At 65.8% G+C, this 110,788-nt stretch carries 110 protein-coding genes, 5 tRNA genes, 3 rRNA genes and 1 CRISPR repeat array (2 of these 119 cut by a window edge); of the genes, 53 read left to right on the top strand and 65 right to left on the bottom strand.

All coding sequences use genetic code 11. From position 1 onward, the window contains the following. On the top strand, positions 1-860 hold the 3' portion of the coding sequence (locus ACAH01_RS02050; RefSeq protein ID WP_170092830.1) for a TIGR00341 family protein. The gene continues 424 nt to the left of window position 1, outside the view; only the last 860 of its 1,284 coding nucleotides appear in the window; the start codon falls outside the window, past its left edge; the stop codon is at positions 858-860. A 64-nt stretch (positions 861-924) separates the two neighbouring features. Then, positions 925-1,665, top strand: a complete 741-nt coding sequence (locus ACAH01_RS02045; protein WP_170092829.1) for an SIMPL domain-containing protein — start codon at positions 925-927, stop codon at positions 1,663-1,665. A gap of 39 nt (positions 1,666-1,704) precedes the next feature. Here ACAH01_RS02045 and ACAH01_RS02040 read toward each other — a convergent pair whose 3' ends face one another. Continuing rightward, on the bottom strand, positions 1,705-2,436 hold the full coding sequence (locus ACAH01_RS02040) for a DUF1028 domain-containing protein (RefSeq protein ID WP_372480085.1): 732 nt from the start codon (positions 2,434-2,436) through the stop codon (positions 1,705-1,707). Positions 2,437-2,542: 106 nt separating this feature from the next. Between ACAH01_RS02040 and sepF the strand changes: the two genes are divergently transcribed. The 3 genes from sepF (at position 2,543) to ACAH01_RS02025 (ending at position 4,716) form a co-directional block, all read left to right on the top strand. Further along, positions 2,543-2,899, top strand: coding sequence for a cell division protein SepF (gene sepF, locus ACAH01_RS02035; RefSeq protein WP_153554732.1), 357 nt, complete (start codon positions 2,543-2,545; stop codon positions 2,897-2,899). 93 nt (positions 2,900-2,992) lie between these two features. Continuing rightward, positions 2,993-3,952 carry an ATP-binding cassette domain-containing protein gene (locus tag ACAH01_RS02030; RefSeq protein ID WP_372480084.1) on the top strand — a complete coding sequence of 320 codons (960 nt, stop codon included), beginning with the start codon at positions 2,993-2,995 and terminating at the stop codon, positions 3,950-3,952. Beyond that, the gene (locus tag ACAH01_RS02025) at positions 3,949-4,716 is read left to right on the top strand and encodes an ABC transporter permease (protein ID WP_015761596.1); all 768 of its coding nucleotides are present in this window, start codon (positions 3,949-3,951) and stop codon (positions 4,714-4,716) included. The genes ACAH01_RS02030 and ACAH01_RS02025 overlap by 4 nt, the downstream gene beginning before the upstream one ends. A gap of 272 nt (positions 4,717-4,988) precedes the next feature. Here ACAH01_RS02025 and ACAH01_RS02020 read toward each other — a convergent pair whose 3' ends face one another. Both ACAH01_RS02020 and ACAH01_RS02015 read right to left on the bottom strand, forming a co-directional pair. Next, positions 4,989-5,381 (bottom strand): DUF5611 family protein, encoded by a 393-nt coding sequence (locus tag ACAH01_RS02020; RefSeq protein WP_153554729.1) that lies wholly within the window; start codon positions 5,379-5,381, stop codon positions 4,989-4,991. 26 nt (positions 5,382-5,407) lie between these two features. Then, complete coding sequence (locus ACAH01_RS02015) at positions 5,408-6,298, bottom strand: hypothetical protein (protein ID WP_372480083.1); 891 nt, start codon at positions 6,296-6,298, stop codon at positions 5,408-5,410. A 116-nt stretch (positions 6,299-6,414) separates the two neighbouring features. On the opposite strand from ACAH01_RS02015, the gene ACAH01_RS02010 reads away from it, so the two are divergent. Next, on the top strand, positions 6,415-6,708 hold the full coding sequence (locus tag ACAH01_RS02010; RefSeq protein ID WP_153554727.1) for a DUF6432 family protein: 294 nt from the start codon (positions 6,415-6,417) through the stop codon (positions 6,706-6,708). A gap of 77 nt (positions 6,709-6,785) precedes the next feature. Here the strand turns inward: ACAH01_RS02010 and ACAH01_RS02005 are convergent, their stop codons facing one another. Continuing rightward, entirely contained in the window at positions 6,786-7,955 is a 1,170-nt protein-coding gene (locus ACAH01_RS02005) for an MBL fold metallo-hydrolase (RefSeq protein ID WP_372480082.1), read from the bottom strand. Positions 7,956-8,033: 78 nt separating this feature from the next. Between ACAH01_RS02005 and ACAH01_RS02000 the strand changes: the two genes are divergently transcribed. Then, the gene (locus tag ACAH01_RS02000) at positions 8,034-8,648 is read left to right on the top strand and encodes a transcription antitermination protein (RefSeq protein ID WP_372480081.1); all 615 of its coding nucleotides are present in this window, start codon (positions 8,034-8,036) and stop codon (positions 8,646-8,648) included. Between the two features lie 125 nt (positions 8,649-8,773). Here ACAH01_RS02000 and ACAH01_RS01995 read toward each other — a convergent pair whose 3' ends face one another. Next, on the bottom strand, positions 8,774-9,061 hold the full coding sequence (locus ACAH01_RS01995; RefSeq protein WP_372480080.1) for a hypothetical protein: 288 nt from the start codon (positions 9,059-9,061) through the stop codon (positions 8,774-8,776). A gap of 96 nt (positions 9,062-9,157) precedes the next feature. On the opposite strand from ACAH01_RS01995, the gene ACAH01_RS01990 reads away from it, so the two are divergent. Next, complete coding sequence (locus tag ACAH01_RS01990; protein ID WP_372480079.1) at positions 9,158-9,709, top strand: DUF6735 family protein; 552 nt, start codon at positions 9,158-9,160, stop codon at positions 9,707-9,709. A gap of 12 nt (positions 9,710-9,721) precedes the next feature. Then, positions 9,722-10,459, top strand: coding sequence for an endonuclease NucS (nucS, locus tag ACAH01_RS01985; protein WP_170092820.1), 738 nt, complete (start codon positions 9,722-9,724; stop codon positions 10,457-10,459). 280 nt (positions 10,460-10,739) lie between these two features. Here the strand turns inward: nucS and ACAH01_RS01980 are convergent, their stop codons facing one another. From ACAH01_RS01980 to ACAH01_RS01935, 10 genes are all read right to left on the bottom strand, one after another. Next, on the bottom strand, positions 10,740-11,486 hold the full coding sequence (locus ACAH01_RS01980; protein WP_170092819.1) for an MBL fold metallo-hydrolase: 747 nt from the start codon (positions 11,484-11,486) through the stop codon (positions 10,740-10,742). A 52-nt stretch (positions 11,487-11,538) separates the two neighbouring features. After that, the gene (locus ACAH01_RS01975; RefSeq protein ID WP_170092818.1) at positions 11,539-11,922 is read right to left on the bottom strand and encodes a rhodanese-like domain-containing protein; all 384 of its coding nucleotides are present in this window, start codon (positions 11,920-11,922) and stop codon (positions 11,539-11,541) included. Between the two features lie 87 nt (positions 11,923-12,009). Next, positions 12,010-12,579 carry an NUDIX hydrolase gene (locus tag ACAH01_RS01970; protein ID WP_153554718.1) on the bottom strand — a complete coding sequence of 190 codons (570 nt, stop codon included), beginning with the start codon at positions 12,577-12,579 and terminating at the stop codon, positions 12,010-12,012. Beyond that, positions 12,576-13,118 (bottom strand): NUDIX hydrolase, encoded by a 543-nt coding sequence (locus ACAH01_RS01965; protein ID WP_372480078.1) that lies wholly within the window; start codon positions 13,116-13,118, stop codon positions 12,576-12,578. Before ACAH01_RS01965 ends, ACAH01_RS01970 begins: the two co-directional genes overlap by 4 nt. Beyond that, the gene (locus ACAH01_RS01960; protein ID WP_372480077.1) at positions 13,115-13,552 is read right to left on the bottom strand and encodes a hypothetical protein; all 438 of its coding nucleotides are present in this window, start codon (positions 13,550-13,552) and stop codon (positions 13,115-13,117) included. The genes ACAH01_RS01965 and ACAH01_RS01960 overlap by 4 nt, the downstream gene beginning before the upstream one ends. After that, positions 13,552-13,965: a DUF5809 family protein gene (locus tag ACAH01_RS01955; protein WP_372480076.1), complete on the bottom strand. Its 414-nt coding sequence runs from the start codon at positions 13,963-13,965 to the stop codon at positions 13,552-13,554. Before ACAH01_RS01955 ends, ACAH01_RS01960 begins: the two co-directional genes overlap by 1 nt. Before the next feature lie 23 nt (positions 13,966-13,988). Next, on the bottom strand, positions 13,989-14,375 hold the full coding sequence (locus ACAH01_RS01950; RefSeq protein ID WP_372480075.1) for a DUF5810 domain-containing protein: 387 nt from the start codon (positions 14,373-14,375) through the stop codon (positions 13,989-13,991). A 38-nt stretch (positions 14,376-14,413) separates the two neighbouring features. Beyond that, positions 14,414-14,905 carry a ribosomal protein S18-alanine N-acetyltransferase gene (gene rimI / locus ACAH01_RS01945; protein WP_208628925.1) on the bottom strand — a complete coding sequence of 164 codons (492 nt, stop codon included), beginning with the start codon at positions 14,903-14,905 and terminating at the stop codon, positions 14,414-14,416. Between the two features lie 317 nt (positions 14,906-15,222). Then, complete coding sequence (gene eis, locus ACAH01_RS01940; RefSeq protein WP_372480074.1) at positions 15,223-16,389, bottom strand: enhanced intracellular survival protein Eis; 1,167 nt, start codon at positions 16,387-16,389, stop codon at positions 15,223-15,225. Positions 16,390-16,671: 282 nt separating this feature from the next. After that, positions 16,672-18,648, bottom strand: coding sequence for an aconitate hydratase (locus ACAH01_RS01935; protein ID WP_372480073.1), 1,977 nt, complete (start codon positions 18,646-18,648; stop codon positions 16,672-16,674). 263 nt (positions 18,649-18,911) lie between these two features. On the opposite strand from ACAH01_RS01935, the gene ACAH01_RS01930 reads away from it, so the two are divergent. From ACAH01_RS01930 to ACAH01_RS01920, 3 genes are all read left to right on the top strand, one after another. Further along, positions 18,912-19,376 (top strand): deoxyuridine 5'-triphosphate nucleotidohydrolase, encoded by a 465-nt coding sequence (locus ACAH01_RS01930; RefSeq protein WP_372480072.1) that lies wholly within the window; start codon positions 18,912-18,914, stop codon positions 19,374-19,376. Positions 19,377-19,852: 476 nt separating this feature from the next. Then, positions 19,853-20,116: a HalOD1 output domain-containing protein gene (locus ACAH01_RS01925; RefSeq protein WP_372480071.1), complete on the top strand. Its 264-nt coding sequence runs from the start codon at positions 19,853-19,855 to the stop codon at positions 20,114-20,116. A gap of 51 nt (positions 20,117-20,167) precedes the next feature. Beyond that, positions 20,168-20,554 (top strand): methylglyoxal synthase, encoded by a 387-nt coding sequence (locus tag ACAH01_RS01920; RefSeq protein WP_153554704.1) that lies wholly within the window; start codon positions 20,168-20,170, stop codon positions 20,552-20,554. An 84-nt stretch (positions 20,555-20,638) separates the two neighbouring features. On the opposite strand, the gene queC is transcribed toward ACAH01_RS01920, so the two are convergent. The 4 genes from queC to ACAH01_RS01900 are packed head-to-tail and all read right to left on the bottom strand — an operon-like array spanning position 20,639 to position 23,197. Then, complete coding sequence (gene queC, locus ACAH01_RS01915; protein ID WP_153554703.1) at positions 20,639-21,337, bottom strand: 7-cyano-7-deazaguanine synthase QueC; 699 nt, start codon at positions 21,335-21,337, stop codon at positions 20,639-20,641. Then, positions 21,330-21,956, bottom strand: a complete 627-nt coding sequence (gene folE / locus ACAH01_RS01910) for a GTP cyclohydrolase I (protein ID WP_372480070.1) — start codon at positions 21,954-21,956, stop codon at positions 21,330-21,332. The genes queC and folE overlap by 8 nt, the downstream gene beginning before the upstream one ends. A gap of 8 nt (positions 21,957-21,964) precedes the next feature. Further along, a complete protein-coding gene (locus ACAH01_RS01905; RefSeq protein WP_372480069.1) occupies positions 21,965-22,741 on the bottom strand; it encodes a 7-carboxy-7-deazaguanine synthase QueE in 777 nt (258 codons plus the stop codon). Next, positions 22,742-23,197, bottom strand: a complete 456-nt coding sequence (locus ACAH01_RS01900; protein ID WP_372480068.1) for a 6-pyruvoyl tetrahydropterin synthase family protein — start codon at positions 23,195-23,197, stop codon at positions 22,742-22,744. A 79-nt stretch (positions 23,198-23,276) separates the two neighbouring features. On the opposite strand from ACAH01_RS01900, the gene ACAH01_RS01895 reads away from it, so the two are divergent. Next, a complete protein-coding gene (locus ACAH01_RS01895; protein ID WP_372480067.1) occupies positions 23,277-23,963 on the top strand; it encodes a hypothetical protein in 687 nt (228 codons plus the stop codon). Positions 23,964-23,971: 8 nt separating this feature from the next. Here the strand turns inward: ACAH01_RS01895 and ACAH01_RS01890 are convergent, their stop codons facing one another. The 4 genes from ACAH01_RS01890 to ACAH01_RS01875 all read right to left on the bottom strand — a co-directional run bounded on the left by ACAH01_RS01890 (position 23,972) and on the right by ACAH01_RS01875 (position 27,489). Continuing rightward, on the bottom strand, positions 23,972-24,556 hold the full coding sequence (locus ACAH01_RS01890) for a mechanosensitive ion channel domain-containing protein (RefSeq protein WP_170092801.1): 585 nt from the start codon (positions 24,554-24,556) through the stop codon (positions 23,972-23,974). A 69-nt stretch (positions 24,557-24,625) separates the two neighbouring features. Next, the gene (locus ACAH01_RS01885) at positions 24,626-25,288 is read right to left on the bottom strand and encodes a hypothetical protein (protein ID WP_372480066.1); all 663 of its coding nucleotides are present in this window, start codon (positions 25,286-25,288) and stop codon (positions 24,626-24,628) included. Beyond that, positions 25,289-26,218, bottom strand: a complete 930-nt coding sequence (locus ACAH01_RS01880) for a hypothetical protein (protein ID WP_372480065.1) — start codon at positions 26,216-26,218, stop codon at positions 25,289-25,291. A gap of 251 nt (positions 26,219-26,469) precedes the next feature. Continuing rightward, entirely contained in the window at positions 26,470-27,489 is a 1,020-nt protein-coding gene (locus ACAH01_RS01875) for an NADP-dependent oxidoreductase (protein WP_372480064.1), read from the bottom strand. 221 nt (positions 27,490-27,710) lie between these two features. On the opposite strand from ACAH01_RS01875, the gene ACAH01_RS01870 reads away from it, so the two are divergent. The 5 genes from ACAH01_RS01870 (at position 27,711) to ACAH01_RS01850 (ending at position 32,235) form a co-directional block, all read left to right on the top strand. Beyond that, complete coding sequence (locus ACAH01_RS01870; protein ID WP_170092799.1) at positions 27,711-28,247, top strand: GNAT family N-acetyltransferase; 537 nt, start codon at positions 27,711-27,713, stop codon at positions 28,245-28,247. A 70-nt stretch (positions 28,248-28,317) separates the two neighbouring features. Further along, positions 28,318-29,472, top strand: coding sequence for a tryptophan synthase subunit beta (gene trpB / locus ACAH01_RS01865; RefSeq protein ID WP_170092798.1), 1,155 nt, complete (start codon positions 28,318-28,320; stop codon positions 29,470-29,472). Between the two features lie 101 nt (positions 29,473-29,573). Then, positions 29,574-30,776, top strand: a complete 1,203-nt coding sequence (locus ACAH01_RS01860; RefSeq protein ID WP_372480063.1) for a PQQ-binding-like beta-propeller repeat protein — start codon at positions 29,574-29,576, stop codon at positions 30,774-30,776. A 169-nt stretch (positions 30,777-30,945) separates the two neighbouring features. Then, positions 30,946-31,461 carry a DUF6789 family protein gene (locus ACAH01_RS01855; protein ID WP_372480062.1) on the top strand — a complete coding sequence of 172 codons (516 nt, stop codon included), beginning with the start codon at positions 30,946-30,948 and terminating at the stop codon, positions 31,459-31,461. A gap of 54 nt (positions 31,462-31,515) precedes the next feature. Beyond that, complete coding sequence (locus tag ACAH01_RS01850) at positions 31,516-32,235, top strand: creatininase family protein (protein WP_372480061.1); 720 nt, start codon at positions 31,516-31,518, stop codon at positions 32,233-32,235. A 71-nt stretch (positions 32,236-32,306) separates the two neighbouring features. Here the strand turns inward: ACAH01_RS01850 and ACAH01_RS01845 are convergent, their stop codons facing one another. The 3 genes from ACAH01_RS01845 to ACAH01_RS01835 form a co-directional block, all read right to left on the bottom strand. Next, the gene (locus ACAH01_RS01845) at positions 32,307-32,762 is read right to left on the bottom strand and encodes a DUF5790 family protein (RefSeq protein WP_372480060.1); all 456 of its coding nucleotides are present in this window, start codon (positions 32,760-32,762) and stop codon (positions 32,307-32,309) included. A gap of 98 nt (positions 32,763-32,860) precedes the next feature. Continuing rightward, positions 32,861-33,874: a hypothetical protein gene (locus ACAH01_RS01840; RefSeq protein ID WP_170092794.1), complete on the bottom strand. Its 1,014-nt coding sequence runs from the start codon at positions 33,872-33,874 to the stop codon at positions 32,861-32,863. 61 nt (positions 33,875-33,935) lie between these two features. After that, positions 33,936-34,289: a dihydroneopterin aldolase family protein gene (locus ACAH01_RS01835; RefSeq protein WP_170092793.1), complete on the bottom strand. Its 354-nt coding sequence runs from the start codon at positions 34,287-34,289 to the stop codon at positions 33,936-33,938. A gap of 90 nt (positions 34,290-34,379) precedes the next feature. Between ACAH01_RS01835 and azf the strand changes: the two genes are divergently transcribed. Further along, positions 34,380-35,147: an NAD-dependent glucose-6-phosphate dehydrogenase Azf gene (gene azf, locus ACAH01_RS01830; protein WP_372480059.1), complete on the top strand. Its 768-nt coding sequence runs from the start codon at positions 34,380-34,382 to the stop codon at positions 35,145-35,147. A gap of 87 nt (positions 35,148-35,234) precedes the next feature. Here the strand turns inward: azf and ACAH01_RS01825 are convergent, their stop codons facing one another. The 3 genes from ACAH01_RS01825 to ACAH01_RS01815 are packed head-to-tail and all read right to left on the bottom strand — an operon-like array spanning position 35,235 to position 36,603. Further along, on the bottom strand, positions 35,235-35,480 hold the full coding sequence (locus tag ACAH01_RS01825) for a hypothetical protein (RefSeq protein WP_170092791.1): 246 nt from the start codon (positions 35,478-35,480) through the stop codon (positions 35,235-35,237). 60 nt (positions 35,481-35,540) lie between these two features. After that, positions 35,541-36,149 (bottom strand): DUF309 domain-containing protein, encoded by a 609-nt coding sequence (locus ACAH01_RS01820; protein ID WP_372480058.1) that lies wholly within the window; start codon positions 36,147-36,149, stop codon positions 35,541-35,543. Between the two features lie 37 nt (positions 36,150-36,186). Further along, positions 36,187-36,603, bottom strand: a complete 417-nt coding sequence (locus ACAH01_RS01815) for a hypothetical protein (RefSeq protein ID WP_372480057.1) — start codon at positions 36,601-36,603, stop codon at positions 36,187-36,189. An 84-nt stretch (positions 36,604-36,687) separates the two neighbouring features. Between ACAH01_RS01815 and ACAH01_RS01810 the strand changes: the two genes are divergently transcribed. Continuing rightward, positions 36,688-37,473 (top strand): phytanoyl-CoA dioxygenase family protein, encoded by a 786-nt coding sequence (locus ACAH01_RS01810; RefSeq protein WP_372480056.1) that lies wholly within the window; start codon positions 36,688-36,690, stop codon positions 37,471-37,473. A gap of 103 nt (positions 37,474-37,576) precedes the next feature. On the opposite strand, the gene ACAH01_RS01805 is transcribed toward ACAH01_RS01810, so the two are convergent. Further along, positions 37,577-37,649: transfer RNA gene (locus ACAH01_RS01805), tRNA-Arg, on the bottom strand. 187 nt (positions 37,650-37,836) lie between these two features. Here ACAH01_RS01805 and ACAH01_RS01800 point away from each other — a divergent pair. The 4 genes from ACAH01_RS01800 (at position 37,837) to ACAH01_RS01785 (ending at position 41,440) form a co-directional block, all read left to right on the top strand. Then, positions 37,837-38,304, top strand: coding sequence for a hypothetical protein (locus ACAH01_RS01800; RefSeq protein WP_372480055.1), 468 nt, complete (start codon positions 37,837-37,839; stop codon positions 38,302-38,304). Between the two features lie 147 nt (positions 38,305-38,451). After that, on the top strand, positions 38,452-39,939 hold the full coding sequence (locus ACAH01_RS01795; protein ID WP_372480054.1) for a single-stranded DNA binding protein: 1,488 nt from the start codon (positions 38,452-38,454) through the stop codon (positions 39,937-39,939). 55 nt (positions 39,940-39,994) lie between these two features. Further along, complete coding sequence (locus ACAH01_RS01790; protein ID WP_153554681.1) at positions 39,995-40,432, top strand: histone; 438 nt, start codon at positions 39,995-39,997, stop codon at positions 40,430-40,432. Further along, on the top strand, positions 40,433-41,440 hold the full coding sequence (locus ACAH01_RS01785; RefSeq protein WP_170092785.1) for a histone deacetylase: 1,008 nt from the start codon (positions 40,433-40,435) through the stop codon (positions 41,438-41,440). On the opposite strand, the gene cca is transcribed toward ACAH01_RS01785, so the two are convergent. Continuing rightward, on the bottom strand, positions 41,419-42,771 hold the full coding sequence (gene cca, locus ACAH01_RS01780) for a CCA tRNA nucleotidyltransferase (RefSeq protein WP_372480053.1): 1,353 nt from the start codon (positions 42,769-42,771) through the stop codon (positions 41,419-41,421). The two genes, ACAH01_RS01785 and cca, sit on opposite strands and share 22 nt — an antisense overlap. Before the next feature lie 92 nt (positions 42,772-42,863). On the opposite strand from cca, the gene ACAH01_RS01775 reads away from it, so the two are divergent. Together ACAH01_RS01775 and ACAH01_RS01770 are read left to right on the top strand one after the other, a co-directional pair. After that, positions 42,864-42,936, top strand: a tRNA-Asn gene (locus tag ACAH01_RS01775). 124 nt (positions 42,937-43,060) lie between these two features. After that, a tRNA-Ile gene (locus ACAH01_RS01770) sits at positions 43,061-43,136 on the top strand. Between the two features lie 284 nt (positions 43,137-43,420). Beyond that, a CRISPR array of direct repeats spans positions 43,421-45,661; the repeat unit is 37 nt; unit sequence GTTTCAATCCCGTGCTGGGTTTCTACCGCGTTTCGAC. A gap of 108 nt (positions 45,662-45,769) precedes the next feature. On the opposite strand, the gene csa3 is transcribed toward ACAH01_RS01770, so the two are convergent. Together csa3 and ACAH01_RS01760 are read right to left on the bottom strand one after the other, a co-directional pair. After that, a complete protein-coding gene (gene csa3 / locus ACAH01_RS01765; RefSeq protein WP_372480052.1) occupies positions 45,770-46,411 on the bottom strand; it encodes a CRISPR-associated CARF protein Csa3 in 642 nt (213 codons plus the stop codon). A 105-nt stretch (positions 46,412-46,516) separates the two neighbouring features. Then, positions 46,517-47,347: an IS5 family transposase gene (locus ACAH01_RS01760; protein WP_372479458.1), complete on the bottom strand. Its 831-nt coding sequence runs from the start codon at positions 47,345-47,347 to the stop codon at positions 46,517-46,519. Between the two features lie 439 nt (positions 47,348-47,786). Between ACAH01_RS01760 and ACAH01_RS01755 the strand changes: the two genes are divergently transcribed. The 3 genes from ACAH01_RS01755 (at position 47,787) to ACAH01_RS01745 (ending at position 51,746) form a co-directional block, all read left to right on the top strand. Beyond that, positions 47,787-49,373 (top strand): hypothetical protein, encoded by a 1,587-nt coding sequence (locus tag ACAH01_RS01755; protein WP_372480051.1) that lies wholly within the window; start codon positions 47,787-47,789, stop codon positions 49,371-49,373. 115 nt (positions 49,374-49,488) lie between these two features. Beyond that, positions 49,489-50,160 carry a hypothetical protein gene (locus ACAH01_RS01750; RefSeq protein ID WP_372480050.1) on the top strand — a complete coding sequence of 224 codons (672 nt, stop codon included), beginning with the start codon at positions 49,489-49,491 and terminating at the stop codon, positions 50,158-50,160. Positions 50,161-50,372: 212 nt separating this feature from the next. Then, a complete protein-coding gene (locus ACAH01_RS01745) occupies positions 50,373-51,746 on the top strand; it encodes a sulfatase (RefSeq protein ID WP_372480049.1) in 1,374 nt (457 codons plus the stop codon). Positions 51,747-51,758: 12 nt separating this feature from the next. On the opposite strand, the gene ACAH01_RS01740 is transcribed toward ACAH01_RS01745, so the two are convergent. Continuing rightward, on the bottom strand, positions 51,759-52,271 hold the full coding sequence (locus ACAH01_RS01740; RefSeq protein WP_372480048.1) for a hypothetical protein: 513 nt from the start codon (positions 52,269-52,271) through the stop codon (positions 51,759-51,761). A gap of 86 nt (positions 52,272-52,357) precedes the next feature. Here ACAH01_RS01740 and ACAH01_RS01735 point away from each other — a divergent pair, with 86 nt between their 5' ends. Then, a complete protein-coding gene (locus ACAH01_RS01735; protein WP_372480047.1) occupies positions 52,358-53,392 on the top strand; it encodes a Gfo/Idh/MocA family protein in 1,035 nt (344 codons plus the stop codon). Between the two features lie 6 nt (positions 53,393-53,398). Here the strand turns inward: ACAH01_RS01735 and ACAH01_RS01730 are convergent, their stop codons facing one another. Next, entirely contained in the window at positions 53,399-53,743 is a 345-nt protein-coding gene (locus ACAH01_RS01730) for a hypothetical protein (protein ID WP_372480046.1), read from the bottom strand. Beyond that, positions 53,740-53,934: a hypothetical protein gene (locus tag ACAH01_RS01725; RefSeq protein ID WP_372480045.1), complete on the bottom strand. Its 195-nt coding sequence runs from the start codon at positions 53,932-53,934 to the stop codon at positions 53,740-53,742. Before ACAH01_RS01725 ends, ACAH01_RS01730 begins: the two co-directional genes overlap by 4 nt. Positions 53,935-54,039: 105 nt before the next feature. On the opposite strand from ACAH01_RS01725, the gene ACAH01_RS01720 reads away from it, so the two are divergent. Then, positions 54,040-54,384: a helix-turn-helix domain-containing protein gene (locus ACAH01_RS01720; protein ID WP_170092849.1), complete on the top strand. Its 345-nt coding sequence runs from the start codon at positions 54,040-54,042 to the stop codon at positions 54,382-54,384. Continuing rightward, positions 54,385-54,681 (top strand): hypothetical protein, encoded by a 297-nt coding sequence (locus tag ACAH01_RS01715; protein ID WP_372480044.1) that lies wholly within the window; start codon positions 54,385-54,387, stop codon positions 54,679-54,681. It begins immediately after the preceding gene. A gap of 18 nt (positions 54,682-54,699) precedes the next feature. Here ACAH01_RS01715 and ACAH01_RS01710 read toward each other — a convergent pair whose 3' ends face one another. The 3 genes from ACAH01_RS01710 to ACAH01_RS01700 form a co-directional block, all read right to left on the bottom strand. After that, the gene (locus ACAH01_RS01710; protein ID WP_372480043.1) at positions 54,700-55,914 is read right to left on the bottom strand and encodes a Gfo/Idh/MocA family protein; all 1,215 of its coding nucleotides are present in this window, start codon (positions 55,912-55,914) and stop codon (positions 54,700-54,702) included. A gap of 49 nt (positions 55,915-55,963) precedes the next feature. Beyond that, positions 55,964-56,776 carry an aldo/keto reductase gene (locus ACAH01_RS01705; RefSeq protein WP_372480042.1) on the bottom strand — a complete coding sequence of 271 codons (813 nt, stop codon included), beginning with the start codon at positions 56,774-56,776 and terminating at the stop codon, positions 55,964-55,966. 81 nt (positions 56,777-56,857) lie between these two features. Further along, a complete protein-coding gene (locus ACAH01_RS01700) occupies positions 56,858-57,610 on the bottom strand; it encodes a DUF429 domain-containing protein (RefSeq protein ID WP_208628891.1) in 753 nt (250 codons plus the stop codon). Between the two features lie 208 nt (positions 57,611-57,818). Here ACAH01_RS01700 and ACAH01_RS01695 point away from each other — a divergent pair, with 208 nt between their 5' ends. Continuing rightward, a complete protein-coding gene (locus tag ACAH01_RS01695; protein WP_018256778.1) occupies positions 57,819-58,013 on the top strand; it encodes a cold-shock protein in 195 nt (64 codons plus the stop codon). A gap of 170 nt (positions 58,014-58,183) precedes the next feature. Beyond that, complete coding sequence (locus tag ACAH01_RS01690) at positions 58,184-58,873, top strand: carbonic anhydrase (RefSeq protein ID WP_170092854.1); 690 nt, start codon at positions 58,184-58,186, stop codon at positions 58,871-58,873. Here the strand turns inward: ACAH01_RS01690 and ACAH01_RS01685 are convergent. The 4 genes from ACAH01_RS01685 to ACAH01_RS01670 all read right to left on the bottom strand — a co-directional run bounded on the left by ACAH01_RS01685 (position 58,863) and on the right by ACAH01_RS01670 (position 61,941). After that, positions 58,863-60,125 carry a glycosyltransferase family 87 protein gene (locus ACAH01_RS01685; RefSeq protein WP_170092855.1) on the bottom strand — a complete coding sequence of 421 codons (1,263 nt, stop codon included), beginning with the start codon at positions 60,123-60,125 and terminating at the stop codon, positions 58,863-58,865. The two genes, ACAH01_RS01690 and ACAH01_RS01685, sit on opposite strands and share 11 nt — an antisense overlap. Then, positions 60,122-60,304 carry a hypothetical protein gene (locus tag ACAH01_RS01680; protein ID WP_170092856.1) on the bottom strand — a complete coding sequence of 61 codons (183 nt, stop codon included), beginning with the start codon at positions 60,302-60,304 and terminating at the stop codon, positions 60,122-60,124. Before ACAH01_RS01680 ends, ACAH01_RS01685 begins: the two co-directional genes overlap by 4 nt. A 58-nt stretch (positions 60,305-60,362) precedes the next feature. Next, positions 60,363-60,869, bottom strand: coding sequence for a type IV pilin (locus ACAH01_RS01675; RefSeq protein ID WP_372480041.1), 507 nt, complete (start codon positions 60,867-60,869; stop codon positions 60,363-60,365). A 70-nt stretch (positions 60,870-60,939) separates the two neighbouring features. Next, a complete protein-coding gene (locus ACAH01_RS01670) occupies positions 60,940-61,941 on the bottom strand; it encodes a glutathione S-transferase family protein (RefSeq protein WP_372480040.1) in 1,002 nt (333 codons plus the stop codon). A gap of 136 nt (positions 61,942-62,077) precedes the next feature. Between ACAH01_RS01670 and ACAH01_RS01665 the strand changes: the two genes are divergently transcribed. After that, positions 62,078-62,608 (top strand): 50S ribosomal protein L16, encoded by a 531-nt coding sequence (locus tag ACAH01_RS01665; protein WP_015761633.1) that lies wholly within the window; start codon positions 62,078-62,080, stop codon positions 62,606-62,608. Positions 62,609-62,709: 101 nt separating this feature from the next. Continuing rightward, positions 62,710-63,576: a RimK family alpha-L-glutamate ligase gene (locus ACAH01_RS01660; RefSeq protein WP_372480039.1), complete on the top strand. Its 867-nt coding sequence runs from the start codon at positions 62,710-62,712 to the stop codon at positions 63,574-63,576. Positions 63,577-63,585: 9 nt separating this feature from the next. On the opposite strand, the gene ACAH01_RS01655 is transcribed toward ACAH01_RS01660, so the two are convergent. After that, positions 63,586-63,978: an Hsp20/alpha crystallin family protein gene (locus ACAH01_RS01655; RefSeq protein WP_018256786.1), complete on the bottom strand. Its 393-nt coding sequence runs from the start codon at positions 63,976-63,978 to the stop codon at positions 63,586-63,588. Between the two features lie 560 nt (positions 63,979-64,538). On the opposite strand from ACAH01_RS01655, the gene gap reads away from it, so the two are divergent. Next, complete coding sequence (gene gap, locus ACAH01_RS01650; protein ID WP_372480038.1) at positions 64,539-65,546, top strand: type I glyceraldehyde-3-phosphate dehydrogenase; 1,008 nt, start codon at positions 64,539-64,541, stop codon at positions 65,544-65,546. 116 nt (positions 65,547-65,662) lie between these two features. Here the strand turns inward: gap and ACAH01_RS01645 are convergent. The 6 genes from ACAH01_RS01645 to ACAH01_RS01620 form a co-directional block, all read right to left on the bottom strand. Continuing rightward, positions 65,663-65,738 (bottom strand) — tRNA-Cys (locus tag ACAH01_RS01645). Positions 65,739-66,006: 268 nt separating this feature from the next. Next, positions 66,007-66,128 (bottom strand): 5S ribosomal RNA (gene rrf, locus ACAH01_RS01640). A 107-nt stretch (positions 66,129-66,235) separates the two neighbouring features. Further along, positions 66,236-69,154: ribosomal RNA gene (locus ACAH01_RS01635) — 23S ribosomal RNA — on the bottom strand. Between the two features lie 208 nt (positions 69,155-69,362). Continuing rightward, positions 69,363-69,434 (bottom strand) — tRNA-Ala (locus tag ACAH01_RS01630). Positions 69,435-69,543: 109 nt separating this feature from the next. Further along, positions 69,544-71,016: ribosomal RNA gene (locus ACAH01_RS01625) — 16S ribosomal RNA — on the bottom strand. The 16S, 23S and 5S rRNA genes sit together here with 2 tRNA genes alongside, the layout of an rRNA operon. A gap of 721 nt (positions 71,017-71,737) precedes the next feature. Continuing rightward, positions 71,738-72,049 (bottom strand): non-histone chromosomal MC1 family protein, encoded by a 312-nt coding sequence (locus tag ACAH01_RS01620; RefSeq protein ID WP_015761640.1) that lies wholly within the window; start codon positions 72,047-72,049, stop codon positions 71,738-71,740. A 224-nt stretch (positions 72,050-72,273) separates the two neighbouring features. On the opposite strand from ACAH01_RS01620, the gene ACAH01_RS01615 reads away from it, so the two are divergent. Further along, a complete protein-coding gene (locus ACAH01_RS01615) occupies positions 72,274-72,471 on the top strand; it encodes a hypothetical protein (RefSeq protein WP_015761641.1) in 198 nt (65 codons plus the stop codon). A 57-nt stretch (positions 72,472-72,528) separates the two neighbouring features. Then, complete coding sequence (locus tag ACAH01_RS01610) at positions 72,529-73,581, top strand: quinone-dependent dihydroorotate dehydrogenase (protein ID WP_372480036.1); 1,053 nt, start codon at positions 72,529-72,531, stop codon at positions 73,579-73,581. A 48-nt stretch (positions 73,582-73,629) separates the two neighbouring features. Here the strand turns inward: ACAH01_RS01610 and pheT are convergent, their stop codons facing one another. The 7 genes from pheT to ACAH01_RS01575 all read right to left on the bottom strand — a co-directional run bounded on the left by pheT (position 73,630) and on the right by ACAH01_RS01575 (position 81,641). After that, positions 73,630-75,441 carry a phenylalanine--tRNA ligase subunit beta gene (pheT, locus tag ACAH01_RS01605; RefSeq protein ID WP_372480035.1) on the bottom strand — a complete coding sequence of 604 codons (1,812 nt, stop codon included), beginning with the start codon at positions 75,439-75,441 and terminating at the stop codon, positions 73,630-73,632. After that, positions 75,441-76,949 (bottom strand): phenylalanine--tRNA ligase subunit alpha, encoded by a 1,509-nt coding sequence (locus ACAH01_RS01600; RefSeq protein WP_372480034.1) that lies wholly within the window; start codon positions 76,947-76,949, stop codon positions 75,441-75,443. The genes pheT and ACAH01_RS01600 overlap by 1 nt, the downstream gene beginning before the upstream one ends. A gap of 180 nt (positions 76,950-77,129) precedes the next feature. Continuing rightward, positions 77,130-78,680, bottom strand: coding sequence for a tryptophan--tRNA ligase (locus ACAH01_RS01595; protein ID WP_372480033.1), 1,551 nt, complete (start codon positions 78,678-78,680; stop codon positions 77,130-77,132). A gap of 355 nt (positions 78,681-79,035) precedes the next feature. Then, on the bottom strand, positions 79,036-80,046 hold the full coding sequence (gene endA, locus ACAH01_RS01590; protein ID WP_372480032.1) for a tRNA-intron lyase: 1,011 nt from the start codon (positions 80,044-80,046) through the stop codon (positions 79,036-79,038). Between the two features lie 57 nt (positions 80,047-80,103). Continuing rightward, on the bottom strand, positions 80,104-80,871 hold the full coding sequence (locus ACAH01_RS01585; RefSeq protein WP_170092930.1) for an endonuclease NucS domain-containing protein: 768 nt from the start codon (positions 80,869-80,871) through the stop codon (positions 80,104-80,106). A gap of 93 nt (positions 80,872-80,964) precedes the next feature. After that, entirely contained in the window at positions 80,965-81,204 is a 240-nt protein-coding gene (locus ACAH01_RS01580; protein ID WP_240936930.1) for a hypothetical protein, read from the bottom strand. Between the two features lie 182 nt (positions 81,205-81,386). After that, positions 81,387-81,641: a hypothetical protein gene (locus tag ACAH01_RS01575; RefSeq protein ID WP_170092931.1), complete on the bottom strand. Its 255-nt coding sequence runs from the start codon at positions 81,639-81,641 to the stop codon at positions 81,387-81,389. Between the two features lie 355 nt (positions 81,642-81,996). On the opposite strand from ACAH01_RS01575, the gene ACAH01_RS01570 reads away from it, so the two are divergent. Further along, positions 81,997-82,653 carry an HAD family hydrolase gene (locus tag ACAH01_RS01570; protein ID WP_372480031.1) on the top strand — a complete coding sequence of 219 codons (657 nt, stop codon included), beginning with the start codon at positions 81,997-81,999 and terminating at the stop codon, positions 82,651-82,653. Between the two features lie 112 nt (positions 82,654-82,765). Here ACAH01_RS01570 and ACAH01_RS01565 read toward each other — a convergent pair whose 3' ends face one another. Next, on the bottom strand, positions 82,766-85,147 hold the full coding sequence (locus ACAH01_RS01565) for a DEAD/DEAH box helicase (protein ID WP_170092933.1): 2,382 nt from the start codon (positions 85,145-85,147) through the stop codon (positions 82,766-82,768). A 254-nt stretch (positions 85,148-85,401) separates the two neighbouring features. On the opposite strand from ACAH01_RS01565, the gene lipA reads away from it, so the two are divergent. From lipA to ACAH01_RS01530, 7 genes are all read left to right on the top strand, one after another. Beyond that, positions 85,402-86,328 carry a lipoyl synthase gene (gene lipA, locus ACAH01_RS01560; RefSeq protein WP_372480029.1) on the top strand — a complete coding sequence of 309 codons (927 nt, stop codon included), beginning with the start codon at positions 85,402-85,404 and terminating at the stop codon, positions 86,326-86,328. Positions 86,329-86,386: 58 nt separating this feature from the next. Next, positions 86,387-86,971 carry a hypothetical protein gene (locus tag ACAH01_RS01555; protein ID WP_170092935.1) on the top strand — a complete coding sequence of 195 codons (585 nt, stop codon included), beginning with the start codon at positions 86,387-86,389 and terminating at the stop codon, positions 86,969-86,971. Positions 86,972-87,094: 123 nt separating this feature from the next. Beyond that, positions 87,095-88,201 carry a pyruvate dehydrogenase (acetyl-transferring) E1 component subunit alpha gene (gene pdhA / locus ACAH01_RS01550; RefSeq protein WP_372480819.1) on the top strand — a complete coding sequence of 369 codons (1,107 nt, stop codon included), beginning with the start codon at positions 87,095-87,097 and terminating at the stop codon, positions 88,199-88,201. Next, positions 88,198-89,181, top strand: coding sequence for an alpha-ketoacid dehydrogenase subunit beta (locus ACAH01_RS01545; protein ID WP_372480028.1), 984 nt, complete (start codon positions 88,198-88,200; stop codon positions 89,179-89,181). The genes pdhA and ACAH01_RS01545 overlap by 4 nt, the downstream gene beginning before the upstream one ends. 3 nt (positions 89,182-89,184) lie before the next feature. Beyond that, on the top strand, positions 89,185-90,714 hold the full coding sequence (locus tag ACAH01_RS01540; RefSeq protein ID WP_372480026.1) for a dihydrolipoamide acetyltransferase family protein: 1,530 nt from the start codon (positions 89,185-89,187) through the stop codon (positions 90,712-90,714). Between the two features lie 63 nt (positions 90,715-90,777). Continuing rightward, positions 90,778-91,539: an ABC transporter ATP-binding protein gene (locus ACAH01_RS01535; RefSeq protein WP_170092938.1), complete on the top strand. Its 762-nt coding sequence runs from the start codon at positions 90,778-90,780 to the stop codon at positions 91,537-91,539. Next, on the top strand, positions 91,526-93,112 hold the full coding sequence (locus ACAH01_RS01530) for a hypothetical protein (protein WP_372480025.1): 1,587 nt from the start codon (positions 91,526-91,528) through the stop codon (positions 93,110-93,112). The genes ACAH01_RS01535 and ACAH01_RS01530 overlap by 14 nt, the downstream gene beginning before the upstream one ends. Here the strand turns inward: ACAH01_RS01530 and ACAH01_RS01525 are convergent. Then, a complete protein-coding gene (locus ACAH01_RS01525; RefSeq protein WP_372480024.1) occupies positions 93,109-94,470 on the bottom strand; it encodes an NADH:flavin oxidoreductase in 1,362 nt (453 codons plus the stop codon). The two genes, ACAH01_RS01530 and ACAH01_RS01525, sit on opposite strands and share 4 nt — an antisense overlap. Before the next feature lie 142 nt (positions 94,471-94,612). Here ACAH01_RS01525 and leuS point away from each other — a divergent pair, with 142 nt between their 5' ends. Then, positions 94,613-97,252: a leucine--tRNA ligase gene (leuS, locus tag ACAH01_RS01520; protein WP_372480023.1), complete on the top strand. Its 2,640-nt coding sequence runs from the start codon at positions 94,613-94,615 to the stop codon at positions 97,250-97,252. A 159-nt stretch (positions 97,253-97,411) separates the two neighbouring features. Beyond that, on the top strand, positions 97,412-99,655 hold the full coding sequence (locus ACAH01_RS01515) for a bacterio-opsin activator domain-containing protein (protein WP_372480022.1): 2,244 nt from the start codon (positions 97,412-97,414) through the stop codon (positions 99,653-99,655). A gap of 139 nt (positions 99,656-99,794) precedes the next feature. Here ACAH01_RS01515 and ACAH01_RS01510 read toward each other — a convergent pair whose 3' ends face one another. From ACAH01_RS01510 to ACAH01_RS01495, 4 genes are all read right to left on the bottom strand, one after another. After that, on the bottom strand, positions 99,795-100,589 hold the full coding sequence (locus ACAH01_RS01510; RefSeq protein ID WP_372480021.1) for an NAD-dependent epimerase/dehydratase family protein: 795 nt from the start codon (positions 100,587-100,589) through the stop codon (positions 99,795-99,797). A 97-nt stretch (positions 100,590-100,686) separates the two neighbouring features. After that, complete coding sequence (locus tag ACAH01_RS01505) at positions 100,687-101,472, bottom strand: hypothetical protein (protein ID WP_372480020.1); 786 nt, start codon at positions 101,470-101,472, stop codon at positions 100,687-100,689. A gap of 263 nt (positions 101,473-101,735) precedes the next feature. Next, the gene (locus ACAH01_RS01500) at positions 101,736-103,232 is read right to left on the bottom strand and encodes an MATE family efflux transporter (RefSeq protein ID WP_372480019.1); all 1,497 of its coding nucleotides are present in this window, start codon (positions 103,230-103,232) and stop codon (positions 101,736-101,738) included. 87 nt (positions 103,233-103,319) lie between these two features. Further along, positions 103,320-104,708, bottom strand: a complete 1,389-nt coding sequence (locus ACAH01_RS01495) for an FAD-dependent oxidoreductase (RefSeq protein ID WP_372480018.1) — start codon at positions 104,706-104,708, stop codon at positions 103,320-103,322. 377 nt (positions 104,709-105,085) lie between these two features. Here ACAH01_RS01495 and ACAH01_RS01490 point away from each other — a divergent pair, with 377 nt between their 5' ends. Beyond that, entirely contained in the window at positions 105,086-106,315 is a 1,230-nt protein-coding gene (locus ACAH01_RS01490) for an MFS transporter (protein ID WP_372480017.1), read from the top strand. 106 nt (positions 106,316-106,421) lie between these two features. Here ACAH01_RS01490 and ACAH01_RS01485 read toward each other — a convergent pair whose 3' ends face one another. Further along, entirely contained in the window at positions 106,422-106,667 is a 246-nt protein-coding gene (locus ACAH01_RS01485) for a ferredoxin (RefSeq protein WP_153554767.1), read from the bottom strand. 101 nt (positions 106,668-106,768) lie between these two features. Between ACAH01_RS01485 and ACAH01_RS01480 the strand changes: the two genes are divergently transcribed. From ACAH01_RS01480 to ACAH01_RS01470, 3 genes are all read left to right on the top strand, one after another. After that, positions 106,769-109,201, top strand: coding sequence for an ATP-dependent DNA helicase (locus tag ACAH01_RS01480; protein ID WP_372480016.1), 2,433 nt, complete (start codon positions 106,769-106,771; stop codon positions 109,199-109,201). Then, entirely contained in the window at positions 109,201-109,701 is a 501-nt protein-coding gene (cgi121, locus tag ACAH01_RS01475; protein WP_372480015.1) for a KEOPS complex subunit Cgi121, read from the top strand. Before ACAH01_RS01480 ends, cgi121 begins: the two co-directional genes overlap by 1 nt. Positions 109,702-109,821: 120 nt before the next feature. Continuing rightward, positions 109,822-110,712 (top strand): hypothetical protein, encoded by an 891-nt coding sequence (locus ACAH01_RS01470; protein WP_372480014.1) that lies wholly within the window; start codon positions 109,822-109,824, stop codon positions 110,710-110,712. Positions 110,713-110,745: 33 nt separating this feature from the next. Here the strand turns inward: ACAH01_RS01470 and ACAH01_RS01465 are convergent, their stop codons facing one another. Beyond that, positions 110,746-110,788: the final stretch of an adenylosuccinate synthase gene (locus ACAH01_RS01465; RefSeq protein ID WP_372480013.1), read on the bottom strand. Its footprint extends 1,361 nt past the window's final position; the window shows 43 of its 1,404 coding nt (coding positions 1,362-1,404); the start codon falls outside the window, past its right edge; it ends in the stop codon at positions 110,746-110,748.

Genomic DNA, 110,788 nt, shown 5'->3' with positions numbered 1-110,788 from the left:
GCTCGATGGTGATCGCGCCGCTGATCGGCCCGGCGATGGCGACCAGCGTCGGTACCGTCATGGACGACCAGGAGATGTTCCGACGGGGCGTCAAACTCCAGTTGATCGGGCTCGTGCTGGCCGTCGTCAGCGCCGGCCTCTTTGCCTTCCTCGTGCGTTCGGTCCACCTCATCCCGCCGCTCGCGGACGTCACGTCGATCCCGGAGATCCGCGAGCGCGTCGCCCCGGACTTCCTCTCGCTGGTGGTCGCGCTGGGTGCGGGGGTCGCGGGCGTCGTCAGCCTCTCGTCGGGCGTCTCGACCGCGCTGGTCGGGGTGATGATCGCCGTCGCGCTGATCCCGCCGGCTGCGACGGTCGGCATCGGCATGGCGTGGGGCCAGCCACTGGTCTCGCTTGGCTCTGCGGTGTTGCTCGCCGTCAACGTCCTCTCGATCAACCTCGCGGCGCTCGTCGTGCTGTGGTACAAGGGGTACCAGCCGAGCCAGTGGTTCCGGACCGACGAGGCAAAGAGCGCAACGGCCTCCCGGATCGGCGTGCTCGTCGTCGCTATCCTGGTCCTCTCGGCGTTTCTCGGCGGTGTCACGCTCGATACGTTCGAGCGGGCAAACACGGAAGAGCAGATCCGGGCCGAGGCCGGCGGGATCGTCGCCGAGGCCGGCGCGACGTTGCTGGAGATCGAGGTCCAGCAGACCAACACCGCGGTGTTCCAGCAGCCGACCCGCGTCGTCGTCACGGTCGGCGTCCCGCCCGGCGAGGCGTTCCCGACGCTCGCAGACGACATCGACGCGGTGGCCGACCGGATCGCCGACCGCGACGTGACGACGGAGGTTCGTTTCGTCACCGTCGACCAGGCCGGCTGATCGTTCAAACGGCGTTTTGACCGTCCCCGAGGGCTTTGAAGGTGGGGGTCGTCGGTGACCGTGTATGCGACGTTCAATCCCCGCGATCGCCGTGCTGGCGACGCTCGTGCTCCTCAGTGGCTGTACGGGCGCGCTCGGTGCCGGCGACAGCGCACAGACAGCCGCCACCGACAACCGAACCGTCGACGTGGGCGCGACCGGCGCGGTCAGCGCCCAGCCCGACCAGGCCGTCGTGCGCGTCGGCGTCGAGACCCGCGCCGGCGACGCCGCGACCGCTCGACAGCAACTCGCCGACAACGTCACCCAGCTTCGAGATGCCCTCGCCGACGTCGAGGGCGCACAGGTGCGGACCAACGGCTACGACATCGGGCAGGACTACCGCCGCCCGCCCGCCGAAGAAGAGGATCCCGAGCCCCGATACGTCGCCCGCCAGTCCTTCGAGATCACTGTCAACGACACCAGCAAGGCAGGCTCCGTGATCGATACGGCCGTCGCCAACGGGGCGAACAATGTCGACAACGTCGAGTTCACGCTGTCGGCCGACCGCCGTGACGAGCTCGAAGAACAGGCCCTGGAGGGCGCGATGGACCGCGCCCGGACGAAGGCGACGACGATCGCCGAGCGGGCGGACCTGACGATCGAGGGCGTCGAGACCGTCACGACCGTCGACCGAGGCTACCGGCCCTACGCCGCCGAGGCGACGGCGACCGCGGCCACAGACGGTGCCAGCACCGACATCGACAGCGGACCGGTCACGGTGACGGCACAGGTCCAGGTCACCTACGAGGCCGCCGAGTCGGCCTGACGCCGTCGTCCGACCGGCTACCCGGCCTTCTTCGACCGATCACGACCCGCTGCCGTCCGTCTCTTCGTCGGGACTCTCGTCCTCGTCGTCCGTTGTCTCTGCTGCTCTCGCTAGCGCCTGCTCGTAGCTCTCTCTGGCCAGTTCGTACGTCTCGCGCAGGTCCTCGATCGGCGTCTCGGTCGCGTCGACTCGCAGATCGTCGTAGTAGGGATCTGCGGGCCGGTCCTCGGTCGTCGCGACCAGCAGGGCCGCGCTCTGGACCTGTAGCTCCGTGCGCTTGTCGCCCCCGGCCGCGTGGCCCGCTTCGAGCGCGTCGATCAGCCGTTCTGCCAGCGGCGCGTCGCCGTCGCGCCCCTCCTCGTAGGCCGCGGCGGTGTCTGTGAGCACGTCGGCTCCGGTCAGCAGGTTGCCCGCGACGGTGTAGTCGTCGCCGACCTCGTGGCCGAACCACTCGCCACACTCCGCGCCGGAGAAGGCGAACTCGCCGTCGGCGTCGACGCCGTGAAGCTGTCGTTCGGGCTCGCCGTCGTCTGCGTTGAGCAGCGACTGCAAGGCATCTTCGACGGCCAGCCCGTCGTCGACGTACTCGATCCCGCGTCGCCCGAGGTCGACGTTGACGCGGCTCTGTGTCGCGACCGCGCCGTTCTCGCTGACGAACGGACACAGCGTCCCGACCGCGGCCAGTCGGGTCGTCACCGCGACGCCGAAGCGGGTCTGTTCGTCGCCGTCCTCGTCGGTGTACTCCTCTCGGACGCAGATGCTGAAGGTCACAGGCCCCTGTTGGTCGCGACCGGCAAAAGCGGTCGGGCGACATCTGGGTGGCCGCGTCGTTCCGTCTGACGTAAAGCCTAAACCACCGGCGACCCCCACAGTGGGTATGGGACTGATGAGCAAGATACTGGGCGAGTCGGGCTCTTCGCGGGCCACCGAGGACTACGTCGAACTGTCTGCCGACGACCTCGACGACGCGGTCGAGGTCGACCGACAGGTCCGAATCGCACGCATCGGCGAGAAACAGGACGTCGTCGAGATCAAAGACGCCGTCTACGACGGCGACATCGTCGTGGCCGACATCACGCGCCACAGCACGCAGGACCGCACGATGGAACACATCACCGACGAACTCAAACGGGTCGTCAACGAGGTCGGGGGCGACATCGTCCAGAAAGACGACGACCAGCTCATCATCACGCCGGCCGGCGTCGGGATCAGCCGCGAACGCCTCGGCCAGTAACTCGCTCTTCCTTTCGCCGTCGTTCTGTCGCGTACGATCCACGCCACCGAGCGTTTCACGCCCCTTAACCGCCTCGAACGACTGGTGAGGGTAATGACTGCACCCGCAATTCGCACCCGCGAGTTGACGAAACGCTACGGTGACGTGCAGGCGCTGGACGGACTCTCGCTGACGGTCGAGTCCGGTGAGTTCTTCGGCCTGCTCGGACCGAACGGTGCCGGGAAGACGACGTTCATCAACACGCTCGTCGGACTGGTCGACGCCGACGGCGGCGAGGCGACGGTCTTCGGCCACGACGTCGAGGACGACTACCGCGAGGCACGCGACGCCATCGGGCTCGCCCCCCAGGAGTACAACGTCGACCGCTTCTTCCCGATTCACGAGGTCCTCGAACACAAGGCTGGCTACCACGGCGTCCCCGAGGCCGAGGCCGAGGAACGGGCCGAGGACGCCCTGAAGACCGTCGGCATCTGGGACAAACGCGACACTCGCTTCGACTGGCTCTCCGGCGGGATGAAACGGCGGTTCATGCTCGCCCGCGCGCTGGTGTCGGACCCAGACCTGCTGATCCTCGACGAGCCGACGGCGGGCGTCGACGTACAGCTGCGCCACGACCTCTGGGAGATCATCAACCGCATGAACGACGGCGGGACGACGATCCTGCTGACGACCCACTACATCGAGGAGGCCGAGCGCCTCTGTGACCGGGTGGCGATCGTCGACGACGGCCGGAAGGTCGAGGTCGCGACCCCCGACGAGCTGATGGAACGGGGCACCGACACGGTCGAGATCGGCCTCGAATCGCCGCCCGCGACCGCCCCCTCCCTCTCTGTCGAGGGCGCGCGAGACGCCCGCATGGAAGACGAGACGCTGCTCGTCTCCGCGGCCGGCGGGAGCTCTCTCGCCCCGGCGATCATGCGCGAACTGGAAGGGGCGGGCCACACCGTCACGTCCCTGGACGTGCGCCGGGCCTCCCTCGAAGAGGTGTTCGTCGACATGACGCGGGCGGACCACGGCGGCGACACCGAGGTCGAGATGGAGGTCGACGCGTGAATCGAACCGCCACGCAACTCCTGACGCTCGTCCGCCGGGAGGTGTTGCGGTTCGTCAGGCGGCCGTACAACACTTTCTTGCCGCCGATCATCACGAACGCGCTGTACTTCGCCGTCTTCGGGGTCATCCTCGGCAGTCGGATCGGCGAGATCGCGGGCGTCAGCTACATCCAGTTCGTCTTGCCGGGCCTGGTCGTCCTCGGCGCGATCTCGGACAGCTTCGAGAACGCGTCGTTCACGATCTTCCACGGCCGCTGGAACGAGTACATCCAGGCCGTCACGACTTCGCCGATGTCCCATCGCAGCGTCGTCGCCGCCTACGTCTCGGCCAGCGCACTGCGCGGGATCGTCACCTCGCTGTTGATCGTCGGCGTCGGGCTGGTCTTTACGTCGGTCTCGGTGGCTCACCCGCTGTACCTGATCGCGTTCGTCCTGGTCATCACGACGCTGTTTGGCGGACTCGGCGTGATCGGCGGGCTGTGGGCCAGCGACTTCGACTACCTGACGGTGATGAACCAGTTCATCCTCCGGCCGCTGGTGTTCTTTGGCGCAGTCTTCTACTCGCTGGAGGTGTTGCCGCCGCTGTGGCGGACCGTTTCGCTGTTCAACCCGATGGTGTACATGGTCAACGGCGTCCGGTACGGCATGATCGGCGTCACCGAGATCGAGCCCACGACCTCGCTGCTCGTGCTCACCGGGGCCGCCGTCGCCGTCCTCGCCGTCGACCTCGCGCTGTTCAAACGGGGCTACGGGCTCACCGAGTGATCTGCTCGCGGGCCAGGGCAGGGACTCGCGAGCGACGAGAAAGAGCGTCCCCCGATCGACGGGCGACGCCCCAAACTATGACAGGGCCGTGGCGGGCTGGCCCTACCCGCGCCAGCCGGCCACGCACGCGCTCCGTGCGCTGTGACCCGGATACTTCTCGATCGCCTCCGGGCGTGGCGTATGGTATACTTTGTCACGGGAGTACTTGAACCTGACGGGCAGCGTGGCTGTCCGCGACCGATCAATAGCGTGCGACGAGCTGAGAAGAGTCCTTAGACGCTGTCGGGCTTTTCGGCGTCGTCTTCGACGGAGCGCTTCATCGAGTCCCGGCGGGCCTTGGCGTCGCGGCCGGTCGCCTCTTCGAGGAAGTCGTTCTTGGCCGTGACGGCCTCCTGTGCCGCGTCGGCGTTGCCCTCGGCGATGACGTCCTCGGCGTCGCGCTCGTCGATGTGGAGCGCGAGCTTGTCTTTCTTGCCGCTGTACTCGACGGTGCCGGCGACGACGCGATCGAAGACCGGATTGTCGGGGTCGTCGACGACCAGCAGGTCGCTCCCCTTGCGTTCTTGCGTGTCGGTGATTTCGCCGAAGTAGTCCTCGACGAACGCCTCCATGTCGGGAACCCGATCTTCGAGGTGCTCGCCGCGTCGCATCTTGTACTCTCGCATAGAAGTCGATTTGTGCTGGCCCTGCCTTACTCTTTTCGCGTTTCGTCTTCTGGCTCGTGGACGAGTGTGCCGCGGTGACACTCCGGACAGAAGTCGCCACGCCGCAGCGACGAGGACTCGACCAGCGTCGTAAAGTCACACTCCGGACAGCGGAACTGGCCGTCGGGGACGGTCAGCGTCGTCGTCTCCGTGGCCTGCTCTTCGTCGTCCTCGTCGATCGTCCCGATCGTGTCGGGCTGCCACTCGTCGTCGCCCGTGTCGGGCTCTTCGGGCCACTCGCCGGGCTGGCGGCTGCCCTGCTCGACGGGATCGTCGTCGTCCTCGTCGATGATCATGGCGTCGTCGGCGTCGGGGTCGTCCGCGTCGATCTCCTCGGTATCGACGGCCGAGGACCCGCTGCCCAGTTGCTCGTCGCCGTCCTGCTCGTCGATCTCGGGGTCGACTGTGGGGTCGGCCAGTACCTCGTCGACGGCCTCCTCCTCGGACACCGGCTCGTCGGATTCGGCGTCGATGATCTCTGCACCGGTATCGGGGTCGGCATCGGGCGTCGACGGCGTCTCCTCGCCGCCGACGATCTCCGAGGCCGACAGCTCTTCGCCGGCCGCCGGAACGTCCTCGGTGTCGTCGTGCTCCTCGTCCGACGGCTCGCTCTCTTCGGCCCCGTCGGACTCGCTTTCGGTGTCCGGCGTCGTCGTTTCCGGTTCTGACGCCGCCGTCTCTTCCGTCGTCTCGACGTCGTCGGGCGTTTCGATCGCCGTGACCTCCTTGTTTTCGGAGACGACGCGCTCGGTGCCACACCGCTCGCAGGTTTCGACCTCTCGGATCGTGATGACGACTTCGCTACCCTGCTCTTCGCGGTCGCGCTCGACAGTCGTTTCTCCGTACGCATGTCCGATTACGGAGCATTTGAGACCCATTGTCACGACATGGCCCGCTCCGAGTGATAAGCCTACTGCTTGGGACGACCGCGAGCCGCCCGCCGGTCTCCTCGCTCGGGGACAAACACAAGGGGGTTCCACGACTATCTCCCGGTATGAGAGCGAAACCGGAGTACCGCGACCGTCCCGACACGCAGGTCGCAGTGCTGGATGCCCTCGCAGATCGCCCCGAGGACGGGATGACCGTCTTCGAACTCCGGTCGCGGGTCGACGCCGACATCGACCACCTGGAGGACGCCCTCGCCGAACTGAAGGCGGACACGCTCATCGAGGTGACACGGGACGGCGAGCGGACGGTCTTCTCGCCCCGGTCGGGCGTCGTCGGCGAGCACGAACCCACCGACGAGGAGTCTCTCGTCGACGCGATCCGGCGTCGCTTCTCGCTGTAGCTACTACGGCTATTGTCGGCGTTTCCCGGGGCCGCACATCGTCGTGGGATCGATCCGGTACGGACCGACGACCCCGTTCAATCCGCCGTCGCGGCGCAGTTGTTCGGCCCCAGTTCCCACTCGAAGGCGTCGTCGTCGCTCGGCGTCCGTCGGCCGAGGTTGGCTGCGACGATGGCCTCGGCGTTGGCCGGACGCGGCGGGACGTTCTCCGTGACGCGCTCGACGAACGTCGCCTCGTCGACCGCGAAGGCCCACAGCCGTTCTCGGAGCTGGCCCAGCGTCGCCGCGTAGCTGCCGTCGTCGTTCCGGACCGTTCGCTCGCCGACGTGACCCGGCGCGATCAGGGTCTCGTCGTCGAACGCGTCCAGCCGTTCGGTCAGCGTCGCGTACAGTTCTCGGGCGAACGCCGCCGCGTCGTCGCTCGCTTCGAGGTCGGGGCGGGCGACGCTCTCCAGAAAGAGGCTGTCGCCGGTCAGCAGTACGTCCCCGACCGCGATGCCGGTCATCCCCGTCGTGTGGCCTGGCAGCGCGACCGTCCGGAGCGTCGTCTCGCCCAGGCTGCGCGCCTCGCCGTCGGCAAGCGTTCCGATGTCGTCGACGACGCCGCGCTCGTGGGCTCTCGCGGGCAGCAGCGCCTCGCCGCCGGTCGCCGCCGCGACCGACCGCAGGCCGCTGACGTGGTCGGCGTGGACGTGGGTGTCGATCACGTACTCGATCGTCGCGTCCCGTCGTGTCGCGTCCGCGGCGTACCGATCGGCGAACGCGCGCAGTGGATCGACGACGGCCGCCACGCCGTCCGCGACGATCTGGTAGCCCAGACAGCCCGAGGCCGGTCGCTGGTACTGGACGATCGTCGTCTCGCCCGCGTCGAGTTCGTGTGCCTCGTACACGCGCGCCCAGCCGTCCATCCCGCCCGCGAGGTTGTGCGCGTCGACGCCGGCCTCCGTCAGCAGCCCGGCGACGTAGGCACTCGCCTCCCCGCGGGCACAGACGACCGTGATCGGCCCCTCGCCCGCGACCTGTGCGGCCAGCTCGTCGACCGAGCCGCGGACCTGTGCCTGCAGGGCCTTCGCGAACGAGTGCTGTGTCGCCGTCACCGACGGCCCGGCGATGTGCCATCGCTCGTACTCGTCGCGGTCGCGCACGTCGAGCAACCGAACCGCCTCGCCGTCGGCCAGCCGTCCGGCCAGCGTCTCGGGGCTAATCGTCGACGGCTCGACCGGTGGGTCGGGAAAGGACTCGGACATAGCCGTCCGTACGGCCCCGAGAGTGATAAGATGTGACACGGGCCCCGAGGTTAAGGTGTGTCGACCCGTCGTTCCGGTATGGACGCCGACACGTTTGTCGAGCGGGTCCGTGCGGACAGCGCGACCAAACTCGACCGGCTCGGCTCGGAGAAGGTACTGCTCGCGGCGACGGACGCGAATCTCGAACCCGCCACCGTCCGGGCGACGCTGTCCGGACGCGAGGCGGGCCGACGAGCGGTCTTCGACGCGTGGGCCGACGAGGCAGACGGCCCGGCGGCGGACGCCTTCGAACGGGCCAGCGAGCGCGCGGCAACGCGATACGGAACTCTCTCGGCCGACCTCGACGAGCCGCCGACGGAGACGGCGTGGCCGGTCGTCGAACACCTCCGGGGGCTCGCGGCCGACGCCGAGCGGGCGGGTGCGCTGGTCGCGACCGGCCTCGTCGGTGATCGGACGACCCTCCAGGCGATCAACTTCTTCGTCAACGAGGGCGACGACGCCACGGCCGACGCGTGTCGCACCGTCCGGTCGTCCCACGGCGAGGACGCTGACGACGGCGCGGCACTGGTGGTCGCACTCGGAGCCGAGCCCGACCGCGCTCAGCGGGCGGCCGGCGAGACGATCGCCGTCGCGTACGACGACTACGCCCAGCGTCTCGACGCCATGGGGTTGGACCCGCGACCGGTGTGTTGACGCGGGGCTCGGGTTCGCCCGGAGCGCCACTTTCGGGACGGCGATCATACTGCCGGCTGTCACTTCGTGACGAGCTTCGCCACCCCGGGGTGGCGAAATCGGTCACAGATGTACAGCCGGTCGTCTCAGTAGGGCTGTTGTTGCTCGCTGGGGTGCTCGACGTGAAGTCGCGCACTCGGTAGCTCGGCGACACACTGCCGACAGAAGCGGTACGCACGGTCGTTCTCGGTGCCACACTCCGGGCACCGACAGACGCTCCGGTCGGCTCGATCGGCCACCTCGACCGACGGGGTGTCGGACACGCCGTCGGCGGCCGACTCGGATCGGCTCGACCGGTAGGCATACAGCAGTGTCAGGAGGTGCGCGAAGAGCAGGCCCGCGATCGCGGCGTACACCCACTCGGTCCCCAACATACGTACGACTACGACGGGTACGTACTTGAGGATTGTGCCATTCAGTGTCACGATCGGCGGCGCGGGTTTATCAGCGAACACGCGCCCAGCGACGCCATGGCACACCGCGCACTGGTCGCCTACCGGGACGGCGACGGCTACCGTCTCCACTACGCACACTGGGGGACGGGGCTGGCCGCTGCGATCACGCCCGAGACGCCGTTCGGTGGCCGACGGGACCGCTCACGAGTCCCGCCCGTTCCCGACCGGATCGCCCACCAGTTCGACCTCGCTTCGAGCCGGGACGACGCCGTCGGGACGCGCGTCGATCCGCGACCGCTGGCCCGGCAGCTGGCCCCCGCCGACGTGCTGGCGGCCGTCGATCCGACGATCGAGGCTCTCGTCGTCGTCGGACCCGCCGACGAGACCAGCACCTACCTCGTCTGTCCGCTCGGTCTCGACGGCGGTGAGCCCCTCGCCGTCGCCGGCCCGACGGCCGACGAGGAACGGCTCCGTCAGACGCTGATCACCGCAAAGGACCGACTCGGCGAGCTTGTCGACGCCGGGGCACTGTCGCCGGAGCGTGCACGCCGTGCGCTCTGGGAGACGCTCACGCGACTGGCACCCCTGTACCCGATCGACGACGCGTCCTTTTTACGACCCGACTGACTACGGCCGAGCGTGACGACCCACGGGGACGCGACCGAGACGCTGTCTGACCCGGACTTCGACGCAGCCGCGGACCTCGTCGAACGGGGGATCGACGCGGGAGCGCTGGTGACGCTGTTTGGCCGCTGCCGGGTCGACTACGACGGACGCGCGACGAGTACGCTGGGTCCGGGCGATCGCCACGTCATGCTCAAACCCGACGGCGCGGCGCTGGTCCACACCGACGAGGGCCAGCAGCCGGTCAACTGGCAGCCGCCGGGCTGTGCGCACGCGGTCCGCGTGGTCGACGGCGAGTTCGTCGTCGAGAGCGAGCGGTCCTCGCCCGACGAACTGCTCGCGATCGCCTTCGAGTCGCTGGCCCACGTCGGCGTCTTCGACGTGACCGACCCCACCGACCTGTCGCTGACTGGCACGGAGGCGGATCTGCGCGAGCGGATCCTCGACGATCCCGACCTCCTCGAACCCGCGTTTACCCCGCTCGCGACGGAGCGGTCGACGCCCGCCGGTGCGATCGACATCTACGGCGAGGACGCGGACGGGCGGACCGTCGTCGTGGAGCTGAAACGACGGCGCGTCGGACCGGACGCGGTCGGACAGCTCGACCGGTACGTCCAGGCGCTCGGGCGCGATCTCCACGACGAGGCCGAGATCCGGGGGATCCTCGTCGCTCCGTCGGTCACCGACCGTGCCCGCGAGCTCCTGGCCCAGAAGGGACTGGAGTTCGTCTCGCTGGCACCGCCGGAGAACTGATACTGTCGGCTGTAACTGGTACAAGATCGTGGCCCGTCCAGCCAACGAACCCCTCGAAAGACGCGTGGCCGACAGTGTGGCCGCCTCGCCGGCTCTTGTGGGTGTCGAGACTCCACGACCGGGTACCGTCGCCGAGTCGATGCCGGCTCCCGAACACGCTGGCCTTTTTACCGGTGACCCGCTACCCATCGTCGGTGGCAATGACGAAACGTTACCCCCTCTGAGCCCTTTCTGACGAGAGCTTTCACCAGAGCCACCACTCTCGATCCGCGACGACCTGTCACTGCTCGTCGAGTACGACCGGGACGCCAGCGGCCGCCACGTCGGCCGCGAAGGCCCGCGAGTCCGTCGCCAGCGTCGAGAACGTGTTGTAGTGGACCGGCATGACGAGGTTCGGCTCGATGGTCGCGGCCAGCCCCGCGGCCTCGTGGCGGTCCATCGTGAACCGCTGGCCGATCGGCGGGCAGAACAGCGACACGTCGACCGAGCGATGGCCCGGCAACACGTCGGTGTCTCCCGGCCAGAACGCCCGCGTCCCCTCCACGTCGACGAGGAACCCACAGCCGAATCCCTCCGGGTGGTAGGGGGTCCCGTCCGGGCGCGTGTGGGGGCCGTCCGGCTCGTTGTGGGCCGGCGTCGACCAGACGGAGACGCCGTCGACCGAGAGGCTCGTCGTCGCGTCGACCGTCCGCAGTTCGTAGGGGAGTTCGGTGATCGGCGCGAGCCCGCGCTCGCGGTCCTGCCCGTCGATCCCCTCGAAGGCGACGACGGTCGCGTCCTCGCTCGCCACCCGCTCGATGCCGTCGGGGTCGTAGTGGTGGACGTGGCTCACACAGATCACGTCCCCGTCCTCCGGCCGGTAGTCGCGTCCCGGCGGGTGGTTCAGTCCCTCCTCGTCGGGCTCCCACTCGCCGGTGAGGACGCCGTACCGTCCCGGGTCGAAGTAGACGACCGTCTCCTCGCCCGCGAGCCGGATCGTGGCGTAGCCGAGCCACTCGACGGCGAGCCCGTCGTGTCGAACAGTCATTGCCTACGGTACGGCGGGCAGAACACATAAGTCGGCCGTTGACCGGCCGGCGCTAGAACGGGGCGTCTGGCCCCTCGTCGTCGGGCGCTCCCGCGTCTCCCTCCGCCGTCTCCGCCTCGCTGCGTCCGCTCTCGATCGGTCCGTCCCACGCCGACAGGCCGGGGCCGAAGCTCTCGGCTCGGCCGGAGAACTCCTCGTAGGAGGCGATCAGCCGCGCGGCCTGGACGCTCGATTTCCCGTGCGGACAGACCGTCACGACCCGCTCCGCGCCCGCGAACTGCTCGATGTCGTCGACCAGCTGCTGGAGCGGGACGTTCTCGCTGCCGGGGATGTGTCCCCGCTCGTACGCACCGGGCGAACGGATGTCCACGACGCGCGCGTCGGTGCCGTTTTCGAGTATCGCTTCCAGCTCCTCGTGGCCGATTTCCCCGTCCATTACCGAACGCTGGGTGCTGGGCTCCCTTACGCCTCACGGTCGATACCCGCACTGTGTGGCTGTTCTGGGAGGGCGCGCCGCCGACGACTACAGCAGCCCGTCCTCGCGAGCGAGCAGGATCGGCGTGAGCGCGAAGCCGTTGACCGGCCCCTCCCGTGACCGCAACACGTCGACGGCCTCGTCGACGGGGACCGTCAGGGTCTCGATGACTTCGCCCTCGTCCGGGTCGGGTTCACCCGCCACCAGGCCCGTCGCGAAAAAGACGTGCCGGACGTAGCGAGTCCACCCTGAGGGGACGTACGAGTCGACGTAGCTGAGTTCCTCGGCGCGGTAGCCGGTCTCTTCGCGGAGTTCGCGGCGGGCGGCCGCGATGGGTTCCTCGCCGTCGTCGATCCCGCCAGCGGGGAGTCCCAGCGACCGCAGCCGGAACCGCGGGCGGTACTGCTCGACGAAGACGAGTTCGTCGTCCTCGGTCGGCGCGACGACGATGACGGCGTCGGACGGCTCCAGCCAGTAGTAGTCCGCGAGCGCTCCGTCCGGCCGCTCGACCCGGTCGTAGCCGGCCTCGAAGAAGGGGGTCTCCCAGACGACGACGCTCTCTCGGACCGGCCACTCGGGATCCGGTCGGTCCCAGGGATCTCGTGGCTCCTCGCTCACAACAGCCCCTCCGCTCGCGCGAGCAAGATCCCCTCGATCGTGGCGTCGTTGGCCGGTTCGTTGCGGGCCACGTCCAGTGCGTCCGCGATGGGGACGGTCGTGACTGTGAGGAACTCGTTGTCGTCGAGGTCCGGCTCGACCGGTTCCAGTCCCTCGGCGAAGACGATCCCTCGCCGGTGTCTGAGGACGCCGGTCGAACACCAGAACTCCTCCAGCAGCGAGACGCCAGCGGCCTCGAAGCCGGTCTCCTCGCGGAGTTCGCGCCGGCCAGCCTCGGTGTAGGACTCGCCGTCCTCGACGATGCCCGCCGGCAGCTCCAGACACTGCTCGCGGATCGTCGGCCGGTACTGATCGACCAGGAGCAGTTCGTCGCCGCTGCGAGCGACCACGACGACGGCGTCGGGTAGCTCCGCCCAGTAGTACGCCTTCTCGCTCCCGTCCGGTTGTCGGACGCGATCGTAGCCGCCGGTGTACCAGCCGGTCTCGTACTCGGTCTCGGAGTCGACGATCGGCCACTCGTGGGTCGGCTCGCGTGTCATGGTCGGTCCTGTGTGACGCCGATACGATAAAGCGTCCCGTTGCGTGCCACGCGTACCGACTCGCCGTCGGCCGCCTGTGGGTTGCGCTGGCGCAGCGCCGCCAGTTCGTCGAACGGCGAGTGCGTGAACGCGCCCTTGATCCCGACGGGACCGCGCCAGTAGGGTTCGGAGTAGCCGGTCTGATTCGCGCCCGCGTCGGCGATGGCCGTCGTCGTGAACGGGTGGGTCCGTTCCGAGAGCGTGTCGCCACCGACGGCCGTCGCGTTCGGTCCGGCGGTGACGTTCGTCTCGTTGGCGTCGACCTCGCCGACCGGCGTCGCACTCACGTAGTAGGGATCGCCGCTGCGAAGCAGCGACGGCGCTGCCCCCAGCGCGAGCAGGAGGACCAGGACGACCCCGATGCCCAGCAGGAGGTTCCGGGTGACCGTCCGCATCAGACCACGTCCTGGTAGATCCGAGCGACGGCCTGTCGACGCAGCGTCGCGACGGCGGCCGCTTCCTCTTCCTGGAACGTCGCCGCGACGGCCTGCTCGGCGAACGGCGGGGCGTGCCAGGCGACGTTCTCGACGTTGTCGGCACCGACGACCTCGACCTCGTGGTCGGCCGACTCGCGCCACTCGTCGAACGCCTCACGGGTACCCACTCGCACCTGCAGGGCCTCGCCGAACATGGCTTCGCGGGCCGTCTCGACGACGTCGCTGGTCACCCGCTCGTCGTACTCCTCGCTGTCGAACGCCATCGACTTGGCGACGGCCTTGACGACGACCTGTGCCGTCGAGCCAAGCGCCTCGTAGCGCTCGCGTGCCTCTCGGGCGGTCTCCGGTAGAAACGTCCCCTCGGTGTGCATACCCCCGCTTGGTCTGGCGGGGACTACTCGGTTTCGTCTGCCGACTCGGACCGCTCCGCGTCCGCCTCTCGCATCGCCTCGGTCATCTCGCGCGCTTCTTCGAGAATCTCAGCTGCCTCGTCGTCGAGCTCCCCACTGGCGCGCTCGCGGGCCTGCTGGGGATCGATGCCGTGGCCCTGTCCGTGCTGGTGGTCGTGGCCACCGGCCTCGAAGGGGAACTCCGTCTCCGCGGCCAGTTCGACGACCTCGGCGGCCAGTTCGTCTTCGCCGTGGTCCCCCCAGTCGGGGACGTGTTCGTCGAGCCAGTCCTCGTGGTCGCCGCCGCCGGTCAGCGCCGTGAACGCGAGGTGGTTCGCCAGGTGGCCGGCGTCGGCCTGTGGCTCCTCGCAGACGGGGCAGGCATAGCCCATACGGGGACAGAGTGCCCGAGACGGGTATAAACTGTCGATTACCCGTCGTCCAGCGCCCGGATCATCACCAGCGCGTCCTCGCCGTTGCCGTAGTAGTTGGGGATCGTCCGACGGTGTTCGAAGCCGAACGACCGGTACAGCGAGCGTGCGGCCGTGTTACCGACTCGGACTTCGAGCTTGACCGAGCCCGTTCCGGCGTCTTCGAGCACGTCGATGGCACGCCGGAGCAGTCGTCGACCGATCCCCTGCCCGCGGTACGCTTCGTCGACGGCGAGGTCCTTGACGTGGCCCAGCGGCGTCCCGTGGTTGGGGACGGTGTCGGCGACGACGTAACCGAGCAGTTCGGGCTCGTCGTGGCGCTCGTCGACGGCGACCAGAAAGCCGGGTTCGCCGACGTAACTCTCGAACGCGGAGAACGGCCAGGGCTGTGGGAACGCGGCCGACTCGATCCGATGGACCGCCAGCAGGTCCGACCGCGTCGCGGGACGGACCGTCGGCGGCTCCGTATCGCTGTCGGGAACGGTCGTCACTGCCGCTCTCTACGTCGCGGGCTCACTAATGGATGGCGGCCTCGGGGTTCCCGGTGACTGATACTGCCGGCTGTCACTTCGTGACGAGCTTCGCCACCCGGGGTGGCGAAATCATTCACAGATGTACAGCCGGTAGTACGACAGACCCTCTATTCTTTGGTCCTGGGGCACGGGACATGTTCGCTCCTGCGACCGGCGTGTACGTCTCACATCGTGCCAAAAAGCTCTTAACTATCAAGGACGCAAGAGTAAACGCACCCAACTGGGTGCTACCCCCACATCCCCCCAACCATCCCACCCCACTTTCGTTTTCGCCGCTAGAAGAAATCGCTCACGTACACGTCTCGCGCCCCGAACGTCCCACTCAGCGCAGCCACGGCGTCGTCGGTCGCAGTGACGACCTCGCGGGCCGCCGCCGTCTCGATCGACAGCGTTCCGACGTACAACTGTGCCAGGACGGCCGAGTCGACCACGAGACCGGGCTCGTCGGTCGTCGCTCCGGGTTCGAGTCGCCGGCACGTCAGGTCCGGTTCGACTCGGAACTGCCCGTCGTTGCTGGGCGCGAGCGGATCGGTCACCTCCACCGTCACCGCTTCGGCCGGCCCTCGCTCGGCGGGGAGCGTCTCGATCGCCGTCGGTACGTCGACGACGTACCCGCTCGCTCCCGGCTCGACCGACGCCTCGACGGCGTCGGGGTCGGCGGCCTCTCTGAGCAGCCGCCGTTCCCGCGGACACGCCCACTCCACGCGGTCGGCCTGTGGAGCGTGGCGTTCGAGGAAGCCAAGCAGCTGTCGGCGCGCCCGCTCGCTCCGGGTGGCCAGCTCCTCGACGGTCAGCGTCTCGGCGTCGCGGTCGAGCCTGTAGACGACGTAGCCCGCGGGCCCGTCGTCCTCGTCCGGCGTCCAGGTGTAGGCCCACGCGTCGTCGAGCACCCGCTCGCGCCACCACCGCTCGGTTCGTCGGAGCGCCAGCTCGTAGTCGCTGGCGTCAGCCTCCCACACCGCTTCGAGGCGTCCGAAGTCGTCCGGTCCGACGCGCTCGAAGCGTCCCGCCGGGCCGGGATCTGCCATCGCCGCCGGTGGGAAGGCGTAGGCCGTCTCGGTGTGGACCAGTCCCCACCCACGCTCCCGGTAGTAGTCGATCGACGCGGGCCACAAGACTGCGTAGGACAGCCCGCGGTCGGCGAACTCTCCGACGGCCGCACGCAGGAGTCGCCGTCCGTATCCTTGCCCGCGGTGTTCCGGCGGTGTGACGAACCCCCTGATCCCGCCGATCGTCCGCCACGCGCCCGCGAGACGCACGTCGATCTCCAGCAGTGCACAGATCGAGCGGAACCGCCCGTCTTCGACGTAGGCCCACCGCTCGCCCAACGCCCGCGGCACCGTCTCGCCCGGGTCGGGGACGCCGCCGTCGCCCCAGACGTGGTCCTTGATTCGCTGGTGTGTCGCCCGTTCGTCCTCGGTGACGCTGCGGAACGTGCCCATGGTGTCGAGGCGGCGGCGAGGTCAACAAGCGTTGGGGTCTACCGATCCGTGGGCGTCTCGTCGCCGCATGGCCGTCGCTTCCCGTCGCCGGACTCCGACAAAAATGTGCGCGGTTCGTGTCGTCCCGATCGGACGCGGTTCCTGGCTGCTCCGATCACGAGGGCGAGGTTCTTCGCTACGCTCAGAACCTCGCTCGCCTCACGGCGCGTGCGAGGCGGTTTCACCGCCTCGGCATGCGCCGTTCGGCCGTCGGAGACCCCTCGCGATGCTCGGCGTCTCCCGTCAGTCGTCTGCGGGTGCCGCGCCGCTGTCGTCCTCGTACTGCTGTTTCGTGTGGGTGAGCTTGCCACCGGAGGCGAGGAACCGGCGCTCGCGCTCGGAGGCGTCCAGCGTGGCGCTCGCTTCCCAGTCGTCGTTGACACGGATGGTGAACTCCGTCTCGCCGGACTGGATGGCGTCGGCCACGTCGGTGACGATCTCGACGTCGTCGCCCTGCTCGATCTGCTCGTAGGTGTCCGCGTCGATCTCCAGGGGAACGATCCCGAAGTTGAAGAGGTTCGCCTTGTGGATGCGGGCGAAGCTCTGTGCGAGGACGGCGTCGATGCCGAGATACATCGGACAGAGGGCCGCGTGTTCGCGCGAGGAGCCCTGCCCGTAGTTCTCGCCTGCGACGAGGACGCCGCCGTCGTTGTCCTTGGCGCGCTGGGCGAAGGTGTCGTCGACACGCGAGAGCGTGAAGTCGCTCAGCTTGTCGATGTTCGAGCGGAACTTGAGGATGTCCGCCGTCGCCGGGATGATGTGGTCGGTGGTGATGTTGTCCTCCATCTTGAGGAGCGTCTCACCCTCGATGTCCGATCCCAGCGGGTCCTTCAGCGGCACGTCGCCGATGTTGGGGCCCTTGATGAGCTCGTCGTCGACGGCCTCGTCGGGCGCGATGAGGTCCGACTCGGAGTTACCGATGTACTCGTCGGGCAGCTCGATGCCCGGCGCGTCCAGATCGCCGAGTTCGTCGGCGAGGTTGCGCGGGTCGACGATTTCGCCTTTGAGTGCCGCCGCGGTGGCGACCTCGGGCGAACAGAGGTAGACGGAGTCGTCCTCGATACCGGAGCGACCCTCGAAGTTGCGGTTGAAGGTCCGCAGCGAGACCGAGTCCGAGGCCGGGACGTGGCCGATGCCGATACAGGCACCACACGTCGCTTCCGAGAAGTTGACGCCAGCGGCCATCATCTCCGCCGTCCAGCCCTCGCGAGCCAGCATCTCGGAGGCCTGCTTGGAGCCGGGCGCGACGATCATCTCGGTCTTCTTGTCGACGTTGCGATCCTCCAGCATCTTCGCGGCCGGGAGGATGTCCTCGTAGGCACCGTTCGTACAGGAGCCGATCATGACCTGCTCGACGTCGACGCCCTCGACTTCCTCGACGGGGACGACGTTGTCGGGCATGGACGGCTGTGCGATGAGCGGTTCGAGATCCGAGAGGTCGACGACGATCTCGTCGGCGTACTCGGCGTCGTCGTCGGGCTGGAGCTCGACGTACTCGTCTTCGCGACCGAGGCGCGAGAGGTAGTCCTCGGTCTGCTCGTCGGTCGGGAAGATCGAGGTGGTCGCACCGAGCTCGGTCCCCATGTTGGTGATGGTCGTCCGCTCGGGGACGGTCAGGCTCTCGGCGCCGGGGCCGGTGTATTCGAGCACCTTGCCGACGCCGCCCTTGACCGAGAGCCGGCGGAGCAGTTCGAGGATGACGTCCTTGGCGGTCGCCCACTCGGGCAGCTCGCCTTCGAGGCGGACGTTGACGACCTCGGGCATGTCGATGTAGTAGGCACCGCCACCCATGGCGACGGCCACGTCGAGGCCGCCCGAACCGATCGCCAGTTCGCCCAGGCCGCCGGGGGTCGGCGTGTGGGAGTCCGAGCCGAGCATCGTCTTGCCGGGCGCGGCGAAGTTCTCCTTGTGGACGTTGTGACAGATACCGTTGCCGGGCCGGGAGAAGTGGGCACCGAAGGTCCCAGCGGCCGAGCGCAGGAAGCGGTGGTCGTCCGTGTTCTTGAAGTCAAACTGGTAGGTCTGGTGGTCACAGTACTGGGCGGCCAGTTCCGTCTGGACCTCTTCGAGTCCCAGCGCTTCGAACTGGAGCCACACGAGCGTCCCAGTCGTGTCCTGTGTCAGCACCTGGTCGATTTCGATCCCGATCTCCTCGCCGGGCGTGAGTTCGCCTTCGACGAGGTGATCGTCGAGGATTTTCTCCGTGAGCGTCTGTCCCATAACGTCCGTGAGTCGACGGCGCGCGCGTATAAATCCCGCGTATTCCCGCGAGTTTTCGAGCGGTGTCTGCCGAATTGTGGCCTTTTGCGCCGGTAAGCCACCGGATCTGCTCAGTTTCTCGCGACTCTCGCCGAGGATCTTTGCCGATCGTTCGATACTGCTCGGGAAATCCGAACCATTGTTCATCCGGATCCGTCTCGCGTCCCTCGGTTCGACGTGGCGGTCTCGGAAGGCTCATCACGCTGGTTACCGACCGATCGGGCATGTACAAGAGCGGACGTTTCGTCGCCGAGGCACTGGGTGACCTGCGACCCGAACAGGTCCAGCCAAACGGCGTCGACCTGACGCTCGCGGCGGTGTCCGAACAGGTCGAGCCGGGTCGGATCGAACGCGGCGACAAGCACGTCGGTGACCGGACCGAGATCGAGCCCGACGACGGCGTCTACCGGCTCGAACCCGGCGCGTACGTCGTCGAGTACGGCGAACGGGTCGCCGTCCCGGAGGGCCACGTCGGCTTCGTCTACCCGCGCTCGTCGCTGATGCGCAACTCCTGTATGCTCCACACTGCCGTCTGGGACGCCGGCTACGAGGGCCGCGGCGAGGGACTCCTCGAAGTCCACCACGAGATCGAACTCGAGGCCGACGCCCGGATCGCACAGTTCGTCCTCGCCGAGGCCGCCCACGAGGAGACCTACGAGGGTTCTTACCAGCACGAGAAGCTCGACTGATACTGCCAGCTGTCTCTATGGTGTCCGGTCGTAACTCCAGCGGTTACGACTCGGATCACAGACGGACAGGTGGCAGTATGGGATTGCCAGCTGTCCCCGTAGTGGCCGGTCGGAACTCCAGCGGTTACGACTCGGATCACAGACGGACAGGTGGCAGTATGGGATTGCCAGCTGTCCCCGTAGTGGCCGGTCGTGACTCCGACGGCGGGCGGTCGGCGAAAGAACTATGACGTGGTGCCGTGTACCGCACAACTGCATCACTTCGGAGGTGATGCCAGGGCAGCGGCTCCCGTACACTGCGAGAACGGCTGCCCCAATTCGTCAGTCTGGTCACTGGGTCGGCACGCGCTGTTCGCGGCCGACCTATTTTCGTTCGCCCAGTCACGACGCTCGACGGCAGTCTCGTTGTTTCCGGTTGTTTCAGAGCCAGAAACTACTCGTACTGGATTATATGTGTCGCGGCCGTTCGACCGCGTATGGACTCGGACGACAGTACAGTGTACATGATTCGTGGGGACACCGGGGACGAGTGGGTCAGTCCGACGCCGGCCGAAGACGTGATCGTCGAGTCGCTGCTCTCGGCCAGCGAGCTGACGGCGGCGGAGATCGGCGATCTCGGGCGCTACGTCGAGGCCGACGAGCTGGCCGCGGTCGTCAACGGCAGCGACGAGGCGATCACCTTCGCGGTCGAGGGCTACGACGTGACCGTCACCAGCGACGGCGACGTGACCGTCGAGTAGCCCCCGGCGGCGTGCATCACACCTATAGACGAGGGGCACCACCCACTCGCTATGACGCGCGTCGCGCTCATCGCACACGACGAGAAGAAGCCCGACATCATCGATCTGGCACGGGAGTACGAGACGCTGCTGGAAACCTTCGACGTCGTCGGGACCGGCACCACCGGCAAGCGCATCACCGAGGCGACGAATCTGACCGTCGAGCGCAAGGAGTCGGGACCGGTCGGGGGCGACACCCAGATCGGTGCCGAGGTCGTCGACGGTCGGATCGACGGCATCGTCTTCCTCCGGGATCCACAGACCGCCCAGCCCCACGAGCCGGACATCTCGGCGCTCCTGCGGATCTGTGACGTTCACGACGTGCCCCTGGCGACGACCGAGACCGGCGCGGTGTACCTGCTCGACGGTTTAGCTGCAGCGGCTGGGTTCGAGCGCTGAGGCCGTCTTTTCGTCGCGCCTCCCGAACGACGCTTCGGCGTACGTCCGACAGAGCGGACCGTCAGCGCGAACGGCGACGGTGAATCACTCCGTGTAGTCGGGCCGTTCGGCGTACTCGACGGGGTCGCGTTCGCCGAGATTCTGGAACGCCTGGAGTCGGAAGGCACAGGCGTCACAGGTCCCACAGGCCGGGGGCGACTCGCGGTAGCAACTCCAGGTGTCCTCGTAGGGCACCCCGAGTTCGAGTCCGCGCTCGGCGATGTCGGTCTTGGACCACTCGACGAAGGGCGCGACCAGTTCGATCTCGGTGTCTGGCTTCGTGCCGACCTCGATCACCCGCTGGAACGCCTCGAAGAACTGTGGGCGGCAGTCGGGATACCCCGAGAAGTCCTCGGAGTGAGCCCCGATGAACACCGCCGAACAGTCGTTGGCCTCGGCGTAGGAGACGGCCATCGACAGGAGGTTCGCGTTCCGGAAGGGGACGTACGAGGTCGGGATCTCGTCGCTGTCCAGATCGGCGTCGGCCACGGCCATCTCCTCGTCGGTCAGCGAGGAGGCCCCGATCTGCGTGAGGTGGCCGGTCTCGACGTGGAGGAAGTCGGCCGCGTCGACGTGGTCGGCAAGCGCCTCAGCACACGCGCGTTCGGTCTCCTCGGTCGCCTGGCCGTAGCTCGTGTGCAGGAGGTACAGCTCCTCGTAACCCCGTTCGGCGGCCTCGTATGCCGCGGTCGCGCTGTCCATCCCGCCCGAGGCCAGCACCACGGCGCTGTCGGTGTCACTCATGTTTCTTGACGGCGTCGGTGAACCGCTCGCGTTCGGTCGTCGTCGGCGTCCCGACGACCGAGCGAGTCGTCGTCGTGGTGGCCGTCTCGACGCCGCGCATGGCCTCGCACATGTGGGTGGCCTCGATCTCGACCAGCACGGTCGCGGCGTCCAGTTCGGAAGCCAGTCCGTCGGCGATGTCGCGCGTCAGTCGCTCTTGCATCGAGGGCTTGCGGCCCTGCCAGCGGACGTACCGGACCAGCTTCGAGAGGCCGACGACCCGCTCGTCCGGTCGGTAGGCGACGTGCGCCGTCCCGTGGTAGGGCAGCAGGTGGTGCTCACAGAGGCTGTAGACCGGAATGCCGGTCTTGACGACCAGCCCCTCCTGATCGGCTTCGAAGGTCCGCATCGTCGGCTTCTCGGCCTCGCGGTTGGCCTCGCTGAACGTCTCGAACAGCGCGGGCACCCGGCGCTGCCAGGTGGCTTCGAGGCCGTCCGCGGTCGGGTCCTCGCCCATCGATTCAAGCAGGAGGCGGGTGCCTTCCTGTGCTTTCTCCCAGTCGATACCCTCGCCGTCGGGGACTGCGGCCGGGGCGTTCGCCGCCTCGGTCGCGTCCTCTATCGTTGTCTCGTCGGTCATGGTGTGTCTCAGGTGCCCGGGGCGTCGTTCCAGAGGTCGACGTGGAGTCGCGGCGTGTATCGGTAGCCGCGTTCCAGCGCGAGGTCGGCCACGACCCCGCGCGTCTCGTCGAGATCTGAACGCGTCTGCCCCTCGGGCATCAACAGCACGTCTGCGTCGTCGATCGTCGTCTCGGTTCGCTCTCGAAGCTCCTCGACCGTCCGGTCGATCTCCGCCACGTCGTCGGGACCGGTGACGACGAACTTCAGCTGGGTCGGGTAGCGCTCGACGAGCGTCGCCAGCGCCTCGTGGTCGAGGCGGCGCTGCTCGTGGCGCTGCTCCCAGTCGCCCTCGCCGGTCGGGTCCCGCTCGGGGGTCGGCGTCGAGGACGCCAGCTTCGGGCTGACACTCGCCAGGTCGATCGGCGCGTCGACGGCGACGGTCCCGTTGGTCTCGACGGTGGTGTGGTACCCTCGCTCGTCGAGTCGCTCCAGCAGGTCGAGGGTCTCCTCGTGGATCAGCGGCTCGCCGCCGGTCACCACGACGTGGTCGGCGTCGTAGCCCTCGATCTCGGCGACGATCTCGTCGATCGTCAGCCAGGCGTGGCTGGGCTCCCAGGAGGTGTGATAGGAGTCACAGAACCAACACCGGAGGTTACAGCCACTCGTCCGGACGAACACCGACGGGACCCCCGCCAGCTTCCCCTCGCCCTGGAGCGAGTGAAACAGCTCGTTGATCGGCAGGGCGTCGGCCTCTGACGGCGTCTCGGCCGCGCCCTCCGCGACCGGATCGGCGTCGACGGGCATCTACGGCCCCGCTGCGAGTTCGCCCGTCTCGCGGACGGTCACACCCACGTCGCTGACGGTGTCCGGAAGTGATTCTGCGAGTCGCTCTTCGAGGACGATCGCCATCACTTCCGCAGTCGGCGGGTGGTCGAGCACGACCAGCGCGTCGCCGTCGCCGCTGCGCTCGAAGGCGTCGACGAGGGGATCGCCCGCTTCGACGAGGAAGCGGTGGTCCCAGTCGTCGATGGCGTCGGTCACGTCGCCCTTGTCGACGACCCACCCGTCCGTCGTGAGCGCCCCGGTCACCCGGACCGTCACCTCGTAGTTGTGGCCGTGGGGCCGACTGCACTTCCCGTCGTGGTGCATGATCCGGTGGCCCGTGCTGATCCGGATGGGACGGTCGCCGCCGACGACGAGTTCTCGCTCGCCCGCGTCGGCGATCGCGTCCGACCGCTCGGTCGATAATCCTTCAGCCATACCTGGGTATTACTCTGGGGGTGCTTAAAACGTCCGAACCGCCGAAACCGATAGGGGGATCCGGCCCTCACGGGACAATGTGACACGCGCTGCCGTCAGGGACGGGTTCGAGCGGTACGTGAACGGACTGGCAAGCAAGACGAGCGACGCCTTCAGTATCTCCCGGGCGTTGCGCAGCGCCACCGGTCCGGAGGGGGCGGTGATTGATCGCCTCCTCTCGCACAGCGAAACGGTCGACCGGAAGATCGTCCAGCCAGAACTGCAGTCCTACCGGGACGCGATCCTCCACCAGTTCGACGCGGTCCTCTCCTATGCCGCCAGCGACGACGACTTCGAGGTCTTCGCCGACGAGATTCTGGCCCGCGACCTCTACTGGGACGCACTCCGATCCGACATCTCACCGGACCGCAAGCGCGAACTCCGCGAGACGCTGCTGGCTCGCCAGCGACGCATGGGCGACGCCGTTGCGCCGCTGGTCGCCGCCGACGCGGAGTCGCTGTGGGCCGCCGCGGCGACCGCCTACGACTGGGAGGCGACGACGGACCTGATCGACGCCCAGTTTGCCTTCACCGAACCGCTGCACGCCTCGCCCGAGGCCTACGCACTGACTATCGACATCGACCCCGGCGACCTGCTGGGCGGGCTGGCACGCGCGCTCCCGTCGATCACGGTCGACTACACCGACGAGGCGCTGCGGGCGATGACCCAGGCCGAGGCGTTCGTCGTCGATCGAGCGAAAGCCGACGCCGAATCGCACTTCGCGTAGTCCGCGCCTCAGCGGCCCGCATCGAGGTCCTGGTCGGCCCGAGCGTGGCGCGTCCAGCGCTTCTCGACGTCGCGGTTGGCGACGACCACGAGGTTCCCTTCGTCGGTCTCGATCCGGGTCTTCCGGAGGTCGATACTCACGAGCCGGCCCGTCACCGACGCGGTCTCGACGCGGTCTCCCTCCGAGAAGTCCTCGTCTTGCAGGAGGTACACCCCTGCGACAGTGTCGGCGATCATCTCCTTGAGTGCGAACGCGACACCCAGCCCGATGAAGCCGCTGGCGGTGCCGAGGCTGGCGGCAACATCGCCCAGCCCCACGACCTTCAGGAGCCCCAGGGTCGCCCCGAACCACAGGAAGATCCCGACGACGGTGACCACGAGGTCGACGATTAGCTGCTCCTCGTCCCGGTAGAGCCGATCGACGACCGACCGGACGACCGCCAGTACGAGCTTGATCGTGAGATAGGCGAGCACGAGAAAGAGCAGTCCCGACAGCAGCCGCGGCACTGCCACGACGATCCCGTCGACGAACTCCGAGAGGATGGCGCTCGTCGACGGCTCGACGGTCGGCGCTTGCGTCGCTTCTTGCAACATGGCCTCGACTACGCCTCACGCCCGAAAGAGCGTGGGGGTGTCGGCGGGACCGTTCCGGGTGCAATGCAGTTACGACCGAACTGCGAGCGACACGACATCTTCGAGGGACGTTTGTTCGAGAATTACCGTTCGGTATCCGTGGTCGACCAGATCTGTCGGATTCGTGGTGGCCAGTTCTGTCGTCTGACCTGTCTCTTCTGAAACATCGTGTGCATCGAGACAGATACGGCGGTCGTCCCATGGGATTTCCGAGAGCTTGCCGTCGATATCGGCATATTCGCTATCTCGTTCCCACACTTCCACTTTCTTCATGAGGGCTTCTCTGTTCTCAATCGCGATCTGTTCGATGTCCCGTGCGAGGTTACGGAGCCGCTCAGTCAGGTCGGCAATGTGGATGAAATTCGGCACTTCATCGCTGTAGAACGTATGTAGTGTTGTCCCAGCAGGGTTGTTACCTGAGACCAGATTCTGGCGAATCCGGGACGTGTCCATCGAATCAAGCTGTCCCTCGAACTCCGAATCGTGTAGTCGATCAATGTGATCGAAGATGCCGTTTGCAATCTCCTGCGCAAGACTCGGTTCTCTATTCAGATACTCCGATTCTACATGATCAGAAACGAACAACGCGAAGTCGTGATCATCGAGATACTCCCGACAGCGATGATGATGTGAGTCATCGCGAAAACAAAATCCTAGTACGACACCGGTATCCAGAAACGACGCGTCCGACATCTATTCTCGGGCAAGGAGTCGCTCAATCTGCTCGTCGATGGTCTGTGAATACGCGTCTGAGACCTGATCGAGCTCTGTGCTTCGTGATCGGTCGCGAAGGAGTTCCGACCGTATGGTCGTGAGATGAGTCGTGAACTTTTCTCGCTCTTTGGCCGCGTCTTCCTCCCAGTCTTCGAGTCGTTCGTCAGTTATGTTCTGGTTGTATGTGAACCGAAGTACAGCCTTACTGAGTGTCCGGATATAATCGTCGAGGAACTCCGCAATCCGGCTGTACTCGACGGAGTGGTCCACCATGAGACGAACTGTATCGTCCCACCGGAGATAGAGCGTCTTCAAATCGTCGTAACGGGCCTCTCCGTCCGGATATGTGGCCATCATCTCATCGAGTTGCCGCTTGAGGTACTCCTCGTTCGATTCTCCACCGCTACTGTAGTTCTCCAGTCGTTCCTGTCTCCCGAGATCGATTGTACTCAGGAGCCATCGAAGCTCGCTGTATTTCCGAATAAACTCGTTTTCTGCGTGCTTCTCATACTGATACTGTTTGATCTCTTCAACGTTCTTGCGTCCGAATTCTCGAACTGTCCATCTGACGGCATCCGGAATCGATTCGAGACCCTCTTCAGATACGTCGAATGCTTCGACCTGCAGTTCCTTCGGGAGATACTGCTGACCATCCCAGCCGATGGCAAGCGGCGCATTATAAAACCGCTTCGAGAACTCGTGTTCGTTTGCGAGCTCCCCGTACATATACCAGTAGCGAGGGAGACCGACTTCGTAACCACGTGACTCGATGAGGCGGCGATCAGCGATACAACAGAGTTTGAGAAACTTCGATCTCGAAATCTGGTCGTTGCTCTGTTCTTTCAGCCGCTTCAATAGTAACCACCCCAAGAACTCTGGCTCACCGAACTCCGGATCTTCTTGGGGCATTGTCTTCTCTGACTATCCGTATGAGAGGCTTTTAACGTTTCTCACTTTTGTGAGTGATCGAGTGAGCAGCAATACTGTCGTGCAGTCCCCAGCTACTCCATTGGAATCCGGACGGACACTACCGGCTGTACGTCTGTGAAGCATTTCGCGACCCCGTGGTCGCAAACATCTTGAAACAGTTACAGCCGGCAGTATGAACCCTCCTGCTTCGATATTTACGAAATTTTCACCGAGTCACAGCCGCTCGTGACCTATACGTCCCGCTCGGCGACTTTCACCAGCTGCTTGCCGATGTTCTCGCCCTCGAAGAGGCCGAGGAAGGCGTCGGGGGCGTTCTCCAGGCCCTCGGTGACGGTTTCGCGGTACTGGACGTCGCCGGTCTGGACCCACTCGCCCAGCTGCCGGGTCGCGGCCTCGAAGCGGGGCTGGTAGTCGCCGACGAGGAACCCCTCGACGGCGGCGCGCTTCTCGACCAGCGTCGCCAGCTTGCGCGGGCCGGTCGGGAGTTCGGTCGCGTTGTACTGGGAGATCTGCCCACAGACGGCGACGCGAGCGTCGACGTTGAGTCGGGTGAAGACGGCGTCGGTGATCGGGCCGCCGACGTTGTCGAAGTAGGCGTCGACGCCGCCGGGGGCCGCCTCGTCGAGTGCCGCTCCGTAGTCGTCGGTGGCCTTGTAGTTGATCCCGGCGTCGAAGCCGAGTTCGTCTTCGAGGAACTGGACCTTCTCGTCGGAGCCGGCGAAGCCGACCACGTGAGCGCCCTGGAGGCCCGCGATCTGGCCGGCGACCGAGCCGACCGCGCCCGCCGCGCCGCTGACGACGAACGTGTCGCCCGCGGTCGGCTGTGCGATCTCCTTGGTCCCGAAGTACGCCGTGCGACCGGGCATGCCCAGCACGCCCAGCGCCGTCGAGATCGGGGCCAGCTCGGGGTCGATGGGGTACAGCTCCGTCCCCGGCGCGGTTGCGTAGTCGGCCCATTCGAGTTCACCCGTGACGACGGTCCCCGCTTCGAGGCCCGCGCCGTTGGACTCGACGACTTCCCCGACGACGGCGGCCTCCATCGGATCGCCGACGCCCCACGGATCGGCGTAGGACTCGCGGGCGTCCATCCGACCGCGCATGTAGGGGTCGACCGAGAGGTACAGCGTCCGGACGAGTGCTTCGCCGGGGCCTGGCGTCGGCACGTCGCGCTCTGCCAGCTCGAAGGTGTCCTCGTCCGGTCGTCCGTCGGGTCGCTCCGCAAGCAAGAAGACGCGGTTGGTGTCTGACATCGGTCTCACTTCGGCGGGCACCCGGAAGTGGCTTCGGACACCGCACGTCCGTTTGTGTGCGTTGTTGGGCGCGAAGTGAATCACTACCCAGCGCCAGCCGGCAGGCTGATACTCCCGGCTGTACGTCTGTACCGAATTTTGCGACCCCGTCGTCGCGAATCTCTTGAAACAGTTACAGCCGGCAGTATGAAGCCACTCGCCGAACACCCCCAGACAGAGCGATGGCGAGCGAGCTGACCCTCCGACAGTACGACCCGCGAGACGCCCACGCCGTCTGGGAACTCCACGAGTGGGCGATGCGGGTCGCCGGCACCGATCCGGCGGACGTGCCCGGTACCGACGACCTCCGGGCAATCGAGACGCAGTACCTCGACGCGGGCGGGGAGTTTCTGGTCGGTATCGGAGACGGCGAAGACGACAGCGACGCCGCCGTCCCAGAGACGTTCGACGGACCGGTGGTCGCGATGGGCGGGCTCTTGCCCTCGGAGTCTGGCCACGACGACGAGCGGACGGTCCCCGGCGCTGCCGAACTCCACCGGATGCGCGTCGCCCCGCCGATGCAGGGCCGTGGCCACGGCCGAGACCTGCTGGCGACTCTCGAACGACGGGCGGCCCAGCTGGGTTTCGAGACGCTACTGGCGACGACGGCCGTCCGGCAGGAAGCGGCGGCACGGTTCTACCCCGCTGCGGGCTATCGCGAGGTCGACCGCTCGGTACAGGGCGAGTACGAGCTGATCCACTTCGAGAAGACGCTGTGAGCGCGCCGCCGTCGCGGCGGGCTGTCTCACGATAGAAGATTTAAGACCGCGGGCGGTAGAGGGTCCGCATATGTCTGACGGCGACTTCGCGGGGTACGGCGGCCGCCACGTCCCCGATCCGCTGGTAGCACCGCTCGAACAGCTCGCGACGACCTACGACGACATTCGAGAGACGACGGCGTTCCAGACGGAGCTCCGGGACCTGCTCGAATCGTTCGCCGGGCGACCGACGCCCCTGTTTCACGCGGAGACGCTCAGCGACCGCTGGGGTGCGGAGATCTTCCTCAAGCGCGAGGACCTGCTCCACGGCGGGGCCCACAAGATCAACAACACGCTCGGACAGGCGCTGCTGGCCAAACAGGCCGGCAAGGAGCGACTGATCGCCGAGACCGGCGCGGGCCAGCACGGCACGGCGACGGCGATGGCCGGCGCGCTGCTGGACCTCGACACGGAGATCTACATGGGCAAGAAAGACGTCGAGCGCCAACGGATGAACGTCTTCAGGATGCGCCTGATGGGTGCGCAAGTCAACGAAGTGACCCAGGGCGAGGAGGGACTGGCCGAGGCCGTCGACGTCGCTCTGGAGGACTTCGCTCACAACGTCGACGACACCCACTATCTCGTGGGCAGCGTCGTCGGCCCCGACCCGTTCCCGCGGATGGTCCGGGACTTCCAGAGCGTCATCGGCGAGGAGGCCCGCGAGCAGTTCCGCGAGCGCACGGGCGAGTTGCCCGACGCCGCGGTGGCCTGCGTCGGCGGGGGCTCGAACGCCATGGGGCTGTTCCACGCCTTCCGGGACGACGACGTGGCCTTCTACGGCGGCGAGGGCGGCGGCGAGGGCGCGGACTCGGAGCGCCACGCCGCGCCGCTCGCGGCGGGCTCCGAGGGCGTCCTCCACGGGATGAAGACGCGGGTCATCGACGACGACGTGTCTGTCCACTCCGTCTCGGCGGGCCTGGACTACCCCGGCGTCGGCCCGGAACACGCCATGTTCCGCGAACTCGGCCGCGCACAGTACCGCGGAATCACCGACGAGGAAGCGCTCGACGCGTTCCGCGAACTCTCCGAGTCCGAGGGGATCATCCCCGCACTGGAGACGAGCCACGGCCTCGCGCTCGCGAAGCAACTGGCCGAGGACGGCGACCACGAGACGATCCTCGTGAACCTCTCCGGACGGGGCGACAAGGACATGGCACAGGCCGCAGAGCAGTTCGATCTCGCCTGATACTACCGGCTGTCCGTCTGTGCAGCATTTCGCGACCCCCCGGTCGCGGTTCCGCTGTTCGATTCCGCCGGATTTATCAAAATATTATTTCAAGCGCTAGTATGGATCGACGGACGTTCCTGACGACGACCTGCGCTGGCACGGCGGCCCTCTCTGGATGCCTGTCGGCGCTTCCGTGGACGAGCGGAGGGAACACGCCACTGCCCGAGGTCCCCGGCGGTTCCTGGACACAGCACGGGGCGGACGCCGCCAACACGTTCGCCCCGGCCGTCTCCGCGCCCTCGCGGGCGGCCTTCGCGTGGACGTCTTCGGCGTTCACGCGCTGGGACCCAGTTATCGCCGACGGTACGATCTACACCACGAACTTCGATCCCAGCAACGACGGCAGTGCCATCGCGCTCGACGCACAGGACGGTACCGAACAGTGGCGAACGACGCTCGACAGGGAGGGCCGTCACGGACGCGCCCTCCTCGACGGCCGGTTCGTCGTCGCACACGACTCCGGCCTCGTCGCCCTCGACCGACAGGAGGGAGGCGTCGACTGGGAGCGCGCCGTCGAGGGGATCGACACGTCGCTTGCGCAACTGCTCGCCGTCGAGGCGTCGACGGGGACGATCGTCGTTCCGTACGCCGACGGCCTCAAGGCGTTCGGGGCGACGGACGGCGAACGGCGCTGGAAAACGCCCGAACTGCCGGGCCAGCGGGTCACACCCGCTATCGCCGACGGGACGATCTACGCCGTCGGCAGCGTCGACGGGACAGACACGCTCGCCGCGCTCGCGCTCGGCGACGGATCGGTCCGCTGGACGCGCTCGCTCGACGGACGGGCCCCGAGCGCGCCGGTCGTGACCGACCACGGCCTCCTCGTCGTCGACGACCGGACGCTCGTCGTCCACGACCGGGAGACGGGCGACCGCCGCAGCGAACGCCACTCGTTCGACTACGACGGGACGACCTTCGACGCGACGGTCGCTACCGACGGCACGACGGCGTTCGTGACCAGCGACGACGGACTCACCGCCGTCGACATCGCCGACGGAACGACCCGGTGGCACTACGACGAGTGGGTGTACACCGACGGCTTCTCGGTCGGGACCGAGACCGTGGTCGCGATGGCCGACGGCGGCGAGTCCACCGACCGGACGATCACCGCGTTCGACCGCGAGACGGGCGAGGCGCGCTGGGACTACGTGATGGACGGCTTCCACACGCCCTCGATCGGACCGATCCTCGCCGACGGTGCCGTGTTCTTCGCGACCAGCAGCACCGACGGCCTCGTCGCCATCGGAGACGTTCCGGAGTGACACCGCCGATACGTTGCGGGACGACTCGCCCTTCCGGGTGACGACGCGGGCCACAGACGAACGGCCGACGGTCCGACCCCTTCGAACTCTCGCGCCCGATCTCCGGCAAACTCGTGAACCGTCTAACACGTTCGGGAGATTTTTACTGCTTGGTACGGTATACCACGGCATGTCTGGTCCATCGCACGGCGTCGACGATCCAGTCGACGAACTGAGCGAAACCGAGGAGTTCGACAGCCTGATCGGTATCGTCGGCGACGGCGTCGTCGGCGCGGCGGGCGGGCTCGTCGGGACGGCGCTGTCGACGGTCGTCTTCCTCATCGCGGAGAGTCTCGGCGTCTTCGAACGGTCGGCGTTCGCGCTGCTGACCGAACTCGTCGGTATCGAGGAACTGGTCCCACCGATCCTCGCGGGCTATCTCATCTTCCTCGCCGGTGGAATGGCCCCCTGGCCGCTGCTGTACGCCTCGCTGAAGGGGTACCTGCCCGGTCGTCGAGACCCCGTCAGCGGCGCGTTCTTCGGGTTCGCGATCTGGACCGGCTTCGTACTGGGCTTTTACACCGGCCAGTCCGGCCTCGCGCTCGTCGGCTACGCCGTCCTGACGCTGCTGGCACACGTCGTCTACGGCGTCGGCCTCGGACTCGTCTTCGAGTACTTCCGGACCCGGCCCAACTCGATCGTCTGATCTCGCGGCGGCCGAGAGCGGTACGCTTGTCTCTCTCGCCGGCCACACACGCGTATGCACCTCTCCGAGGCCACCTGGACCGACGCCGCGGATCTCGACACGGACCTGGCCGTCCTCCCGGTCGGCAGCACCGAACAGCACGGCCCCCACGGCCCGCTGGGGACCGACGTTCTCACGGCCGAGGCCGTCGCCGAAGCCGGGGCCGAGGCCTACGACGGCGAGGTCGTCGTCGCGCCCGCGATCCCGGTCGGCGTCGCCGAGGAACACCGCCACTTCGCTGGGACGCTGTGGGTCGGCGAGGACACCTTCCGGGACTACGTCGGCGAGACGATCGCGAGCCTCGCCAGCCACGGCTGGGATCGGGTCGTCGTCGTCAACGGCCACGGCGGCAACGTCGACGCGCTCCGGGAGATCTGCGGGCGAGTCACCCGCGACGGGACGGGCTACGCGGTCCCGCTGACCTGGTTCGACGCCGTCGACGCGCCGGACATGGGCCACGGCGGCCCGGTCGAGACGAGCCTCCTCCTGGCGACCGACCCCGAACTCGTCCGGAGCGACCGCCTCGAAGCCAGCGCGGCCGACGCCGCCGACTCGTGGGGCGAGTTCGAACACGGCGTCAATCTGGCCTACGACACCGAGGCGTTCAGCGAGAACGGGACGGTCGGCGATCCGCGAGCGGCGAGTGCCGACCGCGGCGCGGCGTTGCTCGACGCGGCGAGCGAGGCGCTGGCGGACGTGCTGGGGAGCGTCAGAGACCGCGATAGTACCAATTGAAACGATCGACACACCGATCGCACTGCTGTCGTGCGATCGGGTGTGCATCGATTTTCACTGGCTACTATAGCCTAGGCCTCTGCCTCGGCGTCTGCGTCGGCGTCGGCCTCGGCGTCGTCGGTCTCCTCGTCTGCGTCTTCGGCGAACTCTTCGAGGGTCCCCCGGAGCTGTGGGATCGTGCTCGTCAGCTCGCCCACCTGCTCGCGGGCCGTCTCCACGTCTTCGAGCAGCGTTTCGAGCGCGGCGATGTCTTCTTCGAGGTCACCGGCGTCCTCGAAGGCGTCGGCACGCTCGCCCATCGTGTACCACTTCTTTGCGTCTCTGAGGTGTTCTTCGGCGTCTTCCACGTCGAGTGCGCCTTTCAGTGCGTTGAGCACGCCCAGCGTGTTGTCGGCGTCGACGTCCCAGATGTCGTCGGCCACCGGGAGGACCGCGCGTGCTTCGTCGAGTGAGGCCTCGACGTCGTCGCGCATCTCGGAGGCGGCCTCGCCGAACAGTTCGTCGTCGTCGAGCGTCGATTGGCTCATGGTCACGTGTTCACACGGCGGGGAATTAAAAGCCCGCCTGAAAGTGAAAGTGTAACCGCAAGCGGGTAGCGGTCCGGGTGCGACGAAACCGAAAGACGCTACCGGACCGTGGTTTCGTCGGCTCGCAACTCCTCGCGAACCTCGGGGATCGGGTCGAGATCGTCGTCGACGCCGCCGAGCACCAGCATCGCGTAGTAGCGCAGGAACGACTGGAGCGGTGCCTGTACGAGTCCGCCCACGAGCAGCGCCACCACGAAGAAGGCCAGTCCGAGCACGGCATAGACCGCGATCGCGGCCGTACTGAACGCCGCGAACGTGTAGACGCCGAAGGCGACGAGCCCGAACGGAATCGCCACGAGCGCGAGCGCGAACAGCATGACGATGCTGCCGAGGATCCCGACGCCGATCCCCAGTAACACGCTGACGACGAGGTAGACGAGGTACTCCGCGAGGTTACTGGTGATCGACGACCACAGCCGACTCCAGGCAGCGAGCAGGCCGCGGTCCTCCGCCAGCATGATGGGGACGACGAACACGGTCGTGAACCCGTTGACGATCCCGGTGCCGATCACCAGGAGCACGATCAACGGGATCGCCAACGCGAACAGGCCCAGCGACGCCGCGACGTTGTCGACGCCGCCAGCGACCAGCAGTCCCACCAGGAACAGTCCGACTACGAACACCCCAGCGGCGAGGACGATCGCGACCTGAAAGCCAAGCAGCCGGAGGCCGTTGCCGACGTTGCGCGAGAAGTACCGCCGGACGTGGACCTCGCGCTCGAACAGCGACTCGACGAAGACGAACTCCATGATCGGCGAGGCAAACAGCAGCAGGAGGGCAAACAGGACGGCAAACCCGGCGACGGCGATCGCGACTACACTGAACGTGATATCGGGCGTCACGCTCGCGGCTCCGGCACCCGGCGCGGTCCCGAGGTCACCGTTGCCGGCGAACTGCGGTACGTTGCTTGCGTTGTTCAGGACGCCACCGCCGCCGGTGACGAAGAACATGATCACTGCGAGACGAAGCCACGTTCCGCGATCGAAGGGGAGGAGGAATCCCTTCGTGGCCTCGATTGCGTCGTCGATAGCATCCAGGGCAGCGTATCCCATGTACGACGGTACAGCGACGACGGCACTAAAATTATCGCTTTTCGAACACACCTCGCGGACGCTACTCGGGGGCGGCCACGTCGTCGACCGCCATTAGCGGATAGTCGCCGTCCATCCGCATGCTCGTCTCGACGGCGACGCCCTCGTAGTCGATAGTCATCTCTACCTCGGCGAAGCGACCGGTGAACTCGGTGTAGTCGGCCGACTGCGCCTCGATCTCGGCACGGAGCGCCTCCTCGCGGATGTCGACACGCACGTCCTCGCAGTGGGGCTGGTTCTCGATGGCCTCGGCCATCGCCGCCGCCAGCGAGTCGGCGCTGTCTGGGCTGATCGGCGTCCCCGCGAACTGGTGGTACAGCGAGCCGAACTTCACGCCCGCCTCGAAACACGCGACCTGTGGATCTGTCGGGTCCATACCCGTCGGTGGGGGCGACCTGACGAAAGACTGTCGAGAGAGCGCCGAAACCGCAAGGTACGTATCGCCCCCGCCGTAGCATCTACCTGAATGAACGAGCCTGTTCTGCTCACGGGCGCTGGCGGTGCGGTCGGGGAGGCTATCCTCGGTGGGCTCGAAGACGACTACGAGTGGAAGCTCATGTATCACAGTCCGCCCGTCGAGGAGCCCGATCACGACTACGTCGTCGGTGACGTGGCGAACGACGAGGACGTTCGGGCCGCCGTCGAGGGCGTCGGGGCGATCATTCACCTCGCCGGGGATCCACGACCCGACGCGCCGTGGAAATCCGTGCTGGCGAACAACATCGACGGCACCCAGAAGATGTACGAGGCGGCCATCGACGAGGGCGTCGAGCGGTTCGTCTACGCCTCCTCGAACCACGCCGTCGGGGCCTACGAGGACGAGCGCAAGCCCGACCTGTACCGTACGCACGACGATTTCCGTCTCGACGGCTCCGAGTTCCCCCGACCGGGGAACCTCTACGGCGTCTCGAAGGCCACGGGCGAGGTCATCGGCCGGTACTACCACGACGAGTACGGGATCAACGTGTGCAACGTCCGCATCGGCAATCTCACGAAGGGGCACCCGCCGATCGACTACGAGCGCGGGCAGGCCATGTGGCTCTCCTACCGCGACTGTGCCCACATCCACGACCGGGCCCTCGTCGCCGACTACGACTTCGAGATCGTCTACGGCATCTCCGACAACGACCGCAAGTACTACTCGCTGGAGCGAGCCAAAGAGGTGCTTGGCTACGAACCGCGGGACAACTCCGCGCACTTCGACGGCGGCGAGCGGGTCGAGACCGACGGCTGAAGCCTTCTTTTCGCTCCCGGTGACCGACGCTGATGGTGACGACGCTGGAACGAGACGACCTCTGTCACACAGCTCGGCGCGGCAGGCTCACAGATCGATCGCGACGCGCAACTCCGTGTCGGTGACCGTCTCGACGGAGTCGGCGGGGACCTCGATGTCGTCTTCGTCGGCGTCGCCGAAGCCAAAGCCCTGGATCACGCTCTCGGCGATGCCCGGGTCCGGTTCGACGTAGGCCACCTGCTCGTCGGGGTCGACTTCGGTGACGACGCCGATCTGCTCGGCTTCGTTGTCCATCAGGAACTTCCCCTCGTCTGCTGTCGATAGAACTGACATAGCATCTGTACTGCATCGCCGTCCTACAAGAATCTTCTCGAAGGGGAGAGGGCGGCAGTATCACTCGAACAGTCCGTCGACGTCCGATTCTCGGTGTTCGCGGCGCTGGACGTGCTCGCCGAGTCTGGTCGCGACGATCGGCCGGCGATCGGGTTCGCGCACGAACGCGAAGATCAGTCCGGTGTAGGGACCACTCTCGTCGGCGGCGACCTCCTCGCGGGCGTACTCGATGCCGGCGTCGACGGCGTGCTCGTCCTCGCCTTCGGCCAGGACTCTCGCGGCGACGGCCGTCGCCGCGAAGTCAAGATCGTCGTAGGTCAACCGCTGGCCCTCGTAGACCAGCGGCGGTGCGTCGTCCGGTGTCACCTCCCGCGGGGCCGTCGCGACGCGACCGAGGAACGACCGGACGGCGTCCAGTTCGATCCCTCGATACGTCGCCGGCAAGTCGGCGAGGTACGCCCGACCGCTCTCGGCCAGTCCCGTGGCCCCGGAGTGGTTCTCGTCGTCGAGGTGGTGGACGACCGCGGTGAACTGGATCAGCCCGTGGAGTAGTCGCTCGTCGTCGGTCCCCTGGGACAGGTCGAGCCAGTGGTCCTCCCAGGCGTCGTGGGCCGCGTGGTACCGGCCCTCGTTGTAGATCGCGACGCCCGCCCGGAGGTGATCGCGCATGCACGGGCTTCGGTCCCGGCGGGCAAAACGCCTGGGTCTACTCCTCGATCAGCACCTCGACATCGCCGCCGAGTCCGACGATCACGTTCGACCCCTGGCGCACGTCGAAGGCGTCGATCGGGAGCGAGACGGTCCGGTCGGGGCCGTCCTCGACCGACACCGCGAGCTCGTACTCGCCCGCCGTGTCGATACCGGGGTCGAGTTCTCGCCGCTCGTCTGCGTCCAGCGACACCGTCTCCTCGGAGATCGTTTCCCCGCCGCGCGCGACGGTCACGGTGACCGTCGCCTCGCCGCTCCCGTTCGCGAGCACCAGCAGGATCGGATCGTCCGGTGGCGGGGTGGGACTCGTCGTCGGTTCGGTGGTCGGCGTCACGTCGGGATCGGGCGACTCGACACAGCCGGCGAGGGTCGCGACGCCGAGACCGGCCGCTCGGAGGAGGGCACGTCTGTTCACGCCGGTCGATCCGGCCGCCCGGACAAGTGCTTTCTGTCGGCCGGGACCGCAAGCATTAGTTGGTGGTACCACAGAGTCGACGGCATGTCACTCACCGACGCGCAGTTCGAACAGTACCAGCGAGACGGCTACGTCGTCGTCGAGGACGCCCTCGACGCCGAGACGGTCGACCGCGTGACGCGTCGCCTGCGAGCGTACACTCACGGCGACCGCGCTGTCGAGGGGTTCCAGTCACAGATCGAGCCGGCCGTCGAGCGCGGCGAGATCGAGGTCGAGCACACGGGCGACGCGGTACGGAAGTTCGAGGGGCTGGGCATGGTCGAGACCGACGACGTGTTCCGCTCGGTCGCCCACGACGCCACGATCACGGACACCGCCGCCGAACTGCTCGGGCCGAACCTGAAGCTCCTGCGCAGCGCCGCGATGTTCAAACCACCGGCGGTCGGCAGCGAGAAGGGATTCCACCAGGACGCGGCCTACTACCCGATCCAGCCGATGGACCACGTCACCGTCTGGATCGCGCTGGACGAAGCGACGACCGAGAACGGCTGTATGAACGTCGTGCCGGGCGCGCACACGGACGGCCTGCTGGGCCACGAGGCCGCCGACTACGACACGGACATCGTCATCGCCGAGGACGACGTGGACCGCTCTGACGCCGTCGCCGTGCCGATGGAACCGGGCGACGCACTCTTCGCTCACTGCCTGGTTCCACACTTCACCGCCCCCAACACGACCGACCAGTGGCGGCGCGCGCTCATCGTGTCCTACATGGACGCCCGCTCGCGGTTCACGACGCCGGCCGAGGACCGGCCCGACTGGGTGGACTCCGTCCACATCCGGGGCGAAGAGTTCCCCGGCTGTGTGTAGGTGGTTTCTCTGATCGGCAAACCGTCCTGACAGCGATATCGCCCGTCACTTCTCGTCGTCGCACGAACGGACAGTCGTCACTCGCAGTGTAGTGAAAGGAAAACGTCCGGACAGCGATTTGAACGCTGGTCCCTGGCTCCGCAAGCCAAGAGGATAGTCCACTACCCTACCCGGACTCACTCTAACCGAAGAGGGAGTGCTGTAAAGGGGTTACGGTTCGATCGGGCACTGCGGGACGGTACCACGAGTGTCGTCGCCGTGGCGTCGTCGACGCGACTCGGAGCGTCCCACGGCCACGCGGCGAGGGCGTCCACCGTACGAACGACCACAAGCTAATTACTTTCAGCCGTTCTCGTGGTGAACGTGAACCGTCGAACGACACTGATCCGGCTCGTCGGGCTCGGGGCGGCGGGGCTGGCGGGCTGTGTGTCCGGCAGCGACGGCGGTGACCGGCGACAGCGGACGACCCAGACAGCCATGACTCCGACACTGGACGACGCGACGATCGTGGTACAGCGCAACGACTGTGGCCAGACGACCAGCGACGCGACGGTGTCGTTCGGGGAGCACGTGGCCGTCTCGGGAACGATCTGGGCTCCGGACCCCGGCTGGACGGCAGTCCTGTCGGCGGCCAGTTACGATGCCGACGACGACGAACTGACCGTCGCCGTCGGTGTCGAACCACGGGACGACAGCGGTCCAGTCGTCCAGTGTATCGCCGAGATCGAGTACCGGGTCACGGCGACCTTTTCCGACGGGCTGCCCGGGAGCGTGACGGTCACACACGAGACCGACGAGGGCGTGGCGACGGTCGCGACGGCGACGGCGTGACCTCCCTGGCGGTCCGTGCGTTTATCCCGGAACGCGACCCATCGACGCTATGCTACCGAGCCGAGGGGCGGAAACCACCGGACGCGAGCGGTGCGTTCTCGTAACGACAACGCTTAAGCGGCGGCCAACCTTGCCTTGTGTACATCAATGGGTGCGATAGGAGACATCTACGCGGACCTCGAGACGGACGAGGTCTCCGAGGAGGAGTTCCGCGAGGCCGTCGAGGAGAAGGTCGAGCAGATGGGCGGGCTCGCAGACGAGGAGACCGCCGCGATGTTGCTCGCACACGAACTCAACGAGAACGAGGTCAACGCGGTCGCCGACATCGAGCCGGGGATGAACGAGGTGAAGTTCATCGCGAAGGTGATGTCGGTCGGCGATCTGCGCACCTTCGAACGGGACGGCGACGGCGAGGACGAACCCGACGAGGGTCGCGTGATCAACGTCGAGGCGGCCGACGAGACGGGCTCGGTCCGGCTGGCGTTCTGGGACCAGGAAGCCGAGTCGATCGACGAAGGACAACTCGACGTGGGCGACGTGTTGCGCGTCGCCGGCCGGCCCAAGGAGGGGTACAACGGGCTGGAGGTCTCCGTCGACAAGGCCGAACCCGACGAGGACGCGACCGTCGACGTCGAGCCCGGCGGGGGGTCGACCATCGACGCCCTGAGCATGGGCCAGTCCGACGTCGACGTGCGCGGCGTGGTCCTCGACACCGACTCGATCCGGACGTTCGACCGCGACGACGGCAGCGAGGGCCGGGTCGCGAACCTGACGATCGGCGACGAGACCGGTCGGGTTCGGGTGACCCTGTGGGACGACCGGGCCGACCGTGCCGAGGAGATCGATCCCGGGACGGCCGTCGAGATCGTCGACGGCTACGTCCGCGAGCGCGAGGGGAGTCTCGAACTCCACGTCGGCGACCACGGTGCCGTCGACGAGATCGACGAGGCGGTCGCCTTCGAGCCCGACGCCGCCGCGATCGAGCACGTCGAGATCGGCGAGACCGTCGACATCGCCGGCGTCGTTCGCTCGGCCGATCCGAAGCGGACGTTCGACCGCGACGACGGCAGCGAGGGCCAGGTTCGCAACGTCCGGATTCAGGACGCGACCGGCGACATCCGCGTCGCGCTCTGGGGCGAGAAGGCCGACAAGGAGATCGCACCGGGCGACGAGATCCTCGCGGCCGACGTGGAGATCGACGACGGCTGGCAAGACGACAAGGAAGCGTCGGCCGGCTGGCAGTCGACCGTGGTCGTCCTCGACGGTGCCGCCAGTGCTCCGGGCAACGGCGGCGCTGGTGGCGGGGGACAGGCGACCGGAGCCACGAGTGCCGACGGCGGCAGCGCCTCGGCGGGGCTCGACGACTTCGCCGACGGGGGCACCGCCTCGGCGGGGCTCGACGACTTCGCCGACGGGGGCACCGCCACGGCGACCGACGAGAGCGACGACGAGACCACTGCCGGCGAGACGATCGAGTTCACCGGGACGGTCGTCCAGACCGGCGACCCGGTCGTACTCGACGACGGCGAGGAGACGATGAGCGTCGAGACGGCCGAACGCGTCCAGCTCGGTCAGGAGGTCACGGCCCGCGGGACCCTCCGAGACGACCGACTCGACGCCGACGACGTGTTCTGACGCGCCGAGCGCAGTTACGGAAACTCTTAAGGCTGCGACAGTCCCGCCTTTGTGTATGAGCGTCGAGCTACCGTTCGCGCCGGTCGATTCGGTGATCCGGCGGAACGCGGGTGGGTTGCGTGTCAGTGCCGAAGCCGCCGAGGAACTGGCTCGCCGGATCCAGGAGTACGGGGCACGACTGGCCGCCGCCGCCGCCGAGACGGCGACGGCGGACGGACGAAAGACCTTGATGCCCGAGGACTTCGACGCCGAGGGCGTCCGAGACAAGGACGAACTGGAGCTGCCGGTCGCGCCGGTCGACCGGATCGCACGGCTCGACATCGACGACAGCTACCGGGTCGCGATGGACGCCCGGGTCGCACTCGCCGACATCCTCGAAGCGTACGCCGACGACGTGGCGGCCGCTGCCGCGACGCTCGCCCGCCACGCCGACCGGCGGACGATCAAGGCCGAGGACGTCGAGACGTACTTCGAACTGCGGCAGTACTACTGAATGAACTTCGGCTACCGCGAGGTCTGCCTCGACCACGACACGGGTCCGCGCCACCCAGAGAGTGCCGACCGCCTCCGGGCGATCAGGCGGGGTCTCGCGGAATACCACGGCGTCGAGTACGTCGCCGCGGGCGACGCCGACGAGGAACTGATCTGCAAGGTCCACGATCCCGACTACGTCGCGGAGATCAAGACGTTCTGTCAGGATGGTGGGGGCAACTGGGACGCAGACACCGTCGCCGTCGAGGACACCTGGAAGGCCGCACTCGCCAGTGCCGGCCTCGCCGAGTGGGCGGCGCTCTCGGCGCTGGAGGGCGACGACGGCCGCGAGACGCCGTTCGCGCTGGGCCGTCCGCCCGGCCACCACGCGGTCGCGGACGACGCCATGGGCTTTTGCTTCGTCGACAACGCCGTCGTCGCGGCCCAGTCGGCACTCGACGAGGGTGCCGAGGGGGTCGCGATCTTCGACTGGGACGTCCACCACGGCAACGGGACCCAGGACATCTGCTACGACCGCGACGACATCTTCTACGCGTCGATCCACGAAGACGGCCTGTACCCCGGCACCGGCGACGTCGACGAGACGGGAACCGGCGACGGCGCGATGACGACACTCAACGTCCCCTACGACCCCGGTGCCGACACCGTCGACTACCTGGCTGCCGTCGACGAGCTGATCGCCCCGGAGATCGAGTCGTTCGATCCCGACCTCCTGCTGGTCAGCGCCGGCTTCGACGCCCATCGCCACGATCCGATCTCCCGGATGCGGGTCTCCTCGGAGGGGTACGGACTTCTCACCCAGCGGATGCGCGAGCTCACCGACCGCTGTGACGCCGGCCTCGGTTTCGTTCTCGAAGGCGGCTACAGCCTCGACACCCTGACCGACAGCCTCACCACCGTCCACGAGGTCTTCGACGGCTACCAGCCCTCACAGCCCGACGGGTCGGTCAGCGAGGACGCCCGCGACGTGCTCGACGCCCTGGTCGATCAGGGCTTCGGGTCGACGTAGTCTGCGAGTTCGACGCCGAACTCGCCTGCCAGGGACGCGACCGCCTCGCCGACCAGTACCTCGTACTCCGCTTCGAGCGCCGACGCGACGTGTGTCCCCAGCGCCACGTTCGACAGCGCGTCGCTTCGCAGGAACGCCGACGCCGTCGCGAACTCGCGGTCGCGTTCGACGACGTAGCGATCCCCGTCGACGTACGGCCCCGTCGCGTCGGCGGCGGCGTACTTCTCGTAGAATCCCGCTGCGTGGTCCCGGACGTGGACCGGCGGCCCCTCGTGGCGCTCTATCGTGGGCCGCTCGGCCACTTCCAGTTCCGCCAGCAAGACGGCCGTCTCGTCTGCGAACGCCGCCGAGCGGAGGACGTCGAACCCGCGCCGATTCAAGGCGTCGGTCACTCCCGACAGCGACCGTTCGAGCTGGGGCCAGAGCTGATCGTCGACGAGATCCGGCGCGTCGAACCGCACCGCGACCGGCGTCGTCCCCCGCCGCTCGAACCACGCCCGGACTGTCTCGGCGTCGACGGGCTCGGGCTCGCTGGACTCGAACAGGTCCGCTCGTGGCTCGGCCACCAGCTCGCGTGCGTAGTGCTGGAAAGTCGCCAGCTGTGTGGCCGACAGCACCGCCGCGACGTTTCGCTCCGGGTCCGTGGGATCGATCACGACGAGCGGATCGTCGAAGCTCTCCCGCCCGTGGTCGGCCGGATCGAACTCCAGTGGCGGCGTCCACGCCGCCGCGGCCTCGACGAGCGGCCGGAACCCGTCGTGTTCGAGCACGAGCAGCTCCGTCAGGTACCCGGAGAACCCCTCCGTCCTGAGGTCGCTGCCGTAGACGCCGATCGCCTTCATGAACTGCTTGCAGACCCGCACGTCCGCGGCCAGCGTCTCGTCGAGTCGCTCGGCGAGATAGCGCGTGTGAAACGGCGTCCGGTCGACCGCCGACTGGATCGTCGCCGCGTCGGCGACGTCGTAACACGGGACCAGATCCACGTCGTACCCGTCGACGGTGCCCTTGACGTAGGGGTGTTCGGCGTACTCCTCGTGGCCCGCCGGCAACACGGCGTGGCCGACCGAGAGCCCGTACTCCTCTAACTCCTCGCGGTCGAGCTCGGGCGGGAAACAGACGAACAGGTCCAGGTCCCGATCGCCCGCCGTCCACGTCCCGCGCGCCGTCGAGCCCACCCGCACGACGTGGGCGTCGACGGGCAACGACGCGATCGCGTCTTCGGCCCGCTCGGTGAGTCTGTCCGCGATCGCCTGCAACGCCGCGCGCTCGTCGTCGCCAGGGGTCACCCGCTCGCGAACCCGCTCGACCACGGCGTCGACCTCGTCGCTCATGCCCCCGGCTTTGCGAGGAGTGCGTGAAAGCGTGTCGATGGACGACGGAAAGCGAAAGTCCTATTTAACAACTCGGGCTATGGTGGGACAGAGCCGCCGTAGCTCAGTTGGTAGAGCACCACGCTGTTAACGTGGTTGTCCCAGGTTCGAGCCCTGGCGGTGGCGCTTCTCCCGTCGTCGACTCCCCGAGCCAGTCGCTCAGCTCCGTCGAGCGGCCCGTGGCGAGTGTCTCGCCGCTGCCGCAACGAGACGGTAGAATTTTGTCGGCCGGTGGGATACGAACGTACCAGGGCCCTTAGCTTAGTCTGGTTCAAAGCGATCGGCTCATAACCGATTGAGCGGTGGTTCAAATCCGCCAGGGCCCATCCACAGTTTGCAGGGTTCGTGGCCGACGGAATGGCCTATTTCAGGCCTTGTAAGACCAAATTTGCCAAAGTCAGCCAATTTTTGTTGTTGTCTCGATCTGGGGTTCAACCATCGCATGTAGGTGTGTCGTCGCTAGATGGATATTTCACATATTCGAGACTGTCCGGCAACACCGCTTTGTTGAATAGCGGCTAACCAGATCCACGTCCTTTTTGAATATTAATGACGGTTTTCCACCGTGTTCGACGTTGCTCAAGCCGATGAGAAAGCAGTCTATCTACATATTCTAATTCCGTGCTGGGTTTCTACCGCATTCCGACCAACGGCAGCGGTGGCGTCCTCATGATGGGGAGACTGTTTCAATCCCGTGCTGGGTTTCTACCGCGTTTCGACCGTGAGAGTAACGTCTCACAGAGACGAGCCTGTTATGTTTCAATCCCGTGCTGGGTTTCTACCGCGTTTCGACGGCCGCAACGGCCACGCCTTCGCCATCGAGGCAAAGACGTTTCAATCCCGTGCTGGGTTTCTACCGCGTTTCGACCGACCGAGACGACGAACGCCGCGATGGTGTACGGCTCGTTTCAATCCCGTGCTGGGTTTCTACCGCGTTTCGACCCTGTTGGAGCGCTTCGATCGGGGCCTGTACTCGATGTTTCAATCCCGTGCTGGGTTTCTACCGCGTTTCGACAGCACAGAGGTGATGCCTGATGGCGGCCGCGACTGGTTTCAATCCCGTGCTGGGTTTCTACCGCGTTTCGACCCTCAACGAGCGCGCGAATGTCGTAGCCATCCGGGAGTTTCAATCCCGTGCTGGGTTTCTACCGCGTTTCGACGCCAAGCGCCGAGAGGCGTGCGGGGAGGGTCTGCATCGCCACACGAGCGGCCGAGTTTCAATCCCGTGCTGGGTTTCTACCGCGTTTCGACGTGGTCTTCGACCCACTCTACGCCGGCGTCGGTCAGCGTTTCAATCCCGTGCTGGGTTTCTACCGCGTTTCGACGGACTGGATCGACGGGTTACTGCTCGCCACGCCGATGTTTCAATCCCGTGCTGGGTTTCTACCGCGTTTCGACTCCGCGAGACCGTCGTCGAGGAGCGTCGAGTGCAGCTGGTTTCAATCCCGTGCTGGGTTTCTACCGCGTTTCGACGGGTCCTGTGCCGAGGCATAATGCGCGGCAAGGAGGTTTCAATCCCGTGCTGGGTTTCTACCGCGTTTCGACCTATGCGCAGCTCTAACGATTCAGCACCACACGGAGTTTCAATCCCGTGCTGGGTTTCTACCGCGTTTCGACAAAACGACGATGCGGCCGATCAGCGCCATCTACATGTTTCAATCCCGTGCTGGGTTTCTACCGCGTTTCGACGTTGCGGGAGTCGATCGACGACATGGAGGCCGGAGAGTTTCAATCCCGTGCTGGGTTTCTACCGCGTTTCGACATACCAGATCCGCCGATCAGGCCGGCGCCGACCGGTTTCAATCCCGTGCTGGGTTTCTACCGCGTTTCGACGTGAAGACCGAGGTCGAGCACGAGCTGGACGAGGAGTTTCAATCCCGTGCTGGGTTTCTACCGCGTTTCGACTCTTGTCCAGTGGAGAGGTTCGCTATGCCAGTTTTGAGTTTCAATCCCGTGCTGGGTTTCTACCGCGTTTCGACCTGTGCCGTCAGCACTCGGAGGAAGCGCGGGTCCTGGTTTCAATCCCGTGCTGGGTTTCTACCGCGTTTCGACCCGGGAGTCCTTCGGGCAGACACGGGAGACGACAACTGTTTCAATCCCGTGCTGGGTTTCTACCGCGTTTCGACCTACGAACGCGGTTGGGGGAGCAACGATCCTGACTAGTTTCAATCCCGTGCTGGGTTTCTACCGCGTTTCGACCGCACAAGACGCCGGAGCGGATCGGTCGCCGGGAACGGTTTCAATCCCGTGCTGGGTTTCTACCGCGTTTCGACATGACTGCCCTAACTGTCGAAAACGCAGAAAGTAGGTTTCAATCCCGTGCTGGGTTTCTACCGCGTTTCGACTGAACGCGAGTCGAGGCAAGAACTATGAGATCAAGTTTCAATCCCGTGCTGGGTTTCTACCGCGTTTCGACCTCTTCCGAGAGGTTGGTCGGAGCCTGTGCGTTCAGGTTTCAATCCCGTGCTGGGTTTCTACCGCGTTTCGACTTGCGTTTTCTCGGGCTACCGCAGACAGCGAGGTTTGTTTCAATCCCGTGCTGGGTTTCTACCGCGTTTCGACAAGACGAGTTCGAGGAGCTATATACCGCGCAGGGGATGTTTCAATCCCGTGCTGGGTTTCTACCGCGTTTCGACCCGGCCCGGTGGTCAGGTCCGCGGTCTCATACTGGTTTCAATCCCGTGCTGGGTTTCTACCGCGTTTCGACTCGTCCGCCCGAGCCCTACTGCTGCTCATTCGTCTAGTTTCAATCCCGTGCTGGGTTTCTACCGCGTTTCGACCGGAGAATGCCATCGCCTCGGCGAGTGTCATCGTGTTTCAATCCCGTGCTGGGTTTCTACCGCGTTTCGACAGGGGGGAATACACGCTGCAGAGAACCTATAGCTTACGCAAAAGTCGCGAAAAGGGGCGACTCGATCGTGGACCCCTGCTGTACACCTGATTTAAGTTAGTCCACGAATCATCGCAGTCGGAACAACTGGAGTCGACCACCAAGCGTTAGTTCAACATGCCTCGTTTTCATCCGCTTTTCCGTTTTGATTGTGCCAGCTGCCTCAAGTTCGTCAAGATGCCGACCAACCGTGCTTCGAGATTGGCCGCTCTTGTCGGCAATTGTCGGGAGTGTAGATTCCCCATCCAATTTTGCGACGGTTCGCAGTGTTTCGTGCGTCTTCACGGGAAGCGACTGTATCAGTTCTGGCAGTTGGAGCTCCCGTACCTCCTCATCAATATCTGTAAACTGAAGCACGGTGTCGATTTGCTCGTTGGCGACGAGTGCGGCAATTGAGAATGCGAGGAAGATCTCACGCGGGCCCCCACCAAAGTTTGCGATTGTCTCCCCACCGGCTGCTGCGAACACGTCGAGACACTCCATGACCGCGGTAGCAAAATCGTCATACGTAATCTGAGTGACGACGACGTTAACATCCGGACCCAATTCCGAGAAAATCTGCTTCACATCCGTAACAGCGCTATCACCGTCTTCGTCGTCGTTATAAGGCCGAAGCAATACGACTTCGTCCCCCGCATTCAGTCCGTGATCTAAGACTGGCCGCACGACCCGTGTATCATAATATCCGATTGTCGAAATATACGTCCGCATACCTCAAGGAGGGATGCCTGCATCTAAATGGTTCTGTCGCAGGATCGTGCAGACGTCAGCATCTGGTTGCACAGGCTGTGTTGAATCGCCATAAGGCGGTAGATTTCATTGTTTCACAGCACGTTTGATGTTGTAGACGACACACATCAGGGCGATTTCGCGGAACTCACGAAACCAGGATCGCGCTCGCACGGCGAAGCCGAGCGAGCGCTTCACAGCCGAATTGACGGTCTCAGTCATCGAGCGCTGGTTGTATCGCTGTTCGTCGATTCTGGCGTTGTGTGCGTGGTCGTAGGGAGCGAAGATGCGGTGCTTGATCAGGGGTCTGATGCCGAGTTCACGCAATGCTTCGCGGAGCGCTTGCTTGTCATAGCCTTTGTCGGCGGCCAGAGACCGCAGATCGCCCGCGTTCCGACGGGCGATCTGCTCGGCGAGGTCTGCGTCGCTTCCTTCCCTATTCGTCGAACAGTGTACGTCAAGGACGGCTTGAGTGTCTGTATCGACGAGTTTCGTGACTTTTAGCTTCTGCACGCGGTAGCTGATTCGCTGGCAGTAGTGGCGGCTGGCGGCCGAGCGTTCGTAGAATGTGGCGTCGATAGCAGCGTGTTTCGATGGGTCGTGTAGCTGCGCCGACTGGCGCAGCAACACTCGACAAACGCTCATCTCGATCCGGTCGAACGCTTTACACAACGTGGATGGAGAGGGAAGATCGGCCGCATTGAGGCCGATCTCCCCGGTTATTTGTGGCATCTCTTTGAGCAGGTCAATCGTCATTCGGTAGGACGCATCAAGGTAAATCCGCAGACAATGGAGAGAAACGAGGGCGTAATCGGCGAATCCGCCGCCACCTTCCGGGGCGGCGGATTCGTCTCCATCGCCAGTAACTCTTTGAGCAATCGGTACAATCTCTCCAGTGAAGCGGGAGATTTGTGTCATGGACAACCAAATCATCCCGCTTCAACTCCTTTGATTTAGCGACCTATCCCGACGCCGTCTAGTGATTCAACAGAGCCGTTTGATGCAGATATTATTGAAACAGGGCAGTCGAAGAGCCAGCGTAAACGGCGTGAAATAATTCTCTCTCTCGTAGAAGAGCAGGATGGAGTAACATTAGAAGAGATTGCTGATAATGTGGGATTTGACCAGGAGCTACTGAAACACGATATTGAAATGCTGAAGGAAACTGGGAGGATTTATTCTATGAGCGGTGAGCTCAGGAAAACATAGTAGACAATCCCACTCAAAGAAGCAATAATTGCTGACCGAGTGTTACTTTAAAAATAGTGGATGTAAACCAAACATATACAATCTAAGCAGCATCCCAAATGTATAACAGCCCACCAACTGATGGAGAGATTATCTACCCACTCATAGAATGTCAGACGAAACTCAGAGATATGATGATGAGACAGACACACTATTAGACCATAGAGCAGGGAGACTAGAAGATATTGCAAATAATGCAATAGAGCTGATTAAAATAAACTTGTTGGTCATGGGTCTTTTCACTCCCGTCCTATCAGCATTCCAAAATGGACTGAATAAACTAAGTGATGTTGTCACTTCTGAGTTTGGAGCTGTTGGAATTATAGCTTGGGCAATAAGCATGTATCTTTCAACGGCGGTTTTCCGACGAGCCCGCCGACATTCTGTACTCCAGTTCCTCCCGCTCGAAGAAGCAGTAGCTGAAGGGCAAAATAGAGAGACCTATCGGAAATCTATTATTGATGGGAAGCAAGAATATGAAGATCAATCAGACAGAATAATGGGATTACTCACTATTTCAGTCGCATTTTCTCTCTCATCAATACTTTTCCTAATTATATCTTTCGCCAATGTGTCTAACTCTCAATCAAATGTTGTTGACCCGATGTTGGGATTTGGGTTAGTTGGAATAACGGTTCTTATCGTTGGAGGCAAAGATCTATTGATCATACCTGGCGTCATAGGTTATACGGTCTCCTCTCTGACGCAGATATTAAATCCAAACCGGTTACAGAGAAAAATACCATCATTAGACCAGATATTTGGATATTCGCTTGATTCTGTGTTGATATCTAACTCTGAGATTGGTTTTGGAAAGTCGGGAGAAGGCAAAGAGGCATCATCAAAGTTGAGTCAAGATGATGAGGAAAGAGTAAAGGGAATTGCGAATATCCTATCCCAAATTGAAAAAGTTCCAGAAATAAGGGCAGAAACACTTGTTGCAATACATTCACTCTTTGGTAATGAGTCATTTACCTATTCAGATATCAAGGAAGCTGTTGATGGAACAGATGTTAGCGTTTCAAAGACAATAATTGACAGATTAGTAGATAATGGCCTTGTTGAAGAGATCACACCCTCACGGACGCTCCTGATAAATGAACGAACAAACGAGATCGTAACTTCACCAGAAGAAGAAATTGACCAAGAAGTAGCCAATGTTTTGGATTTTATTGATGAGAACAACATCAATACATCATTCTTGGAAAAGGCGTTAGGACTGTCTCTAGGGATAGATTTGGAGGAAGTCCTAAAATCAGGATCAGTCAGTGATCGAGTAAGTGCTTTAGATACGTGTGTATCAGCAATAGAAAATAGAGGATTTGAAACGGAAGATATAGGAAGGATATCCTTCGTTCAATCCCAAAAGCGTTACCGGCTCACTGAAGAGGCGATCAATAAAATATCAAATTCGAAAAGGAACTATGAGAAAGAAGAACGGCGTCGTAAAGCTGATAAAGCGGAAAGAACCCAGCGGTGGATGGTTGTTGAACCTCCAGAGCACATTCAAGGAACTATTCAAATTGCAGAGACCGGTCCAAGGCCTCATGAACAGCACGTGTGCCATTTGCCAGATGCAAAAATACCAGAAGACGATAAAGAGTATTTAACCAGCCTTGAGAATGGAGATACTGTCGTTCTACGCCTGACTGGTGGGATGAGTAGTGGGAAAATCATCGAAGAAGTCAATCCCTGAATAACAGTGAATCCATCTGCTCACCACAAGCTATTTTGAGACACTCTTTTTGCCACGAATAGCAAAGGTGGATGAAGTCTTGAGTTCCACAAACGATCAATTTGTATTCAGCAGTATGATCGAGGAGATCAGTTTAGACTTGCAGAATAATCCCATACAGTACGGTAACGAGGATCCACTCGTACCAGAAATAGTCCATCGGTTACGCCGCCGACTCGATCCAGAATATCTCCCGGTAGAATATCTTCAAGACTATGGCGATACAGATGGTGAATGGCGAGTTCGTGATTTCTGGGAACGCGTCGAGGAGATCGGAAAAGCCTGCAGGGTTAGGCCCGAGGTCTCATTCGTCGAAGATGGAGAACGTTGGACCTACGATCGGAAAGTGAACGGATCAAACAAATCGAGTAGGCCCAAGTTCGACATTGCAGTCTTTGATACAGAAGGACCAATGATCGGCCAGAGTAAGCAGGAAGGGCCTGGGAATTACTGGGACACGGAAAACGAACTCTCGATACTTTGTGAAATCAAGCATTCAAAGAACGAGACTTCGAACTTCTATTCGTCCTCGAAAGGGGCAGATGATATCGAAGCACTTGCTCAGTATCCCGGGATAGTAGAGCGCCGTGTTTTCTTGTTTATCGACTGGTGGCCGATCGATGGAAACGGCAACCACCGTTTCCAGCAACACAAGGAGCGCCTGTTGGACAACGTCGGGGAGACAGTAGTACCAGTGGATGTGATCTACCTTTCACGGGCCGGCGACCATCACGAGTTTACGATATGATTGTTGACGGAGTTCATCAAGAACCACGACACGAACCCCGTCACATCGCGATAGAGCTCCGCTCTCGGACCCAGACGGTAGCTGCTACTGTCGCAGTGCGTACTGCGAGCGATCTCTCCGGGCAAACGCAGCGGTTCCGCGCACGTCGGCGGTCCTCCGACCGCCGGCCACGAGCGAAGTTTGTATGACGGACGGCCGAAAAGGGACGCGTAATGGGATCGCCGAACGTCTTGCTCGTCGTGCTCGATGCGACCAGGAAGGACCACCTCTCCTGTTACGGTTACGACCGGCCGACGACGCCGGAGTTGGACGCGTTGGCGCAGGCGGGGACGCGCTACGAGCAGGCGATCGCGCCGGCACCGTGGACCCCGCCCTCCCACGCGTCGATGTTCACGGGGCGGTATCCGTCCGGGCACGGGAGTTTCGGCACGCAGCCGCTGGGAGAGTACGACGGGCCGACCGTCGCCGAGTTGCTCTCGGCGGCGGGGTACGCGACGTTCGGGTTCAGCAACTCCCACCACACCAGCATCGAGCAGGAGTTCGACCGCGGGTTCGACTACTACCACGACATCCTCGCGTTGCCGCGGTTCATGGACACGATGTACGAGCCCAGCCTGGATTTCCTCCGGTTTCTCCCGCGGTACTTCCGGGACGGCTACGACATCTCGGACTTCCAGCGGCGCAAGCTCGAAACGCAGGTTCGGCGGGCCGACGACCCCTTCTTCGGGTTCATCAACTTCAACGCCGCACACGCACCCTACAGGCCACCCGAGGAGTTCAGAGCGCCGTTCGAGGAGCGGTTCGACGACTGGGACGCGGTCGACGAGACGGCGGCCCGGAAGGTCGGCGACGACGAGGGGTACGAGTACATTCTGGGCGACGTGACGATGTCGGCGACGGAGTGGGAGCTCGTGGAGTGCTGGTACGACGCCGAGATCAGGTACGTGGACGCGCTGCTGGGCGAGCTGTTCGACTGTCTGCGACGGCAGGGGGTCTACGACGACACGCTCGTCGTTGTCACCGCGGACCACGGCGAGCACTTCGGCGAGCACGGGCTGGCCTACCACCAGTTCTCGCTGTTCGAGGAGCTGCTCAACGTCCCGCTGCTGGTCAAGTGGCCCGAGAGCGACCGGCCGTCGCCGGCTCCCGGGACGGTGTCGGACCGGCTCGTGTCGCTGGTCGATCTCGTCCCGACGATCTGTGAGTGGGCCGGCGTCGGGGTGCCAGACGAGGTCGACGGCCGGGCGCTGACCGGCGACGACGACCGCGACGCGGTCTTCGCGGAGTACGACCGACCGTATCCGCCGCTGCGCGAGCGGCTCCAGCAGTACGACAGCTTCGAAGCCTACGACAGGGGCTTGCAGGCGGTTCGGACCGAGACGCACAAGCTGATCCGGCCGACAGTCGGGGAGAGGACGCTGTATCGCCTGACCGACGAGGGCGAGGTCGAGGTCTCCGACGACGAGCGCGAGGCGGCACTGGCCAGCAGGCTGGACGAAACGCTCGACCCACTTCCCGATTCGAGTCGAACCACGGAGCTAGACGAGCACGTCAGCGACCACCTGGAGAAGATGGGCTACCTGTGAGGGCCGGCGGTGTCAGTAGTCCCGGACTGCGGCGACGATCCCCGCGGTCTGGCCGACGCCAGCGACTGCGAGGCCGGCGACCGGCACCAGAGGGTCGCCGCTCACGAGGGTCCCCGCGACGTAGACGATCGCGCCGAGAGCGCTCAGGACCGCACCGCCCGTGTACGCAAGCGGCGAGCGGTCGACGTGTCGACCCGTGTACGCCAGTCCGCCGGCCGGGACGAGCAGCCAGCCGACGACGGTGAGCCACAGCAGCGACGACGCGGGCGGCGTCTGCAAGAGGCCGGTCGTCCCGACCAGCGTGAGCGCGAGCCCGACGAGCAAGACGAGTCGCCACGCGCGCAAGACGCCGCGGCGCATCGCCGACCACGAGAGCACGGTGAAGGCGACGAGGACGGCGTCCATCACCAGGTGAGCGATCAGGACCGTCCGGAGCGCCAGCGCGTCCAGGTGTGCGGCGATCGCGAACGTCCAGGCCAGCGGTACGAGGACGACGGGACCGTTCTCGCGGAGGCGACGAAGCATACAGAGCGCATTGTGACCTGCCCACAAGAACGTGGTGTGACACCAGCGCGCACAATCCTTTTGCCGTCCCGCACTGATGATCGAGTATGACATACCGGGTCGTCGGCGCGAACTTCGACCAGATGCATATGAACACGAATCTCGGCTGGGCTCACGACCACCCCGAGATGGAGGTCGTCGCCGTCTGCGACGAGGAGCCGGAGACCTCGACCGGCTCCGTCGAGACGGCCGTCGAAGAGTGCGGGCTCACCGAGGACGACGTCTACGACGATCTGGAGCAGTGTCTCGAAGCGACGACGCCGGACGTGGTGTTTGGCTGCCCGCGAAACTCGGAACACGCCGCGTTCGTCGAGCGGGTCGCGGCCTACGACGTACACCTCGCCATCGAGAAGCCCATGGCCGTCACGCTCGCCGACGCCGATCGGATGCTCGACGCGATGGCCGACACGGACCGGCGCTTCGTCGTCAACTGGCCGGTGATGTGGGACCCCGTGAAACACACCGTCGAGGACCTCGTGGCCAGTGGCACCGTCGGCGACGTGATCGAGGTCCAGTACTACGGGGGCAACGCGGGCGCGCCGCCGGACGACAGCTGGTTCTACGATCCCGAGGACGGCGGCGGCTCGATGCTTGACTACCTCGGCTACGGTGCGACGTTCTCGACGTGGTTCCGCGGGGGAGAGCTGCCAGAGTCGGTGACCGCCGAGCGGTACGTCCCGGAGGGGATGGACGTCGACGTACAGAGCTCGACGATCTGTCGGTACGAGGAGGGGTTGTCGACGCTCCAGACCTCCTGGCGGCTGCTCACCAATCCCTGGGAGATCCAGCCCCAGCCGGTGAAGGGGTACGAGATCGTCGGGACCGAGGGGACCGTCAGCACGCGCACCCCCGACGCGGCGATCCGCGTGACGACCGCAGATCGGCCGAAGGGGTACACCGTCAAGCCGGATCCACTGCCCGACCGCTTCGAGAACCTGGCGACCTACCTCGTCGACCGGATCGAGACCGACCGGGAGCCGGAGGGGCCGACCGATCCAGCCTTCTGCCGGGAGGCCCACCGGATCATCGAGACAGCACGCCGGAGCGCACAGCGGGGCGAGCGACTGGACCTGGTGGAGTGACCGACGTTACTGGAGGTTCACGGTCAGCAGCCACGCCTGCCCGAAGGCGAGCGCGCCGAGCACGAGGTGGACGAGCGTCTCGTAGTACCGCAGACGGACGGCAGTCTCCAGATCGAGGAGGAGGCGGGCCGGTCGCAAGCAGAGGTAGGCCGTGACCGACAGCGCGGGGAGCACGGTCAAGCCGAGCAGCCGCGGACCGCGAGTGACCGAGACCTCGCCGTCGACGCCGAGGTGCCAGCCGACGATCATCGTCTCCGGCAGCGACGGGGCCAGCAGGAACCCCGAGGCGGCCGTCGCGAGGACCAGCCCGAGCGACGTGAGTTCGGGGAGGGCGCGCCGGGAGACAGTCACGGCTCGCTCACGACCGTTGGGTCGGCGGTAGCGCTGTCTCGACTCGATGGTCCCGTTCGGGGCTGTGTGGAGGTCGGGCGGGCGGCCGGCGAGGTGCGTCCGTACCGCCAGACGAAGCCGGCGGTCAGCGCCGAGACGACGGCCGCGAGCAGCGGCCCGAACGCGCCGGGGACGATAACGGTGTCTGACATCGGTAGGTCACACTGGGCCCCCCGGGAGCATAGGAACACGACCGGTACTTCACGCGCTGAAGCACCGGAGCGGTTTTTACGGTCGCCTCGCCCGTATCGACTACCGTGAGCGAGGACCCCGATATCGGGACTGTCGCGGGGCTGCTCGAAGACGAGACAGCACGACGCATCCTCACGCAAACCAGCCAGGAACCCATGTCAGCGAGTACACTCGAACAGCGGTGTGACGCGTCAGGACCGACGATCTACCGTCGGCTCGAACAGCTCGAAGCGTCCGACCTGATCGTCGGACAGACCCGGCCCGACCCCGAAGGGGGCCACCACCGGACGGTGTACGAGCCGAACGTCCGGAGCGTGACCGTGGAACTGGTCGAGGGGGAACTGGAACTGTCGATCGACCGCCGGGAGAACATGGCCGACCGGCTCACGCGGTTCGTGGAGGAGATCTAGATGACGATAGAGACACTCGGGACGGTTGGACTGCTGTTACAGGGCTACGAACTGGTCGGTACGGCGCTTGGCCTGTTCATCGCCTACCTGGCGTTCAGGGGCTACCGGCGCAACGACAGCCGACCGATGCTGTTCTTCGCGATCGGATTCGGCATCATTCTGGGGTTGCCACTCCCCGTCGTCGCGCTGTCGCTTGTGTTCCCGTGGCTGTCCGGTCCGGGGGGACAGGCGATCATTCAGACGTTCGAACTCGTCGGTCTCGTCTGTATCATCTACGCGCTCCGGATGGATCCCTGACGGTCACACCGTCGGCTATTACTCCCGTGCGGGCGGTGGGGTGTACCCCTCCAGATCGGCGTCCCGCAGGTCGACGTCGGCCCCGTCTTCGGCGGCCTTGTACGCGGCCATACAGAGCCGGAGGATCCGGACGCCGTCGGACAGGTCGAGCCTCGCGTTCTCGCCGGCTCGGAACGCCGCCACTGCGTCCCGGTTCTCGGCGACGAACCCGCCCGTCACCACGTCAGCGGCGGCGATGGGCATTCGCCCGCTGGTGGCGGTCTGTTTCTCCGTCCACCCCTCGCCCTCGCCCAATTCGTCCGAGAAGAAGACGCTGGAAGACTCGTCGTCGGACAGCACCTGCCCGGAGTACTCCGGCCCGAGCAACTCGATCGTCCGTCGGACGCCGGAACCGACGTAACACCACGAGCCCGTCGCTTCCGAGACGACGGTCCGTCCGTCGCCGTCCTCGTAGCGCACCGTCGTCCGGGCGTAGTCGTCGACCGGGTTCGATCGGAAGTCGACGCCGAAGTCGGCTTCGAGCTGGTCGGCGTAGTCGTCCTGTTGCCACTTGATCGTCTCCGTGTCGGCGGAGACGCTGACCGGTTCGAGGTCGTCCTCGCCGTCCGGGTCCGACAGCAGGAAGTCGTTGCCCGCGAGCGCGTGACACAGCATGTCCGTCAGCGCGCCCCCGCCCTGCTTGCGGCCGTCCCAGAACCACCCGGAGTGGGGACCGCCGTGTTCGGCCTGCGATCGGGCGATGTAGGGACGGCCGGCCCCGCGGCCCTGCTCCCACAGCAGCGCCCGGAGCTTGTCGATGTCGGGCTCGTGGGGCCAGTTCTCCAGATAGGCGTGAGGGAGGGCCGCTCCTTCGACGAGGTCGACGATCCGGTTGGCCTCCCGGAGGTTCCGCGCGACCGGTTTCTCCAGGGCGATGCCCCGTAGCTCGGCCCCGTCTTCGACCGCCTCGACGGCGGCCTCGACCACGTCGACGCGCGTGAAGTTCGGGCTGGTCACCCACAGCCCGTCGACGTCGGGGTCCGCGACGAGGTCGGCGACGGCGTCCTCGCCGTAGACGCTCGGATCGCCCCACCCCTCCTCGCGGCAGGTGTCGGCGAGCGATTCCGCGTTCTCCCGCGTGCGGTTCTGGATTCCCGCGACGTGAACGTCCGGGAGGTACCCCACGCTGGGTGCGTGCGATTCGCGCGTGATGAAGCCCGCGCTGACGAAGCCGATGCCAAAGGAGTCGGTCATACAGGAAGGCAGTGAGCCAACGACTAAAACGCTCAGGGTCGGCTGACCGTTACCAGTTCCAGGGCCCGTGGTCGGCGTCGATCACGCGCTCCCGGCGGTCGATCGAGTCGATCAGGTCGAGATCGTCGTCGTCCAGTTCCAGATCGAGCGCGGCGAGGTTCTGCTGCATATGCTCGCGACTGCTGGCCTTGGGGATGGCGGCGACGTTGTCGTGGCTGGTGATCCACGCGAGGCTGACCTGGGCGGGCGTGGCGTCGTGTTTCTGGGCGACCTCTCGAATCTCGGGGACGTCGAAGACCGCGCCCTTGGCCAGGGGCGAGTAGGCGACGAACGTGTAGTCGTGTGCCTGGGCGTGGGCGACGAGGTCTTCCTGTGGGAGCAGGGGATGCATCTCGGCCTGGTGGGCGAAAAGCGGCGCGTCGAGCACGTCCATCGCCTCGTCGAGCAGTTCGGGGGTGAAGTTCGACAGCCCGACGTGGCGGGTCTTGCCCGCCTCGTAGGCGTCGTCGTAGGCCGGCAGCACTGTCTCGTGGTCGTAGACGCCGGAGGGCCAGTGGACGTACAGCAGATCGACGGCGTCGACGCCCAGCCTGTCGAGACAGCCGTCGATGGCGTCTGGCACCCGGTCGGCCTCGGGGGGCACGTCGTGGTGGACAGTCTTTGTCGAGAGCCACACGTCGTCGCGATCGACGGCCGAGGAGCGCAGTCCCTCACCGACGTACCGCTCGTTCTCGTACACCTGTGCGGTATCGACGTGGCGAAAGCCAACGTCGAGCGCGGTGCCGACGTTGTCGGTCCACTGCTCGCGGTCGTCCTCAGAGTAGGTCCCCAGACCGAGCGGCGGCATGTCGTCTCGTGGCATCACTCGAACCAGTGGTTGTGGCGACTTGCCGCTGGCGGTCGCGGCCGACACGTGTTGTTCCCGGCGTAGCTCAAGCGCAGGTCACGCCGTCGGCTCGACCAGCGCCGCGTCGGCCCGGTAGACGATCTGCATCGGCAGGCCGTTGTCGTCGAGCGGTGGCCGAGGCGGGAGCGAGCGCAGTCGCCCCTCGTGGGGGAGTGCCGTGTAGGCAAGCGCCACCGCGTCGAGTACGTCGGCGACGGTGACCGGTGCGTCGTCCACCGCCTCGGCGGCGGACTGGACCGCGGGCGGAGCGTCCCGATCGATCGACGCTAGCGTGCGCAGGCGTTCGGCGTACCCGCCGGCAGTCCGGCGGTCGTGCTCCATGCGCTCGCCCGCGAACGCGAGGAAGGCGACTTCTGGGTGGGCGGCGGCGAGGAGATCACGGGCCTCGGAGAACTCCCGGAGCAACTGATCGACCGTCGCGATCGTCTCGCTGAGTTCGAAGGCCCGCTCGGAGAGGGACACCCCGGTCGCGCGCTCGTGCGTGCGGTTCGCGACGGGGTAGCGCCGCTTGCGCAGCGCCTCGCGTGCCGGCGGGGCGACGATCTCGTCGGCCCGTGGCCCTACGAGGGTGCGGGCCAACTCGTCACACTCGCGCTCGCCCTCGGCTTCCTCGACCAGTCCGATCGGCACGTCGACGAGGATCGCGGCCGCGTCCTCCTCGTAGCGAAACCAGAGGTCACCGATCCCGTCGAAGGTCGCCGCGTGGTCGAACCCCGCCCGGTCGAACGCCACCGCGATCCAGGTCCCGTCGGCGACGTGTGCCCCGACCCAGACGCCGTCGTCTGCCATACCGGCCTCTGGCGGTGAGAACACAAAAACGTACGCCGCGACGACCCGGCACAGATACACTCGTGTGGTGGATTGCTGCCGGACCGGGGTACAAACCAACGTCGGGCGCGGCGCTGGGAGGGAGAGACGAACCCCATCGGAGACCGTGGTCCGTGGTACACCGACCCTCGGAAGTATTATCCGTCCCCCTCTCATGCGTACAATCGCAATGGCAACCGGTACTGTTGATTTCTTCAACGACACGGGCGGTTACGGCTTTATCGAAACTGAGGACGCTGACGACGACGTGTTCTTCCACATGGAAGACGTGGGCGGCCCGGACCTCGAGGAAGGCCAAGAGATCGAATTCGACATCGAACAGGCCGACAAAGGCCCCCGCGCGACGAACGTCACCCGACTGTAAGTCGGTCGCTTTCGTCAGCGGTCTCGGAGTGCGCGCTCGGCCGTAATCGCCGTTCTGCGTCTCTCCGGCAATTTTCGTTTCTATGAACCGGCCAGCGACGCCGAAGCCGTTCGGTGTCTCACGCCCGGTTCGCCAGTGGACTTAACAGCGCGTCGTGAGATCGTTCGAACATGTCCGAACACGTCCGCGCGAGACTACTGGCGGGAAACCGGGCCCACGTCGAGAGCCGGCCGGCGGGCTACTTCGACGAAGTCCAGGAGGAACAACACCCGGCCGCCGTCTCGATTTGCTGTGCCGACTCGCGGGTCTCACAGGAGGGGATGTTCGACATCGACGGCCCCGGCTGGCTCTTTACGCCGAGCAACATCGGCAACCAGGCGTGGGACGTCGTCGACGGCCAGAAGGTCGTCAACGGCAATCTCCTGTATCCGATCGAGTACACCGGCACGAGGACGATCGCGGTCGTCGGCCACACCGGCTGTGGAGCGGTGACGGCGGCCTACCACGCCGGCACGGGATCGAGTCACAGCCATCCCAGCGGGATCGCGAAGTGGATCGACACGCTGGGTTCGGTCGTCGCGGACGGTCTAGAGGCCGTCGACACGGACGCCGACGAGGCGACTGTCGTCAACCGACTCGTCGAGTACAACGTCGACCGACAGGTCGCCTTCCTCCAAGAGGCCGAGGAGATCCCAGACGACGTGTCGGTGTACGGGTTCGTCTACGACCTCCACGGCGCGTACGACGGCCCGCGCGGGCGGACGTACCTCGTCAACGACGACGGCGAGACCGATCCGGCGGCAGTGCGGGCAGCGCTCGACGAGGGAGACGAGGAGTACGCACAGCGGCTCACTTCGTAGTCGGGCGCTCCGTCGGCTCGGCCGCGTCGGACCCGCGAGCGGCGTGTTCGTGGTGCCAGTACACGCAGCCGGCAAAGAGGAGGACGACGCCGACGAGGGGCGGCTGGGCGATCGAGAACAGCGCGCGTGCCGTGGCCTCTAGCGTCGCGGCAGTCTCGGCCGGGAGCGGTGCGACGACCAGCAACTGCTCGACTGACGGGTACGAGATGATCGCGGAGAGGCCGAGCGTCCCGGCGAGAAAGAGCCTGCGGACGCGCCCCGGCTGCAGGCGATAGAGGACGACCAGCAGCGGGTAGTACAGCAGCGAGTAGTAGAACGGCTCCAGTGGCAGGTACGCGAGCGCGGCCAGCAGCGTCGCGAGGAGCCCGACCAGCCGTCCGACCTCGGTCCGCAGGTCGCGAAGCGACGCCAGCACGACCGGGACCAACAGCACCAGCGCGACGGCAGCGAGCGCGTCGGGAGACAGATCCGGAGCGAGTGCAGCCAGCGGCCGCCGAATCGTCACGAACATCGCCGACGGATCGAGGCCACCGGAGAAGGCTTCTGCCTGCCGCTCGCCGGGGACGACTTCGGTGAAGAAGGTCCACGTCGGCCCGACGCCGAACACGACCAGCCCGGCCGCGATCGTCCCCAGTCCGGTCGCGACCGCAGCGCCAACGGCACGCCAGGACCGCTGGGCCAGGAGCCAGAGCCCGACCACGGCCGGGAACAGCTTCACCGCCCCGGCCAGCGCGAAGGTCCCGCCGGCACGCAGCTCACGGTCACCCGCCAGCAGTCGCGCGCCGACGGCGATCGCCAGGGCCAACTGGAGGTTCACCTGTCCCATCACCAGCACCGGCACCGAGTGGATCGAGCCGAGGACGACCCCACCCACGAGCAGGCGGTCCCGCCGAGCCAGCGCGACACCGGCGTCCTCGATGGCACGGACGATCACCGCCGCGAGGACGGCCGCAGTCACGAGGTTGCACGCGGTCTGGAGCAGGTACGCACCCAGCGGGCTCCCGGTCAGGACGTGCGGGACGAACGCCAGCAACACCAGCGGCGGATAGATGTAGTGAAAGGTCGGATGAGAGGGGGGCGTCACGGCGTAGGGGTCCCCGCCGGCCAGCAGCGTCGTGCCGGCGTGGTAGTACACGTCGGTGGCGACCGCCACCTGTGCGGGGCGAAGCAGCGGCACGGCGAGCAGGTAGACCAGTCCCGCGACGATCGTGGCCGCGAGCGTCGCCCGCACCGCTCTTCGCTCGTCGGTCACTGTGAGTCCTTCGTGAGTTCCGTCAGCGGAACGAGCCGGTGTTCGACCGTCGGCTTCGTGTATCCGGCCGACTCCTCGGTGACGCCGGCAGTGTACACCTCGACTTTCTGCTGGAGCACGTGGGGCTCACCCTGCTTGTTCTTGATGATGTCGACCGATTGCCACGCCTCTGATTCCATGCCCGTTCTGAGAGTGGCGACCTACCTCATACTTGCGGTGGTCACTACCCCCGACCGATCAACGAGTCGGCTCCCAGCGCCAGATGATCGCCGACTCCTCGCGGTCGGGCTCCTGTGGGTTCCAGACCAGGAGAATGCGTGCGTCGCCGAGATCGAGGTACCCGCCAGAAGCCGGCTGGGGCGTCACCTGGTTCGCACCGATCGAGATCGTCTCGCCGGCTTCGAGGACCGAGCCGGCCTGTGTCCCCAGCGGGTCGACGCTCTCGTCGACGGAGACCGGCGTTCCCGTCGCGTCGACCGCACCACGGAGCTGCAGAGACAGCTGGCGGGTCTCGATCCGGTCCCCACTCCGAACGGTGAGATGGAAGTACTGACCGTTCGGTGTCGTCTGTTCGTCGTACTGTGCCGTCATCGCGACCGACGGCGCGGGCTCCTGGCCTCGGTCACCGAACTGAAGTGCGAAGACGCTGATCGTCGCCGCGAGTACCACGACGATCGCGACCAGTACCACCACGCCGACGACGGGACTGACGCCTCTGTCACCCCGACCACCCACGGTCGTCATCGTTCCGTCCGTCGGCCTCGAACGGGTTAAACCATCGTTCGAGATCGAACGGTGAGACCGTCAGCCGCGGTTAGTCGGCCGTTTCCAGCAACGCCCCGGGTGGCTCGCCGGGAAGGTCGTCGCGGTCGTGGGGCGCGTCGAAGTCGGGCTCGGGGCCGGCCGGGACGATCCGCTTGGGACTCACGTCCGGGTGGGTCGTGTAGTAGTGCTCTTTGATGTGGTCCATGTTCACCGTCTCGCTCACGCCCGGCGTCTGGTACAGGTCGCGCAGATACGGCCAGAGGTTGTCGTACTGCTCGATGAGACGGCGATTGCACATGAAGTGGGTGTGGTACACTTCGTCGAACCGCACCAGCGTCGTGAACATGCAGATGTCGGCCTCCGTGAGTCGGTCGCCAGCGAGGTACCGCTGGTCGGCCAGCACCGCGTCCCAGTGGTCCAGCGCGTCGAACAGTTCGTCGACGGCGTCGTCGTAGGCCGCCTGACTGTCGGCGAAACCGGTACGGTAGACGCCGTTGTTGATCGGCTCGTAGATCTCGTCGATGATCCGGTCGACCGCCTCGCGGTAGCCCTCCGGGTAGAGGTCCACATCTCGGGTCGCGATCGCGTCGAACTCGGTGTCGAGCATCCGCAGGATCTCTTCGGACTCGTTGTTGACGATCGTCTCCTCGCGTTTGTCCCACAGCACGGGAACGGTCACTCGACCCGTCATCTCCGGGTCGGCGGCCTGGTACACCTCCCGCAGGTAGTCGCTGCCGTTGACGCTGTCCTCCGTACAGCCGGCCTTTTCTGGCGTGAACTGCCAGCCGTCGTCGCCACGGAACGGATCGACGTAGTCGACGGAGATCGCGTCTTCGAGCCCCTTCAACGACCGGATCAGCAGCGTTCGGTGAGCCCACGGACAGGCCAGACAGACGTAGAGGTGGTACCGGCCGGCCTCGGGCTGGAAGCGTGCGTCGGGATCGTCCTCGATGCGGTCTCGGAACGACGTGGTACCCCGCTCGAACTCCCCGTCCTCGTTCGTCGTCTGATAGGCGTCGGTGCGCCACTCCCCGTCTACGAGCATGTTCATCGTACTCTCTCTTGGGGCTACACGTTCAAAAACGGCCCAGTGACACGCGGGTTACCGTGCAACAGCGACACACGGAGACGCCGGGAGTTCGAAGGCTTAATACGCTCGCTCGGCCACGTATCCGCCAAGAGTATCTATGTCGGACAAGCCAGCCTCGATGTACCGGGAAATCAACAAGCCCTCGTACACGCGCCGCGAGTACATCACGGGCATTCCCGGTTCGAAGATCGCACAGCACCAGATGGGTAACAAGGACGCCGACCCCGAGGACTACCCGGTCCAGATCTCCCTGATCGTCGAAGAAGAGTGCCAGCTGCGCCACGGTTCCATGGAGGCCTCGCGCCTCTCGGCGAACCGCCACCTCATCAAGGAGTTCGGCGAAGGCAACTACAAGATGACGCTGCGGAAGTTCCCCCACCAGGTCATCAGAGAGAACAAACAGGCAACCGGTGCCGGGGCCGACCGTGTCTCCGACGGCATGCGCCAGGCCTTCGGGAAGATCGTCGGCACCGCCGCCCGCGTCCAGGCCAACGAGCGTCTGTTCACGGCCTACTGCGAGGTCGACCAGGCCGAGGAAGTCAAGGAAGCGTTCCGCCGTGCGTACAACAAGATCACGCCTCCGTGCCGCATCAAGGTCGAACGCGGCGAAGAGCAGCTGATCGCCTGAGCTAAAGCGGCGCTGGCAGATTTCTTCCACCTCGGGCTTCGGTAGTCGGTTTTGTCCACGCCGAGCGTCAGATTCAGGGGCACAGCACCGAAGAGCAACGTATGCTCAGGCTGGCCGTGCCGACGAGAGCCGAGACGTTCGATCGCATGCGCGAGCCACTGGCCCAGCGTGGGATCGAAGTCTCGCACGTCCGGACCGACGAGCGGACGGTCTCGCTCGCCGACTCGCCGTTCGACGAGTACGACGCCGGCTTCGTCTTCCCGCCGCGACTCGCCGAGGGCGGCGTCGCCGATGCACTCCTGGACGTGCCGTGGATCAACGACCGCGAGGCGATCTTGCGTTCCCGACACAAGGGCGAGGCACTCGCCCACCTCTCGCAGGCCGGCCTCCCGACGCCCGAGACCGTCGTCGTCTCCAACCCGGTCGACGAAGCCGACCTCAGAGCAGCCTTCGAGCAGTTCGATCCGCCGGTGGTCGTCAAGCCCAACGCGACGACCCGCGGGGTCGGCGTCGCGAAGGCCCACGACCTCGACTCGTTCCTGGGCGTCTGTGACTACCTCGATCTGGTCCACGACTATCGGGCGACCGGCGACCAGTCCTTTCTCGTCCAGGAGTATCTCCCCGACGCACGGGACTACCGGGCGATGATCGTCGACGGCGAGTACGTCGGCGCGGTCGAGCGCCGCCTCCCCGAGGACGCACTGGCCAGCGGCCAGTGGAAGCACAACGTCCACCGCGGGGCCGAGGCCACCGGCGTGACGCTCGCGCCCGAAAAACGGGAACTGGCACGGCGAGCAGCAGCGGCGCTGGAGATCGACTATCTCGGCGTCGACCTCCTCGTGACCGACGAGCGGACGGTCGTCAACGAGACGAACGCACGCCCGACGATCGACAGTGCCACCAAGTACGAAACGGGATTCTGGGACGACGTCGCGGCGCTGATCGAGACGACGGCAAAGAGCCAGTAGGCCAGCGATTCAGTTCAGACTGATGTCGCTGGGATCCTCTGCACGGTCGAACGTGACTTCGAGAATACCGTTGTTGTACGTCGCGTTCGCGGAGTGCTCGTCGACGCGGGCGGGCAGCGTGATCTGGTCGTCGTAGTCGCGGTGGGTCCCGGCCGCTTCGATCGTCAAGACCGTCCCGTCGCACTTCAGATCGATGTCGTCCTTGTCGACACCCGGCACGTCGGCGACGACCCGGAGCTGATCGTCCGTCTCGTGTACGTCGAGGTGCATATCTGTGCCTCTCGAACCGCCGCCACCCTGTTCGATGTGGACGTCGCCCTCCGGTCCCATCACGTCGTTCATCATCCGCTCTAGCTCGCGGAAGAACTCGTCGAAGGGGTCGTCGCGGTCGTCGCGTCTCATCCTACCTACCCTAGACGGACGTTGGGGAATAAACCTTCGGCCCACCCGTTGGAGAATCAGACGCAGGTCTACAACGAGGACGACCGAGGGCGACAGTGAGCGGCCCGTATACGTGGATACGCTGATGGCCCCACGTCGACGACCGCCTCTGCCGAGACGGTGTCTCTGACGGAGTATCCAGGCACCGACACCGAAACGAATATTAGGGACATCGACACGAGGAACGTGAACGAAACGATCCGATTGCGATTGTTTGAGATCGGTTTTGATCGGGATATATCACCCGGATTGCGTTCAGAGACGCAGCCACGAACCCACACCATGAATAGCAGTATAACGTCGACACGCTCCGCAGATGCAACCCCATTGCCGGCGGGGAACAGAATTATAATACCAAACGAACTATCTTGCACCCATATATTGACAATCGGAATAGAATACTGGTCATTTCAGTGTGGACAATGACCAGTTGCGGTGCCAGACGTTGACAACGAGAGAGAACAGTACCGAATCACGTCCACTTCGAAAACCATTTACTGACGGTGGACGGGCTATGTACCATGAGCGAAGAAACCGTTCGCGTCGGAGTCAACGGCTTCGGCCGCATCGGTCGCAACGTGTTCCGCGCATCGCTGGACAACGACGCCGTCGAGATCGTCGGCATCAACGACGTGATGGAAGACGAGGAGATGGAGTATCTCGCCAAGTACGACTCCGTCATGGGACGACTCGACGGTACCAGCCTCGACGACGGGACTCTGACCGTCGAGGGAACCGACTTCGAGGCGGGCGTCTTCCACGAGACCGACCCGACCCAGCTTCCCTGGGAAGAGCTGGACGTCGACATCGCCTTCGAGTCGACCGGCATCTTCCGTAGCCACGAAGACGCGAGCCAACACCTCGACGCCGGTGCCAACAAAGTCGTCATCTCCGCGCCGCCGAAGGGCGACACGCCGGTCAAGCAACTCGTCTACGGCGTCAACCACGACGAGTACGACGGCGAAGACGTCGTCTCGAACGCGTCCTGTACGACCAACTCCATCACCCCGGTCGCGAAGGTACTGCAAGAGGAATTCGGGATCGAGTCGGGACAGTTGACGACGGTCCACGCCTATACGGGCACCCAGAACCTCGTCGACGGCCCCAACAGCAAGCCCCGCCGTCGCCGCGCTGCAGCCGAGAACATCATCCCGACGACGACGGGCGCTGCTCAGGCCGCGACCGAAGTCCTCCCCGAACTCGAAGGGAAACTCGACGGGATGGCCATGCGCGTCCCGGTCCCCGACGGTTCGATCACCGAGTTCGTCTGTACACTCGAAACGGACGCCACGGAGAGCGACATCAACGCCGCGTTCGAGGCCGCTGCCGACGGAGAACTCGAAGGCGTACTGGGTGTCAGCGACGACCCGATCGTCTCTCGGGACGTGCTGGGCCAGCCGTACTCGACGATGGTCGACCTCGAGAACACGAACGTCGTCGGCGACCTCGTCAAAGTGCTGACCTGGTACGACAACGAATTCGGCTTCGCCAACCGCATGCTCGATCTCGCCGAGTACGTCGCCGAGTAACGCACCTTTCCAGCGGATTCTACCGTCTTCTCGATCGAATACACTGACCCGTCACTAAGAGTAACCGAGCCAACGGTCGAGGTTCGAACCACTCTCTCCATCTGTGCGTCGTAGAAAGCCAAGGGCCGGATTTGAACCGGCGATGGGCGGCTCTGCAGGCCGCTGCGTTAGGCCGAACTCTGCCACCTTGGCGCAGTTTCAGGTAACGGGGTGGTTCGCTTAAGCGTAGCGGTCTCGGCTCGACACCCCTCCATCGACGACTGCCGAAGGCGCTACGTCGACACTCGTTCGATAGACGAAATCGCGACCGCTGCTGTGGCGTCGACCACAGAGCCGCGCCGGAGCTGCCGATAGACACGGCGTCGCCACTTCTCGGCACGGAGAGATCGGGCACCACCGCTCCCCGATCGATATGAAAAAAGCCCGCAACCACCACGGCTGCGGGCTCTGTAGTATGAATAGCAGGCGGCGAACCGGCTTTCCCAGGGGTTCGCACACCCCAGTACTCACCGGAACGCTGGCAGGCTTAACCGCCGTGTTCGGGATGGGTACGGGTGTTTCCCTGCCGCTATGGCCGCCTTTACGCCGAGTCACGGAATCGAACCGTGAAACTACCACTCTCGGTCTCCGCGTAATACGTGCGATCCAGTAAACGCCTGGACTCGTACAAATCGAGTCACAGTGCAATGAGTGTGTGGCTTCGGTCGATTAGTGCTCGCGGGCTCAACGTCTCGTTGCCTCGACGCGTACACCCCGAGTCTATCTATCTCGTCTTCTACGAGTGACCTCTGCGGTATCTCTTTTCCAGGTGGGTTTCGAGCTTAGATGCATTCAGCTCTTACCCCGTGTGGCGTGGCTGCCCGGCACGTGCCCTCTCGGACAACCGGTACACCAGTGGCCACCAATCGGAGTTCCTCTCGTACTATACGATCGTTCCCGTCAGATACCTTTACACCCCCAATAGATAGCAGCCGACCTGTCTCACGACGGTCTAAACCCAGCTCACGACCTCCTTTAATAGGCGAACAACCTCACCCTTGCCCGCTGCTGCACGGGCAGGATGGAGGGAACCGACATCGAGGTAGCAAGCCACCGGGTCGATATGTGCTCTTGCCGGTGACGACTCTGTTATCCCTAGGGTAGCTTTTCTGTCGTAGATCGGCCCGCATCAAGCAGGCGCATCCGTTCGCTAGACCACGCTTTCGCGTCAGCGTCACCGTGTTGGTAGTGACACTGTCAAGCTATCTTTTGCTCTTGCGCTCTTCGCCGCGTCTCTGTCACGGCTGAGATAGCCTTAGGGCGCGCTCGATATTCTTTCGAGCGCGTACCGCCCCAGTCAAACTGCCCGGCTATTGGTGTCCTCCGCCAGGAGTGAGGGTCACAGTCACTACCGGGTAGTGTTTCATGTCTGCCTCGGTGGTCCGCTAGCGCGGATACCTGTGTAATGGCTCCTACCTACTCTGCACAGTAGCGACCATGTCCCAGCAACAGCCTGCAGTAAAGCTCCATAGGGTCTTCGCTTCCCCTTGGGGGTCTCCAGACTCCGCACTGGAACGTACAGTTCACCGGGCCCAACGTTGGGACAGTGACGCTCTCGTTAATCCATTCATGCAAGCCGCTACTGAAGCGGCAAGGTACTACGCTACCTTAAGAGGGTCATAGTTACCCCCGCCGTTGACGGGTCCTTCGTCCTATTGTACTAGGTGTTCAGATACCCGCACTGGGCAGGATTCAGTGACCGTACGAGTCCTTGCGGATTTGCGGTCACCTATGTTGTTACTAGACAGTCGGAGCGTCCGAGTCACTGCGACCTGCTCCTGTCAGGAGCAGGCATCCCTTATTCCGAAGGTACGGGACTAACTTGCCGAATTCCCTAACGTCGGTTGTTCCCGACAGGCCTTGGCTTTCGCCGCCACGAGCACCTGTGTCGGATCTCGGTACGGATCATATGCTCCCTTTTCACGGGCCCCAGGTTGAACCAATTTTCACTATCCCGCCGTTCGTCCGCTTCCTGCCATTACGGCTTCCACGGATTTGGACGGTTCGACCGGGCGAAGGCCCGGCTTGGTCGACCCCGAGGCGTCGGTTTCACTGCATATGAGCGCTGGAATATTAACCAGCTTCCCATGTCGTCCCCTTCGAATTACGGGGGGACTTAGGACCGGCTAACCCTCAGTTGACGAACAGTGCTGAGGAACCCTTGCTCGTTCGGCCGTCGGAATTCTCACCCGACTATCGCTGCTACTATGGCCAGAATTGTCGTCACCGATCGGTCCACAGGAGTTCTCACCCCTGCTTCCATCCAATCGGAGCGCCAACCTACTCGATCTCCCTTTCACGGGAGCGGCCAGGTCTCGGTGGTGGATTTGAGTCCCGATCATTTTCAGCGCCTCAAACCTCGGCCGGTAAGCTGTTACGCTATTCTTAGAGGGTAGCTGCTTCTAAGCTCACCTCCCGGCTGTCTAGGGCTTGAGACCACTTTCGATCACACTTAATCCACACTTTGGGACCTTAACCCGGCGCTGGGTTGTCTCCCTTACGGTACACAGGCTTACCCCGCATACCGGACTGCCCGCGTCGACGGCGTTCGTAGGTTCGGAGTTTGACAGAAGTGTTCACTTCTCTCGAAGTGAAGCACCTCAATCGGTCGCTCTACCCCACGAACTACCTCGGCGGACGTCATGCTTCGACATGTTTTGGTTGGAACCAGCTGTTTCCGGGTTCGATGGGCCTTTCACCCCTACACGTAGGTCACGGGAGGGTATTGTAGGACACCATCCCTAACGGGCCTCCACGTGCCTTTCGGCACGCTTCACCCTGCCCACGCGTAGATCACCCGGTTTCGGGTCGTGCCCGTTTGACTCCCCGCCCTTGAAGACGGCGGCCCTCGCAATGCTGCGGCCATGTCGGTTTCCCTATGCCTTCCCCGATTATCGGGTTAGACTCGCCAAACAGGCACACTCTCTGGCTCGTTTTTCAAAACGCACGACGGAACTTCGGCTTCCTGTAAGTCCTACACACGGCTCGCGCCGCTTTCGTTTGTTACAGGACCTTTCAAGCCCCGTCGCTCGATCGCCACCTGATTTCAAGCCCTATTGCAACCCCCGTCTGAGGGTGCTTTTCAGCGTTCGCTCACGCTACTTGTTCACTATCGGTCTCGGAGAGTATTTAGCCTTGGCAGTCGATGCCTGCCATCTTGACGAGGGATTTCCAACCCCCGCTACTCTGGAGCTACCGCACGACGTACTGACCTTCACTACGGGGTTGTCACCCTGTATCACGCTTCGTTCCAGAAGACTTCGTGAAGATGGTCGGCCGATGAAAGGTAGTCCGTACACCACATTGCCCGTGAGGGCTTCGGTTTGGGCTGTGTCGCGTTCACTCGCGGTTAGTAACGACATCGCATTGCGCTTTCTATTCCTCTCGATACTAAGATGTTTCAATTCTCGAGGTTCCCCATTGCGCGAAGCAATTGTTAGAGGGATTCCCATTCGGAGATCCATGGTTCTTTGCCTCCGTGCGGCTCCCCATGGCTTTTCGCAGCTTGGCACGTCCGTCATCGGCTTCCGAGCCGAGCTATCCACCAGGCGGCACAGTAGCCAACGTCAAATTTGGTTGTGACTCGATGAAATTGCACGAGTCCAGTGGACGCCTGGATCGCACGTACACGCGGTGTCATCAGTACAGCCGGTGCGACCCGGTCTGTACATCGACCCTTCCTACCCACGCTTGCACGGGGTAGTGCACTGGTCTGCCGTACGTCGTTCGAACGCCGTCCCACACTTAAGGGGCTCGGTTCGAACACGGTACGGAGTATGGACCCACTGGGATTTGAACCCAGGGCTTCCTCCTTGCAAAGGAGGTGCTCTGCCGCTGAGCTATGGGCCCGACGCCTCGTCCGCAACGTTAGCCCTAGTAGTTCATAGGTGCCCGGTCGACGGGTGTCGGTGGACGCTGCCAAAGGTGGGCCAGGCGCGTCGGCCTGGTCCCGATCGTTAGGAGGTGATCCAGCCGCAGATTCCCCTACGGCTACCTTGTTACGACTTAAGCCCCCTTGCGAAGCCCAGATTCGACCATCGCATGATGGCCTCATCCGGACCTCACTCGGGTGCTTTGACGGGCGGTGTGTGCAAGGAGCAGGGACGTATTCACCGCGCGCTTCTGACACGCGATTACTACCGAATCCAGCTTCATGTGGGCGAGTTTCAGCCCACAATCCGAACTACGACCGAGTTTAGGGGATTAGCTCTACCTCTCGGTACCGCATCCCACTGTCTCGACCATTGTAGCCCGCGTGTTGCCCAGTCCATTCGGGGCATACTGACCTACCGTTGCCCGTTCCTTCCTCCAACTTAGCGTTGGCAGTCCTCCTAGTGTACCCAACTACCACAAGGGTATTGCTGGCAACTAGGAGTGCGGGTCTCGCTCGTTGCCTGACTTAACAGGACGCCTCACGGTACGAGCTGACGGCGGCCATGCACCTCCTCTCAGCAGCGTCGGGTAAAGTCGTCAACCTGACCGTCATTACTGCTGTCGGGACTGGTGAGATGTCCGGCGTTGAGTCCAATTAAACCGCAGGCTCCTCCGGTTGTAGTGCTCCCCCGCCAATTCCTTTAAGTTTCATCCTTGCAGACGTACTTCCCAGGCGGCTCGCTTCTCGGCTTCCCTACGGCACAGCGCAGGCTCGTAGCCTGCGGCACACCTAGCGAGCATCGTTTACAGCTAGGACTACCCGGGTATCTAATCCGGTTCGAGACCCTAGCTTTCGTTCCTCACCGTCGGGTCCGTCTTTCTGAGGCGCTTTCGCTACCGGTGGTCCGTCCAGGATTACGGGATTTCACTCCTACCCCGGACGTACCCCTCAGATCTTCCGGCCCCAAGCCAGTCAGTTTCCGCTGGACGCCGACGCGTTGAGCGCGTCGATTTCCCAACAGACTTGACCGGCCGGCTACGAACGCTTTAGGCCCAATAATAGCGGCCATCACTCGTGCTGCCGGTATTACCGCGGCGGCTGGCACCGGTCTTGCCCAGCACTTGTTCCTGTACCACCTTACGGTACAGAAAAGCGAGGGCTATATGCCCTCGCACTCGGAGTCCCCCTATCGCACTGTCGTGCAGTGTAAAGGTTTCGCGCCTGCTGCGCCCCGTAGGGCCCGGTATCTTGTCTCAGATACCGTCTCCGGGTTCTTGCTCTCACAACCCGTACCGATTATAGGCACGGTGGGCCGTTACCCCACCGTCTACCTAATCGGCCGCAGCCACATCCTATGACGCCGGAGCGTTTCCAGCTCTCGACACTCCAGTCTGAGAGCTGTATCGGGGATTAGCCTCAGTTTCCCGAGGTTATTCCCGTCCATAGGGTAGTTTGGCCACGTGTTACTGAGCTATCTGCCGCGGGTCTAAACCCGCGCGACTAGCATGGCTAAATCGGACTCCGATAGCAATGGCCTCCGGCAGGATCAACCGGAATGTCCCCTGCAGAGCAGGGGGGTTAGGCGGGATCACACCCATAAGGGTGTGGTCGCTATCGAAGAGCGTCCGACGACACTCGTCGACCGAGTGTCACCGAACTACTAGGGCTAACATCAGATCCCATCTTGACGGCGGACCGCAGGGGTGGAATCCTCATTCTTCCGGACCTGAACGTTCTCCCGAAGGCATCATAAAGCCTTCGAGTCGTGTTCGGCGAGAGGGGCTCGCCGTGTGGTCCGAGTGGCCAGGGGTTCGTCCCCGGCCGGGCATCGGTTGCGTCCAACCCGAACACCCTGTTACACTTAAGGGCGTCGGATGGACGCAAAGCCCGGCAAGGGCGGTCTGCCCTGCGCCGCTTCGTATTACGTTCGAGGAGCAGGGACAACTTAAGGCCGTCGAACGACCCCCGCTACGGCATGCGATTACATGGGTACGTCGGGTGTCGTACAGTGGCAGACGAAAGGCGACCAGCAGGTCGGCGAACAGAGATACCGTCGACTGTCACGATGTCGGGATCGTCCCGCACCACAAATGATGGAACACATCAGAGACGGACGACAAACAGTGTATGAGTATCGCGCGGCTGGAGGTCAGCCGATCATCCCGCGCAGCGTGCGTCGGTCGGGCCGAGTGTGGCCGCGCACGTGTATGTGAGCGCCCGGGTTGTAAATGTCTCTCGGCACGGAACGACCGGCACAAAAATAGCGGGGCTCGAACGGTTAGATCTCGTCGAGGTGCTCTACGCCCTCTTTAGAGACGTTCCCCTTGGTGATGTCGCCCGGCATCCAGCCGGGCTTGTCGTCGGGAGCCTCCTCCTCCCAGGCCCATCCCTCGTAGATGTGGACCTTGTGGGTTCCCTTCTCGCGGAGCCGAATCTCTTCGGGATCTGCGTCGTCTTCGCTGTCGGCGGGATCGAGACGCCGGGCGGCCTTCAGTGCCGCCTGACGTGGTGTTCCACCCGAGAAGACGCTCGTTTCGTCACCGTCCTGTGTTCGGAGCGCAAAATTGCGCTTGTCCTTGTCGCGTGCCATGGTTCTCACCGCTCCATGTCAATGGAACACATGGCTCAACATAAATATACCCCCAAATCGACCGCTCCCGCCACGGTACATTTATATGTGATAACGAACCGAGCCCCGAAACCGGGTCGAAAAACGGCCGTGTCCCGTGCTCGCGCGCGGTGACGCGTGAACGGTACGCCTCGCACGGTAGACTTAAGTATATCCTACGGCGATGCACGGAGTAGGATAGCGCGATGGTGCGAAAGAAGAAGCTCAGCCCAAGTGGCGCCAAAGACGACGATGGCGAGTACCACAACGTTCACATCAACATCCACGAGGACGAACTCGCAGTCGCTGGGATGGAGATCGGTGACGAAGTGTTCGTCCGCGTCCGAGACAACAAGATCATCATTCAGAAGGCAGACCCAGAGGACGTCGAACACGAGTTCTAGCAGCACCATCACGGCGGATCGCGGTCCACCTGAACCGCGACTGCCGGACGGAGACACATGAATCCCTACGACATCGTACGACCGCTGTTGTTTCAGTTGCCGGCAGAGACCGCCCACCGGACGGTACACCGACTGCTCGAAGTGGCCGACGAGACGCCTGCGACGGCGTTGCTCGAACGACGGTACCGGATCGACGACGACAGACTGGCGGTCGACGCGTTCGGCCAGCAGTTCGACAGCCCGGTCGGCGTCGCGGCGGGGTTCGACAAGAACGCCGAGATACCCGGTGCGCTCGGTGCGCTGGGCTTTGGCTTCGTCGAGGTCGGTGGCGTCACGGCCGAGCCACAGACCGGAAACGCCCGCCCGCGGATGTTCCGTCTGCGCGAAGACGAGGCGATCATCAACAGGATGGGATTGAACAACCACGGCGCAGACGTCGTCGGCGAGCGGCTGGCGGCGACGGACGCCGCAGTGCCCGTCGGCGTCAACATCGCCAAGAGCGAGCACGTCGGCACCGACGACGCACCCGACGACTACCGTTACACCTACGAACAGGTCGCGGACGGCGGCGATTTCTTCGTCGTCAACATCTCCTGTCCGAACTCGCAGGGGTTCGAAGAACTCCAGAACAAGGAGTCGATGGCGGCGATTCTCGGCGAACTCAAAGACGCTGGCGCGGCTCCGATACTGGTCAAACTCGCGCCCGACCTTCCGGAGCCGGCGATCGAGGACGCGCTGGCGATCGTTCGCGAACTGGATCTCGACGGCGTCGTGGCGACCAACACTTCCACCGAGCGGCCCGCATCTCTGCAGAGCGAGCACCGCGTCGAGACCGGTGGCCTCTCGGGCAAACCCATCGAGGACCGGGCGACGCGAATGGTCAGGTTCGTCGCCGAGCGCGTCGACGTACCGGTCGTCGGCGTCGGCGGCGTCTCCAGCGCCGAAGGGGCCTATCGGAAGATACGGGCCGGCGCGACGCTGGTCGAGCTGTACACGGCACTGGTCTACGAGGGGCCGACGCTGGCCCGAGAGATCAACGAGGGGCTGGTGGCGCTGCTCGAAGCGGACGGGTTCGAGACGATCGAGGACGCCGTCGGCGCTGATCTGTAAAGCGGCGTCGAGATCGTGACACGGTGGCGATCTGGGAGCCAGTGAGGGCTACTCCAGAGCGTCCAGACGGAACTCGAAGGCAGCCACCGGTACTTCGAGGTCGTGTTCGACGAGCACTGCTGGGTCGATCTCACCGACGACGCCCACGGTCTCGCCGTCGAGTTCGACCGCCGCAGTCCGGCCGTCGATGAACGTCGGGTGGTCGATCGGTGGCGTCGCGAGTTCTTTGTCGAAGTTGGCGGCGATGGCCTGCAGGCGCGTCTTGGCGTCCTCGTAAGAGGCGTCGTGGCGCGCGACCGCGGCCGCGACCGTGCGGTGCTCGGCGACGTTGGTGTTGGTCGACTCGTCGACCTCGGCAGCCAGACCGATCTCCGCGAGGTCCTGTGGGTACGAGCGGTGCGTGTTGTTTTCGAGGACGAGCATGATGGAGGGCAGCGCCCACGACCGCAACATCGTGTAGTCCTCGCTGTAGGGCTCCTGGATCGTCACGGGATCGCCGCCGCCGACGGCGTCGCTCCCGGGTGTCACCTGCAGGCGCTCGTAGTTCTCTTCCTCGCTGATCATGTAGAAGTTCAGCAGGTCCTCGAAGCCCAGACCGACAAGCACGTCTCGGGTCGCCCGTTCGAGCTTCGAGCGGTCGTGACGGCCGCCGACCGTCGACACGTCGGGGTATCTCGGTTCCAGCGTGTTGAAGCCGTAGGCGCGACCGAGGTCGTCGATCACGTCGATCGGGTGGAGCACGTCGACGCGGTAGGGCGGAATCTCGAACTCGTAGACGCCGTCGGTGTCGGTCTCGCTGGCGTCGAGACCGGCCCGGTCGGCGAGATCGCCGATCTCGCGCTTGTCGAGGTCGACGCCCAGAATCGTCTCGATGCGGTCGTGGGCCACGGTCTTGGTCTTTGTCCCGAGGTCCGGGCGGACGAACGACTGGCCCGCGTACTCACCGGGCGCGCCGTCCGTGTACTCGACGGTGACCTCCTCGACGGTGCCGCCGCGAGCGTCGAGCGCGTAACAGACGATCGACAGCATGTGGTCGATCGTCCACTGATCGGTCCCGGTCATCTCGACGAAGAGGTCCCGCGAGCCGGTGTCGACTTCGGTCCGCTTGCCGTTGATGACCGGCGGGAACGAGAACAGCCCGATCGAGTCGTAGATCGCCGGGACGCGATCCATCTCCGCGACGAGGTCGGCGTACTCGACGCCGATGTGGTGTTCTTCGGTCACCTCGGCGGGGGTCATCGCACGGTCGCCTTCGAGGGGGACGAACTCCTCGCTGTCGGGGTCGATACCCGTGTAGGTGATCGTCTTCTCGACTGCCTCGCGCTCGTCGTCCTCGCCGGCCGGGCCAGCAGCCGGGCTGTCGAGCTCGCCGACCGCTTCGTCGGGCGGCGTCGACGCCGTCACGTTCGCCGCCCCGCCTTTCAGCATCGTCAGGTCGTGGACGCCGATCGCGCCCTTGGCGCGCTTGCGTCCCATCGTGGCGTGGAGCTTCTCCTGGAGCTGGATCAGCGAGTCTAGCGACGACTCGTCGAGGTCCAGCCCGCGGACGATCGCGCCGGTGACGTAGGGCCGTTCCGGCGGCGTGTCTTCGACCTCGATGGTCCACTCGGCGTCGTTGGTGCTTGGGACGTACACGCCGCGGTCGTCGCCGTAGTCGTAGCGCAGCGAGCGGGCGATCCCCTCGACGGAGAGTCTGTCCAGCCGGTCGGGGGCAAACTCCAGTTCGAAGTGGCCCTCGTCGGTCTCGCCTTCGTACTCCAGGCCCAGCGAGAACAGGTCGTCGCGGAGTTCGTCGTCGCTCTTGTCGCCGTGGCCGGTCAGTTCGCGCAGTTCGTCGGGGTCGATGTCGACAGTTGGCATCAGTAGAGCACCTCCTCGGATCGCAGGAAGTCGAGATCGACCAGCGTCCCGTGGACGTCTCGGATGTCCTCGGCACCGGTCACGAGCATCAACAGGCGTTCCAGGGCCAGCCCCCAGGCCATCACGTCACAGTCGACGCCGAGCGGTTCGAGCATCTCCGGGCGGAAGATGCCGGAGTTGCCGATCTCGATGAGTTCGCCAGTCTCGGGGTGGCGACCGAACAGCTCGAAGCTCGGTTCGGTGTAGGGGTTGTAGTGGGGCTTGAACTGGATGTCGGTGATCCCGAACTGCTCGTAGAACTCGGTGAACGTCCCCATCAGGTCCCGGACCGACAGCTCCTCGGCCATCACCCACCCTTCGATCTGGAAGAACTCCAGCAGGTGGGTCGCGTCCAGCGTGTCGTTGCGGTACGCCTTCTCGATCGAGAAGAACCGCTGGGGCGGTTCCAGCTCGCCGAGCGCTTCGCCGGAGAGGTGGCGGGCGGTCAGGGACGTGGTGTGACCCCGCAGAGCCAGGGCCTTGGCGAAGTCGAGGTCCCACGGTGAGTGGTACCCCTCGCCGTCGGGACCGACCCCCTCACGGTGGGCCGACTCGACGCGCTCGACCAGTTCCTCGGGCAACTCGTCGATCTGAGCCGGCCGCTCCAGCGCGAAGCGATCCCAGTGGTTGCGCGCAGGGTGGTCCTGTGGCATGAACAGGCAGTCGTTGATCCAGAAGTCCGCGTCGACCGTCGGCCCCTGCATCTCCTGGAACCCCATGCCGACCAGGGTGTCTTTGACGTTCTCGGCCTGCTGGCGCAGGACGTGGGTCTTGCCGGTCCTGACCTCGTCGGCGTCGGCTTCGACGTTGTACTCGGCGAACTCGACGTCCTGCCACTCGCCGGACGTGAGCAACTCGGGCGTGACCTGCCCGACGGTTTCCGCGACTTCGACGCCAGCCATCAGCGTCGTCACGCCGTCGTCGGTGAGCCGCGCGGAGCGGACAGTAGTCTCGGAGATCTCGACCAGTCCGCGGCGATCGAGTTGTCCGAGTACGTCCTCGTCGTCGACCGACTCGCCGTCGGCCAGCGCGGCCAGTGCCGCGGCTTCCGGATCGCTGTCGGGATCGGCCTCGGGGTCGGCCGACACGGCACCGCTGTCGATCTGGCCGTACCCCTTGCGTGCGAAGTTCGAGAGCGCGATGTCGACGGCCGCACCGTCGAGGCCGGCCGCGCCGATGACCGGGCCCATCTCCGCGGGTTCGTCGTCCGCACCGGCGTCGATCGCACCGCGGTAGAAACGGACTTCCGGGAGCCCTTCGTCGAGGTACGTTCGACCTTCGTCGGTCAGTGTGGCGGACTCGACGGTCTCCTCGGAGAGTGCGAGCAGTCCCTCGTCTTCGAGTGCGAAGGCGGCACCGGTCGCCGTCTCCGGTTTCAGGCCGGCCTCGTCGGCCAGCGTGTCGATACGTCTGGCGTCGTCTGCGTCGGCAGCCTCCAGCAGGGCCACCTGCGCGTGTGGTAATCGCATGTTCGTTGTCGGATACACGGCGGGTTCGTCAGTTAACGGTTCTCACTTGCCGCGGACGGTTTCGTCGGGGCCGGCCGGCTATAACGTGCCGGCTCCGCCGTCACGCAGCACTCGCCCTTTCGGTGAGTTGTTCGCCGCCAATTCGATCACCGTACCCGAAAACACCCCTCGATCAGAGAGTCAGCGCTTCCGGTCGCTGTCGAGGTCGATGTCGAGCTCGTCGAGCTTCGCTTCCCACTCGGCGCGTTTCTCCTGGTGATCTTCGAGGAACGATTCCATCAGTTCGGCGGCCTGTTCCTTGCAGCCCCCACAGAGCCGCTCGCCCCCGACACACTCGTCGTAGACCTCCTTGGCGAACTCGTCGTCGTCACCGGCGAGCAGGTAGGCGTACAGCTCGTAGACCGGGCACTCGTCGGCCTTGCCGCCCTTCTCGCGCTGTTCCTCGGCGGTCGAGCGGCCGCCGGTCGTCGCCGACTTCACCTTGTCGTAGCCGTCTTCGGGGTCGTCGAGCAGCGAGATGTGTGAGGCCGGAATCGAGGAGGACATCTTGCCGCCGGTCAGCCCCGTCATGAAGCGGTGGTAGATCGACGACGGTGCGCGAAAGCCGTAGCCGCCGTGGTCGAGCGCGACCTCGCGGGCCAGCTCCGTGGCTGCCTCGCGGTCCATGTCGAAGGCGTCGACGTGCTCGTCGTAGACGCGCTTCTCGCCCTCGACAGCCTCGATGAGCGCCTCGAAGGCTTCGTCGGTGGCGTTGCGATCGAGGAAACGAGTCCGGGGACGAAGCGGTTCCTTGCCCGCCGCGCGGAGCTTCTCGACGGTGCGCTGTCGCACGTCGTCGGGGGTGATCTCGGCCTCGATCCAGTCGGCGGCCGCTTCACAGCGAACGCGCTCGTCGGCCGAGCGGTCGGCCTGCAGGGCCTCGTAGGCGGCACCGAGCAGCTCCCGCTCGGCGTCGTCGGCCTCGAAGCTCGCGTACGCGCGGGTGACGCCGAAATACCCCATCCGAGCCGCCAGGTCGCGGGCGAGTCGCATGTGTGGGTCCTGGTCGGGGCCGACCGGGATCACCGTCGGCTTCGGCTCGTCGAGTTGCGGGTAGAGGATGTCGGCCATCTGGGTGACGACCGACTGCATGTGACTCACGTCGGTCTCTCCGTCGAAGTCGTAGATCGCCTGGAGCTCCGAGAAGTTCGCCTCGGCACCGAGTTCGAAGGCAAGATCCTGTACGTCGCGGTTCTCGGACTGACGGTACAGCTCCCCGTCCTCGGGATCGAAGCCGAGTGCCAGCAGCGAGAGAACGTAGTTCGTCGCGTGCTCGTCGATCTCCGCCCAGGTCAGGCCGCGGGCGCTGTGGGCCTCCAGGTCGGCGATCAGTCCGTACGCGTCGCCGCCCTGCTCCTGGTGCCAGATGATCTCGTCGAAGACGAGTTTGTGACCGATGTGCGGGTCGCCCGTCGGCATGAACCCCGAGAGCGCGGCGAAGGGCTCGCCCTCTCGCATCGCGCGAGCGACCGGTCGGTAGTCTCGATGGCCGAAGATGACGCCCCGGCGCATCAGGTAGTGGGGGTCGGGCACCTCCGGCAGCACCTCGTCGAAGGCCTCGATGCCGAACTGATCGAACAGTTTGCGGTAGTCCGAGACCGTCGAAGAGCCCCACGGATCCAGCGCCACGTCGTCGGCTCCTTCGACCTCGGTGCCACCGTCGGATCGAAGATCCGACGTGGCTCGGCTCACTTCGCTCGTCTCACCGCCATCAGAACGGATTTCTGATGTGCTTCGACTCGCTTCGCTCGTCTCACCGCCGTCAGAGCTTTGCTCTGACGAGGATCGCGAATCTCCGATTCGCTCACCGCCGTCGGATCGAAGATCCGACGTGGCTCGGCTCGCTTCGCTCGCCTCACCGCCGTCCGGTCGGACGGGGGTCCCCGAACGCTCGCGCCAGTCCGAACCCGACGCGGCGCTGTGGTCGTCGGGCGATCCCTCGTCGCGGGTACGATCTGGGTCACTCATGGTCGAACTGACTGGCGCGAGCCAATCTATTCATCCGTAGGTGGTCGTCGGCGCAAAAAGGGTTCGTTTCGGGCTGCAGTCAGGGCGTCAGGCGCTCGACGGCCAGCCAGTCGATCCCCTCGTCGCCGACGAACGCGTAGGCCATCGTCTTGCGCACGCCGTGGGCCAGGCGCACGTCCAGTGCGAGGTCTCGGGGCTCGAAGACGTGGCCGGCGTCGAACGCCCGCACGAGCAGTTCGGAGTGACCCAGGTCCGCGACGCTCTCGACATCTGCGTAGGTCCGGAAGTCCGCGCCGAACTTGAAGCCCGTCTTGGGTGCGATCCCCTGCTCGCGAAGCCGTTCGTACACCGCGAGCCGGCGGTCGAACCGGTCGCCCTCGACGGCGCGACCGCGTTCGATCACCGCGTCGGCATCGCCTTCGACCTGAAGCGTGCCCGCCCCGGCGAGGTACGCGGCCTCGACCAGCGAGAGCTGGATCGCCTGTGCGTCCTGCTCGTCGAGCGGTTGCCCGTAGAAGGCCGCTTCGTAGAGTTCGGCGGGCGGGTCCCAGCAGACGACCCGGTCTGCGAGCAGATCGCCGTCGGTTTCGGGGACGGCCGCCCGACTCGTCCCGGAGACGTCCGGACGGTGGGTCTCGAAGTAGCTGATCTCGCTCTCCTCGTCGACGACGGCCAGCGCACACCCCCCCAGATCGGCTGCCGGGACCGTCTCGCGCTCGCTGACGACCCGAATCCGGTGGGCGACGGCGTCGTCCCACGGCCCCTTGCCCCGCGGGTAGACGACGAAGTCACAGCCGTCAGGGTCCTCGACGCGGTCGGGCCGTGCCGGCGAGCAGTAGAACCCACGGTCGCGCAGATCTTTGTAGACGAAGAAGTCGACCTCCGACAGCAACGCGGAGTTCAGTAGCTCTCGAAGTCCCATCCCGTCGACACCGTCGAGGTCACCGCGATACAGCAGGTGTGCCGCCTCGACGGGTGCCAGTTCGAGCTTCCCGGCGTCGACCGGCCGACCGTACCCGCTGGAATCGTAGAACTGCTCGCGGGCCCGCTTGCCGGCCCGGACGACTCCATCGGAGAGCGTCGCGTCCATACTCCTGCCTGCGCGTGGGCGAGTAAAGCCCCTGCGGGTCGTATCGAGGACGGAGCGTCAGGGTCCGGAGTACGTCGCCGCCTCGCTCATCTGGGACTGCGAACACGTCGCGTCGAGACAGCGACGGCCCCCCGAAGTCTCGAACAGCGGGAGCCCGCAGGCACAGGTGTCGACGACCACGCCGGTGGGGATGGCGAAAGCGGTCTCGCAGTCGGGGTGGTGCTCGCAGCCGGCGAACAGCCCGCCCTTCCGGACGATGCGGAGGTCGCCGTCACACGCCGGACAGTCCCATTCGCGGTCGAAGGCGTCGGTGACGCGATCGTCCAGCGATTCACACTCCCGGTCCAGACACAGTTCGAACGCTCGGCCCCGTTCGGTGCGGATAGTGGGGAGGCGACAGTCCCGGCAGCGACCGCCGGTGATCGTCGCGTCCGCGGGGAGGCCGTAGCGCTCTTCACAGCCCGAGCACCGGACCGCGCCGTTCGACCGGACCAGCGTGCCCGCACACGCCAGGCAGTCGCCGACGGGGATGCCGGCCTCCGAGACCGGGTAGCTGGCGCTGCCGTGTTCCTCGTGGGTGACCACGCGCAGGAGGTCGTCGCCGTCGCGGGCGACCACGGTGCCGCCCTCGATAGTGACGCTGTCGGGCCGCGTGAGCCACGCGACCGGCTGGTAGCCGTCGGCGTCGTGGACGAGAACGGTGTTGTCGGGCTTGACCACTACGAGGACCTCGCCGCGTTGCTCGCGGGTCCGCTGGGTCTGTGCGCCGGTCGTCTCGAACAGCGTGGTACAGTCGCCGGCCAGCACGCGAGTGTCGTCGTGCATGGGCGGGGCTGGTCGCGTCTCGATACTTGAACGCTCGGACGGGGGCGGGGACCACTGGCGGGAGGAAAGCGGGGAGTCGGGCGGCCGGCGGTATCAGCCGTCCCGGCCGTGTCCCCGGCCGAGACGGAGAGCGGCGACGTGGAGCGCGAGCGCCGCCACGAGGAGGAACGGCTCCTGTCCGTCGAATCCACCGAACATGAGAGCGGGGTAGACCAGCGGGAGCGCCACAGCGGTCCAGAACGCCGTCGCTTCGACGGGGCGGAAGGCGAGCGTTCGGATGGACTGTGCGTCGAGGGCGACCGTGTCGGAGTCGAAGGGCGGTGCGATGGACATTGGAGCGTTCTCCTCGCTCGTCGCTATGCCCGACACCAGCATATAATGGGCCGACGGTTGGGTAGAATTTAGCTCGTTTCAGCGGAGGTAGTCGGTATTTTACACCGCCGCGGCGGTGTTTCACGCGTTTCGAAACCGATCGAGAAGGGTCGAGAAAATTTATAGGCGCTTCTAACACTGTATCAGCCGTTCGGGTCGTAGCCACTGCCGGCGAGGACCACGAGCACGTGAGCGACGAGCAGCGCCGACACGGCGAGCGTGGCCCAGTGACCGTCGACGAACAGGAGCGGAACGTAGACCACTGGCAGGACGACGGCCAGCCAGAACGCCAGTCGGCGAGCGATCAGGACGGAGGTACGGAGGACCGTCCGCGCCCGACAGACGAGCGCGGGTGCGCGGTCGACCCCACGCCGCTCGGTGGTTTCGGGTTCCGACATCGTGGACGATCACATATTGTCTGTCCAACCATTTAACAGTGAGGTGTGATAGCAAGGGGCATGCAAGAGCGATCGACGCCGTCGGGAGCAGGGACGTAAGTTGCAGTGACCGAGCCAGTGTCGGGCTACCAGACGACCGATACTGCCGGCGACGACTTCGTGATACTACCGGCTGTACATCTGTGACCGATTTCGCCACCCCGGGGTGGCGAAGATCTTCACGAAGGTACAGCCGGCAGTATGAGGACAGCCGCCGTCCCGAGGCGGCGAGATCGGTCACGGCGACAGCCGGTAGTGGGGCGGACACGCAGGCGCGAACGCTACACATTTGTCACTGCGAGAGAACCGGGCGAGTATGGACGCCGCGTGTTTCGACATGGACGGAGTGCTGGTGAACTCGGAGGACTACTGGATCGAGCTGGAGCGCGAGGAGATCCTGCCGACAGCGGTCCCCGACCAGGAGGTGCCGGTCGAGGAAGTGACCGGAATCTTCTACGAGGAGCAGTACGACGTACTCGACGAGACGTACGACCTGGCCGTCGACTACGAGGCGTTCGTCTCGCTGTACGAGGGGGCAGCCGACGAAATCTACGGCGAACAGGTCGAGCTCACGCCCGGCGTGCGAGCACTGCTGACAGAGCTGCGCGAGGCCGGCGTGCCCGTCGCCATGGTGACCGCTTCACCGCCCGAGTGGTACGAGATCGTCCTCGAACGGTTCGATCTCGGGGACCTGTTCGACACCGTCGTCAGCGCCGCGGACCTCGACGGCCCCGGGAAGCCCGAGCCGACGATCTACGAGCGCGCCGCCGCCGAGCTGGGCGTCGATCCAGCGACCGCGCTGGCCGTCGAGGACTCCCACCACGGGACGACCGCGGCCCACCGCGCGGGGATGACCGTCGTCAGCTTCGGCGTCGGGGCGGCCGAGGGTGCGACCGAGAACGCCGACCTCGTCGCCGAAACACCGACCGAGATGGCCGAGATCGTCCGATCGAACGTTCTCGCCAGCGAGTGAGCCACACACACGACGCCAACTGGGAACGCTCATACGGACAGTTGTAGCGCTGTCCCAGATCGACCGCACGACAGCGTGTGGTCGACTGGATAAACGTCTACAACCGTCCGTATCACCCCACGCTGACGGTGCGAGATTCCCGGATCGGCGGGATCGGCAACTCGGGGAAAGTGACCTCGATCGTGAAGGTGAGTTCGTCGGCGTCACCGCCGAACGCGGCGACCGGGACCGTCGCCTGTCCGAGGTACGACGGTTTGGCCGTCATTTCGTGGCCGTTGACAGTCACGCGGATGCCGGCGCGGGCGCTCCCGGCGACCGAGCGGACCGTCACCTCGTGGAGTTCGCGCTCGCCGGCCGCGATCTGGTCCGGGAACTCGCCCCACTCGACGACGACGGTTGGCAGGTCGGTCGCGTTGTCGTGGACCCGCTCGGCGACACTCTCGCTCAGGCCGGCTGCGACCAGCCCAGAGACGCCGGCGTCGACCACGTCCGCGGGCGTCCGGAAGCCCTCGGCGGCGAGCGTGCGCGCCCGTCCGGGGCCGACGCCGTCGATCGCCGTGAGGCCGGCCGCGTCCGCGCTGACCCCGTTCTCGACGCGCGCCTCGACGCGGCGGGCGAGGTTCGCGCCGCGAGCGCCGGCAAAGCGATCGAGGAAGGCCCGCAGCGCGGCGAGCATGCGGAGCGCGTTCTGCTTGATGACCCAGGCGTCGCTCTGGAGTTCTGACGGCGTCGTGCCGGACATCGAAGAGCGGAGGATCGCGAGGACCTTCCGCTGGCCGGCGGTCAGCGCCTCGCCGCGAGAGCCGATCACCGCCGCGACGGCGTCTTCCTCGTCGCTGCGGGCGCTGACGCTGTCGAACTCCGTCGCACCGGCGACCGTCGAGAGGATCGCGTCCTCGTCGAAGCCGTCCGGGTCGGCCGCCGCCCGGTCGGCACAGTCTTTGAACCGACGGGCCGTCGCCAGCCGGAGGTAGAACTTCGAGGCCAGTCGACCGAGCGGGGTCCCCTCGACCGAGAGGTCGTCCATCTCGACGAACCCGTCGGAGACGAGCTCCCCGAGCGTGTCCGACACTCGCTCCCGGAGGTCGGTGCCGGCGGTGTACCGTTCGGGAGCGCGCTGGGCGCGCTGGTAGTAGAACGTGGTTTCGAGCCACCCCATCACGTCCTCGACGTCGCCCAGCGTCCCCAGCGCGATCTCGGCGTTGAGGTGGGCATCGAGGTCGTCGGCGAGCCTGGACTCGATCTCCTTGCCCTCTCGCAGGAGGGTGCGGTACTTGTCGGCGTCGGCCCGGTCACAGACGATCCAGGCGTAGCCCATGTCGTCGTAGCCCGGCCGGCCCGCGCGGCCGAGCATCTGGAGCACGTCCAGCGGGCTCATGTCGACCTCGCCCTCCAGGGGGTCGTGGAGCTTCGTGTCTCGAATGACGACACAGCGGGCCGGGAGGTTCACGCCCCAGGCGAGCGTCGAGGTCGAGAACAGGAGCTGGATGAGCCCCTCCTTGAACCACTCCTCGACGCGGTCCTTGTCCGCCCGAGAGAGGCCGGCGTGGTGGAAGCCGACGCCGTCCAGGACGGACTGGCGGAGGGTGTCGTTGTCGAGTTCGGCGGCTTCGGTGTGGAAGTCGTACTCGCCGCGGGCACCCATCGGCACGTCCCGCTCGACGATCTCGTCGCGGGCTTTCTTGGCCGCCTGGACGGTGTCCTGTCGCGAGGAGACGAACACGAGAGCCTGGCCCTCCTCGCGGATGTGTGGCTCGGCCAGATCCAGCGCCCGGTAGAGCCGCCGGTACTTGTCGGCGAAGGCGTTCTCGCCGTGGCTGTAGGTCTTCACGTCGGCGTTGAGCGGCACCGGCCGGTAGTCGTCGTCGAACTGGAAGGTCGTCTCGCTGGGGGCGTCGAGCCACGCCGCAACGTCCTCGACGTTCTCCATCGTCGCCGACAGCGCGACCACGCGGGGGTCACACAGTCGACGGAGCCGCGAGACGGTCACCTCCAGTACCGACCCGCGACGGTCCGAGTCCAGCAGGTGGACCTCGTCGATGAGACAGCAGTCCACGTCCGTGATGAACTCGTAGCGCCGGGAGTCGTGCTTTCGAGTGGCCGAGTCGGCCTTCTCCGGGGTCATCACGAGGATGTCGGCCCGCTCCGCGCGGCGGGGGTTGAGGTCGCGCTCGCCAGTGACGACGTACACCGAATAGCCCAGGTCCTCGAAGCGCTCCCACTCACTCTCTTTCTCGTTGGTCAGGGCTCGCAGCGGCGCGAGAAAGAGGGCGGTCCCGCCGGCCTGCAGCGTCTTGCAGATGGCGATCTCGGCCAGCGCGGTCTTCCCGCTGGCGGTCGGCGCACTGACCACGACGTTGTCCTCGCGGTTCAACAGCGCCGGGAGCGTCTCCGACTGCATTCGGTTGAACTCCTCGAAAGGAAAGGCGTCGGCGAACTCGGGGAGCACGTCCGCGACCGCGACGGCTGGCTCCCCGTCGGCGCTCCGTGACACGTCAGAGACCGGGGGCCGCGGTGCAATATGCGTTTCTATACCGCAGTCGCCGCCGCCACGGATCGACGGAGACGACTCACCCGATCGGCCGCGGTGGAGACACCGAGCAGTGCCGGCGGAGCCAGTACTCGGTGGCACCGACGACGGCGACGAACGCCGCCGGGACGAAGCACCGGGCAGGAGTCGGTCCGTCCGAACCGTCAGCTCTAACCGGCACCACAGCCGTTTTCATCGCCCGTTCCTAACTGTGGGCAATGAGTCGCGCCCGCAAGCCCGACTGGCTCAAGATGCGGCCGCCGTCGGGCCAGCGCTTCACCGAGATCAAACAGTCGCTGCGCGAGCGGGACCTCCACACCGTCTGTGAGGAGGCCAACTGCCCCAACATGGGCGAGTGCTGGAGTGGCGAGGACGGGCCGGGGACGGCGACGTTCATGCTGCTGGGCGATCGCTGTTCGCGGGGCTGTAACTTCTGTGACGTCGAGACCGGCGGGATGGAGCCGCTCGATCCCGACGAGCCCGCGAACGTCGCCGACGCCGTCGCCGAGATCGGCCTGGACTACGTCGTGTTGACGTCGGTCGACCGCGACGACCTGCCCGACCAGGGCGCGGGCCACTTCGCCGAGACGATCCGGGCGATCAAAGAGCGTGACCCGTCGATTCTCGTCGAGTGTCTGATTCCAGACTTCCGGGGCGAGGAGCGGCTCGTCCGGGAGATAATCGACGCCGGCCCGGACGTGATCGCCCACAACGTCGAGACCGTCCAGCGCCTCCAGTGGCCCGTGCGCGACCGCCGGGCCGGCTACGAGCAGTCGCTGTCGGTGCTTGGCCAGGTCGACCGAGAGTCGGACATCTACACGAAGACGAGCCTGATGCTCGGCGTCGGCGAGTACGCCCACGAGGTCTACCAGACGCTCTCGGACCTGCGGGAAGTGGGGGTCGACGTGGTGACGCTTGGCCAGTACCTCCAGCCCTCCCGCTCGCACCTGGAGGTCTCGGAGTACGTCCACCCCGACGCCTTCGACACCTGGCGACGGGTCGCCGAGGAGGAGCTGGACTTCGCCTACTGCGCCTCGGGACCGATGGTCCGCTCGTCCTATCGCGCCGGTGAGCTGTTCGTCGAAGCGGTACTGGAGGGAAACGACCCCGCCATCGCACGGCGGCGGGCACGGGCCGGAGAGTGAGCCCGCCGGGCCGGCCGAGTGACAGCGCTACTATCCGTGTGGAGCCAGAGGGTCCCGTATGAGGTTGCCACCCGTTCGTCGTGACCGCCGCGTCGTCCGAACGGACGGCGGCGAGGACCGCACGGAGTCCGAACAGACCGACGACGCCGCCACAGTCGAGACGGTCCTGCGCGAGGCCAACGTCCTCGAACCGACGGCCGACGGCACCGACCTCCGGCTCACCGATGGATTCGCCGAGGCCTGGCACGAGCGGATGGCCCAGATGCGCGGTGGCGACCGGGCGCTGCGCTGGCTGGCAGCAAGCGAGGGGCTCGACGCCGACGCTCTCGACGTGACCGAGGCGGACGATCGGTACGTCGTCACGCACGGCGACGAAACGGTGGGCGCGTGGCACTCCAGAGCGGGGTTTCTGGCCGCGATCGTCGCCGAGCCGACGATCAGAGAGTGGGTCGACGAGGCCCGACTGGCACGGCTCCCGGACGTGCCCCGCGAAGAGCTGGCAGCGCGACTCGTCATGTGTCTCGAACGGTGTCCGACGTGTGACTCGGCGCTCGTCTTCGAAGACCGCCCCGACGGCGAGAGCGGCGTCGCCCTCCTGTGTCGCGGCTGCGGGGCGACAGTCGCGGTCAGTGCGATCGCGTGAGACGGAACAGTACCCACGTAGGCATTACTCTCGATAATTCCACCGAGAGAGATATTCGTCCGCACAAACCATAAGCCGACCCCGCGACAACGTATACCGTATGTCACACGGAAGGTGGTCCCACTGAGCGTCCTCCATCGCGACCCGACAGACCAGGTACAGGTACTCGACGAGAACGGCGAGGTACGAGACGGCGCGACGGTGCCCGACCTCACGGACGAAGAACTCGTCGCGATCTACCGCGAGATGAAGCTGGCTCGTCACTTCGACCAGCGGGCGGTGAGCCTCCAGCGACAGGGTCGGATGGGGACGTACCCGCCGATGGCCGGACAGGAGGGCGCACAGGTCGCGAGCGCCCACGCGCTGGCCGACGGTGACTGGGTGTTTCCGAGCTACCGGGAACACGCCGCACTGCACGCACACGGGTGGCCGCTCGACCAGATTCTGCTGTACTGGATGGGGTCGGAGGCCGGCAACGATCCGCCCGATGGCGTCGCCGCGTTCGCACTGGCCGTCCCGATCGCGACGCAGATTCCCCACGCGACGGGCGCGTCGTGGGCCGCGAAGCTCCGGGGAAAAGACGACGTCCACCTGGCGTACTTCGGCGACGGCGCGACCAGCGAGGGAGACTTCCACGAGGGACTGAACTTCGCTGGCGTGTTCGACACCCCGACGGTGTTTTTCTGTAACAACAACCAGTGGGCCATCTCGGTCCCCCGAGAGCGCCAGACCGCCAGCGCGACGCTGGCCCAGAAGGCAAGCGCCTACGGCTTCGAGGGGATCCAGGTCGACGGGATGGACCCACTGGCCGTCTATCAGGTCACCAGCGAAGCCGTCGAGAAGGCCCGCGATCCGACCGGCGAGGACCCGCGTCCGACCATGATCGAGGCGGTCCAGTACCGCTTTGGCGCACACACGACCGCCGACGATCCCTCCGTCTACCGGAGCGACGAGGAAGTCGAGCGCTGGCGGCGCAAAGACCCCATTCCGCGCATGGAGGCGTTCCTGCGGGATCGGGGACTCCTCAACGACGAGTCCGTCGAGGCCATCGAGTCGTCGATCACCGAAGAGGTGGCCGACGCCATCGAGACGGCCGAGCAGTACGAGCGGCCAGCGCCCGAGGAGATGTTCGCACACGTCTACGCCGAGATGCCACAGCGACTGCACGACCAACTGGACTATCTCGAAGCGCTGCGCGAGCGCCACGGCGACGAGGTGTTGCTGGAATGAGCACCGAGACGCAGGATCTGACCCTCGTCCAGTCGGTCCGGGACGGGCTCTACGGCGAGATGGACCGCGACGAGGACGTGCTCGTGCTGGGCGAGGACGTGGGCGAGAACGGCGGCGTCTTCCGGGCGACACAGGGCCTGATCGAGGAGTTCCCCGACCGCGTGATCGACACGCCGCTGGCCGAGTCGGGCATCGTCGGCACCGCCATCGGCATGGCCGCCCACGGCCTGCGCCCGGTCCCGGAGATGCAGTTCTCCGGGTTCATGTACCCGGCTTTCGACCAGCTGGTGTCTCACGCCGCCCGCCTGCGCAACCGCAGCCGCGGGCGCTTCACCTGTCCGATGGTCGTCCGCGCGCCCTACGGCGGCGGCATCCGCGCGCCCGAGCACCACTCCGAGTCGAAGGAGGCCTTCTACGTTCACGAGCCCGGCCTGAAGGTCGTCGTCCCCTCGACACCCGCCGACGCCAAGGGGCTGCTCGCGGCGTCGATCCGCGATCCCGACCCCGTCGTCTTCCTCGAACCGAAGCTGATCTACCGGGCCTTCCGCGAGCCCGTCGACGCCGAGTCCTACACCGTCCCGCTGGGCGAGGCCGCCGTCCGCCGCGAGGGGTCGGACGTGACCGTCGTGACCTGGGGCGCGATGACGCGCCCGACCGTCGAGGCGGCCGAGGAACTCGCGCCGGAGATAGACGCGGAGGTGATCGATCTGCGGACCCTGTCGCCGATGGACACGGACACCGTCGTCGAGAGCTTCAAGCGGACCGGTCGGGCCGTCGTCGTCCACGAGGCCCCCAAGACGGGCGGGCTGGCCGGCGAGGTGATCGCGACGATCCAGGAGGAGGCGCTGCTCTACCAGGAGGCCCCCATCCAGCGCGTGACCGGCTTCGACACGCCGTACCCGCTGTACGCCCTGGAGGACTACTACCTCCCCGAACCTGCCCGTATCAAAGACGGTATCACAGACGCCTGTGAGTTTTAGCCCATGTTCGAGTTCGAACTCCCCGACCTCGGGGAAGGCGTCGCCGAGGGGGAGATACTGGCGTGGCACGTCGCGACGGGCGACCGCGTCGAAGAAGACCAGGTGCTGGCCGAAGTAGAGACGGACAAGGCCGCCGTCGACGTGCCGTCGCCGGTCGCGGGCGTCGTCCGCGAGCTGCACTACGAGCCCGGCGACGTGGTCGAGACCGGTGCCGTCGTCGTGTCGATCGCGACCGACGACGGCGAGGACAGAGCGGCGGCGGCTCCGGCCACCGACGAGTCGAGCGACGACGAGTCCGCTGGGACGGACGAGCGCGTGTTCGCGCCCCCGAACGTCCGGCGGCTGGCCCGCGAGCTCGGCGTCGAGATCACCGCCGTCGACGGGAGCGGGCCGAGCGGCCGGATCACCGAGAGCGACGTGCGAGCCGCCCACGAGGACGGCGAGGCCGACAGCGAGATCGAATCCGCCGTCAGTCGGGTCGACGACGGCGACGGTGGCGACGACGGCGGCGTGAAGTCGGCCGTCAGACGCGTCGGAGACGACGAATCGACGGACGAACCTGCCGTGAAGTCGGCGGTCTCGGCGGTCGACAGCGACGCCGACCGTGACCACACGCTGGCGACGCCAGCGACCCGCAGGCTCGCCGACGATCTGGGGGTCGACATCGACGCCGTCCCGACCGACGAGCGCCGCGACGGCGAGCCCTACGTCGACGAGGCGGCGGTGCGAGCCTTCGCCGCGTCGGCCGACGAGACCGAGCGAGAGCGAGCCACTGGCTCCACAGGACGGGGCACGGAGACCGAACCCGCGGACGGCGAGGGTGGGACGGCGGCCACGGGCGGCCGGCGCGAACCGTACCAGGGAATTCGGCGGACGATCGGCCAGCGGATGGCCGAGTCCCGCCGAGAGATCCCGCACGCGACCCACCACGACCGGGCCGTCGTCGAGGGGCTGGTCGACGCCCGCGAGCGGCTCGAACCGCTGGCCGAGGACCGCGGTGTCGACCTGACGTACACGCCGCTGCTCCTGAAGTGCGTGGCCGCGGCACTCGGACGCCACCCCATCCTGAACAGCGAACTCGACACGGACGCCGAGGAGATCGTCTACCACGACCGGGTCGACCTCGGCGTCGCGGCGGCGACCGACCACGGTCTCGTCGTCCCCGTCGTCGAGCGCGTCGACGAGAAGGGACTGCTCGAACTGGCCCGCGAGGTGAACGATCTCGTCGCCCGCGCACGCGACCGCGACCTCGACCGGTCGGAGATGCAGGGCGGGACCTTCACCGTCACCAACTTCGGCGCGATCGGCGGCGAGTATGCCGACCCGATCATCAACGCACCCCAGACGGCGATCCTCGGCACGGGGGCGCTGAAGGAGCGACCCGTGGCACGGGACGGCGAGGTCGTCGCGAAGCCGACCCTCCCCCTCTCGCTGGCGATCGACCACCGCGTGATCGACGGGGCCGACGCCGCCCGCTTCGTCAACACGCTCAAAGAGTTCCTGGCCGAGCCCCGTCGCCTGTTGCTGGAGTAGCCGACGAGAGCGACACGGCGATCGACCCGAAGACATTCCTCGGAGACACCCGACGGACCGACAATGACAGTGTCCCCGGCCATCGCCACGGACGGACTGAGCAAGCGGTACGGCTCGACGACGGCCGTCGCCGAACTCGACCTGACGGTCCCGACCGGCGTCGTCTACGGCTTCCTCGGCCCGAACGGCGCGGGCAAGACCACGACGATGCGGATGCTCACCGGCCTGGTCGAGCCCAGCGATGGGACGGCCACGGTCGCAGGCGTGCCGAGTGACGACCGCCGCCAGCTCGTCGATCGGATCGGCCTGTTGCCAGAAGAGCCCCCGCTGTACGAGGAGTTGACCGGGCGGGAGCAACTGGCGTTTGCCGCCGATCTCCGGAGCGTTCCCTTCGAGCAGGTCGCCGACAGGGCGCTGGGACTGTGCGAGCGCCTGGGGCTGCGCGAGGACCTCGATCGGCGGGTCGACGGCTACTCGAAGGGGATGCGCCAGAAGACCGCCTTCGTCCAGGCCGTCCAGCACGATCCCAGCGTCGTCTTCCTCGACGAGCCGACCTCCGGGCTCGACCCGCGGGCGGCCAAGACGCTGCGCGAGCTAATCGTCGAGCTGGCGGCCGATGACACCACCGTCTTCCTCTCGACGCACATCCTCCCCGTCGTCGAGGAGATCGCCGACGAGGTTGGCGTGCTCCACGACGGCCGCCTCGTCGCGGAAGGGCCACCGGGAGAGCTGATCGGCTCGGTCGAGGCCGAGGGCGGTGCCGACCTCGAAGACGCCTTCCTCGCGCTGACCGGCGACGCCAGCGAGGCCTATGCGACGGAGTGACCTGCGGGACGGCGCGGTGCTTGCACGCACCGAGCTGCGGGCACAGATCCGCCGTATCGCGGGCAACCGCCGCCAGCTGATCGGCGTCGTCGTCGGACTGCTCTCGTTCGGGCTGTTCTTCCCGCTGACCTTCCTGTCGCAGGTCCTGGCGTTCGGCGCGGGGCTGGCCGGCGGCGATCCGCCGCTGGCGCGCTTCGGAACGGTCCTCGTGAGCGCGCTCACGATCGGGCTGTACTTCGGGGCCGCGACGGCGATCAACCAGACCCGCGTGGGGGCGATCGGGCCGCTCGTACGCACGTCGATCCCGCCGGAGGGGGTCGTGATCGGGCGGGTCACCAGCGAGACGCTCCAGGCGACCGCCTTCGCCGTCGTTCCGGGGGTCGTCCTGCTGGTCATGGTGGCGGCCGGCGCTGGGACGCCCCTGCCCGCGCTGCTCGTGCTCGCCGCCAGCCTCCCGCTGCTGGTGGCCGGACTCGTCGTCGGCCGGACGATCGGCGCGACGGTCCGCTATCTCGGCTTGCTCTCGCGACTCTCGGCGTGGGCGAAGGCGGTCGTGCTCGTCGTCCTCGCGGGCACCGTCTTCGTCGGTTTCCAGACGGCGATCCCGGCGGTGATGGGCGACGGCGACGGGCCGGCGCTGTCGGCGCTGCTGCCGGGACAGCCCCTACAGGCCTACGCCAGCGTCGTCAGCGCACCGCTGGGCGCGACGCCCCGGCCCCTGGGCGTCGTCGTGGCCGCGGTGACGCTGGCGGCGATCCCGGTGGGGCTGGCGACGACGCTGCGCATCGAGAGCGCGCTCCTGTTCGACGACCGCGGCGACCAGTCGGGCGACCAGCAGACGACGAGTCGGTCGGCCCCGCGCGTCCTGGCGGCGACGCCCTCGACGCGCATCGCCTGGCGGTACCTCCTGCGGACGCGCCGGAACCCGAAGCTCGTCTCGCACCTCTCGATGGTGTTGTTCGGCGGGCTGGCCTTCGCCGGGAGCCTCGTCACGCAGCCCGACCTCCTGACCGATCTCGGTCCCGGAGCCGCCGTCGTCGCCGGGAGCGTCCTCGCGGGCGCGACCTTCTGTCTGAATCCGATGGGTGACGACCGCGAGCAGCTCCCGCTGTTGCTGACGAGCACGGCCTCGACGAGACACCTCCTGCGGGGCCGGGTGGTGGGCGGACTCGTCGTCGGCGGGATCGTCGCAGTCGGCGTCGGGCTCCCGCTGGGGCTCGTGAGCGATCCGCCCCTCCGCGTGCTCGGACGGACGCTTCTCACCCCCGTGGTCCTGCTGGCGGCGGCCGGCACGGCGCTGGGCGTCGGGGCCGTCGTCCCGAAGTTCGAACGCAGCGAGTACATGAACGTCGAGCGCGCCCACCCCTCGACGCTGGGGACGCTCACCTACTTCTTCGGGACGCTGGTGGTGGTCGGCATCGGCCTCGCACTCGTCTGGCTCTCGGTCGACGGGGGTGGCCTGCTGCTGGTCGGAGCCTGGATCGTCTATCTGGCCGTCCTCGCGACGACCGGCGTCGGCGGCTACTACTACGCCGTCCGGAAGTTCGATCGGCTGACGCTTGACGACGTCTAGTCGCCGGACGGCCCCGACTCGTCGGTGGCGTCGCCGGGACGGTCGTAGGCACCCCGGTCGGCGAGTCGAGCGCGCTCGCGGACGACCGCTGGCGTCCGGCACCGACCCGGCTCGCCGGCCACCTGCGGGACGGTACAGTTGTTGCAACTGGCACACAGCGCGTCCGCACCGGCGAGCAGGCGCGCGCCGAGTCGCGGCTCGGCGTAGAACGGCCGCCCCATCCCGACCAGATCCGCGGCCGGCGGCCGATCGGCCGCACCGAGCAGTCGGTCACAGGTCGCGCGCTCGCGGATCCCGCCCTCGCACAGCACGGGCACGTCGACCCGCTCGCGCACCGCCCGACAGAGGTCGGCGTTCCAGCCGGGCTCGCGGTCGAACCGGCGGGCCTGCAAGCGGTTGAGGAGCGCGACGACGCGCGCCCGGAGCGGGCCGCCGAACGCCGCCGCGTACTCCCCTCGCAGGTCCGCAGCCGACCACGCCCGCTCGGGGTAGGCCCCACGGACGATGCTCATGTCCCAGAACGTCGACACCGCGACCGGGACCACGGCGTCGTAGCCCGCCGCGACGAGATCGCTCGCCAGCCCGACGGCGTCGTCGAACGAGAGGTGCCGGCGGACGAAGGCCGGCGCGGCGGTCTCGGCGGGCACCTTCGTCACCAGCGCCACGTCGTCGGCGTGCTCGCGGACGGCGTCGTGGATCGCTTCGAGGAACCGCCGCCCGCCCGCGGCCGGTTCGCCGGGGTCGGGGCCGAACTCGTCGTCTCGCCGGTTGAAGAAGGGCGAACAGAACTGCTGGAGCAGGCTCATGTTCGCCCCCGAGAGGTGGATACCGTCGTAGCCGGCGTCGGCGGCGGACCCCGCCACTCGGCCGAACTGGGCGGCCAGCTCGTACACCTCGCTGGTGTCGAGGACGTGAGGCGAGAGATCGATCAGCCCAGCGCGGTCGAGCACCCGGAGCGGCCACGGCGGCCGCGAGACGGCCAGCTGTTCGAGCTGCGGGTGCTCGCTGCGGTAGCCGGCGTGCCACATCGCCATGCTGCGGAGTCCGCCCTGTGCGAGCTGGAGGAAGATCCGACCCCCGTGGTCGTGGACGGCACCGGTGAGCCGTTCGAGTCGGGAAACGAACGCGGGGTCGTGGACGCGCGTCATGTTTGGCGCGGCACAGCCGCCGTCTGCCGTGACGATGCTCGCACCCTGAAACACGAGGCCGACGCCAGACGCCGCCGTCGGTTCGAGTTCGTCGATCAGCGTGTCGACGGCGTCGGGACCGTTGCCCGCACACTCCAGCAGCGGCGCGCGATACAGCCTGTTGGGCACTGTGACGCCGCCGATGTCGACCGGCTCGTCGAGTCGCGCCATCGTCCGACCGTCGGACCGAACGAGCGTAAGTGTGCGGGTCGTTGGCAGTCGTCCCGAAAGCGATCGGAGCCGGCGGGAGGCCCACGCGCGGGCGAACCAGCTACTCATTTAGTCCCCGGGACTCTTGGGGGCAACAAGAACGATGTCAGACAGTTCGAGCGGGTACGATCCGAGCGCGATCGAACCCAAGTGGCAGGCCGAGTGGGACGACGCCGAGGTGTTCCGGACCCCCGACAGCGCCGAGGACGTAGAGTACGTCCTGGCGATGTTCCCCTACACCTCCGGCAACCTCCACATGGGTCACGTCCGCAACTACACGATCACAGACGCCTACTCCCGGTACAGGCGCATGCAGGGCGAGGACGTGCTCCACCCGATGGGGTGGGACTCGTTCGGACTGCCCGCCGAGAACGCCGCCGAAGAGCGGGACACGAGCCCCGAGGAGTGGACCCGCAAGTGCATCGAGTCGATGAAGGCCCAGATGAGCGAGATGGGCTTTGGCTACGACTGGGACCGGGAGGTCACGACCTGCGATCCGGAGTACTACCGGTGGAACCAGTGGCTGTTCAAGCGCTTCCACGAGGAGGGCCTCGTCGAGCGCAAAGGGTCGGAAGTCAACTGGTGTCCCTCCTGTGAGACGGTGCTGGCAGACGAGCAGGTCGAGGGCGAGGCAGAGCTGTGCTGGCGCTGTGACACGCCCGTCACCCAGCGCGACCTCGACCAGTGGTTCCTGACGATCACCGACTACGCCGACGAGCTGGTCGACGACATCGACGAGCTGTCGGGGTGGCCCGAGAGCGTCCGCGCGATGCAGCGAGACTGGATCGGCCGCCAGCACGGCGCGCGGGTCCCCTTCGAGGTCTCCGGCTACGGCGAGGTCGAGATCTTCACGACGCGGCTGGACACGATCCACGGGGCGACCTTCTTCGCGGTGGCTCCGGACAGCGAAATCGCACAGGATCTGGCCGACTCCGACGAGGAGGTGGCTCACTTCGTCGAGGAGGAGGCAGATCCCGACGGCGACGAGCCAAACGGCGTCGCCACCGACCTGACCGCCACGAACCCCGCGACCGGCGAGGAGATCCCGGTGTTCGTCGCGGACTTCGTCCTCTCGGACGTGGGGACGGGCGCGCTGATGGCGGTGCCCGCCCACGACGAGCGCGACCACGCCTTCGCCAGCAAGAAAGACGTGCCGATCGAGCCGGTCGTCAAGCCCGCAGACGGTGACGTGCCAGACGTCGAGGACGCGGCGTACACCGAAGACGGAGTGCTCGTCAACTCCGGCGACTACGACGGCTACACCAGCGCCGACGCCCGGAGCGCGCTGGAGGAGGACCTGCCCGGTGCGCGCCACGACAAGCAGTACCGACTGCGCGACTGGGGGATCTCCCGGCAGCGCTACTGGGGGACGCCGATCCCGATGGTCCACTGCGATGACTGTGGCGCGGTGCCGGTGCCCGACGAAGACCTCCCCGTCGAACTCCCCGAGTTCGTCCAGACCACGGGGAACCCGCTGGACGAGGTCGACGAGTTCGTCCAGACGACCTGTCCCGACTGTGGCGGCCCCGCCCAACGCGAGACCGACACCATGGACACCTTCGTCGACTCCTCCTGGTACTTCCTGCGGTACACCGCGCCGGACCGCGACGACGGGCCGTTCGACACCGCTCGCGCGAACGACTGGATGCCCGTCGATCAGTACGTCGGCGGCATCGAACACGCCGTGATGCACCTGCTGTACGCTCGCTTCGTCACCAAGGCCATCTCGGATCTGGAGCTGCTCGACCACCGCGAGCCGTTCCAGAACCTCGTCACGCAGGGGATGGTCCAGCTCGACGGCGAGAAGATGTCCAAGTCGAAGGGCAACGTCGTCTCCCCGCAGAACATCGTCGAGGAGTACGGGGCCGACACCGCGCGGCTGTTCATGATGCAGGCCGCCCGCCCGGAGCGGGACTTCGACTGGAAAGACGAGGGTGTCGCCTCGAGTCACCGCTTCCTGACGCGGCTGTACGACGCCGTCGAGGCCTACGTCGAGTCACCGCCCGCTGGCGAGGCCGGCGACGTGACCGACTACGTCCGCCGCGAGATCGATCGGGTCACCGCCATCGCCGACGAGAGCTACGCGAACCTGACGTTCACCGAAGCGCTGCGCGAGACCAGAGAGCTGCTCTCCCTGCTGGACCGCTACGCCGAGGCCACCGAGCCCCACGCCGAGACCGTCGAAGCGGCGCTGTCGACGATCGTTCGCCTGCTCGCGCCGGTCGCACCCCACGTCACGGAAGAGCTGTGGGCGAAGCTCACCGACGCGGACGAGGGCTTCGTCGCCGAGGCCGACTGGCCGACCGCCGACGGCAATCTCGACCGCCACCAGCTGGAGCGCCAGCTGGTCGAGGACACCCGCGAGGACGTGCGCCAGATCGTCGACGTGGCCGACATCGAAGACCCGAACCACGTCGAGATCGCCGTCGCGCCCGAGTGGAAGTTCGAGGCCCACGCGATCGCTCGCGAGTTCGACGGCGACAACCTCGTCGGCGAGATCATGAGCGACGAGCGGTTCCGCGGCGAGGACGGCGCACCGGACTACGCGAAGGACCTGCAGGCGGAACTCCAGACCCTGACCGAGACCCTCGACGCCGCGACCGAGGCCGAGGTGCTCGCGCGCGCTCGCTGGCTGATCGCCGAGGAGTTCGACGCCGAGGTGACCGTGCGGGCCGGCGAGGACGCCGACCCCGAGCTGGTCCGGAAAGCCGAGCCGGGACGGCCGGCGATCAACATCGAGTGAGCGACTCCGACACGAGGGCATCGCTGGACGCGCGGACCGTCGATCGAACGAACGGCACGGTTCGACTGGAACCGAAGGGGTGGCTCGTGCTCTCTCGACGAACGAACTTGCGATCGTCGGGGATCCGCTTAAGTACTCGAACCCACTAACGGATTAGGTATGAGGCCGCACGAGGAAGCGGCGGACGACGACGCCGTCGCCGACGGCGAGGCCGTGGGGAAGAGTGACGCCGACGCCGGGGGGCGCGGCGAGCAAACGAGGACCGAACGCGCGAGAGAAACGCGGGCCGTGACCGACGGCGGCGTCGATGCCGCCATCGAGGGCGCGAGCGTCGATCAGTACGCCGGCATCGTCGGGGCGCTGGAGGACGGCGTCTACGTCCTCGACGCGGACGGACAGTTCACGTTCGTCAACGAGGCGATGGTCGAACTGACCGGCTACGACGAGACGGAACTCCAGGGCGAACCAGCCAGCCGCATCAAGGACCGAGAGACCGGCGAACGGACCGAGGCGGCGCTGGCGGCGCTGCGCAACGGGGAGACAGAGGACCTCGATCAAACCTTCGACCTCTCGGTACAGCCAAAGCGGGGCGAGCCAATCGCCTGCGAAGAGCACGTGACGGCGCTGTTCGACGACGGGCAGTTCCGTGGCGTCGTCGGGATCGTCCGGGACATCTCCGATCGGCGGCGGCACCGAGAGCTGATCTCACAGCTACAGGAGACCTCCCGATCGCTGATGCAGGCTCCGAGCCGGGAGTCGGTCGCCGACATCGTCGCGAACGCGGCCCGGCAGGTGCTGGGCTTCGAGCTGAGTGCCGTCCGGCTGTACGACGCCGACGAGCGCGTGTTGCGGCCGACGGCGACGACCGACGCCACCGACGAGCAGCTCCCCGAGCGGCCGGTGTACGCTCTCGACGAGGGCCAGCCCGGCACCGTCTTCGCCTCGGGCGAACCCGCCGTCTACGACGACGTGCGAACGATCGAGGACCCCGACGGGGAGTTCGGGCCGGTCCGCTCGGCGATGTACTTCCCCATCGGCGTCCACGGGACCCTGACCGTCGCCTCGACCACGGTGGGGGCCTTCGACGAGAACGACCGGCAGGTGGCCGCGCTGCTGGCGATCAACGCCGCCGCGGCGTGCAACCGCGCCAAGCGCGAGCAGGAGGTGCGAGAGGCCCGCGAGCGCATCGAGACGATCCTCGAACGGATCAACGGGCTGATCCAGAACACCGTCGAGGTGCTGGTCGAAGCCACCACGCGCGAGCAAGTCGAGGCCGGCGTCTGCGAGCAGCTCGTCGCCGTCGAACCGTACACCTTCGCGTGGCTGGGGCGGCCGGACGTGCGCGCCGAGACGATCAGCGCCCGCGAGTGGGCCGGCAGTCAGCCCAGCGGCCCAACCACCTCCTCGGACGGCGAGCCACCCATCGACGTCGCGGACGTGGCCGAACCGATCGGCGGCGACACGCCGGGCGCGCAGGCGCTCGAATGTGAGGGGCCGAAGGTACTGGAGGGAGCCGCGCTCGAAGACGCCGGTGGCTGGTTCCAGTCGGCCGCCGAGAACGGCGTCCGGTCGGTGATGGCGATCCCGCTGTCGTACACGGACTCGAACTACGGCGTGTTGTACGTCTGTGCCGACCAGACCGACGCCTTCGACCAGCGAGAGAAGGTCGTCCTGCAAGCGCTGGGCCGGGCCGTCGCGAACGCGATCAACGCCATCGAGAGCGGCCGAATCCTCAGTGCCAACAAGGTGATCGAACTGGAGTTCACCGTCGACGACCGGGACCTGCTACTGTCGCGTCTCTCCGGTCGAGCCGGCGGGACGATCGCCTCCGCCGGGACCGTGACACAGGAAGACGGCTCGCTGCGGCTGTATCTCACCACCCAGGACGCCGACACCGACGAGGTGATGGCCGTGCTTGACGCCGACGACGCCGTCGAGTCCGCGAGCCGAGTGGCCGAACACGACGACGAGGCGCTGTTCGACGTGACCGTCACGGAGTCGCTGATCGCGACGCTCGTCGACCACGGGGCCGTCCCGAAGTCGATCGTCAGCGAGAACGGGATCGCCCGCTACAACATCGAACTCCCCTACGAGGCGGAGGCCCGCGAGGTGTTCGGGCTCGTCGAGGACAACTACGACTCGACGGACCTGGTCGGCTACCACGAGCACGAGCGCCCCGTCCGGACCCAACAGGAGTTCCGCGCCGCGCTGGCCGAACGGTTCACCGACCGACAGGAGACGGCGCTCCGGACGGCGTACCTCGGCGGCTTCTTCGAGTGGCCCCGCGAGGTCGACGGCGACGAACTCGCCGAGGGGATGGACATCTCTCGGCCGACCTACCACCAGCACCTCCGGGCCGCCCAGCACAAGGTCTTCGAAGAGCTGTTCGAGGGCGGCTACTAGGAAGACTTGCTCTAGAATTCGTCGCTGTCACAGAGACGACCACCTCGAAAGCCCTCGCCCTTTCATCCGCCAGGGCACGGTCGGTTGCGCGGGCTACGGGAGCGATGGACGGGAGGGATGCGTGCCAGCGAGAACGCAATTACTCCATCGCGGCCCGGATCTGCGAGCGCAGCGACGCCTCGATGGGTGTCGGCTCTCGCAGGCGGATGTCGTCGGCCGAGAGCTCCATCGGCGATGGCGGAGTGCGGTCGACGATCGACAGCGCGGGCTCGGTGCCGGTCTCCTCGGCGACGATCGACTGGATCGACTCGCCGACGGCGGCGTTCGTGAAGGTGTACGACGAGACCGCAGCGGGACTCTGGACGGCGAAAGAGCCGGTCCCGAGTTCGCGGAGGAAGGCACAGAGATCACCCACGTCGACGTAGGGGCGAACGATCTCGCCGTCGCCCCAGACCTCGATCTCGCCGTCGAGGGCCTGTTCGATCATGTCCTGGGCCTGTCCGCGCGGGGCGGGGCCGCCGACGACGTTGGGAAACCGGACGGTCGTGACCCCGTCGTACTCGCTGACGGCTCCCTCGGCGAGGTGCTTCGAGTGGCCGTAGCGGTTGACCTGGTCGGCGGCGGCGATGCTGGAGGCAAACACCACCGGAACGTCGCGTTCGCGGGCGACGCCGACGACGGTCGCCGTTCCCATGACGTTGTTCTCGACGAGGTGTCGCCAGTCGTCGGTCCACACGTCGGCGTCGGCCGCGAGGTGGTAGACCACGTCGAACTCCTCGGTCTCGAAGAGCGCCTCGACGCGGTCGGCGTCCCGGATGTCGTCGGCCGGGTCGGCCGCGTTGTCGAAGCCGACGACCTCGTGGCCGGCCGCCGAGAGTTGCTCTGTCAGCACACCGCCGATGTACCCAGCGTGTCCCGTAACGAGCGCGTTCATTGCTCGTGGTTGCGCTGGCGGTTATTTGAATCCAGTGGAGGGCGTCGCCCGGCCGTGCCGACCGTCGCCACTCCCGAAGCAGAGATCGTGGGCGGCGTCAGCGCAGCTCGGCGAGGGTCTTCTCGGCCCACGTGACGGCGTACTCCGGGCCGTACTCGCCGTACGCGCTGGTGTCGAGGGCTGCGAACGGAGCCGGGACCTCGACGCCGTGTTTGATCGCCGAGCAGGCCAGTTCCGCGGCCGCGGGGAACTTCGTCTGGCCCATCGCGACCTCTCCGGAGAGGTCGCCGAGGCGCGGTTCGAGGCGCTCGCCCGCGTCGACCCACGCGTCGAACAGCGCCGGCAGGTCGCCCTCCCAGTCGGCGAACACCGGGCGCGTCTGCAGGCCGACGAAGGCGTCGAAGACCGCCGCCGCGAGCTGGTAGGTGCCGGCCGGCGAGAGGTGGTCGGCCGTCGCCGCCGCGAACGCCCGATACCGCTCCTCGAAGAAGCCGAGGAACTGTTCGGGAACCCCCAGCCCGGTGGCGACCAGCGCCTCGGCCAGCAGGAACTCGACGAAGTCGTCCGGCGAGCCCGCCAGGCGGGGCTTGACCAGCACGACCGCCGGGTCGGTCTGGCGCGTCCAGGCGACGCCGCCGTCGCCGGGCGTGCCGACGGTGAAGTCACTCGACGCGAAGGCGTGCAGTTCCGCGGGCGCGTCGTTGGGCACCCACTCGTCGGGATAGGAGAGCGGAGCCACGTCGTCGGTGACCAGCAGGAGCTCCTCGGCGACTGCCGGGTCCAGCGTCTCGAAGTCCCGCTCGCAGTCCAGTACGAGCGCGTCGGGCGCGTGGCGCTCGCGGACGGTCGCCAGCTCCCCGTCGAGGGAGCGCTCGCTGAACATCTACGCGAGCGCGAGGTTCGCGATCAGTGCCAGGGACAGCAGCGCCGAGACGGCGATGGTCCCGAGGACGATCTTCGTTGGGTTGCTCATGGACGTGAGTGGGATGTGTCGGCAATTAAAGCTTGAGTTTGCGCCTGGTCAATCGTCCGCACCTGCGCTCCCGATGACTCCTGCTCGGACACGCACAGCGGTCCGGCCGGTCAGTCATCGGCACCTGCGATCCGGCCGCTTGCTGGGCCGGGCACGCACAGCGGTCCGGCCGGTCAATCGTCCGCACCGACCCCCGACGCGCGGGCGACGGCACGCCACTTCCCCGTCCAGAAGCGCCCGGTGTTGACCGCGGCCTTGACGTAGTAGTCGCCGACGATGGCGGCGAAGATGGCGGGCAGCCCCCAGCCCATGCCGGGCGTGAGGGTGATCCCGAGGACGGGGATCGTCACGGCGAAGCCGACCGGCAGCGCGAGGACGGCGACGGGGATGCGATAGAGGTACGAACCGACGAAGGTGCCATAGAGGGGCCAGCGCGTGTCGCCGGCACCGCGGAGGCTGCCACGCATCGTCCGGGAGACGCTGAAGCCGGCGACCGCCAGCGCGAACACGCGGATGAACGTGACCGTCAGGTCCGGGTACTCCGTCCCGAAGAGCAGCGAGATGGGACGGGCAAAGACCACCAGCACGGCGGCGATCAGCAGCTGGGTGACCAGCGCGATCCGGACCGTCTGCCAGCCGTACTCTCCGGCGTCGGTGTCGTCGCCGGCCCCGACGTACTGGCCCACGAGCGTGCTCGCGGCCGTCGAGTACCCCCAGGCGGGCATCAGCGCGAGCAACATCACGCGGCGCCCGATCGCGAAGGCGGCGACCGTCGGCGTCCCGAGCACGCCCAGCACGAACAGGAACGGGAAGCGAGCGAACGTCTGGAGCAGGCGCATCCCCGAGAGCGGGAGCGCGACGCGGACGATCTCGGTCAGCAGGTCCAGATCCAGCTGGCGGCCACCGAGTCGGAGCGTGACGACGTAGCGTCCCGAGACCAGCAGCGCGAAGAAGACGGCCGCCGCGAGCGTGTTGGCGACGGCGGTCCCGACGGCGGCCCCGGCGATCCCCAGCCGCGGCGCGGGGCCGAGCCCGAAGATCAGGACCGCGTTGAGGACGATGTTGGTCGGCAGCGTCAACAGGCGGACGTACATCGGCGTCCGGGTGTCCGCGCTGCCCGCAAGCGCCCGCGCCGCGACCATGCTCCAGAACCGGGGGGCCAGCGACAGCATCACGATCGAGAGGTAGACCCCGCCGAAGCGGATCGCGTCGGGGTCGTTCGTGAGAAGCCCCACCAGCGGCTCGGCGTACACCCACGAAACGACGGTCAGCGGTGCCGAGATCAGGAGCGCGAGCCACAGCGACTGCTTGACCGCGAGGTCCGCCCGCGCTTCCTCGCCAGCGCCCTGGAGCCGAGAGACGACGCTGATCGTCCCCGAGGTGACAGCCAGCGACAGCCCGAAGCCGATGAAGTAGTACTGAAAGCCAAGCTCCAGCCCGGCGATGGCGGCGTCGCCAAGCGCCAGTCCGACCATCGCGAAGTCCGCGATCCGCAGGAAGATCCGCAGACCGCCGGTGACCATCACGGGCGCAGCCAGGTCGAGCGCCTCCGTCGACTTGTCGCGATCGACCAGCCCGTACCGGGACAGCAGTGCCGGAAAGCCGTCGATGAACCGGCCGGGGAGTGTGGAGAGCCAGGCGACCAGCTGCGCGAGGCGGCGACGGACCATCGAGACGAAATCTAGACCGAACGGTACTGATAGTTTCGCTGGCGATGTGCAAAGCGTCGGGGACGAATCAGCGAACGGCGACGGCGTTCAGTCGTCCTGTGCGGGCGCTTTCGCCTGCTCGTCGTCCTCGTCGGCGGTCTCGGCGTGCGGGAAGTGCTCGATGGTCGCCGAGCGGAACCCTTCCTTGTCGAACTCGTAGTCGTCGCCCAGCGCCTCGACCAGGTGCTCGGTGTCACGCATGGCGTTTTTCAGGCTCGTGGAGGCACCCGGCGAGGGGGTGATGTTGAAGATCACGTCGTCGTCGGTGATCTTGGCCTCGCCCATGTCCAGGGTCTTGTTCTCGGTGTCGACGATCTGTGGCCGGACGCCGCCGTACCCCTTCGCGCGGTCGATGTCGTCCAGTTCGGCGGTCGGGACGACCTTCTGGACGTGGGGCAGGAAGGCCCGCTTGCCGACCTCGGGCAGGTCGTAGACGAGGTTCTTCAGCACGTATGGCAGCAGGATGCGGTCGGCGAGGATGTTGGCGTAGCTGAGGAACGAGTGGACGTTCAGGCCGAACACGTCGAAGAAGTCACTGACGGTGGAGAGTTCGCCCCGTTCCAGCGCGGGGACGAGCTTGGCCGTCGGTCCGAAGCGCGTGACCGAGTCGTCGTGGACGTCGGCGTCGCCGTGGACCGCCGCGAAGGGCAGCTTCTTCATCTGGAGGGTGTACACCTTGCCGTTGAGGAAGTCGTCGGCCAGGAAGAAGCTCCCGGCGACCGGCAGCAGCGACATCCCCTCGCCGTAGCCCATCTCCTTGGCGATCTGGAGGCTGTGAGAGCCCGCGGCGACGACGGCCGCGTCGGACTCGAACCAGCCGGCGTCGGTCTGGAAGATGTAGCCGTCCTCGGTGTCGTCCATCTGGGTGACCTCGGTGCCGGTGAACACGTCGACGCCGTCGATCTCCTTGGCGTCCTCGACGAACGAGTGGGAGACGTCGCCGTAGTCGACGACGTAACCGTCCGGGGTCTGGAGCGCGAGCATCTCCTCGGTCGGGTCCCGGCCCTCGACGACTTTCGGCTCGATCTCGGCGATCTCGTCGCGGTCGATGGCGTCGAGTTTGGGGAACAGGTCGCCAAAGCCCTCCTCGTAGTAGCGGTCTTCGAGGCTCTGGACCTCCTCGTCCCCGACGGCCAGCACCATCTTCGAGCGCTTGCTGTGCAGCTCGCGGTCCGGGTCCACGTTTTCGAGATAGCCCGCGAGCATCTCCGCGCCCTCCTTGACCTGCTCGGCTTTTTCGAGCGTGTAGTTGGTCTCGATGTCACCGAAGTGCAAGGTCTGGGAGTTGTTCGTGTGGTGTGAGTTGATCGCCGCGATCTCCGATTCCTTCTCGACGAGCGCGATCTTCTCGATGTCGGTGAAGTTCGCGACCGTGTAGAGAAGCGATGCGCCACTGATCCCACCGCCGACGATAACGAGGTCGTATTGCTCTGTCATGATTAGTTCCTAGCCACCGCAGTGCGAACCGCTCACACCCCAAGTGTACGATCTGTGCTATTTAAGCCTCTCTACTCGCCAATCTGTGTGTAAGATAACACGTTCGCGCTGACAGTGTGTCCGCTCGGAAATTCGACACAAATAGGCAATTACGACGTGGTGCGTTTAATCCAGATGTGCAGTCGAATGCAACGCCATTCGATCGCGGTCCCCGAGGGCTCGCTCTCGTGATCGGACTGTTGTGGTATAGAGCAGTTACCACACTCAGTTGGATCGGTCAGTAGAGAGAGTGAACCTATCGTTTGACCTAGTAGTATTACTAATTGCGACGATTATCATAACATAACAGTGATAACACTACTTTTTCGATGCTCTGTATGGCTGTGCTGTTCTGGATGTCACAAAGAAATCTCCCTCCGAGAAGTGTACTGAAATATTATCTCTACAAGTCGACAAAGGCTGTCGAATTTTATCGGCCAGTCATGTATCTCTTCTTTCTGGCACAAGGTCTCGATTTCACCCAAATCGCTATTCTGGAAGCCATATACAACCTGACGACGCTGGCGGGGGAGATCCCGACTGGCTACATTGGTGACCGTGTTGGACGTCGAAACAGTCTCCTCATCGGCACAGTCATCATCTCAGCCACACTTGTCGGGATTGGGCTATCGAATTCGTTCTTGCCATTAGCTGTCTTGTATATCTGTTGGTCGATGGGCTACAACTTCCGGTCGGGAAGCGAAGACGCCTGGTTGTACGATACGCTCACAGACGACCTCTCGGAAGATCAGTTTGCACACGTCCGTGGTCGGGGTGAGTCAGTCTCACTGGCGATCGGTGCGGGTGCGGCGATCGTCGGTGGCTATCTCGGGAGTATCGATCTTTCGTATCCGTGGTTCGTCGCTGCGGCGATGACGACACTCGGCGTTTTGATCCTCCTCACGATAGACGAACCGGAGACCTACGAGCAAGCAGACACGTCCGACTTGAGCCTTCGCCAGACAGTTTCGATCGTCAAACAGGTCCTCTCACGACGTGACATCCGGGCGTTCGTCCTCTATTACTACGTGCTCTACGCGTCGGTAACGTACCTGGTGTTCGTGTTCCTCCAGCCGATATTCGAGTCGGTCGTCCTCGACCTCGGTGTGTCCGAGACACAGGTGGAATCACTACTCGGGTGGTTCTACGCAGCCTACAGCCTCTTCGGGGCGGGACTGAGCTACTACACTGGTGCGATTCGAGCTCGTCTCGGACTTCAGACGTGGTTTCTCGTATTGCCCTTCGGTGTCGGCGGAGCACTGGTCGGACTGTATTTCTTCCCAGTTCTCGCTCTGCCGGCGTTCCTGCTGATTCGAGGATTGTCTGATGTGACGCGATCACTCGCCGGTCAGTACATCAACGACCGTATCGAGACAATGGGACGAGCGACTGTTCTCAGCGCGATGGCCATGGTCAGTGGCCTGGCAGTCGTCCCGTTCCAACTCGGCAGCGGTGTCATCTCCGACGTTGTCACCCCATCGTTCGCACTCGCCGTGGGTGGTGTCGTACTTATTGTTATCTCCATTGGAATTCTGTTGTGGGAGCCTCCGGTCAAGCAAGAACGATGATGGGGACGCCGACTTACCAGCGGGTTCGACAAGCACTGTGGTGGCAACAACTACGGTGTGAATACTTCTACGGCATCCTGCGAACGGTCCGGTCGTCGCTGATCGCTCAGGGAATCAGTTGCTCGCCGTCGTCGTCGTAGACGGCGATCGCGTCGACGGGACAGGAGCGGGCCGCGAACTTCGCGTCGAGTTCCGCGCCGTCGGGGACCTCGCGGACGAAGACGCCGTCGTCGGTCTCCTCGCTGTCGGCCAGCACCGCCTTGCCGGCGTCCTCGTCGCGTTCGAAGGCGTCCCATTCGGCGACGCACTGGAACATCCCGATACAGGTATCTCGATCGTACTCGATTCGCATACCCGCGCTTGCGGCCTCTCGGGCAAAGTGCTGTCGCCATCGGCCACGACCGCGACGCGAGGGCGACAGTTTAAACCACGGCAGGGGCCAATCGGGGCGTAATGGACGTTGCGGACCTGCCAGGTGTTCCCTCGTGGCTGCCAGAGCACCTGCAGTCGGCGGGGATCGAGGCACTGTACCCACCGCAGGCCGAGGCCGTCGAGGCCGGCGTCACGCGGGGCGAGAACCTCGTCGCCAGCATCCCGACCGCCAGCGGCAAGACCCTGATCGCACAGCTGGCGATGCTGTCGGCGATCACGGACGCCGCCGGAACGAGCGAAGTGCGTCCGCGGTACGATCCGGAGAACTCCGCCGCAGACGGCGACGGCACCGCTCTCGGCGGTACGGCGCTGTACATCGTTCCCCTGCGGGCGCTGGCCAGCGAGAAGCAGGCCGAGTTCGAGCAGTTCGAGCAGTACGGGCTCGACGTGGGCGTCTCGACGGGCAACTACGAGTCCGACGGCGGGTGGCTCGCCGACAAGGACATCGTCGTCGCCACCAGCGAGAAGGTCGACTCGTTGGTGCGCAACGACGCGCCGTGGCTCGACGACCTGGCCTGTGTCGTCAGCGACGAGGTCCACCTCGTCGACGACGCCGAACGCGGGCCGACGCTGGAGGTGACCCTCGCGAAGCTGCGACGGATCAACCCCGACATGCAGACGGTCGCGCTGTCGGCGACGATCGGCAACGCCGACGTGCTCGCCGAGTGGCTCGACGCCGAACTCGTCGACTCGGACTGGCGACCGATCTCCCTGAAGAAGGGGGTCCACTTCGGACAGGCGCTGCACCTCGAAGACGGCAGCCAGTCGGAGCTGCCGGTCCACAATAGCGAGAAGCAGACCGCAGCCATCGTCCGGGACACCCTCGACGACGACGGCTCGACGCTGGTGTTCGTCAACTCCCGGCGCAACGCGGAGGCCGCCGCGGGACGACTGGCCAGCGTCACCCGCGAGGCCCTGACTCCCGAAGAGCGAGAGCAACTCGCGGACGTGGCCGCGGAGATCAGAGACGTGAGCGATACCGAGACGAGCGACGACCTGGCCGACGCCGTCGCCGACGGGGCCGCATTTCACCACGCTGGATTGGCGTCGGGACACCGCGAACTCGTCGAGGAGGCGTTTCGCGACCGCCTGCTGAAGGTCGTCAGCGCCACGCCGACGCTGGCGGCGGGCGTCAACACGCCCAGCCGCAGGGTCGTCGTCCGGGACTGGCGACGCTACGACGGCACCGCTGGCGGAATGCAGCCCCTCTCGGTACTCGAAGTCCACCAGATGATGGGGCGGGCCGGCCGTCCGGGGCTGGATCCCTACGGGGAGGCGATCATCCCCGCCGCGAGCCACGACGAACTCGACGAGCTGTTCGACCGGTACGTCTGGGCCGATCCCGAGCCGGTCCAGTCGAAGCTGGCCGCCGAGCCGGCGCTGCGGACTCACCTGCTGGCGACGGTCGCGAGTGGGTTCGCCCGCTCTCGGGACGGGCTGCTCGAGTTCCTCGAACGAACGCTCTATGCCACCCAGACCGACGAGAGCGGCCGGCTGGCACGGGTCGTCGACGAGGTGCTGGGCTACCTGCAGCGCAACGACTTTCTGGAACGTGACGGCGAGGAGCTCTCGGCGACCTCGCTGGGCCACACCGTGTCCCGGCTCTACCTCGATCCGATGAGTGCCGCCGAGATCATCGACGGCCTGCGGTCGGGCGGTGGCTCTGGTGCCAGCGGCGACGACGCGAGCGAGGAACCGGCCGGTTTCACGACCGCGAGCGAGCTCGCCGACGAGGCGGGCGACGGCGAGGCAGTCAACGACCCGACTGCGATGGGACTGTACCACCTCGTCGCGCGCACCCCGGACATGTACGAGCTGTACCTCCGTTCTGGCGACGAGGAGGAGTACAGCCAGATCGCCTTCGAACGTGAGGCAGAGTTCCTCGGGCGGATGCCGTCGGAGTTCGAAGACGACCGGTTCGAGGACTGGCTCGCCGCGCTCAAGACCGCACGCTTGCTGGAAGACTGGGCCAGCGAGGTCGACGAGGACGAGATCACCGACCGCTACGGCGTCGGTCCCGGCGACATCCGCGGCAAGGTCGAGTCCGCCCAGTGGCTGCTTGGGGCCGCCGAGTCGCTGGCGAGCGAACTCGGGCTCGACGCCGCGCCGGCCATCCGGCGGGCCCGGACCCGAGTCGAGCACGGCGTCCGCGAGGAGCTAGTCGACCTGGCGGGCGTCCGCGGCGTCGGGCGCAAGCGCGCACGACGGCTGTTCGACGCCGGCATCGAGAGCCGTGCCGACCTCCGAGACGCCGAGAAGTCGGTCGTGCTGGCGGCGCTGCGCGGCAGGGCCAAGACCGCCGAGAACGTCCTGGAGAGCGCCGGCCACCGCGATCCGTCGATGGACGGCGTCGAGCCCTCCGAAGAAGTGTCGTACGAGCGAAGCGACGGCGACGGGCGAGGATCGGACGACGAGGAGACGACAGACGACCAGACCAGCCTGGGTGATTTCTGATGCGGCTGATCGAAGGCACTGCGACCGTCGACGACGTGGACCAGTTCGTCGAGCGACTCGGATCGCTGGGCGACGATCACGGCGTCGTCGTCCAGGCGTTCGACGCCCGCTACGTCGTCGACCGACGGCACCTCGAACGGGCGGTCGAGTTGGCCGATCGCGCGTTCGACCGCGGCGAGTCGATCGCCCGCGACCGGGCCGTCGAGATCCTGCTGTACGCCGCCGGTCGCCGCCAGATCAACCGCGCGCTGGCGATGGGCGTCGGAGAGGGCAGCCAGCCCGCCGTCGTCGTGGTCCACGACCCCACGGGCGAGGGCAGCGAGGCCGCGGCCGCCGACGCCGTCAGCGACCTGCTCGAACCGGGCGAGACGCTCGGTCGGTACGACGAGGGGCTCGTGCGGGAGTTCTTCGACGTGAACGAGACCGAGCTGGCGGCGACCAGTGGCACGCTCTCGGATCTCGTCGCCGAGCGGGTCGCGCTGTTGACCGTCGAACGCTGACGCCGACGGGAACGTCCGTGTCGCGGGTGCGAGACGTGTCCGTCCCCCGTCACGTATGACGATCACCCCAGAACGGTATTAAGAACCTATAACACCGCCTTTCGCGGGGCTTTGGGTACGATGGTGTACTTCGAGGGAGCCGGCCTCTTGATCGGTGCGATCGCACTCGGAGCGATCCACGGCATCGAACCGGGACACGGCTGGCCCGTGGCCGCATCCTACGCCTTAGACCAGACGAACAAGTGGGCGTACGGCTTCGCCGCGAGCCTGATCCTCGGCGTCGGCCACCTCGTCAGCAGCATCGCGATGGTCGGCGCGTTCTTCTACGCCAAGGAGTATTTCAGCCTCACACAGGTCAACGAGCCGATGACGGTGTTCGGGGGCCTCCAGATCGGCGGCCCCGTCAGTCTCGTGGCCGGCGTCCTGCTGATCGCGCTCGGGCTCCGTGAGTACCTGTCGGGCCACACACACGGCACCAGTGCCGGCCACGACCACGACGATGGCCACGACCACGGTCACACACACGACACGGACGACGGCCACGAGGGACACCACCACGCGGGCACCGACGATCACGGACACGAGATCGACGGCAGTCACGAGCACCACAGTGAAAGCGACGAGCACGCCCAGTCGCGCGAGCGAGCGGACCGGAGCCTCGTCGATCGACTGAAGACGGTGGCCCCGTTCGTCGGCGGCGGACACGCACACGGAGAGATGGACACCGACCGCGGGCTCCTGGGAATCGCGTGGTTCGCGTTCGTCCTGGGGTTCGCACACGAAGAAGAGTTCGAGATCATCGCGCTCTGTGCCGGTTCGGACGCGTGTCTCGAACTCATGAGTGCGTACGCGCTGACGGTCGTCGTCGGCATCGTCGGGCTGACGATGCTGTTGATCGCGGGCTACCAGCGCTGTGAGGAACGCGTCGAGCGGTACGCGCCGTATCTCCCCGTGTTCTCCGCGGTCGTCCTCGTCGTCATGGGGATCGGCTTCGTCACCGGCATCTTCTGATACGGCCGTCGTCGGTCGGTGAACGAGACCGGGCTACGTCGTCGGGTTCTCCAGTACGATGGTCTGGTCGCGGCCG

It is taken from the genome of Halomicrobium sp. HM KBTZ05 (assembly GCF_041530035.1).
GTDB lineage: Archaea > Halobacteriota > Halobacteria > Halobacteriales > Haloarculaceae > Halomicrobium.
This window is presented reverse-complemented; position numbering and strand designations above follow the sequence as displayed.

Bases quoted from the DNA above. Each gene is read 5' to 3' on its own strand.
- ACAH01_RS02045 (WP_170092829.1), top strand. From the start codon at position 925: ATGCGACGTTCAATCCCCGCGATCGCCGTGCTGGCGACGCTCGTGCTC.
- sepF (WP_153554732.1), top strand. From the start codon at position 2,543: ATGGGACTGATGAGCAAGATACTGGGCGAGTCGGGCTCTTCGCGGGCC.
- ACAH01_RS02030 (WP_372480084.1), top strand. From the start codon at position 2,993: ATGACTGCACCCGCAATTCGCACCCGCGAGTTGACGAAACGCTACGGT.
- ACAH01_RS02020 (WP_153554729.1), bottom strand. From the start codon at position 5,381: ATGCGAGAGTACAAGATGCGACGCGGCGAGCACCTCGAAGATCGGGTT.
- ACAH01_RS02015 (WP_372480083.1), bottom strand. From the start codon at position 6,298: ATGGGTCTCAAATGCTCCGTAATCGGACATGCGTACGGAGAAACGACT.
- ACAH01_RS02010 (WP_153554727.1), top strand. From the start codon at position 6,415: ATGAGAGCGAAACCGGAGTACCGCGACCGTCCCGACACGCAGGTCGCA.
- ACAH01_RS02005 (WP_372480082.1), bottom strand. From the start codon at position 7,955: ATGTCCGAGTCCTTTCCCGACCCACCGGTCGAGCCGTCGACGATTAGC.
- ACAH01_RS02000 (WP_372480081.1), top strand. From the start codon at position 8,034: ATGGACGCCGACACGTTTGTCGAGCGGGTCCGTGCGGACAGCGCGACC.
- ACAH01_RS01995 (WP_372480080.1), bottom strand. From the start codon at position 9,061: ATGTTGGGGACCGAGTGGGTGTACGCCGCGATCGCGGGCCTGCTCTTC.
- ACAH01_RS01990 (WP_372480079.1), top strand. From the start codon at position 9,158: ATGGCACACCGCGCACTGGTCGCCTACCGGGACGGCGACGGCTACCGT.
- ACAH01_RS01980 (WP_170092819.1), bottom strand. From the start codon at position 11,486: ATGACTGTTCGACACGACGGGCTCGCCGTCGAGTGGCTCGGCTACGCC.
- ACAH01_RS01975 (WP_170092818.1), bottom strand. From the start codon at position 11,922: ATGGACGGGGAAATCGGCCACGAGGAGCTGGAAGCGATACTCGAAAAC.
- ACAH01_RS01965 (WP_372480078.1), bottom strand. From the start codon at position 13,118: ATGACACGCGAGCCGACCCACGAGTGGCCGATCGTCGACTCCGAGACC.
- ACAH01_RS01960 (WP_372480077.1), bottom strand. From the start codon at position 13,552: ATGCGGACGGTCACCCGGAACCTCCTGCTGGGCATCGGGGTCGTCCTG.
- ACAH01_RS01955 (WP_372480076.1), bottom strand. From the start codon at position 13,965: ATGCACACCGAGGGGACGTTTCTACCGGAGACCGCCCGAGAGGCACGC.
- ACAH01_RS01950 (WP_372480075.1), bottom strand. From the start codon at position 14,375: ATGGGCTATGCCTGCCCCGTCTGCGAGGAGCCACAGGCCGACGCCGGC.
- eis (WP_372480074.1), bottom strand. From the start codon at position 16,389: ATGGGCACGTTCCGCAGCGTCACCGAGGACGAACGGGCGACACACCAG.
- ACAH01_RS01935 (WP_372480073.1), bottom strand. From the start codon at position 18,648: ATGGGACAGACGCTCACGGAGAAAATCCTCGACGATCACCTCGTCGAA.
- ACAH01_RS01930 (WP_372480072.1), top strand. From the start codon at position 18,912: ATGTACAAGAGCGGACGTTTCGTCGCCGAGGCACTGGGTGACCTGCGA.
- ACAH01_RS01925 (WP_372480071.1), top strand. From the start codon at position 19,853: ATGGACTCGGACGACAGTACAGTGTACATGATTCGTGGGGACACCGGG.
- ACAH01_RS01920 (WP_153554704.1), top strand. From the start codon at position 20,168: ATGACGCGCGTCGCGCTCATCGCACACGACGAGAAGAAGCCCGACATC.
- queC (WP_153554703.1), bottom strand. From the start codon at position 21,337: ATGAGTGACACCGACAGCGCCGTGGTGCTGGCCTCGGGCGGGATGGAC.
- folE (WP_372480070.1), bottom strand. From the start codon at position 21,956: ATGACCGACGAGACAACGATAGAGGACGCGACCGAGGCGGCGAACGCC.
- ACAH01_RS01905 (WP_372480069.1), bottom strand. From the start codon at position 22,741: ATGCCCGTCGACGCCGATCCGGTCGCGGAGGGCGCGGCCGAGACGCCG.
- ACAH01_RS01900 (WP_372480068.1), bottom strand. From the start codon at position 23,197: ATGGCTGAAGGATTATCGACCGAGCGGTCGGACGCGATCGCCGACGCG.
- ACAH01_RS01890 (WP_170092801.1), bottom strand. From the start codon at position 24,556: ATGTTGCAAGAAGCGACGCAAGCGCCGACCGTCGAGCCGTCGACGAGC.
- ACAH01_RS01885 (WP_372480066.1), bottom strand. From the start codon at position 25,288: ATGTCGGACGCGTCGTTTCTGGATACCGGTGTCGTACTAGGATTTTGT.
- ACAH01_RS01880 (WP_372480065.1), bottom strand. From the start codon at position 26,218: ATGCCCCAAGAAGATCCGGAGTTCGGTGAGCCAGAGTTCTTGGGGTGG.
- ACAH01_RS01875 (WP_372480064.1), bottom strand. From the start codon at position 27,489: ATGTCAGACACCAACCGCGTCTTCTTGCTTGCGGAGCGACCCGACGGA.
- ACAH01_RS01870 (WP_170092799.1), top strand. From the start codon at position 27,711: ATGGCGAGCGAGCTGACCCTCCGACAGTACGACCCGCGAGACGCCCAC.
- trpB (WP_170092798.1), top strand. From the start codon at position 28,318: ATGTCTGACGGCGACTTCGCGGGGTACGGCGGCCGCCACGTCCCCGAT.
- ACAH01_RS01860 (WP_372480063.1), top strand. From the start codon at position 29,574: ATGGATCGACGGACGTTCCTGACGACGACCTGCGCTGGCACGGCGGCC.
- ACAH01_RS01855 (WP_372480062.1), top strand. From the start codon at position 30,946: ATGTCTGGTCCATCGCACGGCGTCGACGATCCAGTCGACGAACTGAGC.
- ACAH01_RS01850 (WP_372480061.1), top strand. From the start codon at position 31,516: ATGCACCTCTCCGAGGCCACCTGGACCGACGCCGCGGATCTCGACACG.
- ACAH01_RS01845 (WP_372480060.1), bottom strand. From the start codon at position 32,762: ATGAGCCAATCGACGCTCGACGACGACGAACTGTTCGGCGAGGCCGCC.
- ACAH01_RS01840 (WP_170092794.1), bottom strand. From the start codon at position 33,874: ATGGGATACGCTGCCCTGGATGCTATCGACGACGCAATCGAGGCCACG.
- ACAH01_RS01835 (WP_170092793.1), bottom strand. From the start codon at position 34,289: ATGGACCCGACAGATCCACAGGTCGCGTGTTTCGAGGCGGGCGTGAAG.
- azf (WP_372480059.1), top strand. From the start codon at position 34,380: ATGAACGAGCCTGTTCTGCTCACGGGCGCTGGCGGTGCGGTCGGGGAG.
- ACAH01_RS01825 (WP_170092791.1), bottom strand. From the start codon at position 35,480: ATGTCAGTTCTATCGACAGCAGACGAGGGGAAGTTCCTGATGGACAAC.
- ACAH01_RS01820 (WP_372480058.1), bottom strand. From the start codon at position 36,149: ATGCGCGATCACCTCCGGGCGGGCGTCGCGATCTACAACGAGGGCCGG.
- ACAH01_RS01810 (WP_372480056.1), top strand. From the start codon at position 36,688: ATGTCACTCACCGACGCGCAGTTCGAACAGTACCAGCGAGACGGCTAC.
- ACAH01_RS01795 (WP_372480054.1), top strand. From the start codon at position 38,452: ATGGGTGCGATAGGAGACATCTACGCGGACCTCGAGACGGACGAGGTC.
- ACAH01_RS01790 (WP_153554681.1), top strand. From the start codon at position 39,995: ATGAGCGTCGAGCTACCGTTCGCGCCGGTCGATTCGGTGATCCGGCGG.
- ACAH01_RS01785 (WP_170092785.1), top strand. From the start codon at position 40,433: ATGAACTTCGGCTACCGCGAGGTCTGCCTCGACCACGACACGGGTCCG.
- cca (WP_372480053.1), bottom strand. From the start codon at position 42,771: ATGAGCGACGAGGTCGACGCCGTGGTCGAGCGGGTTCGCGAGCGGGTG.
- csa3 (WP_372480052.1), bottom strand. From the start codon at position 46,411: ATGCGGACGTATATTTCGACAATCGGATATTATGATACACGGGTCGTG.
- ACAH01_RS01760 (WP_372479458.1), bottom strand. From the start codon at position 47,347: ATGACACAAATCTCCCGCTTCACTGGAGAGATTGTACCGATTGCTCAA.
- ACAH01_RS01755 (WP_372480051.1), top strand. From the start codon at position 47,787: ATGTCAGACGAAACTCAGAGATATGATGATGAGACAGACACACTATTA.
- ACAH01_RS01750 (WP_372480050.1), top strand. From the start codon at position 49,489: ATGATCGAGGAGATCAGTTTAGACTTGCAGAATAATCCCATACAGTAC.
- ACAH01_RS01745 (WP_372480049.1), top strand. From the start codon at position 50,373: ATGGGATCGCCGAACGTCTTGCTCGTCGTGCTCGATGCGACCAGGAAG.
- ACAH01_RS01740 (WP_372480048.1), bottom strand. From the start codon at position 52,271: ATGCTTCGTCGCCTCCGCGAGAACGGTCCCGTCGTCCTCGTACCGCTG.
- ACAH01_RS01735 (WP_372480047.1), top strand. From the start codon at position 52,358: ATGACATACCGGGTCGTCGGCGCGAACTTCGACCAGATGCATATGAAC.
- ACAH01_RS01725 (WP_372480045.1), bottom strand. From the start codon at position 53,934: ATGTCAGACACCGTTATCGTCCCCGGCGCGTTCGGGCCGCTGCTCGCG.
- ACAH01_RS01715 (WP_372480044.1), top strand. From the start codon at position 54,385: ATGACGATAGAGACACTCGGGACGGTTGGACTGCTGTTACAGGGCTAC.
- ACAH01_RS01710 (WP_372480043.1), bottom strand. From the start codon at position 55,914: ATGACCGACTCCTTTGGCATCGGCTTCGTCAGCGCGGGCTTCATCACG.
- ACAH01_RS01705 (WP_372480042.1), bottom strand. From the start codon at position 56,776: ATGCCACGAGACGACATGCCGCCGCTCGGTCTGGGGACCTACTCTGAG.
- ACAH01_RS01700 (WP_208628891.1), bottom strand. From the start codon at position 57,610: ATGGCAGACGACGGCGTCTGGGTCGGGGCACACGTCGCCGACGGGACC.
- ACAH01_RS01695 (WP_018256778.1), top strand. From the start codon at position 57,819: ATGGCAACCGGTACTGTTGATTTCTTCAACGACACGGGCGGTTACGGC.
- ACAH01_RS01690 (WP_170092854.1), top strand. From the start codon at position 58,184: ATGTCCGAACACGTCCGCGCGAGACTACTGGCGGGAAACCGGGCCCAC.
- ACAH01_RS01680 (WP_170092856.1), bottom strand. From the start codon at position 60,304: ATGGAATCAGAGGCGTGGCAATCGGTCGACATCATCAAGAACAAGCAG.
- ACAH01_RS01675 (WP_372480041.1), bottom strand. From the start codon at position 60,869: ATGACGACCGTGGGTGGTCGGGGTGACAGAGGCGTCAGTCCCGTCGTC.
- ACAH01_RS01670 (WP_372480040.1), bottom strand. From the start codon at position 61,941: ATGAACATGCTCGTAGACGGGGAGTGGCGCACCGACGCCTATCAGACG.
- ACAH01_RS01665 (WP_015761633.1), top strand. From the start codon at position 62,078: ATGTCGGACAAGCCAGCCTCGATGTACCGGGAAATCAACAAGCCCTCG.
- ACAH01_RS01660 (WP_372480039.1), top strand. From the start codon at position 62,710: ATGCTCAGGCTGGCCGTGCCGACGAGAGCCGAGACGTTCGATCGCATG.
- ACAH01_RS01655 (WP_018256786.1), bottom strand. From the start codon at position 63,978: ATGAGACGCGACGACCGCGACGACCCCTTCGACGAGTTCTTCCGCGAG.
- gap (WP_372480038.1), top strand. From the start codon at position 64,539: ATGAGCGAAGAAACCGTTCGCGTCGGAGTCAACGGCTTCGGCCGCATC.
- ACAH01_RS01620 (WP_015761640.1), bottom strand. From the start codon at position 72,049: ATGGCACGCGACAAGGACAAGCGCAATTTTGCGCTCCGAACACAGGAC.
- ACAH01_RS01615 (WP_015761641.1), top strand. From the start codon at position 72,274: ATGGTGCGAAAGAAGAAGCTCAGCCCAAGTGGCGCCAAAGACGACGAT.
- ACAH01_RS01610 (WP_372480036.1), top strand. From the start codon at position 72,529: ATGAATCCCTACGACATCGTACGACCGCTGTTGTTTCAGTTGCCGGCA.
- pheT (WP_372480035.1), bottom strand. From the start codon at position 75,441: ATGCCAACTGTCGACATCGACCCCGACGAACTGCGCGAACTGACCGGC.
- ACAH01_RS01600 (WP_372480034.1), bottom strand. From the start codon at position 76,949: ATGCGATTACCACACGCGCAGGTGGCCCTGCTGGAGGCTGCCGACGCA.
- endA (WP_372480032.1), bottom strand. From the start codon at position 80,046: ATGGACGCGACGCTCTCCGATGGAGTCGTCCGGGCCGGCAAGCGGGCC.
- ACAH01_RS01585 (WP_170092930.1), bottom strand. From the start codon at position 80,871: ATGCACGACGACACTCGCGTGCTGGCCGGCGACTGTACCACGCTGTTC.
- ACAH01_RS01580 (WP_240936930.1), bottom strand. From the start codon at position 81,204: ATGTCCATCGCACCGCCCTTCGACTCCGACACGGTCGCCCTCGACGCA.
- ACAH01_RS01575 (WP_170092931.1), bottom strand. From the start codon at position 81,641: ATGTCGGAACCCGAAACCACCGAGCGGCGTGGGGTCGACCGCGCACCC.
- ACAH01_RS01570 (WP_372480031.1), top strand. From the start codon at position 81,997: ATGGACGCCGCGTGTTTCGACATGGACGGAGTGCTGGTGAACTCGGAG.
- lipA (WP_372480029.1), top strand. From the start codon at position 85,402: ATGAGTCGCGCCCGCAAGCCCGACTGGCTCAAGATGCGGCCGCCGTCG.
- ACAH01_RS01555 (WP_170092935.1), top strand. From the start codon at position 86,387: ATGAGGTTGCCACCCGTTCGTCGTGACCGCCGCGTCGTCCGAACGGAC.
- ACAH01_RS01545 (WP_372480028.1), top strand. From the start codon at position 88,198: ATGAGCACCGAGACGCAGGATCTGACCCTCGTCCAGTCGGTCCGGGAC.
- ACAH01_RS01540 (WP_372480026.1), top strand. From the start codon at position 89,185: ATGTTCGAGTTCGAACTCCCCGACCTCGGGGAAGGCGTCGCCGAGGGG.
- ACAH01_RS01535 (WP_170092938.1), top strand. From the start codon at position 90,778: ATGACAGTGTCCCCGGCCATCGCCACGGACGGACTGAGCAAGCGGTAC.
- ACAH01_RS01530 (WP_372480025.1), top strand. From the start codon at position 91,526: ATGCGACGGAGTGACCTGCGGGACGGCGCGGTGCTTGCACGCACCGAG.
- ACAH01_RS01525 (WP_372480024.1), bottom strand. From the start codon at position 94,470: ATGGCGCGACTCGACGAGCCGGTCGACATCGGCGGCGTCACAGTGCCC.
- leuS (WP_372480023.1), top strand. From the start codon at position 94,613: ATGTCAGACAGTTCGAGCGGGTACGATCCGAGCGCGATCGAACCCAAG.
- ACAH01_RS01515 (WP_372480022.1), top strand. From the start codon at position 97,412: ATGAGGCCGCACGAGGAAGCGGCGGACGACGACGCCGTCGCCGACGGC.
- ACAH01_RS01510 (WP_372480021.1), bottom strand. From the start codon at position 100,589: ATGAACGCGCTCGTTACGGGACACGCTGGGTACATCGGCGGTGTGCTG.
- ACAH01_RS01505 (WP_372480020.1), bottom strand. From the start codon at position 101,472: ATGTTCAGCGAGCGCTCCCTCGACGGGGAGCTGGCGACCGTCCGCGAG.
- ACAH01_RS01500 (WP_372480019.1), bottom strand. From the start codon at position 103,232: ATGGTCCGTCGCCGCCTCGCGCAGCTGGTCGCCTGGCTCTCCACACTC.
- ACAH01_RS01495 (WP_372480018.1), bottom strand. From the start codon at position 104,708: ATGACAGAGCAATACGACCTCGTTATCGTCGGCGGTGGGATCAGTGGC.
- ACAH01_RS01490 (WP_372480017.1), top strand. From the start codon at position 105,086: ATGGCTGTGCTGTTCTGGATGTCACAAAGAAATCTCCCTCCGAGAAGT.
- ACAH01_RS01485 (WP_153554767.1), bottom strand. From the start codon at position 106,667: ATGCGAATCGAGTACGATCGAGATACCTGTATCGGGATGTTCCAGTGC.
- ACAH01_RS01480 (WP_372480016.1), top strand. From the start codon at position 106,769: ATGGACGTTGCGGACCTGCCAGGTGTTCCCTCGTGGCTGCCAGAGCAC.
- cgi121 (WP_372480015.1), top strand. From the start codon at position 109,201: ATGCGGCTGATCGAAGGCACTGCGACCGTCGACGACGTGGACCAGTTC.
- ACAH01_RS01470 (WP_372480014.1), top strand. From the start codon at position 109,822: ATGGTGTACTTCGAGGGAGCCGGCCTCTTGATCGGTGCGATCGCACTC.